This is a genomic window from Nocardioides ferulae (assembly GCF_003660455.1).
Taxonomy (GTDB): Bacteria; Actinomycetota; Actinomycetes; order Propionibacteriales; family Nocardioidaceae; genus Nocardioides; species Nocardioides ferulae.
Map to the genome: position 1 here is coordinate 112525 of NZ_QZVR01000004.1, position 115343 is coordinate 227867.

Below are 115343 nucleotides of genomic sequence, written 5' to 3' on the forward strand. Positions count from 1 at the left end.
GGCACGTCGACCCCGAGCTCGCGGCCGAGGCCATCGCCGCCGGTGACTCGCCGCTGACGCCGCGCGAGGCCGACGTCCTCGAGGCGGCCGGCAGCGGGGCGCCGGTCGGCGAGATCGCCGCCCGGGTGCACCTCTCGCCCGGCACCGTGCGCAACTACCTCTCGAGCGCGACGGCGAAGCTCGGAGCGGCGAACCGGCACGAGGCGGTGTCCACCGCCCGGCGGATGGGCTGGATCTGACCCGTCACCACAGGGCGCCCATCTCGCCGGTGTTGAACGGGGAGTCCTTGCGGGAGAGCAGGTCACGGCGCTCCTCGGCGGAGAGCGCCTCCAGCTGGGCCACGACCGTGGACGGCACCGCCGTGACCTCGGGAGCCTCGGGCAGCGGTACGACCGTGTGCACGACCGTGCGCGGGTCGTCGTAGAGGTGCAGCATCGTGATCGCCTGGTGCCCGTCGACGCCGGAGACCAGCCGGTCCAGCGGCGCCGGATCGGTGGTGTAGCAGCTGGCCGCGGCGACCGAGACCGGCACGCCCGCGAACGTGGCCCACGAGGTGAAGTGGAAGTGCCCGCCGAGGACGCCGCGCACGTCGGTGCCGCGCACCACCTCGGCCAGCTTGTGCTGATCGGCCAGCTCGATCACCTCCGCGGCGCGCAGCATCGGCACCGGGATCGGCGGGTGGTGCAGGGCCAGCAGGGTGCCGGCCGGCGCCGGAGTGGCCAGCACGTCGGACAGCCAAGAGAGCTGGTCGTCGGTCAGGTCACCGTGGTGGTAGCCCGGGACGCTGGTGTCGAGCGCGACGATCCGCAGCCCGGCCACCTCGTGCACGCGGTCCTGCGGTGCTTCCGAGGCCGCCCCGAACAGCTCGCGGGAGTACGCCGACCGCTCGTCGTGGTTGCCCATCGTCCACACGACCCCGGCCCCGAGCTCCGTCGCGACCGGCTCGACGAGCTCGCGCAGCCGGCGGTAGGCCTCCGGCTCGGCCCGGTCGGCGAGATCGCCGGTGAACACCAGCGCCTGTGGGGCGGGGTCGAGCCGACGCAGCCGGGCCAGCGCGAGGAGCAGCCCGGCGTCGGGGTCGACGACGTCGTACTGCCGGGCACCGGCCGCGAGCAGGTGCGGGTCGCTGAGGTGGGCCACGGTGTGGGTGGGGGCGGCGTGCTGGCCCAGCTGCACCAGGGTGGGGCGCGGGTCGGTCATGGCCGGGGCTCCAGCCGGAACACCGGGATCAGCCGGTCGGTGCGCTCCTCGTATTTGGCGTAGTTGGGCCAGGTGCGCAGCATCAGCGCCCACGCCGCCGCTCGGTCGGCGCCCTCGAGCTCGCGCGCGGTGACCCGCGTCCGGCGGCCCCGGGTGTCGACCTCGGCCTCGCCGGCCGCCCTCAGGTTGTGCACCCACAGCGGGGTCCGGGCGTCGCCGAAGTAGGAGCCGGCGATCAGCCAGGCGTCGCCGTCGGGCACGCACAGCAGCGGGGTGCTGCGCGGCAGCCCGCTCTTGCGGCCCACGACGGTCAGCGTCAGGTTGGGCAGGCCGGCGACGTCGAGCACGGTGACCCGGCCGCCGGACACCCGGTGCAGGGCCTTGTCGAGCGCCACCACCTGCGGTAGCAGCTTGGGCATCCAGCCGATCGCGCCGATCCGCACGGCGAGCGGGGTGAGCAGTCCCATGGCCGTGACCGTAGCCCGCGCCCCCGTCTTTCGCCGACCCGTCACTGATTCCCGCCGTTTCGCGGCGTGTCGGGGAACGCGTGACGGGTCGGCGCGGAAGCCTCAGCCTGCAGGCACGATCCGTCCGGCCACCTCGCCCAGCGTGATCCGCCCACCTCCGGTGCCGAGAGCGGAGTAGCGCAGCACCACCTCGTCGCCGTCCTCGAGGAAGGTGCGCTCGCGGCCGCCGGCGACGAACGGCTCGCGGCCACCCCAGCTGAGCTCGAGCAGCGAGCCGCGCTGGTCGCGCTCGGGCCCGGAGATGGTGCCGGAGGCGAACAGGTCGCCGGTGCGCAGCGAGGCGCCGTTGACGGTGAGGTGGGCGAGCAACTGCGCGGGCGACCAGTACATCGTGCGGAACGGCGGCCGGCTCACCACCTCGCCGTCGAGCAGCACCTCGACGTCGATGTCGAGCCCGCGCACCGCACCGGGCCCCAAGTAGGGCAGCGGCTCGGGCTCCTGCGCCGGCAGGTCGCACCACGCCGCCTCCAACGCGGCCATCGGCGTCACCCAGTGAGAGACCGAGGTCGCGAACGACTTGCCGAGGAACGGGCCCAGCGGCTGGTACTCCCAGGCCTGGATGTCGCGCGCGGACCAGTCGTTGAGGCCGACCACCCCGAACACGTGGTCGCCGAACCCCGAGAACGGCACCGGCGTGCCTATCGGGGAGGGCACTCCCACCACGAAGCCCAGCTCGGCCTCGATGTCGAGCCGGCGGCTCGGGCCGAAGGTGGGGGCCACCTCGCCCGGCCCGCGGCGCTGGCCGCTCGGGCGGGTGATCGGGGTGCCCGACGGCACCACCGTGCCGGCCCGCCCGTGGTAGCCCACCGGCAGGTGCCGCCAGTTCGGCAGCAGGGGCTCGCTGTCGGGCCGCAGGATCCGGCCGACGTTGGTGGCGTGGTCGAGCGAGGCGTAGAAGTCGACGTAGTCAGCGACCTCGAATGGCCGATGCAGGGTCGCCTCGTCCAGCGGCACCGCGTGCTCACCCGACGCCGCGAGCTCGCCCGCCTGCTCGCGCGTCTGCCGCCACACCTCCGGGCCGAGGGCCAGGAACGCGTTCAGCGACGGCTCGGCGAACTCCGGACGGCCGGTCGCCGCGTGCAGGTCGACCACCCAGTCACCGGAACCGTCGCCGAACCGGACGCCGATCCGCCGCTCGCCGCCGGCGACCGAGAACACGCCGTACGGCAGGTGGTCCAGGCCGAAGCCGCCGGCTCCGCCCGCGCTCACAGGGCTGCTCCGTTCACTCGCAGCAGCCCCAGCGCACGCAGGTCGGCCAGCGGCTCGTCGACCGAGCAGGACCCGAACGAGGTGAACCAGCGGCGCGCGCCGGCCAGGTCGGCCGCCGCGGCCGCGGCGAGCAGCGCCTCGGCGTCGCGCTGCTCGAGGGTGGCGAGGACCTCGTCACCCCCGGCGCCGTCGAAGGCGAGCCTCGTCGCGACCAGCAGGTTGAGGAAGCCGTGCTGCTCGGCGCCGTCGGCGGCGGTGTGCCGCACCGCGCGGTGCAGGCCAGCGGTGCACTTGAACGGCGTCTCGCGGTCCAGTGCCGCGTCGACCCACGCGGCCAGGGTCGCAGCGGCCGGTGCCTGCTGCGGCTCGACGCCGCCGGTGCGCAGTTTGAGCCGCAGCTCGGCGGCGGCGACCTCGTCGGCGGCGGCCAGCCAGCCCGCCGAGGGTTCCTGCTGCGGAAGCTCGACGAAGACCGGCACGTCGTCGGCGAGCGACCCGTCGGCCCGGGCGGCGTCGACCGCGGCCACCACCCGGCGCGCGTTGCCGGGCAGGTCGTCGAGGTCGCGCAGGGCGATCTCGAGCCCGGCCAGCTCGCGACCGTGGCGAGCACAGTGGGCGGTCGGTCCGGCCAGCTGGCCGGCGCCGCCGGTGACCACGACCGAGAGCGGCATCGCCACGCCCTCGGCGACCGCGAACCGGGGGAGGTCGGTGTCGCGCACGACGAACGAGCGGACCAGCGGGGCGTCCGGGGTGCCGCTGCGATCGGCGTACGCCGCGGCGGCCGTCAGCAGCTCGGCGTCGCCGGGCGGGAAGGTCGCCGCGTCGTCGATCAGTGCGGTCCAGGCGGGCGGGGTCGGTTCCGTCGAGGCTGCCACGCGGCTACTGTAGTCAACCGGATAGCGGACGCACGTGATCGGTGAGCGGACGGAGCCACGATGTACTACCGCCGGGTCGGCGAGGTGCCACGCACCAGGCACACCCAGTTCCGTGACGACGCGGGCCGGCTCCACCACGAGGAACTGATGGGCGAGGAGGGGTTCTCCTCCGACTCCTCGCTGCTATACCACCGGGGCGTGCCATCGGCGATCGTCGCGGCCGAGCCCTGGGAGGTGCCCGACCAGCGCACCACGCCCAATCACCCACTCAAGCCCCGCCACCTGCGGCTGCCGCAGCTCGAGACCGGCGGCGACCCGGTCACCGGCCGGCGCCTGCTGCTGGCCAACACCGACGTGCGCATCTCCTACGTCGCCACCGGCACCGAGCCCTCACCGCTGTTCCGCGACGCCGTCGGCGACGAGTGCGTCTTCGTCGAGTCCGGCTCCGGCGTCGTCGAGACCGTCTTCGGGGTGCTGCCCTACCGCACGGGCGACTACGTCGTCGTCCCGCGGGCGACCACCCACCGGTGGGTGCCGGCCGAACCGAGCCGGCTGTACGCCGTGGAGGCCAGCGGCCACATCGCCCCGCCGCGGCGCTACCTCTCCCGCTACGGGCAGCTGCTCGAGCACGCGCCGTACTGCGAACGCGACCTGCACGGGCCGACCGAGCCGCTGCTCCACGAAGGCGACGACGTCACGGTCCTGGTGCGGCACCGCACCTCGGCCGGCATCGTCGGCACCCGGATGGTGCACGCCACCCATCCTTTCGACGTGGTCGGCTGGGACGGCTGCCTCTACCCCTACACGCTCAACGTCGAGGACTTCATGCCGATCACCGGCAAGGTGCACCAGCCGCCGCCGGTGCACCAGGTCTTCGAGGGGCAGCGGTTCGTGATCTGCAACTTCCTGCCCCGCAAGGTCGACTACCACCCGCTGTCGGTGCCGGTTCCCTACTACCACTCCAACGTCGACAGCGACGAGGTGATGTTCTACGTCGCCGGCGACTACGAGGCCCGCAAGGGCTCCGGCATCGGCGTCGGATCGATCTCGCTGCACCCGGGCGGCTACGCGCACGGCCCCCAGCCGTCCGCGATCGAGGCCTCGCTGGGGGCGGAGGCCTTCGACGAGACCGCGGTCATGGTCGACACCTTCGCCCCGCTCGAGCTGGGCGAGGGCGCGCTCGCCTGTGAGGACCCGGCCTACGCGTGGAGCTGGAGCCGCCAGCCGTGACCGAGGGACGAGGTCACGGCGTCGGCGGCGAAGGTCGAGCGAGCGCACGCCCGAGCGGGCGAGGGCGTGGCCGCGTGTCGAGACCGGGTGGTGGGTGACCGAGGGACGAGGCCGCGATGTCGGCGCCGTCCGGCACGATGCGGCCATGGACGAGCACGCCGAAGGCGAGGCCTTCGAGTTCGAGGCCGAGATCTGGGAGGTCGAGCAGGGCAGCTGGGCGTTCGTGACGCTGCCCGGCGAGGTCGGCGACGACCTCCGGCTGCTCGCCGGACCCCCGCGCGGCTTCGGGTCGATCCGGGTCGAGGTCAGCTGTGGCGCCACCACCTGGCGCACGTCGGTGTTCCCCGACAAGCGGCGCGGCTACCTGCTGCCGATGAAGCGGGCAGTGCGCCGCGCCGAGTCCCTCGAGATCGGAGACCCGGCGCGGCTGCGGCTGCGCGCTCTCGACTGATCGACGACGGCCGATCAGCGGTGGGGGCGGGTCAACCGATCTTCAGCACCCGGGTGCCGCCGGCGAAGCGGTCGTGCCAGGCCTGCCGGTTGACCGGGTCACCGTTGATGCCGACCGCGATCATGATCACCGCGACGAGGCTCGCCACGCCGCTGAGGAACGAGCCGAAGATCGGGATGATGTTGAGCAGGTTGGTCGCCAGCCAGATGTTGCGGCGCACCGCCTGCTCCATGGTCGGGTTGCTGACCCCGTCCGGTCCGACCACCTTGAGCTTGAGCACCTGCTTGCCGATGGTGGCGCCGCGCGAGGACTCCAGGTAGGCGAAGTAGCCGACGTAGACCGCGCTGGAGATCACGGCGGTGAACAGCCAGAACAGGAACAGCTCACCGGTGGAGTGGTAGTAGCCGCGCAGGAACATCGCACCGAACACGGCGTAGAGGATGCCGAAGACGACGCCGAGGATCACCCCGTCGATCAGGCGCGCGACGAACCGGTCGATCAGCTCGCCGGGCCGCGGCGTGCCGGGAGTGGGCGGGGGCGTGAACTGCTGTCCGGGCTGCGGCGGTGCGCCGTACCCGCCGGGCGGCGGCGGCGCGGCGTACCCGCCGGGCGGCGGCGGCGCGGCGTACCCACCGGGCGGCGGCGCGGCGTACCCACCGGGCGGCGGCGGCGCGGCGTACCCGCCAGGGGGTGGAGGGGGAGGAGTGGTGCCCTGCGGTTGGTCCGCGGAGGGCCCGACAGGCGGTTCGTTCGTCGACATGTCAGTTGCCTTCGTGAGGGTGTCAGACGGGCAGGACACGACCCCAGGGAGCCATGGCCCTCTCGGCAACGTAGCGCCGCCGAAGGATGTCTGGACAGCATTTCCCCGCTGGTCCGGCCCAGGAGAAAATTCCACGACCGAGGCCCGTCCGGCCCCGGTGCGCGGGTGTCGCCGGGGCGTCCTGACAGGATGCCGGGCATGGGACCGGTGACCGGCGAGGACGGCGTGGCCCGCTGCCCTTGGGCGGGGGGCCCCGGCACGATGCGCGACTACCACGACTCCGAGTGGGGCAACCGCGTCTCGGGCGAGGCCGCCTACCTGGAACGGCTGACGCTCGAGGCGTTCCAGTCCGGGCTGTCCTGGTCGACGATCCTGCACAAGCGGGAGGCGTTCCGGGAGGTCTTCGCCGGCTTCGACGCCGAGGCGATCGCCGGCTTCGGCGACGCCGACGTCGCCCGGGTGATGGCCGACGCCCGCATCGTGCGCAACCGGCGCAAGGTCGAGGCCGCGATCACCAACGCCCGCGCCGCCATCGGTCTCCGCGACCACGGCGGCCTCGAGGCCCTGGTGCTGGCGCACCGGCCGGCGACGGCTCCGGCGCCGGCGACCACCGAGGAGCTCGGCACCACCTCTCCCGAGTCGGTGGCGCTGTCGAAGGAGCTGAAGCGGCACGGCTTCGCCTTCGTCGGACCCACCACGATGTTCGCCCTGATGGAGGCGGTGGGCGTCTTCGACCCCCACCTGGTCGGCTGCCACCGGCGTGGCGCCGCGGCCGCGCCGTGATCTCCGGGCTGACCTGGCTGCTGGCCTGCCAGCTGGTCGGCGAGGTGCTGGTCAGGCTCACCGACGCCCCCGTCCCGGGCCCGGTGGTCGGCATGGTGCTCCTCTTCGTCCTCCTGCAGGTACGCCGCTCGGGCGACGACGCCACCGTGGTGCGCGCCGCCGACGGACTGCTGCGCCACCTGCAGCTGCTGTTCGTGCCCGCCGGGGTGGGGGTCGTGGTCTACCTCGGGACGCTGCGCGACCAGGCACTGCCGATCGCGGTGGCGCTGCTGCTGTCGTGGCTGGTCGGCCTGGCCGCCGTCGCCGGGGTCACCGTGGCGCTCGAGCGACTCGTGGGGCGTGGCCGGTGACCGAGGCCTGGAGCGAGACCTGGACCTGGCTCACCCACTCGCCGCTGTTCTTCGTGCTGCTGACCCTGGCCGGCTACCGGCTGGGTCGCGAGCTGAACGAGCGCACCGGCGGACACGCCCTGGCCCAGCCGGTTCTGGTGGCGATCGTGGTGGTCGGCGCGGCGATCTCCCTGCTCGACGTCGACTACGACGACTACCGCGCCGGCACCGAGCTGATCGCGTTCTGGCTCGGGCCGGCAACCGTGGCGCTCGCGGTGCCGCTGCACCGGCAGGCCGAGCGGCTGCGCGGGTTCGTCGTGCCGATGCTGGTCGCGGTCACCGTCGGTGCGGTGGTCTCCGTGACGACGGTCGTGCTGCTGGTGCGGGCCCTGGGCGGTGACGAGCTGCTCGCCCGCACCATGGCGTCGAAGGCGACCACCACGCCGGTCTCGATCGCGCTGACCGAGACTCTCGACGGGCTGCCGCCGCTGGCCGCGGTGGTGACGATCCTCGCGGGCATCCTGGGCGCGGTGGCCGGCCCGGCGGCGCTGACCCTGCTGCGGGTGAGCGACCGGAGGGCGCGCGGCCTCGCGCTGGGGGCGGTGTCGCACGGCATCGGCACCTCCCGGGCCCTGGTCGAGGACCCCACCGAAGGTGCGTTCGCCGGCCTCTCGATGGGCCTGACCGCCCTCGCCACCAGCCTCCTGGCGCCGCTGCTGGTGGCCAGCCTGCTCTGACCTCCGCCGAGGTCTGGCTACCGTGACCCCCATGACGTCCCAGCCCGGTCGAGTCCACGCCTTCGCCGACGACGCCCTCGGCGACCTCGACGCGGTCGGACTGGTGGAGGCCCTGCATGCCGGCCGGGTGTCGATCCCCGAGGTGGTCGAGGCCGCGATCGCCCGAGCCGAGCGGGTCGACCCGCAGCTGAACGCGATCGCCTACCGCTGCTTCGACCATGCCCGCGTCGAGGCCCGGGCGCCGCGCGACGGCTACTTCGCCGGGGTGCCCACCTTCTTCAAGGACAACGTCGACGTCGCCGACCTGCCCACCGGGCACGGCGCCGACGCCTTCACGCCACGGCCGGTGCGCGCCACCGGCGACTTCGGGCGCATGTTCCTCGCCACCGGGCTGGTGCCGCTCGGCAAGACCACGCTGTCGGAGTACGGCTTCTCCCCGACCGCCGAGCACCCTCGCCTCGGCGCCGTCCGCTCACCCTGGGACCCGCGACGCACCGCCGGGGCCTCCTCGGCCGGCTCGGCCGCGCTGGTGGCGGCCGGGGCGGTCCCGCTCGCCCACGGCAACGACGGCGGCGGCTCGATCCGCATCCCGGCCGCCGTCAACGGCCTGGTCGGGCTCAAGCCCTCCCGGGAGCGGCTGCCGCTGGACAAGCTCTACCGCCAGATGCCGGTCAAGATCATCGCCGACGGGGTGCTCACCCGGTCGGTGCGTGACACCGCCGCCTTCCTCCGCGAGGCCGAGCGGGTCTACCGCGCCCTGGCGCTGCCGCCGATCGGCGACGTCACCCGTCCCGGCCGCACCCGGCTCCGGATCGCCGTCACCACCCAGGGCTCCCGCCACCACGCCACCCCCGAGGTCGCCGAGCTCACCGCGAAGACCGCCGGCCTCCTCGAGGAGCTCGGGCACCGCGTCGAGCACACCGACCCGCCGCTGCCCTCCTGGTTCGAGCAGGACTTCCTGCTCTACTGGGCGCTGATGGCCATGGTGGTCGTGCGCACCGGACGCCGCGAGCACGGACCCTCGTGGGACCGCACCCGGCTCGACAGCCTCTCCCTGGGCCTGGACCGGCACGCCCGCCGGAACCTGCACCGGGTGCCCGGGGCGATCCGCCGGCTGCGCCGGATCCGCCAGGAGCTGGCGTCGTACTTCGCGGCGTACGACGTGGTGCTGACGCCGACGCTGGCCACCGAGACGCCGCTGGTCGGACACCTCGACCCGGGGCTGGAGTTCGAGGAGCTGATGGAGCGGATCCTCACCTGGGTGGCCTACACGCCGCTGGCCAACGCCACCGGCCAGCCGGCCATCTCCCTGCCGTTGGCCACCACCCGGGCCGGCCTGCCGCAGGGGATGATGTTCACCGCCGACACCGGTCGCGAGGCGACCCTGCTGAAGCTCGCCTACGAGCTCGAGGAGGCGCACCCCTTCGCGCGCATCCAGGACGCCTGATCCGCGAGCTGAGCTGCGTCCGACCCGCGTCTGACCTGGGACGACAACGGTCGCCGGGGAGGGTCGACGGGCGGGCTCGCGGGGTCCGCGCCCCCGATTTCTCTATCGCCGTGGGGGCTGTGTATTCTCTTCGCTCGTTGCCCCTTTAGCTCAGTCGGCAGAGCGTCTCCATGGTAAGGAGAAGGTCTACGGTTCGATTCCGTAAAGGGGCTCGGAGGATCTGGATTGCGTCGGCCACTAGACTGGCCGGCGCAGCCCTGTCCCGGTGGCGGGGTAGCTCAGGTGGTTAGAGCACACGACTCATAATCGTGGTGTCGCGGGTTCGAGTCCCGCTCCCGCTACGTCGAGATCAACCGCAGCAGCAGCAAGTGACCGTCACCGCGGTCCACGCACCACCGCACGACCCACTTCGACGAAGGACTTCCCGTGGCCAGCAAGACCTCTGATGTTCGCCCGAAGATCACGCTCGCCTGCGTGACCTGCAAGGAGCGCAACTACATCACGAAGAAGAACCGCCGCAACGACCCCGACCGCATGGAGCTGAAGAAGTTCTGCCCGCGTTGCCGCACCCACACCGACCACCGCGAGACCCGCTGACCTCTCAGCAGCCTCCCGCGCACCGCGGCCCGTCCGGACCCCCGGACGGGCCGCTGCGCATTTGCCTGCCACTAGGTTTGGTCCCATGCCGATCGACCCCTCGCTCGTGGGCCGCAGCTTCCCGCCGACCCGCCCCTACACCGTCACCGAGGAGCGGCTGCGCGAGTTCGCCGCCGCGACCGGCACGGCCTACGACGGTGGGCCTGCCCCCGCGACGTTCCCGATCGTCGTCGCGTTCGAGGCGATGAACGCCTTCCTCGAGGCCGAACAGGTCGAGCTGTCCCGCATCGTGCACGGCGAGCAGCGGTTCCGCTACCAGCGCCCCATCGAGGCCGGCGACGTGCTCACCGCCACCTTGACCGTCTCCTCGCTGCGCCAGATCGGGGGCAACGACATCCTCGGCACCACCAGCGAGCTCCGCGACGCCGGCGGTGTCCTGGTCTGCGAGACCAGCGCCACGCTCGTGCACCGGGGGGCAGCGTGAGCACGGCCCTGACGACGGGGGCGTCGCTGCCGGCCCGGACCTACGCCGTACGTCGAGCCGACCTGGTCCGCTACGCCGGCGCCAGCGGTGACCTCAACCCGATCCACTGGTCCGAGCGGATCGCCACCGGGGTCGGGCTCCCCGGCGTCATCGCGCACGGCATGTACACGATGGCACTCGCCGCCCGCGCGGTCGCCGAGTGGACCGATGGTGCGGAGGTGGTCGAGCTGGGCTGCAAGTTCACCCAGCCCGTCGTCGTCCCCGACGACGACACCGGCGTCGACGTGGTCGTGGCCGGCACCGTGAAGGACGTCGCCGACGGGTTGGTCACGATCACGCTCGAGGTGACCTGCGCGGGCCGCAAGGTGCTCGGCGCGCCGAAGGCGGTCGTCCGTGCCTGAGCTGTTGAGCGCCCACACCACGCTCCGGCTCGGCGGTGGAGCCCGCCGCTGGGTCGTGGCCGGCACCGAGGCGGAGCTCGTCGCGGCCGTGGCCGAGTGCGACGAGCGCGGCGAGCCCGTGCTCGTGCTCGGCGGAGGGAGCAACCTCGTGGTCGCCGACGAGGGCTTCGACGGCACCGTGGTCGAGGTCGCGGTCCGCGGGCGATCCGCCGACGTCGATGCCGAGGACGACCTGGCCTGCTGCGGGGGAGTGGTGCTCGAGGTCGCCGCCGGGGAGCCGTGGGACGACGTGGTGGCCGCCACCGTCGACGCCGGGTGGGCGGGCCTGGAGGCATTGTCGGGCATCCCCGGCTCCACCGGCGCGACCCCGATCCAGAACGTCGGCGCCTATGGGCAGGAGGTCGCCCAGACGATCGCCCGGGTGCGCACCTGGGACCGCCGGCTCCGCGAGGTGCGCACATTCGCCGCGGCCGACTGCGGCTTCGGCTATCGCACCAGCCGCTTCAAGGCCGACCCCGGCCGGCACGTCGTGCTCGGCGTGACCTTCCAGCTGCGTCAGGGCGACATGTCCGAGCCGGTGCGGTACGCCGAACTGGCGCGGACGCTCGGCGTCGAGCCTGGCCAGCGCGCCCCCCTCGTCGACGTCCGGGCCGCGGTGCTGGGGCTGCGCGCCGGCAAGGGCATGGTGCTCGACGCGGACGACCACGACACCTGGAGCGCGGGCTCGTTCTTCACCAACCCGGTCGTCGACCCCGACGCGGTCCCCGAGGGCGCACCGGCCTGGCCGCAGCCCGACGGCCGGGTCAAGACCAGCGCCGCCTGGCTGATCGAGCACGCCGGCTTCGCCAAGGGTCACGGCACCGAGCGGGTCAGCCTCTCCACCAAGCACACCCTCGCCCTCACCAACCGCGGCACCGGCACCACCGCCGACCTCCTCGCCCTGGCCCGCGAGGTCCGCGACGGAGTCGAGGCCCGCTTCGGCATCCGCCTGGTCAACGAGCCGGTCCTGGTGGGCTGCGATCTCTGACTCGGGTTGGTGTGGCCGCCGCTGCGCCGGGATGTCTCGGAGCTGGTCTGTCTGCGGGGTTGGTGGTGCTTCGCTGACCTGCCGCTCGTGGTTGGCGTTCACCCGGTGACCTGTCGCTCGTGGTGGGTGGGTCCGCCGCTGCCCGGGTCAGCTGCGCCGGAGGGGCCCGCTCGGCCAAACCACCCGCTCCGCTCGTTCCTCACGGAGCGGGGCCAGGCCCATCCACGGCCTCGGGGCCCCTCCGGCTCCGCCGCCCCACCCCGCGCCGGGCTCACCGACCCCGGGAGGAGAGGAGTTTGCGGCTGCGCCGCATGACCCAACCGGCCGTGACCCGCGACGTCAGGCGACCCCGGACCAGCGGAGAACACCCCGCGTCATCAGGTGTCGGGGTTGATCGGGCCGCGACCTCGCCGACCCGTCCGGCATTCCCGGAGGAGCGAAGCGGGGGAGGGAATGGCTGACGGGTCGGGGCACGCCCAGACCACGGTGACGTGCCCACCCACGGTGACCAACAGAGGGTTGGTCTGAAGCCCAGCCACAGGCAGCCGTCAGAGGCCCGCCCCACCCACCAGCCACGGGGCCCTCGACCCAGACGCATGTCACCCGCCCACCTTCCGGTAGGTGGGGCCGGTCCATGACGGCATCGTCCCTGTCGGCCCGGGAGCGCGAGCGACGCAGACCCCCACCCCACCCACCACAGACCCACCCACCACAGACCCACCCACCACAGAACCACCCGACCCCACAGGTCAGGCAGACCACGAAGCCCCGCGCAGCGGACACCCCGCCGCGCAGCGGCAGCCACACCGACCCCGAGCGACCTCAGGCCGGCGGAGCCGCTGCCCAGGTGTCGATGTCGCGGAGGATCTCGGCCTTGGTCGAGTCGGGGGCGCGCGAGCCGCGCACCGACATCCGGGCGAGCTCGGCGAGCTGTGTGTCGGTGAGGTCGTGGGCGGCGCGCATCGTGGCGTACTGCCCGGCCAGGCGCGAGCCGAACAGCAGCGGGTCGTCGGCGCCGAGCGCGACCGTCGCGCCCGCGGCCAGCAGGCTCGGCAGCGGCACCGAGGTCAGGTCGGAGTAGACGCCGAGGGCGACGTTGGAGACAGGGCAGACCTCGAGCACGACACCCTCCCGCACGACCCGCTCGAGGACGCGCGGGTCCTCGCCGGACCGGACGCCGTGGCCGAGTCGGTCGGGGTGCAGCGAGTCGAGGCAGGTCGTGACGTGCTCGGGTCCGCGCAGCTCACCGCCGTGCGGCACCAGCGCCAGGCCGGCCCGCTCGGCGATCCGGAAGGCCGGGCCGAAGTCGGTGGTGGTGCCGCGCCGCTCGTCGTTGGAGAGGCCGAAGCCGACCACGCCGCGGCCGGCGTACTGCGCCGCCAGACGGGCGAGGGTGCGGGCGTCGAGCGGATGCCTGGTGCGGTTGGCGGCGATCACCACCGCCATGCCGAGCCCGGTCAGGCGGCCGGCGTCGGCCACGGCGTCGAGCACCAGGTCGGTGAACGCGGTGATGTTGCCGAACCGGGCGGCGTAGCCGCTGGGGTCGACCTGGATCTCCAGCCAGCGCCCGCCGTCGCGGACGTCGTCCTCCGCGGCCTCGCGGACCAGCCGGCGGACGTCGTCCTCGGTGCGCAGCACCGACCGGGCGACGTCGTAGAGCCGCTGGAAGCGGAACCAGCCCTTCTCGTCCGCCGCCGACAGCTGTGGCGGCCACTCGGAGACCAGCTGGTCGGGCAGCACGATCCCGTCGCGCTCCGCGAGCTCCAACAGCGTCTGGTGACGCATCGAGCCCGTGAAGTGCAGGTGCAGGTGCGCCTTGGGCAGCCGGTGGAGGTCGCGCATCGAGGAGGTCAGCCGAGCAGCTTCTCCGCTGCGGCCAGCCGCACGCACGTCGCGACCGCCTCCATCGCGCCGGTGACCTCGGCCAGCGTCGGGAACGAGGGGGCCAGCCGGATGTTCGTGTCGTCGGGGTCGTTGCGATAGGGGTACGCCGAGCCGGCCGGCGTGAGCGCGACCCCGGCGGCCTTGGCGAGCTCGATCACGCGGGTGGCGGTGCCGGGCAGCACGTCGAGGCTGACGAAGTAGCCGCCGTGCGGCCGGGTCCACTCGGCGATGCCGAGCCCGTCCAGGCGCTCGGCGAGGATCCGCTCGACCTCGGCGAACTTGGGCGCGAGCAGGTCGCGGTGCTTGGCCATGTGGTCGCGCACGCCCTGCGCGCTGCCGAAGAACTCCAGGTGCCGCAGCTGGTTGACCTTGTCGGGGCCGATGGAGCCGAGGCCGAGGTTGTCGTGGAACCACGCGACGGTCTCGCGTGAGCCGCCGACGAAGGCGACGCCGGCCCCGGCGTAGGTGATCTTCGAGGTGGAGGCGAAGACCACGGGCCGGTGCGGGTGCCCGGCCACCGCGGCGAGCGAGACGATGTCGGCGCTCTTGGTCTCCTCCGCCGAGAGGTGGTGCAGGGCGTAGGCGTTGTCCCAGAAGATCTTGAAGTCGGCGGCGGCGGTCGGCATCGACGCTAGCCGCTCGGCGACCTCCTGGGACGTCACCTGGCCCGTGGGGTTCGCATAGGTCGGCACCAGCCACATGCCCTTGACGGTCGGGTCGTCGACGACGAGCGCGGCCACGGCGTCGACGTCGGGGCCGTGCTCGGTCATCGGCACCGGCAGCATCTCGATGCCGAACCACTCCAACAGTGCGAAGTGGCGGTCGTAGCCCGGCGTCGGGCACACGAAGCGGACCTTCTCCTCCCGGCCCCAGGGCCGCTCGGAGTCCACGCCGCCGCGTAGCCAGAGGTAGGTCAGGGTGTCCTTCATCAGTGTGAGGCTGGAGTTGCCCTGCGCCGAGAGCTGGTCGACGTCGAGGCCCAGCAGCTCGGCGAACATCTCGCGCAGGCCGAGGACGCCGGCCAGCCCGCCGTAGTTGCGGGTGTCGACCCCGTCGGACGTGGTGGTCGTCGTCGGCAGCCGCAGCAGCCCGTCGGCGAGGTCCAGTTGCTCGGCCGACGGCTTGCCGCGGGTCAGGTCGAGCTTGAGGCCGGAGGCGACGAGCGCGTCGTACGCCTCCTGCTGCTCGGCACGGAAGGACTCCAGGTCGGCCCGGGACCGACCGGGCAGGGGCTGCGGCTCACTCACCCCGCCATCGTAGGGGCGACCCGGTGCGCGGCCCGGCCTGGTGCTCTCCGGTGGTCAGATGCGACCCTCGGGCGCGGTCGCACCGGGGCGGTTTGGTCGGCCGGGGCCGGATGCGTAGACTCCACGTTTGGTGGTCTCCCACATGCTGAGCCATGCCCTGACTCCCGTGCGATGCGCGAGAGACGAGGTCGGGCTCGGGGAGCCCCGTAGGGCACTAGCTCAACTGGCAGAGCATCGGTCTCCAAAACCGAAGGTTGGGGGTTCAAGTCCCTCGTGCCCTGCAAGGACTGCACGAAGCCAGACGCCGGCGCATCCTGCCGGCGGTGACGACCTGAAGATGACGGGAAGAGGTGACAGGCGATGTCGGAAGGCAGCGCAGTGCGCGGCTCGCGCGACAAGGGCGGGCGCACCAGCATCCCGACGTTCTACCGTCAGGTGGTCGCCGAGCTGCGCAAGGTCGTCTGGCCGACCCGCGACCAGCTCAGCACCTACTTCGTGGTGGTCGTGTTCTTCGTGGTCGTGATGATGGCGATCGTGTCCCTCCTCGACCTGGGCTTCGGAAAGCTCGCCTTCGAGGTCTTCGCCGGCGACGCCAGCTGACCCAGCGGCAGTCCCCGGCCAGCAACCACCCCCAGCAGTGATGGAGCAGCAGGTGTCGCAGCAGCAGGACCCGAACGAGTCGGGCGAGGCCCTCGAGGCCCTCGCCGATGAAGCCGCCGAGGCCCCCGAGGTGTCTCTCGAGGACGAGTACGGCCAGCCGGACGAGGCGCCCGAGGTCGAGGACCAGCCGGCCCTCGACACCGAGGTGACCGACGAGGACTCCGACGCCGCTCTCGGGCTCGACGACACCGCCGCCGACGGCGCGACCAGCTCCGGCCTGAGCGCCGCCGAGGGCGACGAGGGCCCGGACGCCGAGGACGAGGCCGACGAGCCGGCCGACGACGACCCGCTCGAGGCGTTCCGTCGCGAGCTGTGGGCGAAGCCGGGCGACTGGTTCGTGGTGCACACCTACTCGGGCATGGAGAACCGGGTCAAGCAGAACCTCGAGAACCGCATCATCTCCCTCAACATGGAGGACTACATCCACGAGATCGTGGTCCCCACCGAGGAGGTCGCGGAGATCAAGAACGGCCAGCGCAAGATGGTCAAGCGCACCGTCCTTCCCGGCTACGTCCTGGTCCGCATGGACCTCACCGACGAGTCCTGGGCCGCGGTCCGGCACACCCCTTCGGTGACCGGATTCGTCGGGCACAGCCACCAGCCGGTGCCGCTGAGCATGGCCGAGGTCGAGAGCATGCTCGCGCCGGCGGTCGTGGCCCGGGCCGAGGCGGAGGCGGTCGCCGCCGGCACGGCCGCTCCTGCCTCCTCCGGCGGCGCCCCGGCGAAGAAGCCGATCGAGGTCGCCGACTTCTCCGTCTCCGACTCGGTGATGGTCGTCGACGGGCCGTTCGCCACCCTGCACGCGACGATCACCGAGATCAACGCCGAGGCCCAGCGGGTCAAGGCGCTGGTCGAGATCTTCGGCCGCGAGACCCCGGTCGAGCTGAGCTTCTCCCAGATCCAGCGCGTCTGACCCGCGAGCTCGCTCGCGGGGCAGACGCGCTGGGATCGAGCGAGCGCCGCGACGGAGGAGCGAAGTCGCGACGCGCGTGCCGAGATCCACGACATCGCTCGACGGGACGCACCGGCCGAGACGGGCGCTCACCCTCAGGTCCGCCGGACCCCCGGATTTCCCAACACCCCGCAGCAACCCGCACAATAGTGCGGTTGTTCAGCAACTCAGGTGGCAGAGGGCGTTGCCCGCCCTCGTCATGACCACGGAACAGAAAGAGACAGCGAGATGCCTCCCAAGAAGAAGATCGCCGCGCTGGTCAAGGTGCAGCTGCAGGCCGGCGCTGCGACCCCGGCCCCCCCGGTCGGTACCGCCCTCGGTCCGCACGGCGTCAACATCATGGACTTCTGCAAGGCCTACAACGCCCAGACCGAGTCCATGCGCGGCAACGTCGTCCCCGTCGAGATCACCATCTACGAGGACCGTTCGTTCACGTTCGTCACCAAGACCCCGCCGGCCGCCGAGCTGATCAAGAAGGCCGCCGGCGTGGCGAAGGGCTCGGGCGTCCCGCAGCGCGACAAGGTCGGCAAGCTCACCAAGGACCAGATCCGTGAGATCGCCCAGACCAAGCTGCCCGACCTCAACGCCAACGACATCGACGCGGCCATGAAGATCGTCGAGGGCACCGCCCGCTCGATGGGCGTCACGACCGACTGATCGATCGACCACGTCCGCGTGGTCCCGGGGCCGCACGCCCCAGACACCGACCGGCCGGGGAGCCATCCTCTCCGGACCATCCTTCGTGGCAGGGCCGCGCTGGCCCACCGAGACCACACCTGGAAGAAAGAGACCCAGACATGCAGCGCAGCAAGACCTACCGCGCAGCGGCCGAGAGCTTCGACAAGGACGAGCTCTACTCGCCGCTCGCCGCGATCAAGATCGCCAAGACCGCCAGCAAGAAGAAGTTCGACGAGACCCTCGACGTGGTCATGCGCCTGGGCGTCGACCCGCGCAAGGCCGACCAGATGGTCCGCGGCACCGTCAACCTGCCGCACGGCACCGGCAAGACCGCCCGCGTCCTGGTCTTCGCCAACGCCGAGAAGGCCGAGGCCGCCCGTGAGGCTGGTGCCGACGTCGTCGGCGGCGACGAGCTGATCGAGAAGGTGGCCGGCGGCTGGCTCGACTTCGACGCCGTCGTGGCGACGCCCGACATGATGGGCAAGGTCGGCCGCCTCGGTCGCGTGCTCGGCCCGCGCGGCCTGATGCCGAACCCGAAGACCGGCACGGTCACCCCCGACGTGGCCAAGGCCGTGAGCGACATCAAGGGCGGAAAGATCGAGTTCCGCGTCGACCGCCACGCCAACCTGCACTTCATCATCGGCAAGGCCTCGTTCTCCGAGGTCCAGCTCGCGGAGAACTACGCAGCCGCCCTCGAGGAGGTGCTGCGTCTCAAGCCGGCCAGCTCCAAGGGCCGCTACCTGAAGAAGGTCACCTTCTCCACGACCATGGGCCCCGGCATCCAGGTCGACCCCAACCGCGTGCGCAACGTGGCCGAGGAGGAGGAAGGTCAGGCCTGATCGCAGCCGCGTAGCGGATGCGATCATCGGTGGTCGAGCAGCGACCGCGACCGAGCCTGCGAGGTCGGTGCGGAGCGTGTCGAGACCGAACTGGCTTCCGGCTCTCCTGACGCCGACGTACGACGCCCCGGTCCCACGGACCGGGGCGTCGTCGTGCGTGTGCGACTCCGGCGTTCTCCTGCGCTCCCGGCCCGAGTGCGCGAAGGTGAACCGGTGAGCAGGGGTCTCGGGATGCGACGACGGGTGGCCGCCCCAGCGGCGATGGCCGCCATGACGGCCCTGCTCGCCGTGGGCGGGTGTACCGGCGACGAGGCCGATCCGGCTGCGGCGGCGGGCCCGCCGGTCCTGCCGACGTACCGGCCGGTCGACCTGGTGTCCCGGCTGGACGCCGCGATGTCGGAGGCCGGCAGCGTCCGCTACGAGGTCGAGCTGTCCGACGGCCGCACCGCCAGCGGCGAGGCCGACCTGACGGTGGCCACCGGCCGTCGGCTGCGCACCTCGGCCCTGGAGCCGCCGGCGGAGTACGTCGCCACCGGGCGCACCACGTGCGTCAGCCGGTCGGTGGTGACCGCTCTCATCGAGAGCGCGAGCAGGGGGCTGCGGACCCCGGAGTCCGACCTGCCGTGGAACTGCGTGCACGACCGGGGCTCGGTCTACGCCGTGCTGCTGCGCAACGCCCTGCAGATCTACGACCCGGTCGTGGTCGTCTCGGGTCTCGACCCGCTCCAGGAGCTCACGCATGTCGGTGCCGAGGAGGTCGACGGCGTCTGGCTGCAGCACCTGCGCGTCGCGACCTCGTGGCAGCTGGAGTTCCGGCGCGCCGACCTCTGGGTCGACGAGGCCGGGCTGCCGGTGCGGCTGGAGTGGGCACTCGACGACGAGGTGAGCGCCGTCGCCGACTTCGAGGGGTGGGGCGAGCCGGTCGACCTGACCGTGCCGCCGCCGTCGCAGCGCACGGAGCACGAACCGGTGCGGGTGCCGGTGCGCGTCGGCAGCATGCGCCCCTAGGTCGGGTCCCCCGAGTCTCGGCCGGGATTTGGTCTCCACCGCCGACCGCCCGTACAGTTTCGCCTCGAAACCAGAGACCGCCGGTTGTCGCCTCGCATCAGCGTCGCGACCGAAGGTCCCGCGAGAGCGGGCGGCCAGCGCAGGTGAGGAGCACGATCCCAGCGGTGTGAGCCGTGCGGAGTCCACGCCCCGAGCCTGTGCTCGGGGCGTCCGTCATTTCGCGGGGTCGGTGCGGTGGTCTCCCAGTCCGGAAGGAGACCCATGGCGCGGGCAGACAAGCAGGCGGCCGTCGCGGAGATCGTTGAGTCCTTCAACGACGCCGCCGGTGCCGTGCTGACCGAGTACCGCGGTCTCACCGTGAAGCAGCTGCAGGAACTGCGGCGCTCCCTCGGCGAGAACGCCAACTACGCCGTGGTCAAGAACACGCTGGCCAAGATCGCCGCCAACGAGGTGGGCATCGAAGGCTTCGACGACCTGCTCACCGGCCCGACCGCGATCGCCTTCATCAAGGGCGACGTCGTCGAGGCGGCCAAGGGTCTGCGTGACTTTGCCAAGGCGAACCCCACCCTGGTCATCAAGGGTGGCGTCCTGGACGGCAAGCCCCTCGACGCTCGCGAGGTGGCCAAGCTGGCCGACCTCGAGTCGCGCGAGGTGCTCCTGGGCAAGCTGGCGGGCGCGATGCTCGCCTCGCTGAGCCAGGCCGTCTACCTGCTCAACGCCCCCCTCGCCCAGGCCGCCCGGCTCGCCGGTGCGCTCCAGGCGAAGGCCGAGCAGGACCCCTCGATCCTCGCAGGTGGTGCCGGAGCCCCGGCGGCGGAAGCCGCCGACCAGGCCGAGGCCGCCGCCGAGGAGGCCCCGGCCGAGGCTGCCGCCGCGGACGAGGCCCCCGCCGACGAGGCGGCCGCTCCGGCCGCCTCCGACGAGGGCGAAGCCACCGAGGCCTGACCCAGGCCGAGGTTCCACACCACCCTGTTACCCGGCCCGTCCCGACATCCCTCGGCGGGCCACCGAACGGAAGGAAGCGCCATCATGGCGAAGCTCACCACCGACGAGCTGCTCGACGCGTTCAAGGAGATGACCCTCATTGAGCTGAGCGAGTTCGTCAAGCAGTTCGAGGACACCTTCGGCGTCACCGCGGCCGCCCCGGTCGCCGTGGCCGCCGCCCCCGCTGCCGGCGGCGCCGGCGACGGTGGCGACGCCGCTGCCGAGCAGGACGAGTTCGACGTCATCCTCGAGTCGGCCGGCGACAAGAAGATCAACGTCATCAAGGAGGTGCGCGCGCTGACCTCGCTCGGCCTCAAGGAGGCCAAGGAGCTGGTCGAGGCCGCCCCCAAGGCCGTCCTGGAGAAGGTTGCCAAGGACGCCGCGGAGAAGGCCAAGGAGTCCCTCGAGGGCGCCGGCGCCACCGTCACCCTCAAGTGACGTCTGCCTAGCCGCACGCCGGTCGACAGCTGACCGGCACCGCCATCAGGGCGGCCACCCCTCGGGGTGGCCGCCCTGGTCGCATTTGCGCCCCGTCCGGGCACCGGGCTCCGTCGTCGGTGCCGTGACGGCGGCCGGCCCGGTGTTTGGGCCGCTCGGCGGCGGGGTAGGTCCGGGCGGGGAGATCGACGGGGCGTGGACGACCGGTGACGAATCGACGTGATCCGCGTAACCTCGCCGCGGTAACAGCGTTGTTACCGGCGAGTGGGGGAGCGCCGCACGGCGTCGTCAGTGCCGGACGGCGGGACCGCATCGAACGGGGAGAGGGCTACGTCATGGGTGTGGAGATCAGGGTCGAGGACCTCACGAAGTCCTTCGGCAAGCAGCTGATCTGGGGCGACGTGTCCCTGACGATCCCCGCAGGCGAGATCTGCGTGATGCTGGGCCCCTCGGGCACCGGCAAGTCGGTGTTCCTCAAGACGCTGATCGGCCTGATCAAGCCCGACCGTGGCTCGATCATCATCGAGGGCACCGACATCGCCAGCTGCTCCGAGCGTGAGCTCTACGAGATCCGCAAGCTGTTCGGCGTGCTGTTCCAGGACGGCGCCATGTTCGGTTCGATGAACCTCTACGACAACGTCGCCTTCCCGCTGCGCGAGCACACCAAGAAGTCCGAGTCCGAGGTCCGTGACATCGTCATGGAGAAGATGGACCTGGTCGGCCTGGTCGGCGCCGAGGACAAGCTCCCCGGCGAGATCTCCGGCGGCATGCGCAAGCGCGCCGGCCTGGCGCGCGCCCTCGTGCTCGACCCCGAGATCGTGCTCTTCGACGAGCCCGACTCGGGCCTCGACCCGGTGCGCACCTCGTTCCTCAACCAGCTGATCGTCGACCTCAACGCCCAGATCGACGCCACGTTCCTGATCGTCACCCACGACATCAACACCGCCCGCACGGTGCCCGACAACATCGGGCTGCTCTACCACCGGCACCTGGCGATGTTCGGCCCCCGCGAGATGCTGCTCTCCTCCGAGGAGCCCGTGGTGCGCCAGTTCCTCAACGCCCAGCGGGTCGGCCCGATCGGCATGTCGGAGGAGAAGGACGCCGACGAGCTCGAGGCCGAGAAGGGCCAGGAACTGCCGCCGCTGCCCCCGATCCCGATGCAGCTCGAGCCCTCCAACGGCATCCCGCGCCGGAGCCAGCGCGAGCCCGGCGCCTGGTGCCGCGACAACGGCGTCGTGCCGCCTCCTGGTTCGTTCCAGGAGAACATGTCGATGGCCACCGGCGGCTGATCGGTGTCCTCGCTCACCGCAGCCAGGGTCCTCGCCCCGATCGGGACCGCTGGCAAGCTCTTCGCCTTCGCACTCGACGTGCTGCGGGCCCTCTTCCGGCGCCCGTTCCAGCTGCGCGAGTTCCTGCAGCAGGGATGGTTCATCGCCTCGGTCACGATCATCCCGACCGCACTGGTGGCGATCCCCTTCGGCGCGGTCATCGCGCTCCAGGTGGGTGGGCTGATCGCAGAGTTCGGCGCCCAGTCGTTCACCGGCTCGGCCTCGGTGCTGGCCGTGGTGCAGCAGGCGGCACCGATCGGCACCGCCCTGCTCATCGCCGGGGCTGGTGGTTCGGCGATCGCCGCCGACCTGGGCGCCCGCAAGATCCGCGAAGAGCTCGACGCGATGATGGTGCTCGGCATCGACCCGATCCAGCGCCTCGTGGTGCCCAGGGTGCTGGCCTGCATGATGGTCGCGTTCTTCCTCAACGGCATGGTCAGCGTGGTCGGCGTCGCCGGCGGCTACGTGTTCAACGTGGTGCTCCAGGACGGCACCCCCGGTGCCTACCTGGCGAGCTTCACCGCGTTGGCGCAGCTGCCCGACATCTGGATCGGACTGATCAAGGCGTTGGTGTTCGGGGTGATCGCCGCCATCGTCGCCTCCTACAAGGGCATGAACGCCGCCGGCGGTCCCAAGGGCGTCGGTGACGCGGTCAACGAGTCGGTCGTGATCACGTTCATGCTCCTGTTCGTGGTCAACTTCGTCCTCAGCGCGATCTATCTGCAGGTCGTGCCGCCGAAGGGCGGATAGTCACATGGCGAACATGCGCGCCGTCTATCAGCGGCCTCTCAGCTCCCTCGACGTGCTCGGCCAGCAGCTCCGCTTCTACCTGCGGGTGCTGCGCTCGCTGCCCCGCTCGGTGGCCCGCTATCCGCGCGAGATCCTGCGCATCCTGGCCGAGGTCACACTCGGGTCCGGCGCCCTGGCCGTGATCGGCGGCACCGTGGGCGTCATCCTCGGCATGACGTTCTTCACCGGCGCCCAGGTCGGACTCTCCGGCTACGCCGCGCTCGACCAGCTGGGCACCGCGGCGTTCTCCGGCTTCGTCTCGGCCTACTTCAACACCCGCGAGATCGCGCCGCTGGTGGCCGGCATCGCGCTCGCCGCGACGGTCGGCTGCGGCTTCACCGCCCAGCTCGGCGCCATGCGCATCTCCGAGGAGGTCGACGCGCTCGAGGTGATGGCGATCCCCTCGATGCCGTTCCTGGTGGCCACCCGCGTCATCGGCGGCATGATCGCGATCGTCCCGCTGTACGTCGTGGGGCTGCTGTCGTCCTACGTCGCCAGCCGCACCGTGGTCACGCAGTTCTACGGCCAGTCCGCCGGCACCTACGACTACTACTTCAACGCGTTCCTGCCACCGGGCGACGTGCTGTGGTCCTTCGGCAAGGTGCTGGTCTTCGCGGTCGTGGTGATCCTCATCCACTGCTACCACGGCTACAACGCCTCCGGCGGACCCGCGGGCGTCGGGGTCGCGGTCGGCCGGGCGGTGCGCACCAGCATCGTGGCGATCAACGTCATCGACCTGCTGCTGTCGATGGCCATCTGGGGCACGACGACCACAGTGCGGCTGGCGGGGTGAGCCGATGAGCCTGGTCCGCAGTCCCAAGATCCTCGGGGTGGTCTTCCTCGCGCTGGTCGTGCTGGCGGTCTACGCCACCTACGCGACCTTCACGAAGAAGTTCGTCGACTACGACGAGGTGACGCTGGAGACCTCCAACATCGGTCTGCAGCTGCCGATGCGCGCCGACGTGAAGATCCGTGGCGTGATCGTCGGCGAGGTGCTCGACCTCGAGAGCACCGGAGAAGGCGCCGAGATCACCCTCGGGCTGTTCCCCGACAAGCGGGAGATCATCCCGGCCGACGTGACCGGCTCGATCGTGCCCAAGACCCTGTTCGGCGAGAAGTACGTCTCCCTGGTCGTTCCCGACGGCGCCGCCGCGGACCCGATCGCAGAGGGCGACGTCATCGAGCGAACCCAGGTCGCCACCGAGGTCGAGGAGGTGCTCTCCGATCTTTACCCGTTGCTGCGCACGGTGCAGCCGGCCGAGCTGAACATGACGCTGAACGCGATCGCCACGGCGCTGGAGGGCCGCGGCGAGCGGCTGGGCGAGAACCTCGAGACCCTCGACAGCTACCTCAAGCGCTTCAACCCGCTCATCCCGGACCTGGTCGAGGATCTCCAGCTGACCGCCGAGGTCTCCGACGTCTACGCCGAGGTGCTGCCGGAGGTCTCCCAGATCCTGCGTGACTCGATCACGACCTCGGGCACCCTGGAGGACCGCGAGGCCAAGTTGCAGGCGCTGTTCGCCGACGTCACCTCCTTCTCCGGGACCGCCCGCGGGTTCCTGGCCGACAACGGCGACAACATCATCCGGTTCGGCCGGATCAATCAGCTCGCGCTTCGGGTGCTGGCGAAGTACGCTCCGGAGTTCCCGTGCCTGACCCAGGGCCTGGTCAACGCCGGCAAGCTGCAGGCCGAGGCGTTCCGCGGCTCCACCCTGCACATCGTGCTGGAGACGCTGCCGAACCAGCCGCGGGCCTACAACGTGAACGACCAGCCGCGGGTCGGCGAGGACCGCGGCCCGAACTGCCTTCACCTGCCCAACCCGCCGTGGTCCCAGGAGAACCCCCTGCGCCACGTGCCGAACCTCGACGACGGTGTCGACGAGCCCACCGGCAAGGGTGTGATGCGCGCGGCGACCGGCTGGGCCGCCACCGCCGGCATCGGCTCCGGCTACGGCCTGGGCTCCACTCCGGGCGAGTCGGCGCTGCTGAAGTCGCTGCTCGGCCCCGGCCTGGGCACCACCGCCGAGGACGTGCCCGACCTGGGCGTGCTGCTGGTGGGGCCGATGGCGAAGGGTGCGGAGGTGAGTCTGCGATGAAGGTGTTGGACAAGCAGACGGCCGGCGACGCGGTCAAGCTGCTGATCTTCATCCTGGTGACCACGATGGCCACCGCGGTGCTGGTGGTCACGGTCGGCAACCTGAGCTTCGGAGCGAGCCGGGAGTACCACGCCGAGTTCGTCGACGCCACGGGCGTGGTGGAGGGCGACGACGTCCGCATCGCGGGCGTCAAGGTCGGCACGGTCGAGAGCATCGAGGTGGTCGACCGCAACCGGGCCCAGGTCACGTTCACGGTGCAGGAGTCGACCCGCCTGACCGAGGCCACGCACGCCTCGATCCGCTACCGCAACCTGGTCGGCCAGCGCTACGTCTCGCTCTCCCAGGAGGGCACGGCCGGCGGCGAGCTCGACGAGGGCGACACCATCCCGGTCAGCCAGACCTCTCCCGCGCTCGACCTCACGGTGCTGTTCAACGGGTTCAAGCCGCTGTTCCAGGCGCTCTCGCCCGACGACCTCAACAAGCTGTCCTACGAGATCGTCCAGGTCTTCCAGGGCGAGGGCGGCACCCTCGAGGGTCTGCTGGCGCACACCGCGTCCCTGACCAACACCCTCGCCGGTCGCGACGAGCTGATCGGCGACCTGATCGTGAACCTGGACCAGGTGCTCGACCACATCGGGGACCGCGACGACCAGCTCAGCGAGCTGATCGTGAACTTCCGCACCCTCGTGGGCGGGCTCAAGGACGACCGGCAGGCGATCTTGTCCTCGCTCGACCAGATCTCGGAGCTGTCGGTCGAGACCGCCGACCTGGTCTCGGGCATCCGCCCCAAGTTCGCCGAGGACATCAAGCAGCTGCGGCGCTTCGCCGGCAATGTCGACCGCAACAAGGCCGAGCTCGACCGTGCGCTGCAGGTGCTGCCGATCAAGCTGAACAAGATCGGGCGGACCGCCACCTACGGCTCGTGGTTCAACTTCTACCTGTGCAACTTCCAGGGGCGGGTGCGGCTGGCAGAGAACGTGTCGATCCCGGTGAAGTACAACACCGGCTCCGAGAGGTGTGATCTGAGGTGAGCAGGCGGTGAAGCCGTTCCGCGAGCGCAACCCGGTGACCATCGGCGCGATCAGCCTGGTCGTCCTGGCCGCCATGCTCTTCGGCGCCTTCCGGGCCCAGGACCTCCCCCTGATCGGTGGCGGCGAGACCTACTACGCCAGGTTCGCCGAGTCCGGCGGCCTCGAGGCCGGCGACGAGGTCCGGATCGCCGGGGTCCGCGTCGGCGAGGTCGAGTCCGTCCAGCTCGACGGCGACTCGGTGCGGGTCGCCTTCCTGGTCGAGGAGCCCTCCGAGTTCGGCACCGAGACCCGGGCGGCGATCAAGGTGAAGACGCTGATGGGCCAGATGTTCCTGGCGCTGGAGCCGGCCGGCTCCGGCCAACTGGAGGCCGGCGGCGAGATCCCCGCCGAGCGCACCACCTCGCCGTACGACGTGGTGCAGGCGTTCGAGGGTCTCGGCGAGACCTCGGCGCAGATCGACACCGACCAGCTGGCCGACTCGCTCACCACCCTGGCCGACCTGACCCGCAACACCCCCGAGGAGTTCCGCGACGCCCTGCAGGGTGTCTCGGCGCTCTCGGAGACCATCGCCTCTCGCGACGAGGAGATCAACTCGCTCCTGGGCAACCTCAAGCGGGTCTCGTCGGTCCTCGACGAGCGCGACGAGGACCTGGTGGCGCTGATGCGCGACGCCGACGTGCTGTTCGGGGCTCTCGTCCAGCGCCGCGAGGCGGTGCACAACCTGCTGGTGTCGACCCGCTCGCTCTCGCGGGAGCTCACCGGACTGGTGCGCGACAGCCGGGCCGACCTCAAGCCCGCGCTCGAGCACTTCGACAACGTGCTGGCGGTGCTGAACAAGAACGAGGACAACATCGACAACTCGCTGCGGCTGATGGCGCCGTTCTACCGGGTGTTCACCAACACCCTCGGCAGTGGTCCCTGGTTCGACACCTACATCCAGAACCTCCCGCCGGTCCCGAACCTGGCCAACGGGGGTGGCCTCGGATGAGCGACGTGATGGGCGTGCTCAAGCGGGCCCTGCCGCTGCTGGTGGTCGGTGCCCTCGTGGTCGCCGGCGCCCTGACGGTGTTCGGCGGCGACGACCAGAAGACCCTCACCGCGCACTTCCCGCGGGCGATCTCGATCTACGAGGGCAGCGACGTGCGGGTGCTCGGGGTGCCGGTCGGCACCGTCGAGAAGGTCACCCCCTCGGGCACCGACGTCGAGGTCACCGTGCGCTACGACGCCGACGTCTCGATCCCGGCCGACGCTCGCGCGGTGATCGTGGCGCCGTCGATCGTCGGCGACCGCTACGTGCAGCTGACCCCGGCCTACGACGGCGGCGAGGTGCTCGCCGACGGCGCGGTGATCGCGGAGGACGACACGGCCGTGCCGCTGGAGCTGGACCAGATCTACTCCAGCCTCGACGACCTCACGGTCGCGCTCGGCCCGCGCGGCGCCAACTCCGACGGGGCCCTGACCGACCTGCTCGAGACCACCGCCGAGAACTTCGCCGGCGAGGGCGAGCGGTTCCACCAGACCATCGAGGACTTCGGCCAGCTCAGCACGACGCTCGACGACAACAAGGAGGAGCTGTTCGGCTCCCTCGGCGAGCTCCAGAAGTTCGTCTCGACGCTGGCCGAGAACGACCAGACGGTCCGCCGCTTCAACAACTCGCTGGCCGAGGTGTCGACGATGCTCGCCGGAGAGCGCGAGGAGCTCACCGCCTCGCTGCGCAACCTGTCGGTGGCCCTCACCGAGGTCGGCGGGTTCGTCCGCGAGAACCGCGACATCCTGGGCAAGAACATCCGTGGTCTCAAGCGGGTGGCGGCGGTGCTGGTGCGCCAGCGGGCCGCACTGGAGGAGACCTTGAAGACCGCGCCGGTGGCGCTCGGCAACCTGTTCCTGACCTACAACCCCCAGTCGGGCACCCTCGACACCAACGCGAACATCGGCAACATCGTGCACCAGATCCAGTCCGACCCCGGCCTGCTCGTGTGCGCGTTGATCGGCAACGTCGACCCGGGCGGTCAGCTGTGCGACCTCGCCGAGACGATCCTCCCGCGCTCGGCGATCTTCGGCGACGTACGCCGCACCGGCCGCGCCGCGGGCACGGTGCGCGGTGACCGGTTCGACCTGAGCCTCGGCGGACTCGTGGAGGTGGACCGGCCATGATGCGGTTGTCCCGACTGCGAGCCCTGCTCGCCGTGCTGCTCGGCTCGGTCGTGCTCTCGGGCTGCGACTTCGACGTCTACCACCTGCCGCTGCCCGGCGGCACCGACACCGGTGACTCGCCGATCGAGGTGACGGTGCACTTCCGTGACGTGCTCGACCTGGTGCCGCAGTCCTCGGTCAAGATCAACGACGTCAGTGTCGGCAAGGTGACCGAGGTCGAGCTCGACGGCCAGACGGCCGAGGTCACCCTCGAGCTGCACGGCGACACCGAGCTGCCCGCCAACGCGGTCGCCGAGATCCGCCAGACCAGCCTGCTGGGCGAGAAGTTCGTCTCGCTGAGCGCTCCGGAGGAGGGCGCCGAGGAGGCGCCGCTGGCCGACGGCGACGTGATCCCGCTGGAGCGGAGCGGACGCAACCCCGAGGTCGAGGAGGTGCTGGGCGCGCTGAGCCTGGTGCTCAACGGCGGCGGGGTGGCCCAGCTGAAGACCATCGCCAGCGAGCTCAACCTCGCGCTCGAGGGGCGTGAGGACTCCACGCGCTCGGTGCTGCGCCAGGTCGAGTCGCTGATGGGGCAGCTCGACGACAGCCGGGCCGACATCGTGGACGCGATCGACTCGTTGAACGCCCTGGCCCGTCAGGTGCAGCGCGAGCAGCCGACCATCGACGCGGCACTCGACGAGCTGCCCAGCGCGATCGCCTCGCTCGACACCCAACGCGACGACCTGGTCCGGATGCTCGAGGCGCTCAACCGCCTCGGCGACGTCGGCACCCGGGTGGTCCGCGAGTCGAAGGCCGCGACCATCGAGACGTTCCGCCAGCTGCAGCCGGTGCTGACCGAGCTGGCGAACTCCGGCGACGCGTTCGTCAACGCGTTCAACGTGTTCTTGACCTATCCGTTCGTCGACGAGGTGGTCGGCCGCGACCCGCAGGTCGCCCGCAACCTGCACATGGGCGACTACACCAACCTCTCGGTCCAGCTCGACCTGGACTTCTCGCAGCCCGGCGGACCCGAGATCCCGGGCCTGCCCACCGAGGTGTGCATCCCGTTCAGCGAGCTCTCCGACATCACCGACCTGCCGGCGCTCGAGGACCTCTGCAAGGGGGCCCTGTTGAAGGTGACCAACTGCCTCAACGACCTCAAGGACGGCGACCTCGACCTCAAGATCTGTGAGCGCCTGGTCAACGACACCGTCGACGCCGTGGTCGACCTGATCTGCCAGACGCCGCTGGGCGAGCTGCCGATCGGCCTGTGCCCCGGTAGCGGAGGCGGCGGTGGCGGCGGCGGTGGCGGCGGCGGTGGACTGCCGCTGCCGGACCTGCCGATCCTCGGTGACCTCGGCGGTCTGCTGGGCGGCGGCGCCCCGCGGGCACCGTTCGGGGCTCCCCGCGAGGCCGGCGGTCCCGCGGGCGTCCGCGGCCCGACCTACGGCCAGCTGATGGCCGCCTACGACCCAGCGTTGGTCACCCTGCTCGTCCCCGGGATGGTGGTCCGATGATCACGAAGCGCACCAAGGTCCAGCTGATGGTCTTCGCGCTGATCACACTCGTCGGCGTCAGCTTCGTCGGCGCCCGCTACGCGCGCCTGGACCGGTTCTTCTTCGACGACACCTACACGGTGGTGGCGCACTTCTCCGAGTCGGGCGGCATCTTCGCCGGCGCCGGGGTGACCTATCGCGGGGTCGGCATCGGCAGCGTCGACAAGCTGGTGCTCACCGAGGACGGCGTCGACGTGCACCTGTCCATCGACGACGAGTGGGACGAGATCCCCGCCGACAGCCTCGCGCTGGTCGGCAACCGCTCGGCCGTCGGCGAGCAGTACGTCGAGCTCCAGCCGCAGACCGACGAGGGCCCCTTCCTGACCGAGGACGCCGAGATCGGACTCGACGACACCCGAACCCCGCTGCCCACCGAGCAGCTGCTCACCGACATCTCCGAGACGGTCTCGTCGGTCGACCGCGAGGCCCTGCAGACCACGGTCTCCGAGCTGGGCGCCGCGTTCACCGGCACCGGCGAGGACCTCCAGCGGATCATCGACACCGGCAACAGCTTCATCGAGTCCGCCGACGAGAACTTCGAGCTGACCACCGCGCTCATCGAGGACGGCAACACGGTGCTCCGGGGGCAGGCCGACTCCGCCGGCGCGCTGCGCACGTTCGCCCGCGACCTCTCGCTGTTCAGCGGGGCACTGGCCGGCTCCGACCGCGACCTGCGCCGGATCATCGAGAACGGCTCGGCGACGGCCACCCAGCTGCGTACCTTCCTCGAGGAGAACGAGGTCGACCTGGGCCAGCTGATCAACGACCTGGTGACCACCGGCGAGATCCTGGTCACCCACCTCGACGGGGTCGAGCAGGTGCTGGTCACCTACCCCTACGTGGTCGAGGGTGGGTTCACGGTCGTCTCGAAGTCGCCCGACACCGGGCTCTACGACGCCCACTTCGGACTGATCATCACCACCAACACGCCCTGCCACTCCGGCTACCAGAGCACCGACACGCGTCCGCCGCAGCAGCGCGAGGACCTGCCGATGAACGAGGACGCCCGCTGCACCGAGCCGCCCTCGGTGAGCAACGCGCGCGGCGCCCAGAACATCGGGCAGCGGGCAGGGGCCAACTACCGCGCGCCGGTGATCGCGTCCTACGACCCCGAGACCGGGGACGTCTCCTGGGGCGACCGGGTCGACCCCGAGCTCGCCGCCACCGGTAGCGTGGCGCCGCGCACCCTGGGAGAGGAGTCGTGGAAGTGGTTGTTCCTGGAGCCTCTGGCGACCACGGGTTGAGCGCCGCTGAGGACCAGAGGTCGAGCCTGCACACCACCGAGCGATCCACCGACGCGAGCACGGGGACCGGCCAGCGGTCCGGCCGCGGGCGGGTCGGCGTGCTCGTCCTGCTCGTCGTGGTCCTGATGGTCGCGCTCGGAGCCGCCGCCTGGCTGGCCGTCGACGGCGGCGACGAGCCCGACCGGCAGCAGGCCGACCGCGAGGAGGTGATGGACCAGGCCCGGCAGTTCATGCTCCGGGTCAACACCTACGGTCCCGACCTGCTCGCCGAGGACGGCACGATGCCCGACTACCGCGAGCTGGTGCTCGAGGTGATCACCCCCAAGTTCCGGGCCGACTTCGAGGAGAACGTGACCGTCGCCGAGCAGACGGTCTCGCAGGCCGGGCTCGGGCGCACCGCGGAGGTCTACGGCGTGGGGGTCTCCGCGCTCGACGAGGACTCCGCGACCGTGCTGGTCGCCGGTGCGTTCACGAACTCCTACCCGGCCGCCGGCGGATCCGCCGACGAGGGCACCGGTGATGATGCCGGGGACGGCGCGGACGACTCCGACGGCCAGCGCGTGGAGGATCAGCCGGCCCCGTTCCGGGTCGAGGTCCAGCTCGTGCTCACCGGCGGCGAGTGGCTGGTCGACGACTTCTCGCCGGTCACCGGGGAGGAGGAGCAGTGAGCGTGCCGAGCCCTACCTGGTACGACCTGCTCGCGGTCGACGCCGATGCGTCGGAAGACGAGGTCCGGGCCGCCTGGAAGGCCGCGATCGCCGATCTCGATCCCACCGACCGCCGGTTCCGTGTGGTCAACGAGGCGGCGGAGGTGCTCCTCGACCCGGCCCGCCGAGCGGCGTACGACGCCGAGCTGGCCGCCCGGGCCACGCCCGGCGACGACGCGTCCCCCCAGGTCGTCAGCGCGCCGGCCGGGCGGGACGACGTCCGCGGCACGGCGACTGCGAAGGCCGAGCACCCCATCGGCGCCGGGGCGACCAGCGCGCCGGAGGAGAGGCGGGACGGCGCTGTGGGTCGCACCGTCCCGGGGTGGCTGCTGGGCGCGGTCGCGGTGCTCGCGGCCGCGGCGGTGGGGCTCGCCGCCTGGCTCGCGACCGGACGCGCCGAGGACGACCGTGTCGTCGAGGCCACGGAGGCCGCCCGGGCTGCGGCGGTCCCCGCGGCCGAGGCCGTGCTCAGCTACGGCTACGACACCCTCGACGAGGACCAGGCGGCCGCCCAGTCCTACCTCACCGACGACTACCGGGAGAAGTACGACGGGCTGTTCGAGGTGATCCGCCAGAACGCGCCGGGCACCGAGACCACCGTCCGTGCCTCGGTGATCGCCTCAGGCATCGTGCGGTCGGGGGAGGACAGGGTGCAGGTGCTGCTCTTCGTCAACCAGACCCGCACCAACGCCGACACCGAGAAGGGTGGCGAGCCGACCGTCTTCAAGAACTGGGCGACGGTGACGCTCGAGGAGGTCGACGGCGACTGGCTCGTCGACGACATGACCAGCACCCCGGCGGGCGGCTGAGCCGCCTCGCCGGCGACTTCACATCGCCGCCGCTCCGACGCCGGACCTCCGGCCGGCGAGCGCCCGGCGAGCGCGGACGGCCGCGGGAGTGGTCCAAGCCGGCGGGGGTACCGTGTCCCCATCGGCGGCGGGGCTGCTTGACCTGGGCCCCGCGGAGGCTCATGATCTTCCGCAGACCATCGATCTGCGGTGGCCGCGGCGTTGTCCTGCGCCGGTTTCTCGGGTATGGTTGCGCGTTGCGCCTGCCCTCATATGCTCATCCGCCTGTCCGGTGGTGGATCGAGTGGTGGGCGGCGCCATTCCCAGAGCGAACCCGTCGAAGGACACCTCTTGGCCGCGCGCACCAATTCTGGTAACCCCCGCCGCATCTCGTTCAACAAGATCCAGGACCCCATCGAGGTCCCGAAGCTCCTCTCGCTGCAGACCGACAGCTTCGACTGGCTGATCGGCAACGACCGCTGGACCGCCGAGGTCGAGCGCCGCACCGCCGCCGGCGAGGACGTCTCGGCCAAGTCCGGCCTCCAGGAGATCTTCGAGGAGATCTCCCCGATCGAGGACTTCTCCGAGACGATGTCGCTCTCGTTCGAGAACCCGGTCTTCTACGACCCCAAGTACACCGTCGACGAGTGCAAGGAGAAGGACTTCACCTACTCCGCGCCGCTCTACGTCTCGGCCGAGTTCACCAACAACGACACCGGTGAGATCAAGGGCCAGACGGTCTTCATGGGCGACTTCCCGCTCATGACCGACAAGGGCACCTTCATCATCAACGGCACCGAGCGGGTCGTGGTGTCCCAGCTCGTGCGCTCCCCGGGCGTCTACTTCGAGCGCTCCGCGGACAAGACCTCCGACAAGGACATCTACACCGCCAAGCTGATCCCCAGCCGCGGCGCCTGGCTGGAGTTCGAGATCGACAAGCGCGACATGGTCGGGGTCCGCCTCGACCGCAAGCGCAAGCAGAACGTCACGGTGCTGCTCAAGGCCCTCGGCTGGACCAACGAGCAGATCCGCGAGGAGTTCGGCGAGTACGAGTCGATGATGCTGACCCTGGAGAAGGACCACACCCAGGGCCAGGACGACGCGCTGCTCGACATCTACCGCAAGCTGCGCCCGGGCGAACCGCCGACGCGTGAGGCCGCGCAGACGCTGCTGAACAACTACTACTTCAACCCCAAGCGCTACGACCTGGCGAAGGTCGGCCGCTACAAGATCAACAAGAAGCTTGGCCTGGTCGAGGCGTTCGACCAGCAGACGCTGACCATCGACGACGTCGTCGCCGCCATCAAGTACATCGTGGCGCTGCACGACGGCCGCGAGCAGCTCGAGATGCCGCAGGGCACCCTCGACATCGCCGCCGACGACATCGACCACTTCGGCAACCGCCGGATGCGCACGGTGGGCGAGCTGATCCAGAACCAGCTGCGCACCGGCCTGGCCCGCATGGAGCGCGTCGTCCGCGAGCGGATGACCACCCAGGACGTCGAGGCGATCACGCCGCAGTCGCTGATCAACATCCGCCCGGTCGTCGCGGCGCTGAAGGAGTTCTTCGGCACCTCGCAGCTGAGCCAGTTCATGGACCAGACCAACCCGATCGCCGGGCTGACGCACAAGCGCCGCCTCTCCGCGCTCGGCCCCGGTGGTCTCTCCCGCGACCGCGCCGGCATGGAGGTCCGCGACGTCCACCCGTCGCACTACGGCCGGATGTGCCCGATCGAGACGCCCGAAGGCCCCAACATCGGCCTGATCGGGTCGCTGGCCTCCTACGGGCGGATCAACCCGTTCGGCTTCGTCGAGACCCCCTACCGCAAGGTCGAGGGTGGCCGGGTCACCGAGAAGATCGACTTCCTCACCGCCGACGACGAGGACCGCTACGTCATCGCGCAGGCCAACGCCGCGCTCGACGACGACGGGCGCTTCACCGACGAGCGGGTGCTGGTGCGCCAGCGCGACGGTGAGGTCTCCGAGATCCTCGCCGACGAGGTCGACTACATGGACGTCTCGCCGCGCCAGATGGTGTCGGTGGCGACCGCCCTGATCCCGTTCCTCGAGCACGACGACGCCAACCGGGCGCTGATGGGCGCCAACATGCAGCGCCAGGCGGTGCCGCTGATCAAGTCCGACTCGCCGCTGGTCGGCACCGGCATCGAGTACCGCGCCGCGGTCGACGCCGGTGACGTGGTCGTCGCCGACAAGGCCGGCGTGGTCAAGGAGGTGTCCGCCGACGCCATCGACACGATGAACGACGACGGCACCTACTCGACGTACCGGCTCGCGAAGTTCCGCCGCTCCAACCAGGGCACGTGCATCAACCAGCGTCCGCTCGTCAACGAGGGCGACCGGCTCGAGGTCGGCAGCCCGATCGCCGACGGGCCGTGCACCGACGACGCCGAGATGGCGCTGGGCACCAACCTGCTGGTCGCGTTCATGCCGTGGCAGGGCCACAACTACGAGGACGCGATCATCCTCTCCCAGCGGCTGGTGCAGGAGGACGTCCTCACCTCGATCCACATCGAGGAGCACGAGGTCGACGCCCGCGACACCAAGCTGGGCCCCGAGGAGATCACCCGGGACATCCCGAACGTCTCCGAGGAGATGCTGGCCGACCTCGACGAGCGCGGCATCATCCGGATCGGCGCCGAGGTCACCACCGGTGACATCCTCGTCGGCAAGGTCACCCCGAAGGGCGAGACCGAGCTCACGCCCGAGGAGCGGCTGCTGCGCGCGATCTTCGGTGAGAAGGCGCGCGAGGTCCGCGACACGTCGATGAAGGTGCCGCACGGTGAGTCCGGCACGGTCATCGGCGTGCGGGTCTTCGACCGTGAGGACGGCGACGAGCTGCCTCCGGGCGTCAACCAGCTGGTGCGGGTCTACGTTGCGCAGAAGCGCAAGATCTCCGTCGGCGACAAGCTCGCCGGCCGCCACGGCAACAAGGGTGTGATCGCGAAGATCCTGCCGATCGAGGACATGCCGTTCATGGAGGACGGCACCCCGGTCGACGTGGTGCTGAACCCGCTGGGTGTGCCGCGACGGATGAACATCGGCCAGATCCTCGAGCTGCACCTGGGCTGGCTGGCCAAGCAGGGCTGGGACCTCAACCTGTCCGGCGACCCGGACGACGCGGAGTGGAAGCAGCGGCTGATCAAGATCGGCGTCGACACCGCCGCTCCCGACACCAAGGTCGCGACCCCGGTGTTCGACGGCGCGCGCGAGGACGAGATCACCGGGCTGCTCGGGGCGACCATCCCCAACCGCGACGGCGTGCGGATGATCGACGAGACCGGCAAGGCGAACCTGTTCGACGGCCGGTCCGGTGAGCCGTTCCCCGAGCCGATCTCGGTCGGCTACATGTACATCCTCAAGCTGCACCACCTCGTGGACGACAAGATCCACGCGCGCAGCACCGGCCCCTACTCGATGATCACGCAGCAGCCCCTGGGCGGTAAGGCCCAGTTCGGTGGCCAGCGGTTCGGCGAGATGGAGGTCTGGGCGATGGAGGCGTACGGCGCCGCCTACGCCCTGCAGGAGCTGCTCACGATCAAGTCCGACGACGTGCCCGGTCGGGTCAAGGTCTACGAGGCGATCGTGAAGGGCGAGAACATCCCCGACTCCGGCATCCCCGAGTCGTTCAAGGTGCTCGTCAAGGAGATGCAGTCGCTCTGCCTCAACGTGGAGGTCCTGTCCCAGGACGGCACCGCCATCGAGATGCGCGACGCGGAGGAGGACGTCTTCCGCGCCGCCGAGGAGCTCGGCATCGATCTGTCCCGTCGCGAGCCCAGCTCGGTCGAAGAGGTGTGATCGAGGAACGCGCGGAGCGCCTGTTCCTCGGAACGGACGAGTCAGCACGGCGCTCCGCCGTTCCTCGCCCCACCCCCGTACTTCACTTTTCTTAGAACTACCGAAGGGTTGCAGCCAACGTGCTCGACGTGAACTTCTTCGACCAGCTTCGGATCGGCCTGGCCACCGCGGAGGACATCCGCCAGTGGAGCCACGGTGAGGTCAAGAAGCCGGAGACCATCAACTACCGCACGCTCAAGCCCGAGCGTGACGGCCTCTTCTGCGAGAAGATCTTCGGCCCCACCCGGGACTGGGAGTGCTACTGCGGCAAGTACAAGCGCGTGCGCTTCAAGGGCATCATCTGCGAGCGCTGCGGCGTCGAGGTGACCCGCTCCAAGGTGCGCCGTGAGCGGATGGGCCACATCGAGCTCGCCGCCCCGGTCACCCACATCTGGTACTTCAAGGGTGTGCCGAGCCGCCTGGGCTACCTGCTCGACCTGGCGCCGAAGGACCTCGAGAAGGTCATCTACTTCGCGGCCTACATGATCACCGCCGTCGACGAGGACGCCCGCCACCGCGACCTGTCCTCGCTCGAGGGCAAGGTGCAGCTGGAGCGCGAGCGTCTCGAGAAGCGCCGCGACACCTCGATCGAGGACCGCGCCCGCAAGCTCGAGGAGGACCTCGCCGCGCTCGAGGCCGAGGGTGCCAAGGCCGACCAGCGCCGCAAGGTCAAGGACGGCGCCGAGCGGGAGATGAAGCAGCTGCGCGACCGCGCCCAGCGCGAGATCGACCGCCTCGACGAGGTCTGGAACACCTTCAAGTCGCTGAAGGTCCAGGACCTGATGGGCGACGAGATGCTCTACCGCGAGATGAAGACGTGGTTCGGCAAGTACTTCGAGGGCCACATGGGCGCCACGGCGATCCAGAAGCGTCTCGAGAGCTTCGACATCGAGGCCGAGGTCGAGTCGCTGCGCGAGATCATCGCCACCGGCAAGGGCCAGAAGAAGGTCCGCGCCCTCAAGCGGCTCAAGGTCGTCGACGCGTTCCGCAAGACCGGCAACAAGCCCCAGGGCATGGTGCTCGACGCGGTCCCGGTCATCCCGCCGGACCTGCGGCCGATGGTCCAGCTCGACGGTGGCCGGTTCGCCACCTCCGACCTCAACGACCTCTACCGCCGGGTGATCAACCGCAACAACCGGCTCAAGCGGCTGCTCGACCTCGGCGCGCCCGAGATCATCGTCAACAACGAGAAGCGGATGCTCCAGGAGGCCGTCGACTCGCTGTTCGACAACGGCCGCCGCGGCCGTCCGGTGACCGGCCCGGGCAACCGTCCGCTCAAGTCGCTCTCCGACATGCTCAAGGGCAAGCAGGGTCGCTTCCGTCAGAACCTGCTCGGCAAGCGCGTCGACTACTCGGGCCGTTCGGTCATCGTGTCCGGTCCGCAGCTGAAGCTGCACCAGTGCGGTCTGCCCAAGCAGATGGCGCTGGAGCTGTTCAAGCCGTTCGTGATGAAGCGGCTCGTCGACCTCTCCCACGCCCAGAACATCAAGTCCGCCAAGCGGATGGTCGAGCGGGCGCGCCCGGTCGTGTGGGACGTCCTCGAAGAGGTCATCACCGAGCACCCGGTGCTGCTCAACCGGGCACCCACCCTGCACCGTCTCGGCATCCAGGCCTTCGAGCCGCAGCTGATCGAGGGCAAGGCGATCCAGATCCACCCGCTCGTCTGCACGGCGTTCAACGCCGACTTCGACGGCGACCAGATGGCGGTGCACCTGCCGCTGTCGGCCGAGGCCCAGGCCGAGGCGCGGATCCTGATGCTCTCGACCAACAACATCCTCAAGCCGTCCGACGGCCGACCGGTGACCATGCCGACCCAGGACATGATCATCGGCCTGTTCTTCCTCACCGCCGACCGTGACGGTCAGCCCGGGGAGGGCCGGTCGTTCGGCTCGCAGGCGGAGGCGATCATGGCCTTCGACCGCGGCGAGATCTCGATGCAGAGCAAGATCCGCATCCGTCTGGACTCGATCGTCTCGCCGGTCGGCGTGGCGCTGCCCGAGGGCTGGGTCGAGGGACAGCCGGTGACGCTCGAGACCACGCTGGGCCGCACCCTGTTCAACGACACCCTGCCGGCCGACTACCCGTTCGTGAACTACGAAGTGGGCAAGAAGCAGCTCGGGGCGATCGTCAACGACCTCGCCGAGCGCTACACCAAGGTCGAGGTCGCGGCGTCGCTGGACGCGCTCAAGGACACCGGTTTCCACTGGGCGACCCGCTCGGGGGTGACGGTCTCGATCGACGACGTCACCACGCCGCAGAACAAGGCCGGCATCCTGGAGAGCTACGAGGCCCAGGCCGCCAAGGTGCAGAAGCAGTTCGAGCGCGGCCTGGTCACCGACGAGGAGCGCCGCCAGGAGCTCGTCGAGATCTGGACCGAGGCGTCGAAGAAGGTCGGTGACGCGATGGAGGAGGCCTTCGATCGCAGCAACCCGATCTTCATGATGGTCAACTCCGGCGCCTCCGGAAACATGAACCAGATCCGGCAGGTCGGCGCGATGCGTGGTCTGGTGGCGAACCCGCGAGGCGAGATCATCCCGCGTCCGATCAAGGCGAACTTCCGTGAGGGTCTCTCGGTCCTGGAGTACTTCATCTCCACCCACGGTGCCCGCAAGGGTCTCGCCGACACCGCGCTGCGTACCGCCGACTCGGGCTACCTCACCCGGCGCCTGGTCGACGTCTCCCAGGACGTCATCATCCGCGAGGACGACTGCGGCACCGAGCGCGGTCTGCCCAAGCGGATCGGCGAGCGTCGCGAGGACGGCACGGTCGTCAAGCACGAGAACGCCGAGACCGCGGCCTACGCCCGGTCGGCGGCCGTCGAGGTCACCCACCCCGAGACCGGCGAGACGCTGGTCGAGGCGGGCGGCGACCTCGGCGACGTCAAGATCGGCGAGCTCGTCGCGGCCGGCATCGAGGAGGTCAAGGTCCGCTCCGTGCTGACCTGCGACGCCCGCACCGGCACCTGCGCGAAGTGCTACGGCCGTTCGCTGGCCACCGGCAAGCTCGTCGACATCGGCGAGGCGGTCGGCATCATCGCCGCCCAGTCGATCGGTGAGCCCGGCACGCAGCTGACCATGCGTACCTTCCACACCGGTGGTGTGGCCTCCGCGGACGACATCACCCAGGGTCTGCCCCGTGTGGTCGAGCTCTTCGAGGCCCGCTCGCCCAAGGGCCGCACGCCGATCTCCGAGGCGGCCGGCCGGGTCGAGATCGAGGAGACCGACAAGGCCCGCAAGGTCCTGGTCACTCCCGACGACGGCTCCGAGGTGCAGGAGTACCCCGTCTCGAAGCGCTCGCGCCTCAACGTCGAGGACGGCCAGCACATCGAGGTCGGCCACCACCTCACCGCCGGCACCCCCGACCCGCAGGACGTCCTGCGGATCCTCGGTGTCCGCAAGGCACAGGAGCACCTGGTCGACGAGGTCCAGCAGGTCTACCGCAGCCAGGGCGTGTCGATCCACGACAAGCACATCGAGATCATCGTCCGGCAGATGCTGCGCCGGGTCACGGTGATCGAGTCCGGTGACACCAACCTGCTGCCCTCCGACCTCGTGGACCGCGTGATCTTCGAGGAGGAGAACCGCCGCGTGGTCTCCGAGGGCGGCAAGCCGGCCTCGGGTCGACCGGTGCTGATGGGCATCACCAAGGCCTCGCTGGCGACCGAGTCGTGGCTCTCCGCGGCCTCCTTCCAGGAGACCACCCGCGTCCTCACCGACGCGGCGATCCACGGTCGTTCGGACTCGCTGCGCGGTCTGAAGGAGAACGTGATCATCGGAAAGCTGATCCCGGCGGGCACCGGCCTCGAGCGGTACCGCAACATCCGGGTGGAGCCGACCGAGGAGGCCCGCGCCGCGGCGTACTCCGTCACCGGCTACGACTCCTACGACTACGAGTTCGGAAGCACCGGCGGCCAGGCCGTCGCGCTGGACGACTTCGACTTCGGGTCGTACCAGAACTAGCAGTCAGATGACGAAGCCCCCAGCGTCCTCGGCGCTGGGGGCTTCGTCATCTGTTGGGACAGGACGGCGGTGCCGCCGGTCACAGGTCGGCCGGCGCCACCCGGCCGAGCACCGGGTGTGCTCCGAACCAGTCGGTGAACCCACGCTCCAGCGCTCGTGCCCCCTCGATGGAGATGGAGCCGTCAGCGACGGCGGCACGCAGTGCTCGGTCGCCCATCCAGACCTCGGTGAGTGTCCGGACGTCGCAGGTGACCCACAGGTCGACCCGGTGGCCGGGGTCGATCAGGCACAGGTCGATCGGCGGCTCCTCGGACCCGTCGACGACCAGCCAGAAGCGGGAGTGTCCGGCGGGCGCCTCCCGGAAGCGGAACTCCACGACCGTCCGGCTCGGTAGCCCCGAGGGCTGCAGCATGCGGCGGATGTCCCACATCAGCAGAGCCGGGTCCAGCTCGTCGGGGCCGTAGTGACTCCGCGCCCAGCGCTGGCCCCACACCCCCATCGCCTCGATGATCGGGTAGAGCTCCCAACCGGCCGCGGTGAGCGCGTAGGACGATCCTCGCCCCTGCTCGGTGCGCGTGACCACGCCGGCGGCGACGAGCTGGCGCAGTCGCTTCGAGAGCAGCGTAGGCGACATCAGCGGCACCCCTCGCTGGATCTCGCTGAAGTGGCTGCTGCCGCACATGAGCTCGCGCAGGACCAGCGGCGCCCAGCGCTCGCAGAGGATCTCGGCCGTCTTCGCGACCGGGCAGAACTGGCCGTAGCCCGCCATCCGGCGACTGTAGGCCGACCGGCGGCGGACGCACCAGGCCCGGCGCTACAGAACGTGTACTTCCGCGAGGCGAGGCCCCGGCCCACCGTGGGTATAGGTGCCGGCGACCCGGCCGGCGCACGACGAGGGAGCCCCGATGAGCAGTGACGCGAGTGCAGGTCCGGCAGGGAAGGCGGTCGTCTCGCTGGCGACCGGGTTGGAGGACGCCGAGAAGGTGACCGTCGCCCTCCTCGTCGCGGTCGGGGCCGCGGAGAGTGGTCGGCCCACGCTGATGTTCCTCACCAAGGAGGCCGTGCGGCTGGCCGTCGTGGGCGTCGCGGTCGGCACCGCGTGCGAGGGTTGCCCGTCCATCCCCGACCTGATGGGCCGCTACGAGGCCGCGGGCGGCGCCTACCTCGTCTGCCCGGTCTGCGTGAACGCCAAGAGACTCCAGGACCAGCCCCTGATCAACGGCGCGACCCTGGGTGGCACCGTGCCGATGTGGGAGTGGATCGGCGAGGGCGCGACGACATTCAGCTACTGACGGAGCAGGACCGCCCTAGACGGTATGTCGTGACCGGCTCGGCCTGAGGCGGTTGCGGGCCGGGGCCTCACTCACAAGATTCGTGGGTTACCGAGCAGGGGCCGCCTGCTCGGCCTATCCGACATTGTGGGAGGCCCCGGTGTTCACCGAGCGTACGAGCGTCGGGCTCGACGTGCACGCACGATCTGTCGCGGCTGCGGCGATCGATGGCGTCACGGGCGAGCTCGTCCAAGCCAAGCTGACCCCGTCGCACGATCACATCCGGTCGTGGCTGGAGGACCTTCCGGGTCCAGTGGCGGTGGCCTACGAGGCCGGCCCGACCGGGTTCGGCTTGTCCCGGGCACTGGCCGCGGCAGGGATCAGGTGCGAGGTCGTCGCACCGTCGAAGCTGCAGCGGCCCTCGGGTGATCGGGTCAAGACCGATGCCAAGGACGCGGTGCACCTGGCCCGGCTGCTGCGCCTCGACGAGTTCACGACCGTGTCGGTCCCGACCGTGGACCAGGAGAACGCCCGCGACCTGGTTCGCGCTCGCGAGGACGCCCGCGGTGACCTGATGCGGGCCCGGCACCGGTTGTCGAAGCTCCTGCTGCGCCAGGGGATCGTCTACTCCGGCGGTCAGGCCTGGACCACCACCCACGACACCTGGCTACGCCGGCAACGCTTCGAGGCGTCCGCGCTGCGGCTGACCTTCGAGTCCGACTACGAGGCCGTGCTCGCCGTGAAGGCACGCCGCGACCGGCTCGATGAGGCCATCGCAGCCATGGCTGCCGACAGCGAGTTCACCCCGATCGTGCGGCGCCTGTGCTGTCTACGTGGGGTCAGCACCCTGACCGGGTTCGCGTTGGCAGTTGAGGTCGGTGACTGGCACCGGTTCACCGGCAACACCATCGGCTCGTTCATCGGGCTCGTGCCGTCGGAGTACTCCTCCGGAACCAGCAGGGTTCAGGGCTCGATCACCAAGACGGGCAACACTCATCTGCGTCGGCTGCTGGTCGAGGCCGCCTGGCACCACCGGGCCCGCTATGCGCCGGGCAAGACCATGCGGGATCGGTGGGAGCTCGCGACGCCAGCAGCCCGAGTGCGCGGTGACGCTGGCAACCGGCGACTGAACGCCCGCTGGGACGCCTTCCGTGCCCGTCGCAAGCGGCACGTGGTCGCCAACGTCGCGATCGCCCGCGAGTTGGCCGGCTGGTGCTGGTCCCTGGCCGTCCTCGAGGACTGAGAAAGCCCGGCCACCCTGACTGCTTCGTCGGCCAACGTGGTGGAAGCAGCGCGTGGAGTGACCCGCGAAACAGCTATGAGCAGCGCCGAGCGATCAGCGCGACGCTCGACCCTAGACAAGCGGTCCGCTCCTGCCGAACACCCCGTCCTGCGGTAACCAACCCGCGCATATCAGCCTGACCGCGCGTCGCCAACGACACGCTCACCACCGACGACATCGACGAAGCACGAGGCGCCCGTCCCGAGTGCTCGGGACGGGCGCCTCACCCTGCTCTTGACAGGGATCACCTACATATCAGCTGAATGCCACGGATGGCTCCGAACGGCCAGCGACCTGCCGATCAGGTTGTTGCCCCCTGCCCGCGGCACGCACGTCGGGCCGGACGGTCGCCGCCGGCGCGCGCCGTCGGCGTCACCCAGCAGACCAGCAGGAGCTCACATGTCTGTTCGCCGGAGCCGGGCCGCACGAGTGGCGGCCATCTTCGCGGCCGTACTCCTCGGCGGCGCTGCCCTGACCGCGGTGCCCGCGCTCTCGGTGTCCGCGTCCGGTGGCCTCACCCCCGGCGTGGCCCGCATCGACGAGCCCGTCACGACGGTCAAGCGCCTCTCCAACGCCACTGGCGTGCCCGGTCAGACCGTTCTCGTCGTGGGCTCGAACCTGGCGCGCAAGGTCGGGGAGAGCCTGGTCCCCCACCCCGTGAAGTTCGGCACCGCGGACGCCGTCGTCTCGAAGGCGGTCTCCGAGACGGCCCTCGAGGTCACGGTGCCGAACGCGCCGACCGAGGTCGTCGCGGGTGCCACGACGGTGATGGTGACTGTGGGGACGGCGACCAAGGGGCCGAAGTTCTCTTACCTGCTCGACCTCACCGTGACCACGACGGCGACAAACCTGGGCGAGCTCGAGCCGATCAGCGAGACCGGGTTGCCCGGTGCCAGCATCACCGGGACGAACTTCAGCAAGGCCACCAAGGTCAGCGTGGGCGGCAAGAAGGCCAAGACCGAGCTGAAGAGCGCCACCGAACTGACCGTCCACTACCCGGCCGGACTGGTCGGCGCGCAGGACGTCGTGGTCTCGGATGCCCGGCTGGCGAAGTACGTCGGCTACGTCACCTACCTGCCCACCCAGCCGACCATCACCGCTGTCAGCGGTACCGCGGTCGCCGAGCTGCCGACGAAGGTGACGCTGACGGGGACCGACCTGAACCTCGTCACCAGTGTCATGTACGACAACAAGAAGGCAACGTTCACCAAGTCGAAGGACCCGACGTCGCTGACCGTCACCATCCCGGTCGGAGCGCCCGTCGTCGGTGGCGTTCTCACCGTGTCCACCAAGTACGGCGGCACCGCCAGCACCACGCTCGACAGGGTCACCGCCAAGATGCCGGAGGTGAGCGGGGTAGTAGGTGCGGACCCGGCCGGTGGGACCGTCATCGTCTTCGGAAACTACCTGCTCGGCCTGAAGAGCCTGGTGCTGACCGCTGTCGACGGTGGCACGTCCTACCCGGCGAAGTCGCTGAAGGTCGAAGGCCCGGGCAAGGCGACCGCGACGCTGCCGCCCCTGCCGGCCGGCACCTACGACGTGGTCGCCACCACCGTCGCCGCCGACGCCTCCCTGCCGTTCCGGCTCTCCATCGGCCCGGCCTGACCCGCACCGGTGTCGGCCGGATTTCTGAGGCTCGCCTGCCCCTGAGACAATCGAGGGGTGAACGCGCTCCCCGAGTCGACCGACGTGCTCGTCGTGGGCGCCGGGCCGGCGGGCTCGGGCGCGGCGGCCTGGGCCGCGCGGCACGGGCTCGACGTGCTGCTGACCGACCTTGCCGTCTTCCCCCGCGACAAGACCTGCGGCGACGGGCTCACCCCGCGGGCGGTCGGCGAGCTGCAGCGACTCGATCTCGAGGACTGGCTGCGTGCCCACACGGTCAGCAAGGGGCTGCGCGCGCACGGGTTCGGCCAGACTCTTCACCTGCCGTGGACCGCGGGCGGGTCGAGCCTGCCGGACTGGGGCTCCGCGGTCGCCCGCACCGAGCTCGACGACCACCTGCGCACCACCGCGATCAAGGCGGGTGCCCTCGCCGTCGACGGCGTCCGGGCCGTCGACGTGCGGCTCGAGGGCGGGCGGGTCCGGGCGGTGGTGTTCGAGCGCCGCGGTGCGGACGGCCCCGAGCGCCACGAGGTCGCCTGCCGGCGGCTGGTCGTCGCCGACGGGGTGCGCTCCCCGCTGGGCAAGAAGCTGGGTCGCGAGTGGCACCGCGACACCGTCTACGGCGTCGCCGGCCGCTCCTACCTCGCCTCGGAGCGCTCCGACGACCCGTGGATCAGCTCCCACCTCGAGCTGCGCGGCACCGGCGGCGAGGTGCTCTCCGGCTACGGCTGGATCTTCCCGCTCGGCACCGGCGAGGTGAACCTCGGTGTCGGCACGCTGGCGACCGCCAAGCGTCCCGCCGACGTGGCGCTTCGGCCGCTGATGGCCCACTACGCCGAGCAGCGCCGTGAGGAGTTCCGGCTCTCCGGCGAGCTGCGCGCCCCCACCTCGGCGCTGCTCCCGATGGGCGGCGCGGTCTCGAACGTCGCCGGGCCGAACTGGGCGCTGATCGGCGACGCCGCGGCCTGCGTCAACCCGCTCAACGGCGAGGGCATCGACTACGGGCTCGAGACCGGCCGGCTGGTCGCCGAGCTGCTCGCCGAGCAGCCGGGGGAGAGCTTCGACCTTGCCGCGGTCTGGCCCGCGCTGCTGCGCGACCACTACGGCGAGTCGTTCTCGATCGCCCGACGGCTGGCCGGGCTGGTCACGGTCCCGCGGCTGCTGCCCACGCTCGGCCCCGTCGGCATGCGCTCGGACCTGCTGATGACGCTGGCCCTGCGCTGGATGGGCAACCTGGTCACCGACGAGGACCGCGACCGCGCCGCCCGGGTGTGGCGCTGGGCCGGCCGCCGCTCGATCGCCCGCGACGCCCGCCCGCCGTTCTCCTGACCTCGCCTTGCCGGTCAAGCGCCGCCGCGAGTAGGCCGACCCTCCGGAGAGTCGTGCATCACACTCGTGCCTCACTTGACCCCCATCACTGGTCGCCCAGCGGCAGCCGATCAGAGCAGGTCGGCGAGCAGGTTCGCGCCGGGTAGCAGCGAGCGAGCCGATGGTCCCGGGGACCATTCTGATCGGCTGCGGGTGATGAGGTCCAGTGCCTGAAGCTGGTGCGCCAGGTTGCGGAGCTCGTCCTCCACGTCACGGGTGGTGATGGGCTTCCCGTCGCGGCTCCACCCGTGGCCGAGTAGCGGATGCACCTCGGCGGCGATCTGGGCGACCTGAAGCGGGCCGCGGGCCGCGAGCAATGCGACGGCGCGTTCCGCGGTCATGGTGTGGAACGCGCCTTCGTCGAACCAGGATCTGAGGCGACGTACGGTCTCGAGTTCGTCGGCTGCCGCCTTCGTGGGGCGCACGACGCCGTTGGTGAGGCGGACCAGCCGGACGTGCCGCAGCAAGTCGTGCAGGACGGCCAGGGGAAGCAGGTCCCCCTCGATGGAGGCGAGCCGCCCCATCGGATTCCAGCTTGGACGCACTTGCTGAACGGCGCGGACCACCGACCGCGGAAGCCGGCCACCGGGCGTGAGCTTGACCCCGTCGGCGAGCAGGCCGAGCACGAGGCGGACGCTGTCGGGCACAGCGCCGACCGCGTCGCGGACCCTGTGGGCCGTCGCGTGCTGGTCGAACGGTCGCAGCCGATCGCCGACCCAGGTGCGCATCGACTCGCGCTCGGGGTCCCTCGGGTCGGCGAGGGCCTTGAGGAGATCGGCATAGCCGCCGGCGCCGCCGCAGTCCTCCGGCGGGCAGGCCCCTTGGCCGTCGACGCAGCCCGGCTGATCGTCGCCTCGGCCCAGCACCTCGACGTCGTGCCGCCAGTTGTCGCCGAGGTCGTAGGCGTAGACGAAGCGGGCCGGCAGCGTGGACAGGCGTACGCCGCGCTCGTCGACCTCGCGGTCCTCGACCCAGTCCTCGAAGGGCACCGTGTAGACGGCGTCCTCGGTGCGGAACTGGTGGAGGTGGGAGTCGGTCCAGCCGATGGCGACCTGCAGCACCTCGTGGAGCTCGTCGAGGGTGATCGCGGCTGGTACGTCGATGACCCGCTCGACCCGCGGTTCGACCTCCTGCATGGTGACCCGCAGCCTGAGCGTCTTCACAGCGGTCCCCCGGGCGCCCCGCAGCACTTCTTGTACTTGCGACCCGACCCGCACCAGCACGGCTCGTTGCGTCCCGGCGGCCAAGTGACCGTGCGTGCTGGGTCTCGCGCCACGTCGGCTGCGTACTGGGCCCGCAGCTGCGAGGGGTCCGGCTCGTCTGGTGCGCTCTCGGTTACCCAGGGTTTGAACTCAGCCGACCGGACGGGCACCACGGACAGCCTCGGCATGCCGGCCTCGGCGTGGGCCCGCAGCCGACCCTCCATGCGTCGGCAGTAGACGGCGTGGCTGACCGGCTGGCCATCTTCGTCGTGCATGAGCGGGCTGTCGGCGAGGTCGGGCCAGCGCTGCGGCCAGTCGGCGTACTCGTCGGCGGGCAGCCAGGCCAATGCGATCGGGACCATCGGGGCCGGCTCGCCCACGGGCGTGACCTCTCGAGTGAGCCGGGGGCCGGACTGCGCCCAGTGGGCGGGCACTGTCAGGGAAGGAGACGCGGCCTGGAGCTCGTCCGCCTCGCGCCCCAGCTTGGCCAGCGATGCGGCGCGCAAGTCTCGGAGCTGGTCGAAGAGCTGTTCAGGGTCCCCCGAGCCGACCGCGAGCTCGAGTCCGCGAGTCAGCCAATCCAGTGCCAGCTCGTGCTCGCCGACCGCGCCGTACTCCAGGCCGGCGTTGTTGTAGACCCACACGTCGTCGGGGGTGTCTGTTGCGACCGCCTCCCAGATCTCGGCGGCGTCCGAGAGCCGGCCGTGCCGGGTCAGGATCTCTGCGCGGCGGCAGCGAGGATCCGGCTGACTCCTGTATCCCAGCTCCACCAGCAGGTCTGCCTCGCCTAGCGCCTCCTCGACCCGGCCGAGCTGGTCGTAGGCCTCGGCCAGCTCGCTGTGGAGATCGACAACGTCGAGGTAGTCCGCCGCAGCCGGGTCGCCTTCGCAGGTCGCGATGGCGCGTTCCAGGACATTGGCGTACTCCTCTGCCGGGCCACGACTTGCCCTGCGAATCTCTGCGTGGAGTCGATCGAGATCGTCGGTTTGCACCACGTCATCATGTCGCAGCCGAAGCGTCCGCAGCGTTCCAGGGCGGCCCTCGACGGGCCCCGCAGGCGAACGTGTTCAAGCACCTGATACGTCCGGACAGCGCGATAACTCCTCGCGACCCCCCTAACGCCTACGGTGGCATCGACCGCATGGCCGAGCAGGCCGACATCCAGCTGGGTCGGCGGGCGGAGTGATGTCGCGGCGGTCGCGTCGTGCCTGGGTCGCGTCCAGTCACGTACAGGTCTCGAGAACGTGTTAGGTTTTCCCAGAAAACTTAACACGTCGCCGGAAAGCGTTGAAGGAGCTGACATATGACCTGGAGTGCCGCGGTCCCCTTCAACGACCTGCCGCCGCTACCTCCCGAGAGGATCGACCTGGAGCCCAAGGTTGTGCTGAAAGCCACCGTCGAGGCTCGGACTGCGCTCGCGACGCTCGCCCAGGCAGGGCGGTTGCTGCCGAACCCCAACATCCTGATCCATGCCGTCCCGCTGCTGGAGGCGCAGGCGAGCTCCGAAATCGAGAACATCGTGACGACCGCTGACGAGCTGTTCAAGCACGTCGAGTCCGGTGGAGGCGACCAGGCGACCAAGGAGGCGCTCCGCTACAGGAACGCTCTCTTCGCAGGTGTCGATGCGATCAGGAGCAGGCCGATCACTGCGGCAACCGCCGTCCGGGTGTGCTCCGAGCTTCACGGCCGCGAGATGGATGTGCGTGCGGTGCCGGGGACGCGGATCGCCAACCCGACCACCCGCGAGATCGTCTACGCGCCACCGGAGGGCGCAAGCGTGATTCGCGACAAGCTCTCGGCCTGGGAGCGCTTTGTCCACGCAGAGGATGACCTCGACCCGCTGGTTCGGATGGCCGTCGCCCATTATCAGTTCGAGGCGATCCACCCCTTCCACGATGGCAATGGGCGTACTGGCCGCGTTCTCAATATCCTGATGCTCATCGAGGCAGGCCTGCTCGACGAGCCGATCCTGTACCTGTCGCGAGCGATCATCGCCCGGAAGAACGACTACTACCGCCTGCTGCGGGAAGTGACGGCTGAGAAAGCGTGGGTCGACTGGATCCTCTACATGCTCGACGTGGTGCGCGAGTCGGCAACATCGACGACTCGGAAGATCGGCGCAATTCGAAGGTGTCAGGACGACATCGCTGAGCGCGCTCGCGCTGCCACGCCTGGTGGCCGTGACGCACAGTTCCTCGACGTCCTCTTCGAGCAGCCGTACTGCCGGATCAGCACCGTGGCTGAGCGATGCGATGTATCGCGGCAGACCGCCTCGACATGGCTGCACGCATTGGTGGGAGCTGGCCTGCTCAGCGACGTCAAGGTCGGGCGCGAGCTGCTGTTCGTCAATCACGAGTTCCTCGACGTCTTGACGCGGCCCGAGTGAGGGAGGCGAAAGGATGGATCCGTGAGGAAGTCGATCGCGCAGTTCATGTGGGGGTTTCAGCCCCACTTCCGCAACGGCCTGGAGCGTGTCGCGCGTGACGTGTTCGAGCAGATCGGCTTCGGTCTCGGCGCCCGGGCGTTCCTCGTCGGATTCACCGACGACCCTGAGAGACCGTTCCCGGGCGCGAAGCGGGCGTCCGCGCTACAGCGTCGGCCGTCATCGCCAACAGCCGCTCGCCTTCCTTGCGGTGGCCGACCTGGACGAACCGCCAGCGGGCGGCCGCAGGTGGTTCCTCTTGATCGACGGGTTCGGCCTTGCTGGCTCGCCACTCGGCGCGGTGCGTCCGGAGGGCACCCATCGTGGTCGAGTATGCCCGCGTCTTCGTCGTGATGTGGCCGCGGTAGCCGAGAGTGTGCAGCCACCGCGCCATCTCCGACGGACCGGGGGAGTCGGCGAGCGCGAGCACTGTCCAAAGAACCTCGCGGACGTGCGGCCCTACGTCGAGCATAGGCACCGCACGCGGCGAACTGGTGCCATGTGATGGCCACGCTGGTGGAACTCGGTCGCGCGCGGTCTCCTAAGGTCGGGGCATGGCGGACCTCCCGATCGTGCAGCGCGTCGCGGCGTACGCAGTGATCCTGCGCGAGGACAAGATCCTGCTCAGCCGGCTCTCGTCCAGGCTCACCGACGACGAGCTGTGGACGCTGCCGGGAGGAGGACTCGACCACGGCGAGGACCCGCGGGACGCGGTCGTCCGCGAGGTGCACGAGGAGACCGGCCTCGACGTCGAGATCGGTGATACCGCTCGAGTCTTCTCGATGCACGTCCCCGCGGCGTGGCGCGACGGGCGCCGGGTCGACGTGCACGCGCTGCGCATCGTGTACGACGGGTGGGTGCCGGTCGACGCGCCGCCGCCGCGGGTCGTCGAGGTCGACGGCTCGACCGCCGAGGCGGCCTGGCTGCCGGTGGCCGACGTGCTCGACGGCACCGTCTCGGTGGTGAGCCTGGTCAAGGAGGCGCTCGCCGAGCACCGGCCGCACCGGCTGCAGCGGGTCGCCGCCTATGCGCTCGTCACTCGTGCCGGTCGGTCCGGCGAGGAGCTGCTGCTCACCCGGATCTCGGCGCGGGGGCACCACAGCGGCTCCTGGACCCTGCCCGGCGGTGGGGTCGACCACGGCGAGTCGCCGCGCGACGCGCTGGTGCGCGAGGTCCGTGAGGAGACCGGCCTGGACGCCACCGTCGGCGACCTGCTCGAGGTCGACGACGTCGCGTTCGCGGGCACCGCGCCCTCGGGCAGGCACGAGGACTTCCACGCGATCCACCTGATCTTCGCCGCCGCTGTGCCCGCCGGCGCGGATCCTCGGGTGGTCGAGCTCGACGGCACCACCGACGCCGCCGCCTGGGTGCCCCGTGCCGAGGTCGAGGACGGCAGCGTCCCGGTGCTCGCGGTCGTCCGCCGGGCACTGTCGGGCCGCGCGCTCAGCCCTCCGCGCTGAGCCCCGGTTCGTCCGGCGGAGCGGCCGGCACGGGGTCGCCGGCCCAGGCCGTCCACAATCGGGCGTAGCGTCCGGCCGCGGCCACCAGCTCGTCGTGGGTGCCGAGCTCGACCGGTCGCCCGTCCTCCAGCACCAGCACCCGGTCCGCCTCCCGGGCCTGCACCAGGCGGTGCGCGATGGTCACGGTCGTGCGCCCCCGCGCGGCTGCGCGGGCGGCCTGCTCCAGCTGGCGGGCACCGGCCGAGCCGGCCTCCGCGGTCGCCTCGTCGAGCACCACCACCCAGGGGTCGGCGAGCAGCACGCGAGCGAGCGCCAGCTGCTGGGCCTGGGCCGGGGTGAGAGTCAGGGCGCCGGCGCCGACATCCGTGTCCGCGCCCTGTGGGAGGGCGGCCACCCAGCCGGCCGCGCCCACCGCCTCCACGGCGGCCGCCACCTGGTCCGGGTCGGCGTCGGGGCGGGCGAGGAGCAGGTTGTCGCGCACGGTGCCGGCGAAGACGTGCACCTCCTGGCTGACCGCGGAGACCACCGGTCGATCCGGCAGTTGCGCCACCGGCACCGGTACGCCGCCGACGCGCACCTCGCCGGTGCTCGGTCGCAGCAGCCCGGCGACGGCCAGGCCCAGGGTGCTCTTGCCGGCGCCGCTGGCGCCCACGACCGCGATCCGCTCACCCGGGGCGACCTCGAGGTCGACACCGCTCAGGGCGGCCCGGGCGGGGGTGTACTCGTGGCCCAGCCCGGCGAGGCTGAGGCCGCGGTGCGAGGGCGCCTGGCCGGCCGCGTGGCCATCGATCGGGAGCAGCGCGACGCCGGCCAACCGGGTCAGCGAGGCACCGGCCGACTGGGCCTCGTCGAAGAGGAACAGCAGCGCCCCGATCGGGTTGAACAACCGGTGGAAGTACAGGGCGGCCGTGGTCACCGCGCCGACGCTGGCGCTCTCGGCCCGCACCATCGCGAAGCCGGCGCCGAGCACCAGCAACAGGCCGATCGCCTCGGCCCGGTTGGTGCGGGCTCCGAACCGCATCAGGAGGTCGAAGACGTCGAGCGAGAGCGCCGCCGAGCGCCAGGAGGCTCGCTCGATGTGCTCCTGCTGGGCGCCCGCGAGGCCGAAGGCACGCAGGGTGCGGCTGCCGTGGATGCCGGTGAGCAACGCCTCGGCCCGGTCGCCGTTGGCGGCCCGCTCCTGGCGGTAGTACGGGCCGGACCGGGGGAGATACCACCGCAGGGCCGAGGCGTAGGCCGGGGCGGCGGCGAGACCGGCCAGGCCGAGCCGCCAGTCGAGGGCGAGCAGACCGCCGAGGGTGAACCCGATGGTCACGACCGAGCCGACCAGAAGCGGCACCGCCTCGGTGATCGATCCGGCGACGACCCGCACGTCGTCGCTGACCCGGGAGAGCAGGTCCCCCTGACCGGTGGTCTCCAGTTCGTGGGTGTCCAGGTGCAGGGCCCGGTGCAGCACGTCCTCGCGCAGGTCGGCGAGCGCCGGCTCCGCGGTGCGCGCCAGCAGGCCCACCGAGAGTCCGGTGGCGGCGCCGGCGACGAGGGCGGCCAGCCCGATCCAGGCGGCCGCCAGCACCACGTCGTGGGCGGCGCCGTCGGCGCCCACCAGGTCGGCGATGCGGCCCAGCTGCCAGGGGGCGACCAATCCGGCCGCACCGGCGACGGCGAACATCGTCGCGCTGGCCAGCAGGGCGCCGCGGCGACGGGCCAGCAGGGAGCCGGCCAGCCGGGCCGCCTGGCGGGCGTCGGAGACGGGTAGCCGGTTCACCGCAGCACCGCCTCGCGGTAGTCGGCGCTGCTGACGAGGACCGCGTGCCGGCCGGTGGCCACCGCCCTCCCGCCGCGCACGTGGACCACGACGTCCGCGCGGGCCAGTAGCGCGGGGCTGCCGGTGACCACGACGGTCGTGCGCTCGGCCGTCCGCTCGGGCCCGTGCCGAAGCCGCCACAGACCTTCGGCGACCATCGTCTCGGTCACCGCGTCGATCGCGGTCGTCGGGTCGTGCAGCACGAGCAGCGGTGCGTCGGCGGCGAGCGCCCGGGCCAGGCCGAGACGCTGACGCTGTCCACCCGACAGGGTCGTCCCGTCCGCGCCGACGGGCTCGGCCAGGCCGGCACCGGCCGCGCTCACCAGCTGGTCCGCGGCAGAGGCGGTGAGCACACGTCGCAGCCCGTCGTCGCTCAGCTCTCCGCGGGGGTCCAGGTTCGTCAGCAGCGTCCCCTCGAACAGGTCGACGTGGTGGTCGGCGACCAGCAGCATCTCCTGGAGCCGGTCGACCGGCCACGAGGTGAGCACGGCCCCCTCGAGAAGCACCGAGCCGTGGGTGGGCACCGCCTCGGCCCGCAGCAGCGCCATCAGGGCGGCTGCGTCGCTGGGATCCTCCGCCACGACGGCGACCAGGCGGCCCGGCTCGAACACGAGGTCGAGCCCGGCCAGGCTGCCGTGGTGGACGGCCTCCAGGCGCAGGTCCGGGGCGGCCCGCGGCCCGCGGAGGGCCGGATCCGCGGCCGCGCCCGGGTCGGCGTTCTCGGCGGTGACGCCGTCCGGGTCCGGAGCGAGCACGAGAGGGGGCGTTGCGAGGAACGAGACGATGCGAGCGGCCGAGGCGCGTGACTGGGCCACCTGGGTCAGCAGGTAGGTGAGCATCCGCAGTGGCTCCCCCAGGAACTGGCTGATGCCGACGACCGCGACGAACTCCCCGATGCCGAGCCCGCCGTCGAGCGCGCGCAGGCCCGCCACCAGGGCGACCGCGGCCAGGAAGAGCCCACTGAGTCCCGCGGTGAGGCCCTGCACCGCACCCTCCCAGCCGGCGGCGCCGATGCTGGCGTCGGCCGCCTGCCGGCTCTGCCTGCGGTAACGGGCGAGCGCGTGATCCTCGGCGCCGATGCCCTTGAGCGGCCGCAGTCCGCGGACGAAGTCGGCGGCCAGGCCGGTGGCGCCGCCGAGCGCCTCCTGACGCGCCTCGCTGCGCCGGGTGAGCCGGGGTGCTGCTCCCTGGGTGACGGCGAGGACGAGCGGCACCCCCACCAGCACCAGCGCGGCCAGCACCACGTCGATGGCGGCCAGCACGGCCGCGCTGACCAGCAGCCCGACGCCACCGGCGACCGTGAACGTGAGCTGACGCAGCACGGTCGCCACGCTCTCCGCGTCGGCGGTCGCCAGGGCCAGCACGTCGCCGGGCAGGCGGTCGGGGCGTGCTCCGCGGGGGGAGAGCATATGGGCGGAGACCTCGGTGCGGAGGGCATGGGACTCGGCCTGGAGGGCTCGGAAGCCCCAGCGCGCACCGAACCGGTAGCTGTAGCTGAGCACCACGAAGTGGAGCGCGAGCACACCGCCCCACAGCAGCATCTGGTCGACCTCGCCGGTGACCACGCCGCGCTCGATCACCACCCCGATCAGCACCGGCACCATGAGCTCGGCGATCTGCCAGACGGTCACCAGGGCCGCAGAGCCGGCGACCCGCCCGCGTTGGCGCCGGACGGTACGGCGCAGCAGAGCGCCGGACGTGCTCGGCAGCTCGGTGCGCCGAGCGGCGGAGGAGCTGTCGACCGTCACGGCAGGAGTCTGCCGGTCTCGACCCACCGGGCCGAACTCGGGACGGCTCTCAGAGCTCGCCGACCGCGACCTCGCAGAGGTTGCGATGGGGGCCCTTGCGGTTGTTGGTGATGAAGTACGACGAGACGATCAGGTCGCGGCGTACCCCACCGACGGTGTAGCCGAGGGTCATCATGCCGTTGCGTGGCAGCGGCAGTGGCCCCACCTGCCCGGTGGCGGGGTCGTAGCCGAGCCAGGTGCTCTCCACGTGGTCGTCGACGGGCCCCTCCTGGCTGATCCACGAGACGTCGACGGAGGCGTCGGAGGTGGGTGGCGTGAGGGTGATCCACCGGTCGCCGTCGGCGGCGCCGCCACGGTCGGACTCGCAGCGCACCTCGAGGTCGCCGACGCCGGGCACGGTGGTGACCTGCGACTCGTGGCCCGGCGCGTCGTCGTCCCCGTGCCAGTTCACGCCCCGGCTCGCGTCCAGCCGAGTGGTCAGGACCGCGGAGATCTTGCAGAACCGGTCCTTGACCGGATAGGCGAACCGCTCCCACCACCAATTGATCTTGAAGGCCGTGACGGGCGGCGGGTCCGGTCGGGTGCCGCTCCGGTTGCGTCCGGGGCGCTGGCTGATCACGCCGTCGATGTAGCCGGTGGAGAAGTCCTCGATCGGCGTGAACTGGTTGAGGCCCTCGTGTGCCGTCGGACCGGTGCCGCCGCGGCCGTTGTCGTCGGCGTGGTCGTAGGTGTAGATGCGGGCGTTCTTCGTGGCGACGACGTCGACGCCGTTCTTGGTCTCGTACTTCGCCAGCCACATCTGCGTCTCGGCCGTCCGGTCGAACGCGTAGAGCTTGACCATCGTCGCCTTCGGCCGGCAGATCAGGCTGAGGTTGCCGATGCCGGGAACGACCGCCGAGCGCTGGTAGACGCGCTTGCGTTTGTAACCGTGCCACTTGACCCGCACCCGCTGGACCTGGACGTCGCCGGTCCGGGCCCGGACCGTGACGGTCGGTGCCGCGGCGGGTGCGGCAGTGGTGCCGAGCCGCCGCTGGTCGAGCGTGGCGCCATCGTCGCCGGGGGCCCCCGCCGCCGCGAGCGAGGAGGTCAGCAGGACGACGACCGTGGCCGCCGCCGACGCGAGGGCCCGGCGCTTCATCGTGCCGGCACCTCCGTGGGCGCGGTGCTCCCGGGCTGGGCGTCCGGGTCGCTCTCGTCCGGTGCCACCAGGACCGGCGCCTTCTCGCCCCGCAGCCAGGCGAGCTGGGTGCTCACCGACGTGTCGGGCAGCGGCACCAGCCGCGCGTCGAGCGCCTCGTCCTGCGCGTTGCGCAGGTAGTGCTGGAGGAAGTCGACGACCTCGTGGCGCTCCAGCGAGCGCATGGTGCTGGTGAGCAGCAGCTGCCGCGACAGGGGGTACTCGCCGCTGATGATGGTCCGCTGGCTGGGGAAGATGCAGTTCGTCTCGCCCTCGGGCACGGTGACCTCGAAGGGCCGCAGCTGGTCCTCGAACAGCTCGTAGTAGCTGAACCGGAAGTACGCCACCCGGCCGCGCAGCCGCTCGACGATGCGCCGGGCGTCACGGGAGAGCACCCACCGGGCGTGGATCTCCGCGTGCCGGTCCTTCACCCGCTCCAGCGCCACGACGGCCTCGCTGCGCGCCTGGTACGCCGCCTGCACGCGGGCCTCGTCCTTCGCCTGGTCGGCGGGGCTGCGCTGGTCGCGGTAGCCCTTCTCGCGCTCGGCGAGGGCCGCGCGCAGTTCGGCCCGGGCGTCGGCGAGCACCTGACGGGCGGTGACCAGCTCGTTCTTGGCCAGGTCGAGCCGGCGGGCCCGCTCCGGGTAGAATATCGCGAGCCGCTCCTCGCGCGGCGTGCCGACGACGAAGATCCGGGCGCCCTGGTCGTTCTCGAACGCCGCGTAGTCGGACCGCAGGTTGGTCAGCGCCGGCTCGGGAGCGTCGAGGACGGTCCTGCCGAAGAAGCTGAACGCGTTGTTGCTGGGGTCGGGCCCGCCCACGGCCAGCGGGACGTCGTCGAGCCCGACCTGCGCCCAGCTGGTGACCGGCGACCCGGCCCGGAAGATGTCGCGGATCTGCTCGGTGCTCAGGCAGTCGCCACCGACGTCGGTCTCGGACTTGATCGCGACCACGACCGCCTCGGCCGCGACCTGGAACTGCACGACATCGAGCCCGTTGTCGCGGCACAGCTCCCACTCGGCCCGGCTGATCGGGCGGGCGGAGTCGACCACGTCGATCTCGCCGGAGCACAGCCTCTCGAAGGCGCGCTCCTCGCCGTTGCTCGCGACGTTGACGGTGCTGGCGGTTCCGGTGGCGAGGTAGCGCGACCGGGCGCTGGCGGTCAGCGAGCCGCGCGTGGAGCCGTCGACGTCGACCACGCCGGCCGGCCGCGCCGGCAGCGCGGCGTACCGCTTCTCGATCTGCTCCTGCTCGTCGACGCTGGGCCGCCGGTCGGTGGACTGCCGGTCGTCGGTGACGGCTGTGTCCACGCCGTCGTCGGAGCAGGCGCTCAGCAGCAGGCTGGCGGCCAGCACTGCACCGAGCAGCGCCCGGGGCATGGAACGGGGCATCGATAGGCTCGTCGTGCGGGTCGTCGTGCGGGGCAGCATCCTCATGAGGCGGCCCTCTCTCGGTCGTTGAGGCGCCCCTCGACGAGTCCGTCGTCGCCGACCTCCTCGGGCGGGTACTTGTAGCGCTGCCCGAGCGTGATCACCTCGAAGTCGTCGATGTGGAGGCCCTGCAGCTCGTTGCCGCCGAGCATGGGCGCGGTGACGTCGCGCTGGGCGTAGAGCGTGGGCACCCGGGCCCGGTCGACGACGATCGCGCCGTAGGTGCGCAGCGCGGCGACGATCGCGTCCGCGTAGCGCTGCTGCTGCCGGGTGAGCTTGACCGGCTTGCCGGTGATCGGGTCGACGGGCTTGTCGATGACGGCGTCCTGGCGCAGCCGGATCCGCGCCCCCTCGGGCACGGACGCGGTGGCGCCGTTGCCGTCGGTGGACGAGGCGGGCTGCACGAAGTAGTTCTGCGCCGGCCCGGGCAGGCTGATCGCCAGGGCGTGGTTGATCTCGCCGGCCTCGAGCTCCCCGGGCCGGATCAGCCCGGCGAACAGCGGCAGCCCCGAGCCGCGGGCGCCCACCACCTGTGGCGGGCTGTAGCCCGGCCCGTCGAGCTCCCAGCGCCGCATGAAGTGGTAGGAGATGCTGCCGTCGGCCTCGCGACGCGCCCGCCACAGGTCGAAGGCGACGTCCTGGCTGGTGTCGAAGATCGTGAACCAGCCGTCGTAGCGCGGGTCGGGGTCGACGTCGGTGGGCACGTTGAGCACCACGGTGTCGTCGCCGTCGCCGCACTGCAGCTGGCGGCAGACGACCTCGGTGGGCTCGCCGCCCACCACCACGGGCGTGGTCCACCGCTCGGTGTTGATGTAGAGGCCCTCCTCGATGCGCCGTTGCTGGACGACCGGCGCCGACTGGCCGGGCCGCTCCACGATGCCGATGCGCATGGTGGCCAGGTCGATCATCCGGTCCGAGCGCGGGTCGACGCGGGCGCCGTCGATGCGGACGTTCCACGGCGAGTCGTCGCTGAAGAAGCGGCGCTCGGCAACGGGCAGCCCGGACGCGTCGGCGGTCGGGTTCACCGCCACCTCCACGTCGGAGCGTCCGTTGCCTTCCTCCTCGTCGCCCTGCCCGCAGCCGGCGAGCAGGCCGACGGACAGTGCGGCGAGGGCGATCGCGGCGACGCCACGTCGCGGCGTACGGCGCTGGGTGGACCGGGCGCGCCGGCCCGGTGCGGTCGTCAGGGTGGTCGTCATGGCAGCAGAGGGGGGTCGGGAGGCCCCGCGTGCAGCGAGGACTCGAGGGACTCGGCGAAGTCCGCGACGGTGTCGTGGATGGCGGTGAGCTGCTCGGCCTCGTGCTCGAGGCCGTCCTCGCCGGCCCGCTGCCGGGCGGCCGCGATGATCGCGTGCGCCTCACGCCGGGCGTGCAGCCGGATCAGCTCGCCGTCCAGCTCGGCCTGGGCGGTCAGCATCTCGCAGCGGCGGGCCGCCTCGTCCTCGAGCGCGGCGAGCCGCTGCACGGTGGCCTCCTCGAGGATGCGCAGCCGGTCCAGCACCTGGTCGGCCACCTCGGCGATGTGGGCGGCCGGGTTCGGGTCGAGGTGGCTGCTCCTGGCGCGCGTGGGCGCTGCCGGCTGGGTGGCTGCTGGCTGGGTGGCGGCCGGCTGGGAAGGGGCGGGGGAGACCTGAGCCGGCTCCGGCTCCGGGTCTGCGTCGGACTCCGGCTCTGCTTCGACGGCCGAGTCGGGCGAGTCGGGCGGCAGGTCGGTTGCGGGAGTGTGGTCGGCCGGCTCCTCGGGCAGGGCCTGGAGGACCGGTGCGGTCACCGCGTCCGGGGCAGGGTCGGGTGCTGCCGCGGGGACCGGCTCTGGCTCGAGTTCGAGCTCGACCAGCGGGCCGCTCCCCGGACGGGGCCGCGGCGGGGTGGGGCGGGCGGCGAGCGCGGGAACCGCCGACTCCTGCGCCGGAACAGGTTCCGGGGTCGGCTCGGGGGCTGGCGCCGCTACGGCCTCCTCGGCCGGCAGCGGTTCGGGCTCGACCCGGCTCCCGACCTGCTGTTCGGGCTCGGGCACGACCTGCTGTTCGGGCTCGGGCCGGTGATCCGACTCCGGTTCCGGACCGGGGCGGGTGATCGACTCCGGGACGGCCGGCTCGGGGTCGGGCTCGGGCTCCCGCTGCGCGGGCTGGGCTCCGCCCTTGCCCGTCGCGGGGCGGGCGGGGCGCCGGGCCTGTTGCCGAGCCGGTGCCGGAGGCAGCGGCGTCTCCGGCTCCGGCTCGGGGTCGCGGGTGATCAGGGAGCGGAAGTCGATCCGGCCGACCCGATCGTCCTCGGCGCTGAGGATGTCCTCGATCGACGGCGGGGGCGCGATCGGCGAGGGCTTGTGCCCGCTCATGGCGACACCTCCAGGTCGAGGTCGCCGGCCCCGCCGTCGGTGGAGCTCGCGGCGCCGTCGCTGTCCTCGCTGCCGGAGCCGGAGGAGCCCGTGGATCCGGTGGACTCGTCGTCGCCCGGGGCGGTGCCGGTGCTGTCGGTGCCGTCGGGATCGTCTGACCCGATGACCGGCGCGAGCGGCTGGGCGACCGGCTGCTCCTCCTCGGGCTCCTCGCGCACGAAGCCGGGCGGGATGCTCACCAGCACGTAGCGGTCGGTGCGGAAGACGACGCTGAGGCGGGCGGTGGTGCCGGCCGCCACCTCCGGGTAGAGCTGGGAGAGCAGGTCGGCCGAGGTGTCGGTGGAGACCAGCATGTAGTCGACGTACTCCGCGGGGTTGCGGGCCGCGCGCTTCCAGGGGCCGTCGGAGCGGTCCACCCGGTCGTAGAACAGGTCCGGACGTCCGGTGAGCAGCATGACGGCGTACGTCTGGGCGTTGTCGGTCAGGATCGAGCCGCGGCGGGTGACGTTGTTGCGGATGTACTCGGCCATCGCCTGCTCGGAGACGATGCCCACCGTCTCGCCGTCGAGGGTCCGCGCGCCCTCTTGCGACTCACCGGTGGAGACGGCTGCGGCGAACGGTGCCTCGAGGTTCTGGTAGCGGAACGTCTTCATCATGTGGAAGGTCCACGGCGTGCTCGCGAGCAGGGCGACGACCAGCAGCGCGCTCACCAGGGTGCTGCCCGACCCGGCCGAGCGGGCCAGCCAGATGCCGCCGATGGTGGCGATCAGGAGGATCGGCAGCGCGTTGCGCATCAGCATCGGCGAGTCGGTCAGCTCCAGCGCGACGGCCCCGGCCGGGGCCAGCACCGCGGCGAGCAGCAGCACGCCCAGCCACAGCGCGAAGGTGTTGCGTCCGGCGATGCCGGTGAACAGCAGCGCCGGGAGTACGACGATCGCCAGCGGCGCGCCGTAGAGCACCAGCTCACCGGTGATCTGCAGCAGCTCCATCGGGGTGAAGTGCTCGAGCCCGCCGGAGGAGGCCGCGTCGCTGTTCTGGGTGATCCAGCCGAACGGGTCCCGCAGCAGCAGCACGTTGAACGCGGTCCACATCGCGATGGCGTAGACCGTGGGCACGGCGAAGCCGACGGCGGTGCCCTCGACCTCGGTGCCGTCGGCGCCCAGGCGGGTCAGGATGGCGCCCACGGCGATCACCGACAAGACGAAGAACAGCAGGCTGCTGTAGCCGGCGAGGACGGCGATCGAGAACAGCAGCCCGGAGACCATCACGAACTTGACGTCCGCGGTGACGTACCAGGCGAACAGGGCGCCGAGGGCGGCGACGAGGAAGGCCAGCCACACGAACTGCCGGGCGCCCGACGAGGCGTAGAGCAGCACCAGCGGGTTGGTGCCGAGGGCGGCGAGCACGGCGATGCGCAGCGGCGCCACGACCTGCGCCCGGCGCAGCATCGTGTTCATCGCGACCATGACGATCCCGGCGAAGACCGCGGAGGCGAGCGGCACGACCACCAGCGAGCTGGCCAGGGCGGGGAACAGGGTCAGCGGCGAGACCAGCAGGGTGGCCAGCGGTGCGTAGTCGAACCCGAGCGCGGAGAGCTTCGGCGGGTCGTTGTGCCAGATCATCAGCGCGCGGTTGAGCCGGTCGAGGGTCTCGAAGCTCACCACGTGCTGCTCGACGACCAGCCAGTGCCCGAACCACAAGAAGATGCCGGTGCTGACGACGAAGACGGCCAGGCTCTCCCACCAACGACGCTTGATGTCGGGGGGCCGGCGGCCGACCGCCTGGACCACGCCGGCGAGCCGCTCGCGGTTGGAGACGATCACGACCGTGGTCGTGGGCTCGGCCGGCGGCGCCGAGGAGGCCGGGTCGGAGGCCGGCCTGGGGGCGGGAGCGGGGGCGTCGAGGGTGCTCATGACGAGTGCCCCGAATCCAGGCCGTGCTCGGTCTTCTCCCAGTAGAACGGGTTGGTGAAGAGCTGGATGAAGCCCTTCCAGGCCGCCCAGCTCATCAGGCCCCAGTAGAGCGGCGAGAGCAGCGCGGTGCGGGTCAGGCTGAACTCACCGCGCTGCAGGCTGCCGGCCACGTTGAGGTAGACGAACAGGAAGTTGCCGATGAACAGCAGCGCGCTCGCCGCGTAGAACAGCAGGCCCGGGAACAGCGCCTCGATGAACCCCCACTGGGTGAACAGGTAGAGCGTGGTGAGGGTCCAGAAGATCGGGTTCAGCAGCAGCACGAAGGCGCTGCCCATCGTCAGGTTGAAGCTGATGAACCCGCGCAGACCGGTCTGCGAGAGCAGCCGCAGCGGGTGCCGCATGTGCACCAGCCAGGTCTGCAGGTAGCCCTTGTTCCAGCGGCTGCGCTGCCGGATCCAGTTGGGGAGGACCGAGTTGGCCTCCTCCAGCGTGGTCGAGTCGATCATCGCGGTGCGGAAGCCCTCGCGGTGCAGCCGGATGCCGAGGTCGGCGTCCTCGGTGACGTTGAAGGGGTCCCAGCCGCCCAGCTCGCGCAGGGTGGAGGTGAGGAAGTGGTTGGAGGTGCCGCCGAGCGGGATCGGCGCGTCGGCCGCACCCATGGCGGGGAGCACCAGCTCGAAGTGCATCGAGTACTCGTTGGCGAACCACGAGGTCAGCAGGTTCTGGTGCTGGTTGAAGTGGTTCAGCTTCGCCTGCACGCACGCCACGTGGTGGTCGACCCGCTCGAAGGTGATCACGGCCTTCTTCAGCTGGTCGGGGTCGGGACGGTCCTCGGCGTCGTAGATGACGCAGTAGGTGCCGCGCGCCAGCTGCAGCCCGTAGTTGCAGGCCTTCGGCTTGGTCTTGGGCTGGCTGTCGGGGACCACGACCAGGCTGAAGTGGGGCGGCAGGTCGAGCTCGCGGATCTTCGCGACAGTCTCGTCGTCGTCCTCCTCGCACAGGAGCTTCACGTCGAGCCGGGTGCGGGGATAGTCCAGCGCGTTGATGTCGCGCACGAGGCGCGGCACGATGCCGGCCTCCTTGTAGAGCGGGATCAGGATCGTGTAGACGGGCAGGTGACGCTCGTCCAGCGCGGCGATCTCGTCGTCGGTGACCTCGTTCTCGAGGTGGGTGCCCAGCGCCTGGAGCGTCAGCCGGAACTTGTAGATCGTCACCGCGAGGTACAGCGCGCTGCACGAGGTGACCAGGCCGATCAGGGTGCCCATCGGCCACAGCACCAGGCAGATCGTGACCACGGCGAGCAGGAAGATGAAGGTGGCCTTCTGGGCGCCGGAGATGACCACGTGCGCCGACTCGTCGGGACGCAGCTCGAGCAGGCCGGTGGTCGAGACCTCCGCGTAGTGGCTGCTGTGCACCCGCTGGATCAGCTGGTCCAGGTCGGCGCGGTTGGCGAGCAGCTGGCGGAACGGACGCCCCAGCGCCTCCTCGACGTCGGCGGTCGCCTCTTCCGTCAGCGGCCGGGCCACCGCGAGCAGGACCACCTCGTCGTTCTCGGCGACGGGGAGCGCCTGCAGGGTCTGGGCCAGCCGCTCCGGCAGCCGCCGGGCGACCTCGGGCTCGGGCTCGTAGTCGACGAGGCTGACCCGCTGGAGCTGGTACATCTCCGACAGCGCGGCGACCAGGACGTCCTCGGTGATCGCCTCGTTGGCGACCAGGATGTCGCCCAGCGGGTCGCCGGTGCGGGAGTGCTCGAGCATCGCGCGCTGGAGCTGCTCGTCGGTCACCAGCCCGGCGCTGGTGAGCAGCTGGGTCAGCTGCAGGCGCTGGCGGCGGGACTCGGCGGTCTCCATCTCGGTCTCGGCCGGTGGATAGGTCGTGTCGATCGCCGCCACGATCTCGTTGACCGTGTGCTTGACCAGCCGGACCGGCCGGTCGGCGCGCTCGGTGACCACGTGGGCGGTGATGGTGTCGTCGGCGTCCGCGGCGGCGACCAGCAGGTGACCGTCGAACACGGCGTACGGGACGACCCGGAACGTGCGGCAGATGCCCTCCGGCAGCAGCCGGGCGAGGGCGGGGTCGAGGGCCTGGCTGAGCCGGGGGACCTGGTGGGCGCGGGCCAGGGTGGCGGCGCCGGAGCCGGCCAGGGGCGGCCGCGAGTCGGTGGCGGCCGACCCGCCGCGTGGTGGGGCCCCGGACGGGCCGGACGACACGGTGGTCATGCGGCACCCGACCCGAAGTTCTGAGCGGCGGTGCCGGCCGGTGCGGCCGGCCCGGAGGTCGAGGTGCGGCCGGACCGCGGACGCATCACGACGTAGGCCAGGTAGGCCAGCAGCAGGACGGCCAACGGGGCGATGAGGAAGGCGACGAACACCACCACGAACACCACGAGCGACACGAACAGGCCGACCGTCGCTGCGCCCACCGACTTGCCAGCCGGCCGTGACGTGGTCGTCTGAACCGACATCTCGAAACTCCCTGCAGCCCGGTTCCGGATGTTCTCCCGGGGTCGTTTCGAACGTAGTCGCGGGTCACCATCGGCGTGTCCACGATGTGTCAACAACCAGGTAACAGCTCGGATCGGTCCGATCCGGGGCCTCCGGGCGGGTCTGGCGGTGCTGCTGTGACTGGTGTTCTCAGTGGGGCCGAAGGGGTCGATGGGGCGTCAGGCGTCACCCAGCCAGGAGCGGACCAGGGCGCCGTACGCCGTCGGCTCGCCGTCGGGCGTGAGCAGTGACATCGGATCGTGGCCATGGTCGGCCCACACCCAGAACAGCACGCCCACCCCCTGCTCGCCGGCCCAGCGCAGGTAGTCCTCGACGTACCCCTCCAGCGGGTCGGTGGCGCCCAGCTCGCCGGTGAGCAGCGGGACCGCACCGGCCAGGGGCGCCAGCACCTCGTCCCAGCAGGCCCGGTCGCCGCAGTCCTTGAAGTCGTAGCTGTGGAACGAGGCGACCAGTTGGTCGTCGGCCGGAGCGAACTCGCGCCAGTGCGCCAGGTCGTTGGCGTAGTCGAGGCCGGCGAGCAGGACCGGCTGCTCCGCGCCGGCACCGCGGATCGCCGCGACGACCGCGGTCATGCCCTCGGCGCGGTAGGTCACCCGCCCCAGCGTGGCGGTCCGGTCGTCCTCGACCGGCGGATTGCAGCCGCCGTCGCGCCAGCACGACCAGGTCAGGTCGAAGACCTGCTCGCCGGTCGGGCCGTATCGGGAGTAGGGCTCGTTGAACGCGTCGAACATCACCGACGGGTTGTCGGCGAAGGTGCCGGCCAGCGACCGCCAGAACGCCAGCGACTCGGCGTCGGGCATCGCCAGGTTGCCGAACTCCGGCGTCTCGGCACGCTTGCGGCTGTGCAGGTCGAGCACGACGACCGCCCCGGCGTCGTTGAGGGCCCGCACGAAGCGGGTCACCTGCTCGCGGTAGCCCTCGACCGTGCGCTCGTGGTACTCGTCGCTGACCGGGGCGCCCCGGGTGCCCAGCCAGCAGTCCTGGTTCAGCGGGAGCCGGACCGTGTTGACGTTCCAGGCGGCCATCGCCTCGGCCTCGTGGGCGAACGGGTCCGCGGCCGCCACGGTGTCGAGCGCGGAGTAGCCCCACCCCTGGGCGCAGGCGTACTCGAAGCTGCTCCAGTTCACCCCGCGCGGCACGAACCCGCGTCCGCTGCGGGCGTCGACCAGCCGGTTCCCCTCGACGCGGACGTGCGCGGCGCCGGCCGGGGACTCGCCGGCGGCGTCGTCGGGGCCGAGCGTCACGAACCCGACGGCCGCGCCGGCGCAGAGCACCAACCCCCCGGCGAGCAGCCAGTGCCAGGCGCGATGCCGCCGCTGCGCTGCGGGGGCGCGGTCGGCGGGCGGGCGGCTCGCGTCGTCCGCTGTGCCCTCTCGGCCGGCCGTGGCCCGCCCGAGCCGATCCCGACCCCTCAGCCGCATCTTCGTCCCGCGCTCCCTCGCTCTGCGTCGATGCTAGGCCGCTCCCGACCGCTCTCGGCACCCCTGCCGGGGCCCTGTGGACGAGTCGTAGCCGAACGGTGGCCGAACCGTGGACGATCCGGACGCATGACCGGAGCCGGCGCGGTGCACGGACCGCGTCGGGCGCGCCGCACAGCAACCGGTGAGGCCCGCGCGCGGGCCTCGTTGCCGCCCGGCTGCGCCGGTACGGTGGCCCGATGACCGAGGCTCCCTCCGCTGCATCCCCTGCCGCTCCCCCTGGCGGCCTGCACCCCGCACCGCAGACGCCCGAGACCGTCTTCACCTACGCCGCCCCGGCGTTGAAGTTCGGCCGCGGTGCCTCCGGCGAGATCGGCCACGACCTGCTCGGGCTGGGGGCGCGCCGGGTGCTGCTGGTCACCGATCCCGGCGTGGCCGCCACCGGGCACCCCCAGCGGATCGCCGAGCAGTGCGCCGGCCACGGCGTCACCGTCACGACGTACGACGCCGTGCACGTCGAGCCCACCGACGCCTCGCTGCTGCACGCGATCGAGTTCGCGCGCGAGCACGGCCCCTTCGAGGCGGTGCTGGCCGTGGGCGGCGGCTCGGCGATCGACACCGCCAAGGCGGTCAACCTGCTCACCACCAACCCCGGCGAGCTGATGGACTACATCAACGCGCCGGTCGGCAAGGCCCTGGCGCCCAGCCGGCCGCTGCTGCCGCTGGTGGCGGTGCCGACCACCACCGGCACCGGCAGCGAGAGCACCACGATCTGCGTGCTCGACGTGCTGTCGCTGCACGTCAAGACCGGGATCAGCCACCCGGCGCTGCGGCCCCGGCTCGCGGTCGTCGACCCCGACCTGACCATGAGCCAGCCGGCGATGGTCACCGCGGCCGCCGGCATGGACATCCTCTGCCACGCGCTCGAGAGCTACACCGCCCGCTGGTTCGCCGACTTCGACGCCAAGCAGCCCGAGCAGCGGGTGCCCTACTGCGGCGCGAACCCGATCGCGGACCTGTGGTCGGAGCGGGCGCTGTCGCTGCTGGCCGGCGCGTTCCGCGGCGCGGTGCGCGACGGCGGCGACGCGGCGGCCCGCGAGCAGATGGCGCTGGCCGCGACGTTCGCCGGGCTCGGCTTCGGCAACGCGGGGGTGCACATCCCGCACGCCAACGCCTATCCGATTGCCGGCCGGGTGCGGGACTTCCGGCCGGCCGGCTATCCGCAGGACGAGCCGATCGTGCCGCACGGGATGGCGGTCTCGCTCACCGCACCCGAGGCGTTCCGGTTCACCTTCGAGGCCGCGCCCGAGCGCCACCTCCGCGCGGCACGGCTGCTCGACCCCGACGCCCGCGGGGACGGTCCGGACCTGCTGCCTGCCGTGCTGACCGCGCTGATGCGCGACATCGGGATCCCGGGCGGGCTCGCCGCGGTCGGCTACGAGGAGGGCGACGTCGACGCGCTCGTCGACGGCGCGCTCAAGCAGCAGCGGCTGCTCGCCACCGCCCCGCGCCCGGTCGAGGCCGACGACCTCGCCGCGATCATCCGCGCCTCGATGCACCACCGGTAGATCGCCGACCCGTCACAGATTCCCGCGTTCTCGCGGCGTGTCGGGGAACGTTCGACGGGTCGATGGCGATGGTGACCGAGAGACCGAGGGGGTTCCGGGTCCTTCGACGTCTCATCCCGCTCTGCCTGGGCGCGGTCGCCGGCACGGGCGATGGGAGACTGGCCGGGTGCAGCGCGCCTTCCTCCTGACCTGTGCGGCGTACGCCGGGCTGGTCGCCGCATCGGCCTGGTGGCTGCCGGCCAGGGTGCCGCTGCACTTCGGCGGGTCGGGTGAGCCGGACCGGTGGGGCAGCCGCACCGAGGCGTTGTGGACCTTCGGTCTCGTGGGGGCCGGCGTGGCCGTGCTGCTGGGCGGCCTGGCCGCGCTGACCGCTCGGCTGCCGCTGCGCTCGAGCCTGGTCAACATTCCGCACAAGGACTGGTGGACCGCCACCGAGGAGCGCGAGGCCGAGGCCCGGAGACGGCTCCGGAACGACCTCTACGGCTTCGGCGCCGCCACGATGCTGTTCCTCGGCACGATGGTGGTGAACACCGGGATCGCGGCTCGCAGCGACGAGCCGTCGCTGGGCTGGTCGTTCGCCCTCGCCACCGGCCTCTTCGTCGTCGGCGTCTTGGCCTGGGCGGGCTGGACGACCTTCGCCCGCTACCGCCCCGAGGAGGCCCGATGACCGAGCTGCTGGACGCCGCCGAGCAGGGCGGCGCCGCCGTGCCCACCCCCGAACTGCTGGCCGAGCTGCGCCGGCGCGGCGTCGCCGACGTCGACGACTCGACCCTGGCGCGGGCGCTCTACTCCTCCGACGCCTCGCTCTATCGCGTGGTGCCCCAGGTCGTGGCCCGGCCCCGGCACCGCGACGAGCTGCTCGCCGTCCTCGACGTCGCGCGCAGCACCGGCGTACCCCTCACCATGCGCGGCGCCGGCACCTCGATCGCCGGCAACGCGGTCGGCCGCGGCATCGTCGTCGACACGGTGCGGCACCTCAACCGGGTGCTCTCGATCGACGCCGAGGCCCGCACCGCGGTGGTGCAGCCGGGCGTGGTGCACGCCGACCTGCAGCGCGCCGCCGCGCCGCACGGGCTGCGCTACGGCCCCGACCCGTCGACCCACACCCGCTGCACGATCGGCGGGATGATCGGCAACAACGCCTGCGGGTCGCGGGCGCTCGGCTACGGCCGCACCGCCGACACCGTGCAGGGCCTCGACGTCGCGTTCGGCACCGGCGAGGTGGTCTCGGCAGGCTCGGCCACGGGGGGCGGCTCGACCGGTGGCGCCGCGGCCCTGCTCGACCTGGTCGGCGCCCACCTCGAGCACGTGCGCACCGGCTTCGGCCGGTTCACCCGGCAGGTCAGCGGCTACTCACTCGAGCACCTGCTTCCCGAGAACGGCCGCCGTGTCGACCGGTTCCTCGTCGGCTCCGAGGGCACCCTCGGCCTGGTGCTCGAGGCCACCGTCGACCTGGTCGAGGAGGCCGACCGACTGCTGGTCGTGCTCGGCTACCCCTCGATGGCCGAGGCCGCCGACGCCGTGCCCGCGCTGCTGGCCGCGGTGCCGCAGGACATGGCCGCCTGCGAGGGCCTCGACGCCCGGATCGTCGACCTGGTGCGGGCCCGCGGCGGTGCCGTGCCCGAGCTGCCGCGCGGTGCCGGCTGGCTGTTCGTCGAGGTGACCGGCCCGGAGCGCGACGCCCTCGCCCGGCGCGCGGTCGACGCCGGCGGTGCGCTGGCCCACCGGCTGGTGCCCGACCTGGCCGAGCAGGCCGCCCTGTGGCGGATCCGCGAGGACGGCGCCGGCCTGGCCGCCAAGAGCCTGCCGAGCATGGCCTACTCCGGCTGGGAGGACGCCGCGGTCCCGCCCGAGCACCTCGGCGCCTGGCTGCGCGACTTCGACGAGCTGCTGACCGGCCACGGCCTGCACGGCGTGCCCTACGGCCACTTCGGCGACGGCTGCGTGCACGTGCGCATCGACTTCCCGTTCACCGCCGGTGATCCCGCCAGCAGCCGGGTGTTCCGAGACTTCCTCGTCGCCTCGGCCACCAAGCTCGCCGGCTACGGCGGGTCGCTCTCCGGCGAGCACGGCGACGGTCGGGCCCGCTCGGAGCTGCTGCCGCTGATGTACGACGCCGAGTCGCTGCGGCTCTTCGCCGCGGCCAAGGCGGTCTGCGACCCCGACGGCGTGCTCAACCCCGGCGTGCTGGTCGACCCCGAGCCGCTCGACGCCTCGCTGCGTCCGGTGCGCGCGCGGCAGCGGGTGGTGCCCGGTCTGCGGTTCCTCCACGACGACGGGTCGGTGGGCAACGCCGTGCACCGCTGCACCGGCGTCGGCAAGTGCGTGTCGCCGAAGACCAACGGCGTCATGTGCCCCTCCTACCTGGCCACCCGCGAGGAGAAGGACTCCACCCGCGGCCGGTCCCGGGTGCTGCAGGAGGCCCTCGACGGAGCGCTGGTCGACGGACTCGCCGACCCGGCCGTGCACGAGGCGCTCGACCTCTGCCTGGCCTGCAAGGGCTGCGCGTCGGACTGCCCCACCGGCGTCGACATGGCGACGTACAAGTCCGAGGCCCTGCACCAGACCTACTCGGGGCGCCGCCGGCCCCGCGGTCACTACCTGTTGGGACGGCTGCCGCGCTGGGCGGCGCGGGTGGCGCCGGTGGCGCCGCTGGCGAACCGGATGATGCGGCTCAAGCCGGTGGCGACGCTGGCCCGGGCGACCGCCGGCATCGACCAGCGCCGCTCGATCCCGACGTTCGCGACCACCACGCTGCGCAAGAGCGCCGTGACCGGCCGGCTGGGCGACGGCGACACGCCCGATGTGTGGGTGTGGGCCGACTCGTTCACCGACCACTTCCTGCCGGGCAGCGGCCACGCTGCGATCGCGGTGCTCGAGGCGGCCGGGCTGCGGGTGCGGGTGATCGAGGAGCCGGCCTGCTGCGCGCTGACCTGGATCACCACCGGGCAGCTCGACCAAGCGCGCCGCATCGTCGCCCGCAGCGTCGCCACGCTCGCGCCGTACGTCGCCTCGGGAGTGCCGGTGGTCGGGCTGGAGCCGTCCTGCCTGGCCACGTTGCGCAGCGACGCGGTCGAGCTCAGCGACGACCCGCGGGCCGCCGAGGTGGCCGGGGGAGTGCTCACGTTCGCCGAGCTGCTGACCCGGCTCGACTGGACCCCGCCCGACCTCACAGGGGTCGAGGTGGTGGCCCAGCCGCACTGCCACCACGCCAGCATCCTCGGCTGGGGCCCCGACGAGGCGCTGCTGAAGAAGGCGGGCGCGAGCGTCACCCGGGTGGCCGGCTGTTGCGGCCTGGCCGGCAACTTCGGCATGGAGCAGGGCCACTACGAGGTATCCGTCGCGGTGGCCGAGACCCACCTGCTGCCGGCGGTGCGCTCGCACCCCGACGCCGTGGTGCTGGCCGACGGCATGTCGTGCCGGGTGCAGCTCGACGACCTCGCGGGCGTCCCCACCATGCACCTCGCCGAGCTGTTCGCCTCGCGGCTCGTAGGATCGGCCGGGTGAACCCCCGACACCGACGCATGGTCATCCCGGCGCTGCTGGGGGTGCTCTTCGTGATCGTCGTGGTCGCCGCGGTGGTCGGGCGGTGAGCGCCGAGCCACTGCTCCGCGCGCTAGCCCGGATGCGGTCCTACGTGCTCGACCCCGACGTGCTGGTGCGTGCGGTCGCCTCCGGCCGGCAGAAGGGTGAGCAGCCCCGGTGGCGCCGCGTCGAGCTGCGCTACGTCGACCTGAAGGCCGGCCGCCACCTGCAGGTCACGGCGTACGACGCCACCCAGGCGCACACCTCCAACCACGCCGTCGGCGAGGCGGCGCGCGAGGCCGTCGACGCGCTGCTCGACGAGCCGTTCGCCAACTGGCACGTCGACACCACCACCGAGAGCCACCAGCTGCGGGTCACCAAGAAGCTCGAGGCGATCGTGCACAGCTCCGCACGCGAGGCCGCCGTCGAGGTCGACCGCGGCCACGACCGTGGCAAGGAGCGGCTGCTGCCCGAGGACGACCCGGTCTTCCGGGCGCTCGGCCTGGCCGACGAGCAGGGCCGGATGAAGCCGAGCCGGCAGGCGAAGTACCGCCAGGTCGAGGAGTTCCTGCGGCTGCTCGACAGCGCGCTGGGCGAGGCGATCGAGAAGGGCCACGTGCGCCGCCCGACCCCCGAGGAGCCGCTGCGCATCGTCGACCTCGGCTGCGGCAACGCCTATCTCACCTTCGCCGCCCACCGCTTCCTCACCGCCGTGCGGGGGCTGCCGGTGCACCTGGTCGGGGTCGACGTGAAGGAGCAGTCGCGCGAGCACAACAGCCGGGTCGCCGCCGACCTCGGCGTGGCCGACGGTCTCGAGTTCGTCGTGGGGTCGATCACCGGCGTCGAGCTCGACCCCGCGCCCGAGGTGGTGCTCGCCCTCCACGCCTGCGACACCGCCACCGACGAGGCGCTGGCCCGGGCCGTGGAGTGGGAGGCGCAGCTGGTGCTCGCCGCACCCTGCTGCCACCACGACGTCGCCGCCCAACTGCGCCGCGCCCCCACCCCTGGCCCCTACGCGATGCTCACCCGCCACGGCATCCTGCGCGAGCGGCTCGCCGACACGCTCACCGACGCGCTGCGGGCCTCGCTGATGCGCATCGAGGGCTACCGCGTCGACGTCACCCAGTTCGTCGAGAGCCAGCACACCCCCCGCAACACCCTGCTGCGGGCGGTGCGCACCGGCAAGGTGGTCAAGGGCGGCGGCGTCCGCAAGGAGTACGACGACCTGGTCACCGAGTGGCGGATCCGGCCGCGGCTCGGCGAGCTGCTCGGGGTCGGGGCCGCGACCGGCGGGCCGGTGGACGAGCCCGGCGAGGGCTGAGCGTGCGCGGCCGCGCCCTCGACCGGGTCCTCGGCTGGGCCGCCGTTGCGCCACTGCTGCTCGGCGCCGCGGCCGCGCCTGCCGCCGGTGACGGTGAGGTGGTGTTCCGGCTGCAGGACCCCGCGATCGTCGAGGCCAGCGGGCTGGCCGTGGTCGACGGGCTCTTCGTCACCCACAACGACTCCGGTGACGGCGGGCGCCTGTTCACCGTCGACCCCGCCACCGGCGAGACGGTGGGGGTGACCAGCTGGGCCGACGAGCCCGACGACCTGGAGGCGATCGCGCCCGCCGGCGACGGCCACGTGTGGGCCGGCGACATCGGCGACAACCTGGCGGGCCGCGACTCGATCAGCGTGCTGCGGGTGCCGGTCGGGCGAGGCGACCGCGCGCCGGACCCCACGGCGTACCAGCTCACCTATCCCGACGGCGCGCGCGACGCCGAGACGCTGCTCGCCCACCCGGTGACCGGCCGGCTGCTCGTGGTGTCGAAGGTGATCTTCGGTGGCGTCCTGTACGCCGCGCCCCGCCGCCTCGACGCGGCGGCACCGAACCCGATGCGTGCGGTCGGGCGGGTGGTCGGGTTCGCCACCGACGGGGCGTTCTTCCCCGACGGCCGCCATCTGGTGCTGCGCGACTACGGCTCGGCGACCGTCTACTCCTGGCCCGACCTCGAGGAGGTCGGCTCGTTCGCGCTGCCCGACCAGCAGCAGGGGGAGGGGATCGCCGTCGACGACGCCGGCCGGGTCTTCGCCGGCACCGAGGGGCTGCACGCGCCGGTGCACCGGGTGCGGCTGCCGCGGGGGGTGGCCGAGGCGGTCGCGCCGGTCGACACCGCCACCGGTGAGGAGGACACCGCGACGCCGTCGGACCCTGCTACCGCACCGGACGCGGCGTCCGACCGTCCGACACCGGTGTGGGCCTGGGCGGTCGCCGGTGGGTTGGGCGGGATCGCGGTGATCGCCGGCGCGGCGATGGCCGTGCGGCGGCGGCGCTGAGCGGCGTCGGCCCTCCGGGACGACGTCATACGACCAGGTCGCTGCGGCGACCGCAACGTATGACCTCCCCGGGGCGGGCATGGCGGGACCGGCCACGGGAAACCTCAAGGCATGCCCCGACTCCGCCGCACCTCACCCGACCAGCCGGGCTGGACCCGGCGGCGGGCCGGGCGCGGCTTCGTCTACCTCGACCAGCAGGGGCAGCGGCTGGGTGACGACGACGTGCAGCGGATCCGCGACCTGGTGATCCCGCCGGCATGGACCGACGTGTGGATCACGCCCTACGAGAACGGTCACCTCCAGGCCGTCGGCACCGACGACGCCGGGCGGCGGCAGTACCTCTACCACCCGCACTGGCGGGCCAAGCGGGACGCCGAGAAGTTCGACCGGATGCTCGAGTTCGGGCAGGCGCTGGCCACCGCCCGCGAGCTGGTCGTCACCGACCTGGGCCGCGAGGGGATGCCGATGGAGCGTGCCTGCGCGGCCGCGGTGCGGCTGCTCGACCTCGGCTACTTCCGCATCGGCAACGACGTCTACGCCGACACCAACGGCTCGTTCGGGCTGACCACACTCGAGCGGCGCCACGTGCGACGCCAGCAGGACCGGCTGGTGTTCACGTTCACCGGCAAGTCCGGAGTCGACCACCGCATCGAGATCGATGACGCCTCGGTCGTCGAGGCGATCGAGATCATGCGCCGTCGACGCAGCCGCGACGACAATCGGTTGCTGTCCTATCAGGAGTCGCGCTCCTGGCGCTCCCTGCTGCCGGCGCTGGTCAACGACTACGTGCGCAGCAGCACCGGGATCGAGGCGACCGCGAAGGACTTCCGCACCTGGCACGCCACCGTGCTGGCCGCGGCGGCGCTCGCCGAGACCTCCGAGCCGGGGCACAGCGCGGCGTCCCGGCGGCGCGCGATCTCGGGAGCGATGAAGGAGGTCGCGTCGTTCCTGGGCAACACCCCGACGCTGGCGCGCTCCTCCTACGTCGACCCGCGGGTGGTCGAGGCCTACGAGCAGGGCCGCACCATCGCCGACGCGACCGGACGCACCCACGACACCCCCGACGAGCGGCAGGCGGCGTTGGAGCGCGCTACGTTGCAGCTGCTCCAGCAGTGACCGGCAGCGACCAGCATCGAGCAGGGGAGGCGAGGGGCGTGCGGATCCGGGTCGTCGAGGGCGACATCACCCAGCAGCGGGTGGACGCCGTGGTGAACGCGGCGAACCGCGCCCTGCGCGGGGGTGGCGGGGTGGACGGCGCGATCCACGCGGCCGGCGGACCGGCCGTGCTCGACGACTGCGTGCGCCGGTTCCCGCGGGGGCTCGACACCGGAGATGCCGGCTGGACCACCGCCGGCGACCTGCCGGCCCGCTGGGTGATCCACGTCGTCGGTCCCAACCATCGCGCGGGTGAGCGCGACCGGGCGCTGCTCACCTCCTGCTACCGCCGTGCGCTGGAGGTCGCCGACGAGCTCGGCGCGCGGACCGTCGCCTTCCCGCTGATCAGCGCCGGCATCTACGGCTGGCCTCGCGACGACGCGGTCGCCGCCGCCCTCGAGACGCTCGCCGCGACCCCGACGGCGGTCGAGGAGGCGCGCATGGTGGCGTTCGGGAGGGCGGCGTACGACGAACTCGCGGGCGCGCTGGAGCGGCTCGGCGGGTAGCCGGCCGGGTGGGTGCTGCCTGCGGCTTCCCCTAGGGATGCAGCCGAACCCTCACTTCCCCAGGCGAACACGGCTAGGGAAGCGCAGGTTCATCACGGGATGCAGACAAAGGGACGCTGCAGGTTCGTCTGCATACCGTGGTGAAACGACAAGCGGTCGATCAGCCGCTCTGCTCGACCACCCAGCCGATGCAGGCGCAGAGCGCCTCGACGTCGGCGGGGTCGACGGCGGGGTACATCGCGACGCGCAGCTGGTTGCGGCCGAGCTTGCGGTAGGGCTCGGTGTCGACGATGCCGTTCGCGCGCAGCGTCGCCGCGACCGCGGCGGCGTCGACGGACTCATCGAAGTCGATGGTGCCCACGACCAGCGAGCGGTGCGCCGGGTCGGCGACGTACGGCGTGGTGTAGGCGGTGCGCTCGGCCCAGCCGTAGAGCAGGTCGGAGGAGGTGGTGGTGCGCTCGACCATGCCCTTGAGGCCGCCGTGGGCGTGCATCCAGTCCAGCTGCTCGGCCATCAGGAAGAGGGTGGCGACCGCCGGGGTGTTGTAGGTCTGGTTCTTCGCGGAGTTGTCGATCGCGGTCGGCAGGTCGAAGAACGCCGGGATGTGCCGGCCGGAGGCGGCGATCTCGGCGGCGCGATCGAGCGCGGCCGGCGACATCAGGGCCAGCCACAGGCCACCGTCGGAGGCGAACGACTTCTGCGGAGCGAAGTAGTAGACGTCGGCCTCGGCAGCGTCGAGCGGCAGCCCACCGGCGCCGGACGTGGCGTCGATGACCACGAGCGCCTCGTCGGCGGAGGTGCCGACCGGCCGGACGACCGGCGCCATCACCGCGGTCGAGGTCTCGTTGTGGGCCCAGGCGTAGACGTCGACGCCGGCCTCGGCGACCGGGTCGGGGCGGGAGCCGGGGTCGGCGGCACGGATCGACGGCGCGGCCAGCCAGGGGGCGTCGGCGGCGGCCTTGGCGAACTTCGAGGAGAACTCGCCGAACGTGAGGTGCTGGCTCCTCTCCCGGATCAGGCCGTAGGTGGCGATGTCCCAGAACGCGGTGGCGCCGCCGTTGCCGAGCACGACCTGGTAGCCCTCGGGCAGCGAGAACAGGTCGGCGAGGCCCTCGCGCACCCGGCCCACCAGGTTGCGCACCGGCGCCTGCCGGTGCGAGGTGCCCATCAGCGAGGCGCCGGTGGCGGCCAGTGCTTCGAGGTGGCTCGGCCAGATCTTCGAGGGGCCGGAGCCGAACCGCCCGTCGGCGGGCAGCAGGTCGGCGGGGATCTGCGGGGTGTCGGCCATGGACAACCTTCCGGGGTGCGTCGTGGTGGTTCCTGACGACGCTGTCAGCAGGCCTATTCTGGCACCCGCCCACTACCGACTTTCTCGAGGAGTCCTCCGATGACCCACGCCCCCGGATTCGCCCGTCAGGGCCAGTACCGGACCGCGCTCCGCGTCGGCGGCGCGGTGCTGCTGCTGGCGGGCATCCTCACCTTCGTCTGGGGCGTCGCGGGGGTGTTCGGCGCCGAGTTCGAGCCGGAGGGGCGCCGGATCGTGGCGTTCATCGGGGGCCTGCCCATCATCGGGTTCGGCGCGATGCTGCTGCAGTGGGGGTTCCTGGGGGCCGGCGCCCGCTACGCGGCAGGCGAGACGATGCCGGTCGTGAAGGACTCCGCGGCCTACCTGACCGACGGGCAGGGCCTGGCCGGCATCGGCCGTACCGCGGACGACCTGTCGGCCGACGTCGCCGCCACCGGGCCGTTCTGCCGCCAGTGCGGGGTCCGCAACGACGCCGACGCGCGGTTCTGCGACTCGTGCGGGAGCTCGCTTGGCTGACACCTGCGCCGCGCCGCAGCTGAGCGCCGGCGACCCGGACGGGCTGCGGATCGCCCGCGTCCCGATCACCCACGACGACGCGCAGCGGCTGATCGAGGAGGTGCAGGCCGAGTACGTCGTGCGCTACGGCGGGCGCGACGAGAGTCCTATCGACCCGGCCCACTTCGAGCCGCCGGCCGGCAGCTTCTTCGTCGGCTACGACGCCGACGCGGTGGCCGTCGCCACCGGAGCCTGGCGCCGCTCGGGCGTGGCCGCGCTCGGCACCGACGCGACCGCCGAGATCAAGCGCATGTACGTCGTGCCCGCGGCGCGCGGGCGGGGTCACGCCCGCCGGATGCTCGCCCACCTCGAGCAGAGCGCCCGGGAGGCGGGGTTCGCTGCCCTGGTGCTCGAGACCGGGCTGCGGCAGCCGGAGGCGATCGCGCTCTACGAGTCGTCGGGCTACCAGCCGGTGCCCGGCTTCGGCCACTACAAGGACTCCCCGATCTCGCGGTGCTTCGGCAAGCGGCTATGACCCCTAACGCTGGTCCACGGGCGGACCGCGCCGCATAATCGGCGGGTGGCACGCCTGGCCCTGTCGGTGCTCGGTGACCTGCAGGCCCGCGTGGGGGACCGGCCGGTCGAGCTCGGCGCGGTCAAGCAGCGGGCCGTCCTGGGCATGCTGCTGGTCGCCTCGCCCGCCTTGGTCACCGTCGAGGAGCTGACCGACGAGCTGTGGGGCTCGGCCCCGCCGTCGGACCCGCGACGCAACCTCCAGGTCTACGTCTCGGCGCTGCGCAAGGCGCTGGGAGCAGGTGGCGTCCGCATCGAGGGCGACCGGGACGGCTACCGGCTGCTGCCCGAGGACGCCGTGGTCGACGCCGACGGGTTCGCCGAGGCCGTCGGGGCGGCTCGGCAGCGCCTCGAGCAGGGCGACCCCGAGGCCGCGGCCGAGGCTGCGGCCGGTGCCCTCGCCCGGTGGCGCGGGCCGGCCTGGCAGGGGCTGCTCGGCTTCCGGGCTCTCGCGGCCGACGCCGTCCGGTTGGAGGAGCTGCGGCGCCAGGCCCGAGTGGTGCTGGCCCGCGCCCGGCTGGAGCTCGGCCAGCCGCACGAGGCACTGGCCGAGCTGGAGCCGCTGCTCGCGGACGAACCCGACGACGAGGCCCTGCACGCCGACCTGATGCTCGCGCTGCACCGGGCCGGCCGCCGCGACGACGCCCTCGCGCACTACCGCGAGCGACGCCGACGGCTCGTGGCCGAGACCGGACTGGAGCCGGGACGGCGGCTCCAGGACCTTCACCAGGCGATGCTCCGCGACGACCCCGCCCTGGTCGTCGAGGATCCCCGCCTGCGGGCCCGCCGGCACCTGCCGACGCCACTGACCAGCCTGGTCGGACGGCAGCCGGACGTCGAGGACCTGCTCGGCCGGCTGCGGACCGGCTCCGGCCGTCTGGTCACGGTCACCGGTGCGGGCGGCATCGGCAAGACCCGGGTCGCCCTGGCCGCGGCCCATCTGGCGGCCGCCGACCATCCCGACGGCGTCTGGTTCGTCGACCTCGGCGGGCTGGAGGACCCGCGGCTGGTGCCGGAGGCGGTCGCTCACACCCTCGACGTCGAGGTGGGTCCTGACGGCGCCATGCCTGCGCTGCGCACCCACCTGGGCGCCCGCAGGCTGCTGCTGGTGCTCGACAACCTCGAGCAGGTGCTCGACGCCGCCCCGGCCGTGGCCGACCTGCTGGCCGCCTGCCCGGACCTGCGGGTGCTCGCCACCAGCCGGGTGCCGTTGCGGGTGTACGGCGAGCAGGTGCGGTCGCTGGAGCCGCTGCCGGCCGAGCACGCGGTGCCGCTGTTCGTCGAGCGGGCGCGCGCCGTCGACCACCGGTTCGACCCCGGACCCGGCGACGAGGTGGCGGCCGTCTGCGCGGCGCTGGACCACCTCCCGCTCGCGCTCGAGCTGGTGGCGGCCCGCGTCGACACGGTCCCGCTGTCCCGGCTGCGCGCGACGCTCGCCGAGACCGCCGGGCGGCTCGACCTGGCCAGCGAGGGCCCGCGGGACCGCAGCCCCCGTCAGCAGACGCTGCGCAACGCGATCGCCTGGAGCGTCCGGCTGCTCGAGCCGGGCGTCGCGGCGGCGTACCACCGGCTCGCGGTCTTCCGGGGCGGCTTTGACGCCGAGGCCGCCACCGCGGTGGCCGGCGTCGGCGCGGACCGGTTGGAGGCACTGGTCTCGGCCAGCCTGCTGCAGCGTGACGCCGCGGGCCGCTTCGCGATGTTCCAGGCGGTGCGCGAGCACGCCGAGGAGGACGCCGACCCCGCCGACCTTGCGGCGACCCGCGCGGCGCACGCTGCGTGGTACCGGCGGCTCGCGGCGAGCTCGACCGGAGGCATGCGCGGGGCTGCGATGGCCACCTGGGTCGAACGTCTGCGCAGCGATGGCCCCGACCTGCGGGCGGCGATGACCTGGTGGGCCGAGACCGCCGAGGCCGACTCCGGAGCGGAGTCGGCGGAGGGGCTGCTCGACATGGTGGCCGCCCTCGGGCTGTTCTGGTATCGCACCAGTCCCGCCTCGGCCGACGTCGAGTGGCTGCCCCGGGCGCTGCGCCTCGGCGCCGGCTGCGACCCGGCCCTGCGTGCCCGGGCGTGGTACGCGCTGGCGATCTGTCGAGCCGAGCAGGGCCGCACCGAGGAGGCGCTGGCCCACAGCCGGGAGTGCCGGGCGCTGCTGCCGGCCGACGACCTGACCTGGCGGGCGCGCGTGCTCAACACCCTCGGCGGGATCGCCCGCGACCTGGGCCGGCCCGAAGAGGCGGCACCGATGATGGAGGAGAGCATCGCGCTGCGTCGCCGGCTGCAGGAGCCGACGCTGTCGCTGCCGATCGCGCTGGCGAACCGGGCGATGGTCGCCCGTGACCTCGGTGACCTGGACCGGGCCGAGGCATGTCTCGAGGAGTGCCTGCGGATCGCCCGGCGCGAGGACGACCGGCTGGACCAGGCGGTGGCCGAGGCCGGCCTGGCCGACGTGGCCGTCGACCGGGGTCAGGTGCAGCTCGCCCGCGACCTGCTCGCCCGCAGCGTGCCCGTGCTGCGCGAGCTCGGCCAGGAGTTCCGGCTGACCGAGTGCCTCGAGACGCTCGCCGCGCTCGCCGTGCGCGAGGATCGCGCCGAGACGGCCGCTGCGTTGCTCGCCGCCGCCGACCGTGCCCTCGCCGAGGAGGGCGCGACGCTGGTTCCCGCGGACCGTGCGATGCGGGAGCGCAGGGTGGCGCCGGCCGTCGCCGGGCTCGACGCACCGGCGGCCGCCGAGGCGGCACGGCGGGGTGCCGCCCTCGACCTGCCCGCCGCGATCGAGCTCGGCCTGACCGGGGTGTCCGGGGGCGGCTGAGGGTCGCTTGAGGGTTGGTTGAGCGCTCCGCCCCACGATCGGTCGCACGGCCCCGATCCAGGCGAGGAGACCCCGATGACCACCCACCCCAGCCCAGCTATCAGCCCATCCATCAGCCCATCCATCAGCCCGGCCCGCCGGCGACCACCGGCACCCAGGCCGGGTCGGCGCCGTCGGGCGGCTCTCGCCCTGGCCGCCGCCGGCACCCTGGTCGCCGGCACCGGCGGCACGGCGTACGCCGCTCCGACCCGGCACGAGGGCGACCTGCGGGTCGCCATGGGCTACTGGTGCGACCTCGGCTACCAGGCGGCGACCGTCGGGTCGGTCGCCGGCCTGCTCTACGACGACGCCGCCAAGCCGAAGGTCGGCGAGGTGTTCTACGCCTACGTCGAGGTCGCGGCCACCGCCGAGCCGTGCATCGAGCAGCAGATGGTGCCCGACATCGACCTGCCCCCGAACCTGGAGCTGGCGGTGTCGCCGGCCCACCCGATCCGGTGCGTGCGATGGGACTACCGCGACAGTCCCGTCAGCGAGCACGCGGAGACCGCGCTGTGCCCGACCTCGGCCTCGCCGGGCGTCAGCGGCGGCGACTGGAGCTTCCCGCCGCGCAGCCAGGAGCTGTGGCGGCTGCCTTACCAGACCGGATGGGAGGTGCAGGTCCCGGTGAAGGCGACGGCGCCGGGGCCCCTGGCCGTGCGGTTCCACGCCCAGGTGATCGACGGGGTGACCGACCCCGTGCTGAGCCCGTTGTCGCCCTCGGTCGACGTCGGTGGCGGTGCTCCGGCCTCGGTGACGACCGACGTCGCCGAGGTGGTCCGGCTGGGCCGCACCGGTGGCGCCGTCCCCACGACGCTGCGCGCCGAGCCCGCCGGAGCAACGGTCAAGGTGGTGCTCCGTGCCCAGCGGGACGGCCGCTGGGCGACCGTCGCCAGTCGTGCCGCTTCGGCCACCGGGTCGTCCCAGACGGTCCGGGTGCCGGTGCCCCGGGCGTGGCGCGACCGGCTCCCGACCAGGGGGCTGCGGGCCAAGGTGGTGGTGAGGGTGCGGACGGACTCGGGGACGGGTCAGCGCGCCGCCGACGGTTTCACGCTGAGGAAGTGACGAGATGGCGACCACCTCCACCCCCACGACGGCCGAGCGGCCCGGCCGGCTCGGATCTCGGACCCGCGCAGCGGCCGCACTGTTGACCGCCGGCGTCACGGTGGTGGCGACGGCCCTGGCCGCCGTCGTCGTCCTGGCCTCCTCGGCCTCGGCGGCGCCCACCCGGCACGAAGGCGATCCGCGCTACCTGTTCGGGGAGTGGTGCAGCACGCAGCTGCCGGCGGTCACCGTGGGCGGTGTGGCGGGGCTCGTCTACGACGACGCCGCTCCGCCGGCCGCCGGCGACGTTGTCTACGCCTATGTCGAGGTGGCCACGCTGGCCGAGGACTGCTCGATGCCGATCGTGCTGCCGGAGGTGCGGCTCGGGCCGGGGGAGGAGCTGGCCGTCTCGGCTGCCCACCCGATCCGCTGCGTGCGGTGGGACTACACCTCCGGCAGCGCTGTCGAGCAGCCGTTCACCCAGGGGTGCCCCACCAGCGCCTCGCCGCCTGTGAGCGGCGGTACCGCCAGCTTCCCGGACGCCTCCGGCAACCCGTGGGGGGTGCCGTATCGGCACGGCATCGAGATCCAGGTGCCGGTGCGGATGACCACCGCCGGCCGGCACGCCCCGGTCTTCCCGTCCCTGGTCATCGTGGGTGGAAAGCGGCAGCTCCTCGAACCCTCCACGCCGTCGTTGCAGGTGCAGGAGGGCGGCGGCCCGCCGACCAGTGACCCGTCGAGCCCGCCGACCAGTGACCCGTCGAGCCCGCCGACCAGCGACCCGACGAGTCCGCCGACCAGTGACCCGACGAGTCCGCCGACCAGTGACCCGTCGAGCCCGCCGACCAGCGACCCGACGAGCCCGCCGACCAGCCAGCCGCCGGTGCCGGGCGCGGTGAACGGCCCGATCGTGTTCCAGAGCTCGCGGAGCGGCAACCCGCACCTGTTCCTGGTCGAGCCCGACGGCAGCGGCCTGCGACAGCTCACCACGACCGGCGGCAACCTGAGCCCGGCCGTCTCACCGGACGGCACCCGGATCGCGTGGGTCCGTGACGGCGACCTGTGGACCATGGATGCCGATGGCTCCGATGCCCGGCGCGTCACCTCGACCGCCGCAGCCGAGGCCTCGCCGACGTGGTCGCCCGACGGCACCCGGATCGCCTACACCTCCAACGCCGCGCCCGACGGCGGCAGCGACCTCGAGGTCCTGGTGGTGCGTGCCGACGGGACCGGCGGGGTTCGGCAGGTCACCGCCAACACCGTCACCGACCAGCAGCCCGACTGGTCCCCGGCCTCGTCCGACGCGCCCGACGGGCTGATCGCCCTCAGCCGGCGCAGCGCCCAGGGTGGCATCGTGGTCGTCGACCCGGCGACGTCCGTCGAGCGCAACCTCACCCGCGGTCAGGTGGTCGGCGGGGATGCCTTCGCCGGCCACGACGACCACCCGGACTGGCACCCGTCCGGCACCGCGCTCGCCTTCACCCACCCCTTCGAGGCGGACGGCGGCGGGCTGCCCGCGATCTGGTCGATCGCGCTCGACGGCTCCGGGCTCCAGCGGCTCTCGCGCTCCCCGAGCGTCAGCGACAGCGACCCGGCGTGGTCGCCGGACGGCACCCGGGTCGCCTACGTGCGCGCCGACGGCACCGACCGTGACGTGGCGGCGATGGCGGCGGACGGGAGCGGGGTGGTCGAGGTCGCCCCGTCGGCCGCCCACGACATCGCCCCCGCCTGGCTGCCCGCCACGCCCACCGACCCGCCGACCGGTGAGCCCAGCCCGACCGGTGAGCCCAGCCCGACCGGCGAGCCCAGCCCGACCGGCGAGCCCAGCCCGACCGGCGAGCCCAGCCCGACCGGCGGGCCCGGCGAGCCCCCGGCCGCGGACCCGGCCTCGGTGGCGGTGACGGTGCCCGGCACCGTCCGCCTGGCCGCCACCGGTGGCCGGGTCCCGGTCCGGGCCCAGGCCGGGCCCACGGGTGCGTCGCTGAGCCTGATCCTCCAGGTGCGGCGGTCCGGTGCGTGGCAGCCGGTGAGCCGCCTGACCGTGCCGGTCGCGGAGCCCGGTAGCGCGCTGCACCGCCTCTCGGTCCCGCGGCGGGTGCGCCGCCAGCTCGGGACGGCCCCCGCCACCGCCCGGGTGACCGCGATCCTGCTCGCGCCGGACGACGGGCAGGACCGCGACCGCGAGCGCTTCCGGCTGCGCCGCTGAGGGCACCGACCCGCATTCCCGCGGCGCGTCGAGGGACGATCGATCCCCTCGGCGCGCCGCGGTGAGCCGAGGCACGACCCGCCTCCCCTAGGGTGCGGCGCATGGGATGGTTCAGCGACCGCGGCGACGATCAGCCCGACCCGAGCCGCATCGCGCAGCTCGAGGAGCGGGTACGCCGCCTCGAGGTGACCGTCGCGCTGCTGGCTCAGGAGCGAGGTTCGTTGCCGGACGTCGACGGCGCTGCGGCCGCCGGCGACCCGTGGGCCGACGTCCGCGACCTGGTGGCGCGCGGCAAGAAGATCCAGGCGATCAAGGTGGTCCGCGAGCGGACCGGGATGGGCCTCAAGGAGGCCAAGGAGCTCGTCGAGTCCTGGTGAGCCCGCTCAGCCCGCCGACACCACGGCGTACCGCTCGTCGCGGATCGGCCCGCCCCACAGCGCGGGGTCCTCGAGCGGCCTCAGCTCGGCCTCGCGGCCGGTCGAGGCCACCAGCGCCGTGGTCTGGGCCGCGGTGAGGCCGGCCCCGGTCCACCAGGATCCTTCGATCAGCACCAGCCGGCCGCCCGGAGCGAGCAGCGCCACCCACCGGGCAAGGACGTCGGCCGGATCGGGCAGCGCCCACAGCACATGGCGCGACAGCACCACGTCGTAGGTCCCGGGGCTCAGCGGCGGGCGCGCCGCGTCGGCGCAGGTCACGCTGACGTCGGGCAGCGCTGCGGTCTTCTCGCGTGCCAGGCGCACCATCTCGCCGGAGAGGTCGAGCCCGTCGACGACGTACCCGTCGCCGGCCAAGAGGGCCGCCAGCGTGCCCGTGCCGCAGCCGAGATCGGCGACGCGCGCCGGGGCCGCCGGCAGCAGGTCGGCCAGCAGCGCCCGCCAGGCACGGCGTACCAGGGGGTCGCGAAGACCGTGGTCGGGAGCCTCGTCGAACGTTGGGGCCTGCGCGTCCCACGCAGCGGCCTGGTCGCGGGTGCTCAACCGTTCGCTGCTGTTGCCGATCGAGGAGTTGTCCACCTCATGGACCCTAGGGGAGGCCTCGCCTTCGAGCGGGTGCGGCCGTGAGGATCCGTCTCGGGGGGATCGACACAGGAGGAAGCAGCGTGCCGACAGAGAGTTCAGCGACCGTGGCCCGGTCCAAGGGGCGTCGGGCGCCGGCCCTGGTGGCCGTCGTCGTCCTGCTGGGGGCGCTGCTGACCGCGGCCCCGGCCTCGGCGGAGATCGAGGACTACCCGTCGTGGCAGCCCGCCACGAAGTGCCAGCCGAAGCCCAAGCCGGGCACCGCCTTCCTCGGCCGGTGGCTGGTCCGCAACCACGGCGGCTCGTTCGGCAGCATCTCGCGCTCGTGCACGAAGAAGAACGTGAGCTCCGAGCACCACGAGGGCCGGGCCTTCGACTGGAGCCTGGACGCGGCGAAGAAGGCCGACCGGCGCCGCGCCCGCGCGTTCCTCGCCCAGGTGCGCGCCACCGATGCCCGCGGCAACACCGACGCCGTCGGGCGCCGGATGGGGCTGATGTATGTCATCTGGAACGACGAGATCTACTCGGCGTGGAACGGCTACGCGCCCGAGCCCTACCTGAGCTCCTCGTGCAAGACGCGGAAGAAGTGCTCCAAGACGCTGCGTCACCGCGACCACGTGCACGTCTCGCTCACCCGGGCGGGCGGCCGGGGCAAGACCAGCTGGTTCGAGCGGCGGATGGGCTGAGCCGCAGCCCACGGCCGCCGTCGGTCAGGAGGCGGCCCGGCGGGCCTGCAACCGCCGCTGCTTGGCCACGAACCGCACCGACGCCCGCTGGGTGAACCCGGGTGCCCACCGACCGACCCGCCAGATCACCCGGGCGGTGCGCGGCGTGACCAGCATCGCCCGGTCGCTGCGTACCGCCTCGAGCACCTGCGCGGCGAGCACGTCGGGGTCGAGCGGACGGCGTACCCCCTGACCCTTGAGGTAGTAGTCGCGCCCGTGGAAGCGCCCGAGGTGGCCCTTCTCCAGGATCGGGGTCTCGACCGCCGAGGGACACACGACCGTGACGCCGACGCCCTTCGCGGCGGCCTCGGAGCGCAGCGCGAGCGACAGCCCGACCACCGCGTGCTTGGTCGCGACGTAGCTGGTGATCAGCCCGGCGGCCATCAGCCCGCCCATCGAGGCGGTGTTGACGATCTGACCGCCCCAGCCGTCGCTGCCGTCGGTGCTGTCGGCCGGGGTGGTGCGGGCCTGGCGGAGCATGAGCGGGTACGCCGCGGCGACGCCGTGCACCACGCCGCGCACGTTGACGTCGATGATCGCGTCCCACTGCGCGAGGGTGAGGTCCTCGGTCTCGCCGCCGAAGGTGATGCCGGCGTTGTTGAACAGCAGGTCGAGCCGGCCGCTGCGGGCGGCGGTCTCGTCGACGAGCGCCTGCACCGCGGCGCCGTCGGTGACGTCGAGGCGCGCGGCGCGGGCGGTGCCGGGGCCGGGGGCGGCCGCGGCGACCCGGGCCGCGGCCACCTCATCGAGGTCGGCGGCGACCACGTCGGCGCCGGCGGCGGTCAGGGCGCGGACCAGCGCGGCACCGATGCCGGAGCCGGCCCCGGTCACCAGGGCGGTGCGGCCCCGGATGCGGTCGGGTGCGGTCGGGTCGGCCTGGAGTCGCGGCGTCGGCATGCCCCGGAGTGTGGCAGGCACCGACCGGTCACGTCACGGGGTCTATGAGAATCTCTCGGTGACTTCCCACGCGTTGTTGTCGCTTCCCACGCGCAGCAACGCGTGGGAAGCGACAGGATCGCCGGATATCCGGCGATTCAGCCGGCCCAGCCGTCGCGCCAGCCGGAGACGCTGTCGGCCGGGCGCGGCGCCGGGCCGGCGTACTTCGCCGACGGCCGGACCAGGCGGCCGGTGCGCTTCTGCTCCAGGATGTGCGCCGACCAGCCGCCGGTGCGGGCGCAGGTGAACATCGAGGTGAACATCGGGGCGGGCACCTCGGCGAAGTCGAGCACGATCGCCGCCCAGAACTCCACGTTCGTCTCCAGCACCCGGTCGGGACGCCGCTCGCGCAGCTCGGCGAGCGCGGCCTGCTCGAGCGCCTCGGCCACCTCGTAGCGCGGCGCGTCCAGCTCGCGAGCGGTGCGTCGCAGCACCCGCGCGCGGGGGTCCTCGGCGCGGTAGACCCGGTGGCCGAAGCCCATCAGCCGCTCGCCGTCGTCGAGCAGCTGCTTGACGTAGCCGCGGGCGTCCCCGTCGCGCTGCTCGACCTCCTCGATCATGTGCAGCACCCGCGACGGCGCGCCGCCGTGCAGCGGCCCGCTCATCGCGCCGATCGCACCCGACAGCGCGGCGGCGACGTCGGCGCCGGTCGAGGTGATCACCCGGGCGGTGAACGTGGAGGCGTTCATGCCGTGCTCGGCCGCCGAGGACCAGTAGGCGTCGATCGCCTTCACGTGACGCGGGTCGGCCTCGCCCTTCCAGCGGATCAGGAACTTCTCGGCCAGCGTGCTGCCCTCGTCGATGACCTTCTGCGGCACCAGCGGCCGGTCCAGCCCGCGCGCGGACTGCGCGGCGTACGACAGCACCATCACCGCGACCCGGCCGAGCTCCTCGCGGGCCTCCTCGTCGCTGATGTCGTAGGTCGGGCGGAACCCGAACGCCGGCGCCAGCATCGCGATCGCCGCCTGCACGTCGACGCGCACGTCGCCGGTGCGGACCGGGATGTTGTGCGCCTCGGCCGGCGCCAGGCCGGGGTCGTAGGCGCCGTCGATCAGCAGCCCCCACACGTTCTCGAACGGCACCCGGCCGACCAGGTCCTCGATGTCGACCCCGCGATAGCGCAGGGCGGAGCCCTCCTTGTCGGGCTCGGCGATCTCGGTCTCGAAGGCGACGACACCTTCCAGTCCGTGCTGGACCTCGGTCATGGCGACTCCTTTGTCGGTGCGGCCCCGCGCAGGGGCCCGAGTGGGGCGAGGGGCGCTGCGGACGGCGTGGCGGAGCAGGCGACGGCTCCGGTCCGCGGACCCCGCGGCATTGTGCACTGTCGGTGCCTGAACGCGTGCGGGCGGTCTGCACGGTTTGCCGCTCGGTTGCTGCATGGCTGGGCGGCGGGTGGGGGCCGGGTGGGAGAGTGGGGCCCATGGACGACGCACTGCCGGACGCTTCCGGGACCAGGCTCCCCGACCTCGCCGCGCTGCGCGAGGAGTACGCCGCGGGGGGCCTGGTCGAGGCCGACCTGGCCGCCGACCCGATCGCGATGTTCCGCCGCTGGCTGACCGAGGCCCTCGCGGCCGGGGTGCACGAGCCGAACGCGATGGTGGTCTCGACGGTCTCGCCCGACGGCTGGCCCTCGTCGCGGCTGATCCTGCTCAAGGGCGTGGAGGAGCGCGGGTTCGTCTTCTTCACCAACACCGCCTCCCGCAAGGGCGCCGACCTCGCGGCCAACCCCCGCTGCGCGCTGCTGTTCCCGTGGCACGCGCTGGAGCGGCAGGTCCGGGTCGACGGCCTCGCCGAGCCGCTTCCGGCCGCCGACGTCGCGGCCTACTTCGCCGTGCGCCCGCGAGGCTCCCAGCTGGGGGCCTGGGCCTCCCACCAGTCGCGGCCGGTGGCCGGGCGCGAGGAGCTCGCGGCGGCGTACGCCGAGGTGTCGGCGCGGTTCGACGGCGTCGACGTGCCGGTGCCGGAGGAGTGGGGCGGCTACCTGGTGCGCCCCGAGGTGGTCGAGTTCTGGCAGGGCCGGCCCGGGCGGATGCACGACCGGCTGGTCTACCGCCGAGCGGGCGACGGCTGGACCACCGGCCGGCTGGCCCCCTGACCGCCGGTCTCGCCGACCGCAGCGGTCGGCCCGCACCATGTAACGCGGTGTCCAGGCAACTGGTGCGGTGGCCGGACACCGCGGAAGTCGCCCGGACACCGCGTTACAGCCGGCGCGGCGGCGTGAACCGGCGCGACCTGTCCCGATCCGACCCACCCCCAGGAGGCCCGAGGTGCTGCTCCGCCTGTTCCGCGAGAACCTGGTGCGGCCTTATCGTCGACCCCTGGCCGCGGTGGTCGTGCTCCAGTTCGTCTCGACGGTGGCGATGCTCTATCTGCCCAGCCTCAACGCCGACATCATCGACGAGGGGGTGGCCAAGGGCGACACCGGCTACATCGTGCGCACCGGCGCGGTGATGCTCACCGTGTCGCTCGTCCAGATCGCCTGCTCGATCACCGCGGTCTGGTTCTCCTCGCGCAGCGCGATGGGGTTCGGCCGCGACCTGCGCGCCGCCGTCTTCCACCGGGTCGGCTCGTTCTCCGCGCGCGAGGTGGCCCAGTTCGGCGCCCCCTCGCTGATCACCCGCACCACCAACGACGTCCAGCAGCTGCAGATGCTGGCGCTGATGACCTGCACGATGGCGGTCAGCGTCCCGATCATGATGGTCGGCGGGGTGCTGATGGCGATGCGGGAGGACCTCGGCCTCTCCTGGCTGCTGGCGGTCGTGGTGCCCGCACTGTTCCTCGCCGTCGGGCTCGTCGTCTCCCAGATGGTGCCGAGCTTCCGGCTGGTCCAGGAGCGCCTCGACGAGGTGAACCGGGTGCTGCGCGAGCAGCTCGCCGGCATCCGTGTGGTGCGCGCGTTCGTGCGCGAGCCGCAGGAGACCGCCCGGTTCGCCCGCGCCAACGACGGACTGACCGAGGTGTCCGTGCGCGCCGGCCGCTGGATGGCCACGATGTTCCCGCTGGTGATGCTGGTCGTGAACGTCTCCAGCGTCGCGGTGATCTGGTTCGGCGGCCACCGGGTCGACGACGGCAGCATGGAGGTCGGGGCCCTGACCGCGTTCCTGGCCTACCTGATGCAGATCCTGATGTCGGTGATGATGGGCACGTTCATGCTGATGATGGTGCCCCGCTCCGCGGTGTGCGCCGACCGGGTCGCCGAGGTGCTCGACACCCGCTCCACCGTGGTGCCGCCCGCCGACCCGGTGCGCGACGTCGACCTGCACGGGCACCTCGAGCTCGACGCGGTCGGCTTCACCTATCCGGGGGCCGAGCACCCCGTGCTCGACGGGGTCAGCCTCAGTGCCGGGCCCGGCCAGACCGTCGCGGTCATCGGCTCGACCGGCGCCGGCAAGACCACGCTGTTGAACCTCGTGCCGCGGCTCTTCGACGCGACCTCCGGAGCGGTCCTGGTCGACGGCGTCGACGTGCGCCGGCTCGACCCCGAGCTGCTGTGGGCGCGGATCGGTCTCGTGCCCCAGCGCGCGTTCCTGTTCACCGGCACCGTCGCCGAGAACCTGCGCCACGGCCGCCGTGACGCGACCGACGAGGAGCTCTGGCACGCCCTCGAGGTCGCCCAGGCGCGCGACTTCGTCGAGCGGATGCCCGGCGGCCTCGACGCGCCGATCACCCAGGGCGGCACCAACGTCTCCGGTGGCCAGCGGCAACGGCTCGCGATCGCCCGGGCGCTGGTACGCCGCCCCGAGATCTACCTGTTCGACGACGCGTTCTCGGCGCTCGACCTCGCCACCGACGCCCGGCTCCGCGCGGCACTGCGCCCCGAGACCAGGCAGTCGACGGTGCTGATCGTGGCGCAGCGGGTCTCGACCATCCGCGACGCCGACCTGATCCTCGTGCTCGAGGGCGGCGTGGTCGTGGGACGCGGCACGCACGCCGAGCTGCTCGCCGACAACCCGACGTACCAGGAGATCGTCGCCTCGCAGCTGAGCGCGGAGGAGGCGGCATGAGTCACCCCCCGCGCGACCGCTCGCTGCGCGCCCGCCTCCGGCGCGAGCCGGCAGCAGGCGAGACCGCGCCCGCCGACCCGCCGGTCCCCGTGCCGCCCACCCCCGGGGCGGCGCCCGACGCGCCGGCCGGGCCGCCGACCGGTGCGGCGCCCGCGGCCCCGGGTGCCCCCGGCACCTTGAAGGAGACCGAGCGGATCCAGGCCGGTCCCGGCCCGGGCCACGGCCCGATGGGCAGCCGGATGGTCGGCCAGAAGGCGATGACCTTCGGCCCCTCGGCCCGCCGCCTGGTGCGCCGGCTGGCGCCCGAGCGGGGCAAGGCGATCGCGGTGGTGCTGCTCGCGATCGTCAGCGTCACCCTCACCGCCTACGGCCCGCGGCTGCTCGGGCACGCGACCGACCTGGTGTTCGAGGGGCTGTTCGGCCGCCAGCTCGGCGAGCAGCTGCCGGCGGGCACCACCAAGGAGCAGGCGGTCGCGGGGCTCGAGTCGCGCGGCGAGGAGCGGCTCGCCGACATGCTCCGCGGCATGGACGTGGTGCCCGGCGTGGGCGTCGACTTCGACGCGGTCGGACGGGTGCTGCTGCTGGTGCTGGGGGTGTACGCCGCCGCGGCGCTGCTGGCCTGGCTGCAGGGCTACCTGCTCAACGACGTCGTCCAGAGCGCCGTGCGCCGGATGCGCTCCGACGTCGAGGAGAAGGTGCACCGGATGCCGCTGCCCTACTTCGACCGCCAGCCCCGCGGCGAGCTGCTCAGCCGGGTCACCAACGACATCGACAACGTCGCGCAGACGCTCCAGCAGACGATGAGCCAGCTGCTCACCTCGCTGCTGACCGTGGTCGCGGTGATCTCGATGATGTTCTGGATCTCGCCGCTGCTGGCGCTGATCGCGTTGGTCTCGGTGCCGGTCTCGATGGTGCTGACCGCGTTGGTGATGCGCCGCTCGCAGGGCCAGTTCATCGCCCAGTGGCGGCGCACCGGCGCGCTGAACGGCCACATCGAGGAGACCTTCTCCGGCCACGCGCTGGTCACGGTGTTCGGCCGCCGTCAGGAGGTGGAGCGGGCCTTCGCCGAGCAGAACGACGAGCTGTACGAGGCGTCGTACCGCGCCCAGTTCGTCAGCGGGCTGATCATGCCGCTGATGATGTTCGTCGGGAACCTCAACTACGTGGTGATCGCGGTGGTCGGCGGCCTGCGGGTGGCGCACGGCTCGCTGAGCCTCGGCGAGGTGCAGGCGTTCATCCAGTACACCCGCCAGTTCACCCAGCCGCTGACCGCGGTCGCGTCGATGATGAACCTGCTGCAGTCGGGGGTGGCGTCGGCCGAGCGGGTCTTCGAGCTGCTCGACGCCGAGGAGGAGGCGCCCGACCCGGCCCCGGCCGCGGCGCCGCCGTCGCGGCGCGGCGAGGTCCGGCTCGAGCACGTGTCGTTCCGGTACGCCGCCGACGAGCCGCTGATCGAGGACCTCTCGCTGGTCGCCCGGCCGGGCCACACGGTCGCGATCGTCGGGCCGACGGGGGCGGGCAAGACCACGCTGGTGAACCTGGTGATGCGCTTCTACGAGCTCGACGCCGGACGGATCACCCTCGACGGTGTCGACGTGACCGCCGTGCCGCGCGCGGAGCTGCGCTCGCAGATCGGCATGGTGCTGCAGGACACCTGGCTGTTCGAGGGGTCGATCCGCGAGAACATCGCCTACGGCCGGCCGGAGGCGACCGAGGAGGAGGTGCTCGCCGCGGCGCGCGCCACGTTCGTCGACCGGTTCGTGCACGCGCTGCCCGACGGCTACGACACGGTGGTCGACGAGGAGGGCGGCAACCTGAGCGCGGGGGAGCGGCAGCTGATCACGATCGCCCGCGCGTTCCTCGCCGACCCGGCGCTGCTGATCCTCGACGAGGCCACCAGCTCGGTCGACACCCGCACCGAGCTGCTGCTCCAGCACGCGATGGCCGCACTGCGTACCGACCGCACCTCGTTCGTGATCGCGCACCGGCTCAGCACGATCCGCGACGCCGACCTGATCCTGGTGATGGAGTCGGGCCGCATCGTCGAGCAGGGCAGCCACGACGAGCTGCTGGCCGCCGACGGTGCCTACGCCCGGCTCTACCGCTCGCAGTTCGAGGCCGCCGTCGCCTGACGGCCCCAGGGCCGGCCCGGGCGGGCGGTCGGGCGGGCACGGTCGGGCCATGGTGCGGTGGCGTTGGCCTCTGGTTGCGTGGCAACCCGGCGGGTGCAGGTGTGGGGACGTCGAGTCGGCGCTTGTGCAGGCATGGGGACGCCCAGCCGGCGTGGGTGCAGATCTGCGGTAGCGCCGGGTCGGCGGGGTCGGGTCGCCACTGGCGTCGCGTCCGCGCGCCCGCCCGGCTCACCCGGCATGCTGGGGTCCGGCGTGCGGTGCCGGTGACATCGCACTGCGCGGCGATGCGGAGAGGGGAGTCGATGGGCGGCGGAGACAGGGCGGACCGGGGGTGAGCGCGCTCTCGGGCGGGGTCCCCTGGCAGTCGGTCGCGCGCCTGGTCGAGCGGGTCGTCGACGACGAGCATCTGGTCGAGTCGCTGGTGGCGGGGGTGCGCACCGCGGTCCGCGACATCACCCCGCTCGCGCCCGCGGACGTGGCGGGCCACACCCGGGCGCTGCTGATCGCCGCCGCGCGGGCGGTCGCGGAACGGCGCGCCCCCACCGAGGCCGAGCTGGCGTTCGTCGAGGAGCTGGCCGTCACCCGAGCCGGCCAGGGAGTGCCTGTGGAGGCGGTGCTGTCGGCGGTGCACCTGGCGTCTCGCTCGATCTGGAGCCGGGCCCGCGAGCTCGCCCCGCTGGAGGAGGTCACCGCGGTCCAGCTCCTCGAGGCGCGTGAGCTGTACGACGACTGGGCCGAGGTGGTGCGCACGCGCCTGGTCGGCGCCCATCGCCGGGCCACCGCGGAGCAGGCACCGCGCCGAGGCGACCGAGACGTGGCGCTGCTGCGGCGGCTCCTGGCCGGGGGCACGGCCGCCGCCCTGGCGGCGGTCGAGGCCGGTCACCGGGAGACCACGCCGCTGCTGGTGGCGGTGGCCCGGCCCGGTGACGCGGCGACCGTGGCGGCGTTCGAGGCGGCCGTGCGCGGACGCGGCGTACTCCTGGGACGCGTGGACGCGCTGCTGGTGGCGGTCGCCGCGAGGCTCCCCGCGGCGTCGCGCTCGACCGCCGTGCGGATCGGTCTCGCCGGTCCGGCCGAGCCGGAGGAGCTGCACGTGCTGCGCGACCAGGCGGTGGCCGCGCTCGGAGCGGTCGAGATCGCCCGCAGGGAGGGTTGCCACCACGTGTCGGACCTGCCGACCCTCGCCGCGCTCGGTCGCAACGGCGACCTCGGGCTGGTCCTGGCCGCCCGCCACCATGGGTCCCGGACGGAGCTGGCGGGCAGTGTGGACGAGGTCGCGCGCACGGTGCGGGCGTGGGTGGAGCACGACCGCGACGTGCGCGCCGTCGCGCGCGAGCTGTTCGTGCACCCGAACACCGTCCGCAACCGGGTGCAACGGTTCGCCGACGTCACCGGCGTCGATCCGTGGAGCTGCTTCGGCGCGGTCGACGCCTGGTGGCTGTGCCACAGCTGGCTGACCGAGCCCTGAGCTGCCCTTGAGCGGCCCTCGAGCCGAACCTGGCCCGCTGCGCGGGCGATCAGCCGGCCGGCTCCTGGTGCATCTGCTTGAACGACTTCAGCGCGGGGGCCCACAGGTGGGCGACCGGGTCGACCTCCACCTGGACGACGGCGGCCCGACCGCAGTCGCGGGCCCGCTCGAGGGCGCCGCGCAGCTGGGTCGCGTCGGTGACCCGCTCCCCGTGGGCGCCGAGCCCCTCGCCCACGAGGTCGTAGCGGCACGGGGAGAAGTCGCTGAACACGACCCGGTCGGCGGGCAGGTTGGACCCGGTCAGCACCTTGCGGGCCACGGTCGCGACCGGGTGCGCCGCGATCTGCTGGCTCATCTTGACCATGCCCCACTGGCCGTCGACCAGCACCACGAAGACGATCGGCAGCCCGAGCCGCACGGCGGTCTCGACCTCGCCGGGGTGCATCCCGAAGGCTCCGTCGCCGATCAGCACGCACACCGGCCGCCCGGTGCCGATGGCGGCGCCGAGCGACTGGCCCATGCCGGCTCCGAGCATGCCGAACTTGAAGGTCGACAGCAGGGAGCGCGGCATGGTCGCGGTGTGGAAGAAGTTCGACCAGACCACGGTGTTGCCGCCGTCGAAGACCCAGACGGTGTCTCGCGGCATCACCTGCTGCGCGGTGCTCGGCACCAGCGCCGGCGGGACGTGGCGGCTCGGCCGGGTCAGCGCCTTGTCGAGCCGGACCCGCTCCTTGCGCCAGGCGGACCGCCAGCTCTTCAGTCGGGCGGTACGCCGCGCCAGCGCCGGCACCCCGCGCCGCTCCACGGCGTCGGCCAGCTCGCGCAGCCCCGCGCGGGCGTCGGCGAGCAGGGCGAGCGTCAGCGGCTTGTTGACGCCCAGGTGGTCGTCGTCGACGTCGATCTGGATGGTCTGCTGCCGGTGCGGGGGTGCCCAGTTCGGGGCCTTGCCCCACCAGTCGGTCTCGCCCAGCCGGCTGCCGACGACCAGGACGACGTCGGCCGCGTTGCGGACCTCGTCGTTGAGGTCGAGCGCGGTCATCGGGATCGCCTCGAGCCGTTGCTCGGGCAGTGCGCCGCGCGCGGCCCAGCTGGTGGTGACCGGGGCGCCGAGCAGGGCCGCGAGGCGGGCGAGCTCGTCCTCGGCGCCGGCGTGCAACACCCCGGAGCCGACGTGGATCAGTGGCTGCTCGGCCGCCACCAGCAGTTGCGCGGCCCGGTCGACGAGCCCCGCGTCCGGCGCCACCGGCGTGGTCCGGCGGTAGGAGGCCGGCGCTCGGACTGCGTCGGGGCCCAGGCCGGTGGCCTGGTTGACCAGGTTCTCGGGGACGTCGAGGTGCACGACGCCGGGTCGGCCGGTGAAGCAGGCCCGCAGCGCCCGGCGCAGCAGCTCGGGCAGCCGGTCCGCGCTCGGCACCCGTCCCGACCAGCGGGTCATCGGAGCGGTGACGGCGGTCTGGTCGAAGCTCTGGTAGGCGCCGCCGCGGTCCGGGTGGGTGATCCCGAGGCGCCGGCAGCTGGTGATGAGCAGCACCCGGTTGCCCTCACCCTGCTCGACGGCCACACCGGGCAGCACGTTGGCGACGCCGGGTCCGTTGGAGGCGATGCAGACGCCGAGCCGGCCGGTCAGTCGCGCGTAGGCGCCGGCCATGTGGGCCGCGGAGCTCTCGTGGCGGGGCGAGTGCAGGGTGATCCCCTCGCCGGCGAGCGCCCGGTAGAGCCCGAAGTAGGTGCCGTCGATGATGCCGAAGACGTCCGTGACGCCTTCGGCGGCCAGCGCCTTCGCGATCAGCTGCCCGCCGGTGAGGTTCGCGCCCATCTCGACTCCTTGTGGTAGAGCCCAGACGCTAGCGAGAGATGCGGGTGCGACCTCTGTGCGGCAGCCCTCGATGCGCGGCTGAACTGTGCTGAGGCACAACTGCGACGCCTACGCCCTCTTTGGCGACCCGGCGCCGGCAGCAGCGCCGACTGAGCGGCGTACGACCTGCACGAGCGCCGGGTCGGCGGGGGAACGTCAGGTGAGGGCGGGGGTGGGGGCGGTGATGACGGCCTCGGACTGGATGCGGGCGGCGCCGCCGAGCTCCTGGTAGGACATCACCGCCAGGCGCGGGACGGTGGGGCCGACCAGCCGGCGTACCGCTGCCCGCACCTGCGGCGCGCAGACCAGCACCGGGCGCAGGTTGCGGTTCTCCATCTCGGTGGCCTGCTGCAGCAGCTCGGTGATCATCGCGCCGCCGGTGTCGGGGTCGATGGCGATCATCGGGCCGTGGTCGCCGGCCCGCATGGTCTCGAGCAGCCGCTGCTCGAGCTGCGGGTCGAAGGTCATCACGTGCAGCGTGCCGTCGACCAGGTACGGCGCGGCGATGGCCGGGCCGAGCGCGGTGCGGGCCGCCTCGACGAGCGCGTCGGGCTCCTTGGTGCGCGGCGCCTTCAGCGAGAGGGCCTCGAAGATCCGCACCAGGTCGCGGATCGCGACCCCCTCGTCGAGCAGTGCCTGCAGCACCAGCTGCACCTCGCCCAGGCTGAGCTGGGCCGGGGTGAGCTCCTCGACGACCACCGGGTTCGTGCGCTTGACCACCTCGGTGAGCATCCGCACGTCCTCGCGGCCGAGCAGCCGGGCGGCGTGCTGGGTGACCACCTCGGCGAGGTGGGTGGTCAGCACCGAGGCCCGGTCGACGACGGTCGCGCCGCTGAGCTCGGCCTGGCTGCGCATCTCGCTGGGGATCCACTTCGCCTCGAGGCCGAAGACCGGCTCGCGGGTGGCGGTGCCGGGCAGCGAGCCCAGGAAGTCGCCGATCGCCAGCACGGTGCCGGGGGGCGCCTCGCCGCGGGCGACCTCGATGCCGAACAGCGTGATCGCATAGGTCTGGGAGGGCAGGTCGATGTTGTCGCGGGTGCGCACCGGCGGGATGACGATGCCCAGGTCGCCCGCGATCTTGCGGCGCAGCGCCTTGACCCGGTCGAGCAGGTCGCCGCCCGCGCTGGAGTCGACCAGGTCGATCAGGTCGGCCGCCAGCTCGAGGCCGAGGGGGTTGACCTGCACCTCGGCGGCCAGCTGCTCGGGGGTATCGGTGGGCGCGGCGGCGAGCGCGCGGTCGACGCGGTCCTGCTCCTCGATCGCGTCGGCCGCGTCGTCGCGGACCCGGGAGGAGGCGATCAGGAGCAGCCCGCCGGCGGCGATGAACGGCAGCTTGGGGAGGCCGGGGATCAGGCACAGGAACAGGGCGGCGCCGCCGGCGATCCGCATGGGGAGGCGCTGGCTGGTGAGCTGGCGGACGATGTCGCTGCCCATGTCGTCGTTGCCGGTGGAGCGGGTGACGACCAGGCCGGTGGCCACCGAGAGCAGCAGGGCCGGGATCTGGGAGACCAGGCCGTCGCCGACCGAGAGCAGGCTGTAGGTCTGCACGGCCTCGCCCATCGGCATCCCCATCTGGGCGACGCCGATGGCGAACCCGCCGAGCAGGTTGACCAGCGTGATGATGACGCCGGCGATCGCGTCGCCCTTGACGAACTTCGAGGCGCCGTCCATCGCGCCGTAGAAGTCGGCCTCGGCGTGCACCTCGCTGCGGCGCCGGCGGGCCTCCTCCTCGTCGATCAGCCCGGAGTTGAGGTCGGCGTCGATCGCCATCTGCTTGCCGGGCATCGCGTCGAGGGTGAACCGGGCGCCGACCTCGGCGACCCGGCCGGCACCGTTGGTGATGACCACGAACTGGATGATCAGCAGGATCGTGAACACGATCAGCCCGACGACCAGCGAGCCGCCGACCACGAAGGTGCCGAAGGTCTCCACGACCTTGCCGGCGTAGCCGTCGAGCAGCACCAGACGGGTGGTGCTGACGTTGAGCGCCAGCCGGAACAGGGTCATCACCAGGATCACCGCGGGGAACGCGGCGAAGTCGAGCGGCCGGTGGATGAACATCGCGGTCAGCAGGATCAGCAGCGCGCCGGTGATGTTGACCGTGATCAGCAGGTCGAGGAACGCCGGGGGCAGCGGCACGACCAGCATCACGACGATGCCGACGATGCCGATCGGCACCGCGAGCTGGGTCATTCGCTTCAGCGGCGAAGCGGTGGAGCTGGGCATAGCGGGGGGCATGGAGGCCTTCCGGGTGTGCGGGGCCGCTGACGCGGTCCCTCCTCGATGCCGTCCATGGCACGTGCGACGCCGTCCTGGTGCCGACCGCTGTCCCTATCGGCCGGCGGTGGCGGAGGCTGAGGGTTTCGGCCGGCGCCGACCTGCGGGCAGCACCTCCGGCAGCGCCTCGGTCTTGCGCGGGGTGCGGTGCTCGCCGCCGTGCGAGCCCAGCTTGCGCCGGCCGATGACGAAGGCCAGCACCGTGGCGACCGCGGCGTACAGCTCGGCGGGGATCTCCTGCCCGACCCGGGTGGAGGTGTAGAGCGCGCGGGCGAGCGGCACGTCGCGCACGAGCGGCACCCGGGCCTCGGTGGCGGCCTCGCGGATGCGCAGCGCGATCGCGCCGGCGCCGCGGGCGACCACCCGGGGAGCGCCGCGCTCGGGCTCGTAGACCAGGGCGATCGCCACGTGGGTGGGGTTGACCAGCACCACGTCGGCGGTGGCGACGTCGGCGATCATCCGGTTGCGGGAGGCCGCGAGCTGGCGTGAGCGGATCGCACCCTTCAGCAGCGGGTCGCCCTCGCTCTGCTTGTGCTCGCGCTTGACCTCGTCCTTGGTCATCCGGGTCTGCTTGCCGACCTTGCGGCGCTGGAACGCATAGTCGGCCAGGCCCATCACCACCCCGGCGATGCCCGCGTTGCGCAGCAGCCGGAGGACGTCGTCGGTGACGGCGCCCAGGACGGTGTCCATCGGCACCAGGCCGCCGAGCAGCGGCATCAGGCCCTTGACCGCGAGGAAGCCCATCCACGCCACCACCGACACCTTCAGCAGCATCTTGGCGCCCTCCCACATCGCCTGCAGCCCGAAGATCCGCTTGGCGCCCTTGATCGGGTCCAGCTTGGCGAGCTTGGGCTTCAGCGACTTGGTGGCCAGGTAGAAGCCGCCCTGGGAGAGAGCGCCGGCGACGCCGAGCAGCATCACGCCGAGGCCGAGCAGGACCAGTGTCCACAGCACGTGCATCAGCCCCTCGCCCAGCAGCTCCAGGGCGACCGGGACGGTCGGGTTCTGCACGGAGCTGAGCGTGCGGGCCATCAGCGTGCGCTGGGCGTCCAGCTCGTGGCTGGCCAGGGTCGGCAGGGCGAGTGCGAAGAGCAGCATCGCCGACCAGGAGCCGATCTCCTGGGTGCGCGGGACCTGCCCCTCCTTGCGGTTCTCCTTGCGCTTCTTCGGAGTGGGTTTCTCTGTCTTCTCCTCGCTCACGCCCTCACCCCCGATCCGGGCTGGCTCGTGACGGGGTGGTTCGTGACGGGGTGGCTCGTGATGGGGGTCGTGGTGCTCATCCGGCACCCACCAGGGCGGCCATCGCCTCGTTGGCCAGCTCGGCGAGCCGCTCCACCGCTCCCGGGAGCACCGGGAAGGAGAGGCCGAGCAGCAGCAGGGTGAGGCCGATCTTGACCGGGAACATCACCGTGATCGCGTTCAGCTGCGGGGCGACCTTGGTCAGCAGCGCGAGCGCGAGGTCGGCGACGAAGAGCACCGCGATCATCGGGAGGGCGATCTGCACCGCGGTGGTGAAGAAGAGCCCGAACGCGGTGATCAGGATGTCGGAGGCGCCGGCGAACTCCGGCGAGGTGCCCAGCGGCAGGAAGTGGAAGGTGCGCAGCAGCCCGCCGATGACGAGCAGGTGTGCGCCGCTGACGAACAGCAGGGTGGTGGCCAGCAGCTGGTGGAACTTGCCGAAGATGCTGTTCTGGCTCATCGACAGCGGGTCGAAGGCCTGGGCGAGCGCGAACCCGCCGAACAGGTCGATCAGGCTGCCCGCCACCGCCACCGCCGAGAACATCAGGTAGGTCACGAAGCCCAGCAGCAGGCCCACCAGCACCTGGGTGCCGGCGTTGAGCAGCAGTGCCCCGGTGCCGGTGGGGATGCTGTCGCCGGACGGCACCACGGCGAACGCGAGACCGAGCGCCAGCACCACCTTGGCCATCGTCGGCACCGTGCGGCCGGTGAACGGCGGCACCACCAGCAGCCACGACACGATGCGCAGCGAGGCCAGCAGGTAGGCGAGCAGCGGCTCGCCGGCGACGGTGAGGGTCATGGCAGTGTGTGGGGGAGCGCCCGGCTCAGTTGAGCATCGAGGGCAGCGAGTCGAACAGGTCGTGGGTGAAGGCGACCAGCGTGTGCAGCATCCAGTTGCCGCTGATCAGCAGGGCGACGCCCACGCCGACCAGCTTCGGCACGAACGCCAGCGTGAACTCCTGGATCTGGGTCATCGACTGGAACAGCGAGATCGTGAACCCGATCACCAGCGAGGTGAGCAGGATCGGCGCGGAGAGCTTCAGCGCCACCACCATGGTGCGCATCGCGAGCTCGATGACGACGGTGTCGGTCATGTCGGCCTCCCCGGTTATCCGTAGCTCGAGACGAGCGCGGTGATGATGAGGGCCCAGCCGTCGACCAGCACGAACAGCAGCAGCTTGAACGGCAGCGACACCATGACCGGCGGCATCATCATCATGCCCAGCGCCATCAGCGCGCCGGCCACGACGATGTCGATGACCAGGAACGGGATGAAGATGATGAAGCCGATGATGAAGGCCTGCTTCAGCTCGCTGAGCACGAACGCGGGCACCAGCGTCGACATGGCGACGTCGGCCTTGTCCTCGGGCAGGTCGCGGTCGGCGACGTTGGTGAGCAGTCGCAGCTCGTCGTCGCCGGTCTGCTCGAGCATGAAGTCGCGCAGCGGCTCGACGCCGCGGTCGTAGGCCTGGGACGCCGACACCTTGCCGTCCATGTAGGGCTGCACTCCGGCGTCGTTGATGTCGGAGAGCACCGGGCCCATGATGAACAGGCTCAGGAACAGCGCCAGGCCGGTCAGCACCTGGGTCGGGGGCGTCTGGTTGAGACCGAGCGCGTTGCGGGTCAGGCCCAGCACGACCAGGATCTTGGTGAAGCTGGTGCAGGTCAGCAGGATCGCCGGCAGCAGCGAGATCAGGGTCAGCCCGATCAGCGCGACCACCGAGTTGCTGGGGTTCTCGGTCAGGCCGTCGAGGTCGACGGTCACCCCGGTGCCGCCACTGGGACCGTTCGGTCCGCGCGGCCCGGTCGGGTCGGCGTACGCCGGGGCGAAGCCGCCGACGCCGAGGAACATCGCGGCGGTCACGAGCGCCAGCAGCCCGACCCGCCGCAGCCGGGTGCGGGCGGTCGACGGCTCGTGGGCGCTCACGAGGCGCGCCGGGTGGCGGCGGCGAAGGCCTGCCGCCAGGTCTGGACGCTGAGCACGGAGCCGGCGAGCGCTCCCTGGGCGGGGGCGGCGGTAACGCGCTCGACGGAGGGCGCGACGGCCTCGTCGGCGGCGAGCGCCTCGACCGCGCGGACCGGCCGCGCCTCGGGCTGGGGTTCGGCAGCGGCGGCGCGGGCGGCGATCAGGTCGGCGACGACGTCGCCGGTGGACACCGGCTCGGTGAGGGCCTTCGGCTCCGGCACCAGGTGCGGCCGGATCGGGGCACTGAGCTCGGGTGCGGCCTCCGCCTCGATGACCAGCTCGTCCGCGGTGCCGTCGGCCAGGCCGGGCAGGGTCTCGGGCAGCTCCAGCGGGTCGACCTCGGTGAGCAGCGAGACCTGGTGCTCGGTCACGCCGAGCAGCAGCACCCGCTCACCGACCGTGACCAGCGACACCGACGAGGAGCGGGTGAGCGACTGGCGGTGCAGGATGGTGACCGCGGCGCCCTGGGCGCCCCGGAACCGGCGGCTGGTGAACTTGGCGATCAGCAGCATCAGGCCGACGACGGCGGCGAGCGAGAAGACCAGCCGCAGGGTGAGCTCGAGCACCTCAGCTCCCGGAGGTGTCGGTGACGATCTCGGTGACCCGCAGGCCGAAGTCCTCGTCGACGACGACGACCTCGCCGCGGGCGATCAGCCGGCCGTTGACGAGCAGGTCGGCGGGGCTGCCGGCGGCCCGGTCGAGCTCGAGCACCGCGCCGGGGGAGAGCGCGAGCAGGTCGCGGACCGTCATCCGGGTGCGGCCCAGCTCGACGGTGACCTCCATGTCGACCCCGTGCAGCAGCTCGATGCCGCGCTCGGCGGGGAGCGAGGGGGCGGTGTCGCCGCTGCGGCCGGGGAACGAGTCGGCGGGGCCGGAGAGGTCCTCGCCGAGCACGGCGTCGGGGATCAGCAGCAGCGCGGCGGGCTGGGAGGCGACCAGCGGGACGACCGTGAACGGGCCGCCGAGGTCGGCCACGACCAGCGACAGCTCCACCTCGCGGCCGGCGCCGCAGCGCCCGCCGAGGGCGGCGGCGATCGCGTCCATGGTGGGCTGCACGGCCGAGGCGAGGTCGAGCCCGCCCAGCGGGCTGCCGGCCAGCGCACCGACCAGCTCGGGACCGACCAGCAGCGCGACCCGCGCCCGGCCCGAGGTGGCGAGCCCGTCGACGTCGGCGACGACCGCGCCGGCGAACCCGGCGACGCTGTCCGCGTCGCCCGGGACGGGCTCGGCGGGCAGGACCGGCTCGGCGGCCGGGAGGATCGCGGCCGCGGCGGTGGCGGCCGCGGTGGCGAGTCCGGTGCCGTGCTCGGTGAGGTGCAGCGTGGTCATGCCTTCTCCTTCGGTGTGCCCACGATCAGGGCAGCGAGTCGGGGGCCCCGGGCGCCGGGGGTCGCGTGGGCGAACGTGGTGTCGTCGACGGCCACCTCGAGGGGGGCCGCGGAGGGGTGCTCGAGCCGGAGCACGTCCCCGGTGCGCAGCCCGGCGAGGGTGGCGGGGGAGACCTTGGTGGGCCGCAGTCGCACGGCGACGTCGACCGGCACCGCGTGGAACTGGCGGTGCAGCTCGTCCGCGGCGCGCTCGCGCTGGAGCCGCTCGTGGTCGGAGACCGGCGCGGGGGCGGCGGCCTTGACCAGGTGCGGCAGCAGGGAGGGGAACGGCAGGCACAGCGTCATCCGGTGCGCGGTGGCGCCGATCTTGAGGTCGAAGGTGGCCACGACCATCACGTCGGAGGCGGCCGCCACCTGGGCGAACTGCGGGCTGTACTCCACCCCGCGCACCTTCGCGTCGAGGCGGAGGATGCCGCCCATCGAGTAGCCGAGGTCGGCGAGCAGCCGCTCGATCAGGCCGGTGACCACGCTCGACTCGATCTCGGTCAGCGAGCGGATCGGCTGGACGGGGCCGCCGTGTCCGCCGAGCATGTGGTCGACGACCGTCATCGTGGCCTGCATCGGCAGGTTCACGATGCCGGGGGCGTGCAGCTCCTCGGAGGTGACGATCGTCATGTACGTCGGGGCGTCGAGCGAGTCGACGTACTCGGCGTAGGTCTGCTGGTCGATCGTCAGCAGCGACACCGAGCAGACGCTGCGCAGCGAGGACGTGAAGGCGGTGGTCGCCTGCTTGGCGAAGCCGTCCAGGGCCAGCTGCAGCATCCGCGAGTGCTCGCGGGAGAGCTGGATGGGACGCCGGAAGTCGTAGGCGGCGATCTCGCCGCGGGGACGCCGTCGGGCCCGTCCGGACGCGGACGAGCGGGACGAGGTGGCGGGAGCCGTCGAGCTGGGCACGACCGGGTGATCGGCCGCGCGGATCGGCACCTGAGCCGAAACATGGGGTTCCGGCCGCGACGGGTCGCGGCGGGCCTCCCGGGAGGGTCCCGGGAGTCAGAGGAGCAGGGTGGCGGGTGCTGGCGATCCGTCGCCGGCAGGGTCCCGCCGCTCTTTCACTGGGTCACGAACTCGGTGTAGTACACCTCCATCACGTCACCGTGGTAGGCCTCCTCGAGGTGGCTGCCGAGCTCGTCCTTGAGCTCGGCTCGTTGCTTGGGCAGGCTGACCTCGTCGAGCGGCAGTCCGCTGAACAGGGCGATGGTCGCGTCGAGCGCCTTGCTGCCGTCGAGCTCGTCGGCGTCGGCGGTGAGCTGCAGCGCGATCCCGACCTTGAGGTAGTGACCCTCGGCCAGGTTGATCTGGATCGGCTCCAGCGTGATCACCTCGCCCGGCACCGGCTCGGCCTCCGCAGGCGCCGGCCGCAGGAAGAACCAGTAGCCCGCGGCCGCCACCACGAGGACGCCGACGAGCACCAGCACCAGCTTCTTGCGCTTCGACTTCGGCTCGGCATCGTCTGTGCCCTTCTTGTCGGCGTCCGGCGCGGTCTTCGTGCTCATGACCCGGTCCTCCTCTCGTCGTCGCTGTCCAGGGGCGCACCAGCGGTGGCGCCGCTGTCGCGGTCGGTGCTCTTGTCGGTGCCGCTCTTGCCACGGTCACCGCGGGTGTCGTCGGTGAGCCGGTCCGCGACGTCGCCGCCCCGGACCACCTCGTCCATCAGGGCTCGGCTGCCCGCGGACAGGCCGGAGACGACGATGATGTCCACCCGCTTGTTGATCTCCTGCGACCCCGGCAGGTCCGGGTCGACGAGCGGCTGCTCGCGGCCGAACGCCGAGGCCGACATCCGCTCCTGCGGAACCCCGCCCAGCTCGTGGAGCCGGCGCAGCACCGTGATCGCCCGGGCCGCGGAGAGGTCCCAGTCGGTGTCGTAGTACTTCGGCTTCACCGCCACCTGGTTGGTGTGACCGTCGATGCGCAACTCTTCCGAGAGCCGGCGCAGGTGCGGGGCCAGGGTGTCGACGACGCGGGCGCCGCGGGGGCTGAGCGTGGCCAGGTTCGCCTGGAACACCACCTGGTGGGAGACCAGGCTCAGCACCAGGCCGCGGTCGTCGATGGAGCTGCGCACGTCGGAGCCGAGCCCTGCCTTGCGCAGGGTCTCGCGCAGGGCTGCCTCGATCTCCTGCAGCCGGTTGACCTCGGCGCTGGCCTCGGCCCACATCCGTTCCAGCTTCTGCTGGGCGCTCTCCGCGACGGCCTGGTCGACCGCGCTCTTCACGGCCAGCTTCTGCTGGGGGGAGAGCGCGGCGAGCTCGGCGCTGTTGAGCGCGCTCTCGTCGAGCTGGCTGCCACCGTGGTCGAGGAGCGCAGAGGTGCCGCTGAGCAGCGACGTGGTCTGGCCGAACCCTTCGGCGAGGCCGCTGCGCAGGGCGGTGTACTTCTTCTGGTCCACCGAGCTCATCGCGAACATGACGATGAACAGCACCATCAGCAGCGTCACCATGTCGGCGTAGGTGACCATCCACCGCTCGTGGTTGTCGTGCTCCTCCGGCGGCAGCGCGCGCTTGCGGCGGGCCTTGGGCGGGGTCTTCTTCTTGGCGGCGGCCATCAGGCGGCCTCCTGCTGTCTCTCCTCGGACGGCAGCAGTGCAGTCAGCTTCTGGGCGATGATCCGCGGGTTGGATCCCGCCTGGAGGGCCGCGATCCCTTCGATGGCCAGCTCCATGCGGGCGATGTCGACCTCGCTGAGCCGCTTGAGCCGGCTCGCGATCGGCAACCACATCAGGTTCGCGCTGGCGACACCCCACAGCGTGGCGAGGAACGCCGCCGCGATCAGGTGGCCGAGCTTCTCGGGTTCGGCGAGATTCTCCAGCACATGGACTAGGCCCATGACCGTGCCGATGATGCCGATCGTGGGTGCGTACGCGCCGGCGTCGGCGTAGAACTTGGCGGCGCGCTTGTCGTCGAGCCGCTTGGCGTGCACCTCGGCCTCGAGCAGGTCGCGCACGTCCTCGGGGTCGGTGCCGTCGATGGCCAGGATCACCCCGCGCACCAGGAACGGGTCGTCGATCTTGTCCAGCTCGTCCTCGAGGGCGAGCAGGCCCTCGCGGCGGGCCTTGTCGGCCAGCGAGACGATCGACGGGACCAGGTCGGCAGCGCTGGCAGCCTTGGCCGTGAACGCCCGCTTGAGCGCCTTCATCGAGGCCTTCAGGTCGGCGATCGTGCCGCCGGCCATGCTGACCATGAAGGTGACGCCGAAGACCAGCAGCATCGGCGGGAACAGCAGCATGCTGGACGGCGTGCCGCCCTCGAGGATGTTGGCGACGATGACGATGACGAAGGCCAGCAGGACCCCGATCAGGGTTGCCGGGTCCATCAGTGGCTCCGGTCGGAGTCGGTCTTCCGCTTCGCCGTCGGGTGGGCGGTGACCGTCCCGAGATGAGGCCGTTCTCGCTGGTGGCGCTCGGCGGCGAGGTTGCCGGCCTCGAGCGCGGTGCTGATCGCGATGATCTCGCCGCGGTGCTGACGCACTGCTGAGATCACCTCTTCGAGGCTCTCGACGACGACGTACTTCGTGCCGTCCACCAGGGTCACGACGGTGTCCGGGGTCGCATCGACGCGCTCGATCAGGTCGGAGTTCAACGCGAACACCGAACCGGAGAGTCGGGTCAGGGAGATCATGGGGCGCACCGTCCTTGTGCTGGGAGCGAGCCGCCGTCCATGGCAGCTCACGGATCAATTCGGCCGCCGGCCGGCGGACCTGAGCGGTTGGGGGCGATCGGGCGGCGCCACGGTGGGCCGCCAAACCTTGGGTGGCCGGGCGGACGGCGGTCCGCGCGCTGCCCGGTGAGGGGCGGCGCGCGGACCGTGGGTCCGACCGTGGCCAGGTTGCGTGCGGCTGCTAGCGCTTGATGTTGACGAGCTCTTCGAGGACCTGGTCGGAGGTGGTGATCACCCGCGAGCTGGCCTGGAAGCCGCGCTGGGCAAGGATCAGGTTGGTGAACTCGGCGGCGAGGTCGACGTTCGACATCTCGACCGCGCCGGAGAGCACGGTGCCGTTGCCCTCGCCGCGGGCCACGCCGAGCTCCACGTCACCGGAGTTGACCGTGCCGCGGTAGCTGGTGTCGCCGATCTTCTCCAGGCCGGCCGGGTTGACGAAGTTCGCGATCGCGAGCGTGGCGATCGGCGTGTTCTCGCCCTCGGGGGTGACGCCGCTGAGCACGCCGTCGGGGCCGATGCTGTAGGAGACGAACTCGTCCGTGTTGAGCTGGATGTCCTCCAGCGTGCCGCCACCGTCCGTCGCCGCGCCTTCGTAACCCTGCACCCGGTTGCCGGTCGGCGTGACCAGGAAGCCGTTGGCGTCGAAGCTGAACGCACCGGCGCGGGTGTAGACGTCCTCCTCACCGTCGCGGACCACGAAGAACCCGTCGCCCTGGATCATCAGGTCGGTCGGCCGCCCGGTGGTCTGCGCGGCGCCCTGGCCGAAGTTGGTGGTGACCGCGGCGAGCTGCACGCCGAGGCCGACCTGGATCGGGTTGGTGCCGCCCTGGCCCTCCGCGTCACCGGCGGCCGAGGCCGAGGTGAGCATCTGGCTGAGCGTGTCCGAGAAGACCGTCGAGCTGGACTTGAAGCCCACCGTGTTGGCGTTGGCGATGTTGTTGCCGGTGACGTCGAGCATCGACTGGTTGGTGCGCAGGCCGCTGATGCCGGCGAAGAGTGAGCGGAGCATGGTGGTGCCTTCCTGGGGTTCTGGCCTGGAGCCGGGAGTCTGGGTGGGTGGTGCCGGGTGTCAGAAGCGGGCGGTCGCGGTGGTGCCGTCGCCCGGGGCGGTGCCGTCGTCCGGCGTCGTGCCGTCGCCCGGGGCGGTGCCGTCGCCCGGCGGGGCCACGGTGGACGGGGAGGCGGCAGCCTCGCCGCCGACCACGGTGACGACCTGGCCGAGGCTGATCGTGGTGCCGCCGACGTCGAGGCTGGGGCCCTCAGCGCCGAACGACACGCTGCTGACCAGCCCGCTCTGCTCCGCGCCGTCGGCGTCGACGTAGCTGATCTGCTTGCCGACGAGGCCGCTGGCCCCGAAGGCGAGCTGGGCGGAGACCATCGCCGCGGTCTGGTCGGCTACGGCCTGCATCTTCTCCAGCGCGGTGAACTGGGCCGACTGGGCGAGGAACTCACCGGAGTCGGTGGGGTTCAGCGGGTCCTGGTAGCGCAGCTGGGCGACCATGAGCTCGAGGAACATCTGCTTGTCCTCGGCCGCTGACTGGGTCGGGACGGCTGCCCCGAGCCCGGCGGGGACCGTCGAAGTGACGGCCTCGGTGGGAGTGACGGACACCGGGTCTCCTCACACCGTCACGTCGACGGCCGCGCTGCGGCCACCGGTGACGGGTCGGTTGGTGGGTTCGGTCGGGTCACCGGGTCGGGTGACCCGGGTCGGCTCGCCGTCCGTGGCGGTGTCGGCAGCGCTCGTCCGTGAGCCCTGCTCCTGACCCGGTCCGCCGTCGCCGGCGGCCGGGGAGAACTGGTCGGCCTGCTCCTGCTGGCCCTGCTGGCCGGAGTGACCGGGTTGGCCGGCCTGACCCGGCTGGCGCTCGGCGCCGGACCAGTTCGGTCCGGCCGAGCTCGACGAGCCGGCCTCGCGGATCACGACCCGGGCGTCGCCCGCGCCGACGCTCTCGAGCAGGCGGCGCAGCTCGGGGGAGCCGTCGAGCAGGGCGCGTCGCGCCTCCGGTCCGGCGACCAGGTCGACCTGGAGCGACTGGCCGGGCCGGGCGATGAGCACGACACGGACCTCGCCGAGCTGCTGCGGCTGGAGCTGCAGGGTGATCCGCTGGGTGCCGCCCGCGGTGCTGGTCGCGGCGAGCCGGGTCACCTCGGGGAAGACCTGGCCGGTGACCCGGGCGGGGCCGGGCGTGGTCTCGGCGGGTGCCGACACGGCGGCCACGGGGGCCGCCTGACCGGTCTGGCCTGCCGGAGCTGCCTGGCCGGCCTGAGTGGTCGGGGACGTCGAGCCGGCCGGGGCTGCGGGATCGGTGGCGCGGGCGGGGGTGGCCTCGGTGGCGCCGGTGGTGATCCGGCTGGGGGCGGCCGGGTCGGCGGCGGCCTGCGCCGGCGCGCTCTGGGACTGCTGCTGAGCGGACTGCTGGCCGGAGTTGGCGCCGCCGCCCGTGCCGCTGGCCGTGCCGGCCCCGGTCTGCGGGGTGCTGCCGGAGGTGGGGGAGGTCGCGGGCTCGGCCGGCTCGCCGGCCTTCGCGGTGGGCTCGGGGGACGTGGCGTTCGCGGCGGTCGGATCGGCGCCGGTCGGGGTGGCCGGGCTCGCCTGGCCGGTCTGGGCGGCTTCGGTGACGGCTGTCGTGGTGACGTCGGGGGCGGCAGTGCCGGCCGGGGCGCCCACCGCGCCGGTGCCGGCCGGGGTCGCGGTGCCGGCCGGGGGCTGGGCGGCGGTCTGGGCGTCGCCCGGCTGCGTCGTGACCGGAGCCGCGATCGCGGTGCCGTCCGCGGGGGTTGCGGAGGCGACCGCGACCGGGGTGCCAGTCGACTGCGCGGGCAGGGCGGTCTCGGGCTCGCCGGTGCCGGCTGCCATGCCGGTCCAGGTCGTCAGCACCGGAGTCACGATCGTCAGCACCGCAGCGGCGGTCGCGCCCGTCTCACTGACGTCGCCGTCCGGCACGATGTCGGCGTCGGTCTCCGTGTTGCCGTCCACCGTGCCCTCGGGCTGACCCGTGGTCGGCTGCTGGTCGGCCGCCGCCTGGTCGAGCAGGCTCGCGACGAGGGCACCGAACGCGGCACCCGCCTCGGCGTCGCCCTGCTGGCCGGCCACGGGCGCCGTACCGGCGGGGGCGGGCACTGCCGTCGGCAGTGCGATCGGGGTGCTCATGCGGCCTCCAACATCGCCATGATCGAGCGGACGTAGTTCTGGGTCTCCGGGTAGGGCGGGATGCCGTCGTAGCGGAGCACCGCACCGGGGCCGGCGTTGTAGGCCGCGAGCGCCAGGGGGGTGGAGTCGAAGCGGTCGAGCAGCCCGCGCATCAGGCGCGCGGCGCCGTCGACGGCCTGGCTCGGGTCGAACGAGTTGGCCACGCCCAGCCCGTCGGCGGTGGCCGGCATCAGCTGCATCAGGCCCTGGGCGCCGGCGGGGCTCACCGCCCGCGGGTCGTAGCCGGACTCCTGCTTGGCGATCGCGGCCAGCAGCTCGGGCGAGACGCCGTACTTGGCGCCGGCGGTCTCGAACAGCTGCGAGAACGGGGTGCCGGCCGGGACGGCGTCGCCGCTGACGCCGCCGGCGGCCGGCGCGGTGCCGGTGGAGTCGGTGGTCGAGCGCAGCGCGTCGGCGAAGCTGGTCGCCGAGGTCGCCGTGGTCGAGGATGTGGTGCGCGGGGCGAGCAGGGCGAGCTGGGCCTGGATCTGGCCGATCCGCGCGGTGACGTCGGTGACGCTCATGAGCCGCTCTCCTGGTTGCGGCGCCACACGTTGGTGCCGGTCTCGTCCTGTGCCTTGTCCTCGGCGCGACGCTGCTCGTGGACGCGCTCCTGGGCGCGGCGGTCGAGGAGGGTCTCGACGGCGGACAGCCGCTGTTGGTCGGCGAGCCACCGCTCCCGGGCGCTCATCGCGACCAGGCGGGCCGACTCGAGGTCGCTGCGGGCGGCGGAGACCGCCGCGGCGCGGGCGGCCCGGTCGGCCGCGGCCAGCAGGAACTCGGTCCGTTCGCCGCTGGGGGTCGGCGGGGTGCTGGCCAGGCGCTCCTGGAGGTCCTGCACGCGCTCGACGCCCTGCCGCTCCTCGGAGAGGGCCTGGGTGAGTCCGAGCCTGCTGTCACGCTCGCGCACCGCGCGCACCCGGGCCACGGCGTGCAGCCCGGGGTCGGGGCGGCGGCTCATCGGTTCACCAGCTCGTGCAGGCGCCGGCGGGTCTCCGCGGCGGGGGTGGTCTCGTCCATGCCCTGGCGCAGGAACGCGTTGATCGCGGGCAGCAGCGCCAGTGCGTCGTCGGCATCGGGGTCGGTGCCGGAGACGTAGGCGCCGATCTCGACCAGCTCGCGCACCGAGCGGTGGGCGGCCAACAGCCGGCGGAGCCGGACCGCGTCGGCCTTCTGCTCGGGCTCGGTCACCGCGTTCGCCACCCGCGAGATCGACTCGAGCACGTCGATGCTCGGGAAGTGGCCGGCGGTGGCCAGGCTGCGGGAGAGCACGACGTGGCCGTCGAGGATCGACCGGGCGGCGTCGCCGACCGGGTCCTGCAGGTCGTCACCCTCGACGAGCACGGTGTAGAGGCCGGTGACGCTGCCGCCGGGTGCGGTGCCGGCGCGCTCGAGCAGTCGCGGCAGCAGCGTGAAGACGCTCGGCGGGTAGCCGCGGGTGGCCGGTGGCTCGCCGGCCGAGAGGCCGATCTCGCGCTGGGCCATCGCGACCCGGGTCAGGCTGTCCATCATCAGCACCACGTGGTTGCCCTCGTCCCGGAACCACTCCGCGATCCGGGTGGCCACCAGCGCGGCGCGCAGCCGCACGACCGGAGGCTCGTCGGAGGTGGCGACGATGACGACCGAGCGGGCCAGCCCCTCGGGGCCGAGGTCGTCCTCGAGGAACTCGCGCACCTCGCGGCCGCGCTCGCCCACCAGGGCGATCACCGACACCTCGGCCTCGGTGCCACGAGCGACCATCGACAGCAGGCTCGACTTGCCGACACCCGAGCCGGCCATGATGCCGAGGCGCTGGCCGCGGCCGACCGCGGTGAGCGAGTCCAGGGCCCGCACGCCCAGGCCCAACTGGGTGTCGATGCGGGGACGCTGCATCGCCGACGGCGGGGAGTGGGTGACCGACACGCTCGGCAGGTGGTCGAGCCGGGCACCATCGTCCATCGGGCGGCCGAGACCGTCCAGGACCCGGCCGCGCAGGCTGTCGCCCACCCGGATCCGCAGCGGGCCACCCGTGGTCTCGACGGGTTCACCGACCCGCAGGCCGGTGGTCTCGCCGAGCGGCAGGCAGACCAGGCCGGCCGGGCCGCTGGCCACGACCTCCAGCGGCACCTGGCCGGGGCCCTGCACCACGAGCAGGTCGCCGACGGCCGCGGAGAGCCCGGTGACGCGCACCGAGAGGCCGAGCAGCTCGGCGACCCGGCCCAGGGCGTGCGGGCGGACCGCGGCGACCGCGCGGTCGATGAACCCGCGGTCCAAGAGCGTGGTGGGGGTCATGACAGCGCCTCCCGGAGGCGGTCGAGCGCCGTGTCCAGGCGCAGGTCGACGATGGACTGGTCGGTCTCGACGACCGCGTCGGCCGGACCGAACGAGGGGTCGGGGACGACGCGGACGCCGGCGGCGGTGAGGCCGGCCAAGGCCGGGTCTCCCACCAGGTCGGCGGGCAGCCGCACGGTGACGGCTCCGTCGGAGGGCAGCACCGACAGCACCCGGCGTACCAGGTCGGTGCCGGGGTCGGTGGTGAGCACGAGCTCGCGGCCCAGCAGTTCGCGGGTGACCGCGAACGCCAGGTCGCACGCCTGCGCCGCGACCTGCTCGCTGATCTCGGCGGCGGCCCGGTGCAGGGAGTCGGCGGCGGCGGCGAGCGCGGCCAGCGCCGCCTGGTGCTCGGTCGCGCGCCGGTGGTCCTCGGCCTGCCGGCGGACGGCGGTGTCGGCGGCGAGTGCCTCGGCCTCCTCGGCGGCCTTGGTGCGGGCCGCGCGCAGGCCCTCGGCCCAGCCGGTGGCGAAGCCCTGGGCCTGCGCCGCGGTGCGGGTCTGGCCGGCGAGCCCCTCGAGGAAGGTCTCGGTGGCTGCGTCACCGCGCACGGCGGCGGGGCCGCGACGGGTCCAGGTGCCCGAGGAGAGCTCGGGGTGGTGGATCTCGCGCACCCGGCCGGGGTCGGTGCCGCGCGGCACCAGCGCCTCAGACGACGAGCTCATCGTCGCTCCCGCGGCGGATGATGATCTGGCCCTGCTCCTCGAGCTGGCGGATCACCCGGATGACGGTCTGCTGGGCCTCCTCGACCTGGGTCAGCCGGACGGCACCGAGCAGCTCGACCTCCTCGAGCAGCGTCTCCGCGGCCCGCGAGGACAGGTTGGCGGTGATCTTCGCGCGGACGGCGTCGCTGACGCCCTTGAGCGCGAGGGCCAGGGCACCGGAGTCGACCTGGCGGAGCACCTGCTGCACCGACTTGTCGTCGAGCATGGTGATGTCCTCGAACATGAACATCCGGCTGCGGACCTGGTCGGCCAGCTCGGCGTCGAGCGCCTCCAGGCCCTCGACGATCTGGCGCTCGGTGGCGCGGTCGGAGCGGTTGATGATGTTGACCAGCGGGTCGACGCCGCCCACGCGGGACAGCTCGGCCGGCTGCAGCACCGACGACAGCTTGCGCTCGAGCACCGCCTCGACCGCGCGGATGATCTCGGGCGAGGTGCGGTCCATGACCGCGATCCGGTGCGCCACCTCGGCCTGCTGCTCAGGCGGCAGGCCCGAGAGCACCAGCGACGCCTTGTCGGGGGTCATGTGGGCCAGCACCAGCGCGATCACCTGCGGGTGCTCGCCGAGGATGAACGAGCGCAGCTGGGCCGGGTCGGCGCGACGCAGGAACTGGAAGGGCGTCTGCACCGCGGCGGCCTGCAGCCGGTCGATGATCTCGGCCGCCCGCTCCTCGCCGAGCGACTGCTCGAGCAGCCCGCGAGCGAAGTTGAGGCCGCCCTGGGCGATGTTGGCGTGGGCGACGGCCATCTGCTGGAACTCGCCCAGCGCCTGGCCGATCTCCTCGGCGCCGATGGCGTCGAGCCGGGCGATCTCGGCGCTGATCGCCTCGACCTCGGTCTCCGACATGTGCTGCAGCACCGTCGAGGCGTGCTCGCGGCCGAGCTGGATCAGCACGATCGCGGCCTTGCGCAGCCCCATCTGGGCCACCATCGTCTGGCCGCTCATCGCTGCTCCACCAGCCATCCGCGCAGCAGCGAGGCCACCTCTTCAGGCTGCTTCTCGACCAGCCCGACCAGCTCCTCGCGGATCCGGCGCTCCTCGGAGTTCTCGGCCTCCTCGAGTGCGGCGAGCGCGGGGTTGATCTCGAGCTCGTCGGGCTGCGGCCGCTCGGCCGACTCCGCCCGCAACTGCTCCACGACATAGGTGGTGGCCTGCTTGCGGGCCTTGAGCTTGCGCCGGCGGGCCAGCCAGAAGATCAGCAGCCCGAGCAGCACCAGGCCGGCGATCGCGGCGTTGCGGATCAGCTCCATCTGCGCCCGCTTGGCGGCGGCCGCCTCGGCCGCCTCCAGCGCGGCCTGGGACGCCTCGTCGGTGCTGCGGTCGAAGGGCAGCGAGGTGACCTCGATGCTGTCGCCGCGTCGCGGCTGGATGCCGACGGCGGCGGTGATCAGGTCCTCGATCTGGGCCGGGTCGATGGCCGCGGTGGTGTTGGCGTCGAGCACGACGCCGACGTTGAGCGAGTTGACCGAGCCCGGCGCGTTCTCGCGACGCTCGACGACCGAGCCGACGGCGGCGTCCTCGGTGACCTGGCGCTTGCGGTACTCCGACTGGCCCTCGCCGCCAGCGGCACCGAAGTTGTCCATCTGCCCGTCGGCACCGACCACGCCGCCCACGGCGCCGGCCCCTCCGCCGGGACCGTTGTAGGTCTCGCTGCTGACCGAGGAGGACAGCGGCGGGGTCTCGGGGTCGGCCTCGTAGCGGGTGGTCTCGGAGACGGCCTTGTCGAAGTCGAGGTCGGCGGTCACCTGGACGGTGGAGTTGCCGGGGCCGACGACGCGGTCGAGCACGGCCTGGATGTCGTCGCCGACCTGGTTCTGGAACTGGGCGACCTGCTGCTGGCGAGTGCTGGCGGCCAGCGCGGAGTCGTCGCTGGAGGAGAGCACCTGGCCCTCGGAGTTGGCGACGGTGACCTTCTCGGGGTCGAGACCGTCGATGCTGGAGGCGACCAGGTGGACGACGGCCTGGACCTGCGCGGAGCCGAAGCCGGAGCCGGGCACGGAGTCGATGAGCACCGAGGCGGTCGTGGGCTCCTGGGAGTCGGCGAAGACCTCCTTCTCGGGGATCGCCAGGTGCACGACCGCGGTCTCGACGCCGTCGATGGCCTCGATGGTGCGGGCGAGCTCACCCTCCATCGCGCGCTTGAAGTCGGTCTGCTCCTGGAACTCCGAGGTGGAGAGGTCCTGGTTGTCCAGCAGCGCGTAGCCGCCGTCGTCGCCGCCGGGCAGGCCCTCGCCGCTGAGCGCGATCCGGGTGTCGTAGAGCATGTCGCGCGGCACCATGACGGTGGCGCCGCCGTTGCTGAGCTCGTACTGGACTCCCTGAGCCTCCAGCTCGTTGACGACCGCGGAGGCGTCCTTGGAGGAGAGGTTGGAGAACAGCGGCGCGTAGGACGGCGCCGTCGCCCAGCGCAGCACCAGGAAGCCGGTGACCAGCAGCGCGGCGGCGCCGACGACGAAGGTGACCTTCTGGCCTGCGGCGAGCGCGCCGAAGCGCTGCTGCCAGCGCTTGAGGAGGCCGGTGACTGTCTGGACCATCGGGCTCAGACCTGCATCCGCATGATCTCGTTGAACGACTCGAGCGCCTTGTTGCGCACGGCGGTCGTCAACTGGGTGGTCACCGAGGCCTCGGTGGCGGCCAGGGTGTAGTCGTGGATCGAGTCGAGGTCACCGGTGGCAGCCTGCACCGCGAGCCGGTCGGCGCTGCGCTGCACGCCGTCGAGCCGGTCGAGGGAGTCGGTGATGAACTCGCCGAAGTCGACGCCCGAGGAGGACTCGACGCTGGGCACCGAGGAGCCGAGCCGCGCGGCGCCGACGCTGTCGGGGCCGGCGACCTGGGGCAGCTGCATGGGGGTGAAGCCGATGGCCTCGATCCCGTTGATGCTCATCAGGAGCGTCCGATCTGCAGGGCCGTGGAGTAGCCGTCCTGGGCGCTCTGGGCGACCTTGGCCGCGGCCTGGTAGCCGCGCTGGGCCATCACGAGCTCGGTCATCTGGGTGGTCATGTCGACGCCGGGCATCCGGACGTAGCCCTGCTCGTCGGCGAGCGGGTGGTCCGGGCTGTGCACCAGCTTGCCGTCGGGGTCGGTGTTGACGATGCCGGCCACGTCGACACCGCCACCGGGGCGGGCGGTCGCGACCACCATCTGGCCCTGGAAGGCCTCCTGGTCGGGGGAGACCGCGGTGTTGATGTTCGCGATGTTGTTGGCGAGCGCGTCGAGCCAGGTCTGGTGCATGCCCAGGCTGGAGGAGGCGATGCCGAGGGTGTCGAAGGCGCCCATCACATACCACCTGCCACGGTCTTCAGCAGCGCAGCGCGGTCGGAGACCGCCCGGGCGATGACCTTGTACTGGGCTGAGTTCTGGATGGCGGCCATCGTCTCCTTGCGCAGGTCGACGTTGTTGCCGTTGGGGCCGACCGGGGTGTCGGTCGGGGTGAGGACGGGCGCCACCTCGGCGGAGAGGTCACCGCCGCTGATCGCGGCCTTCAGCGCGGACTCGAAGTCGACGCTGGTGGCCCGGAAGTCGGGGGTGTCGACGTTCGCGATGTTGTTCGCGATGGTCTTCGACCGGGTCGACAGGCCGTCGAGGGCGCTCGTGAGCACCGACCCCACAGGGTCGGACAGGACGGATAGCACGGAAGAGTCCTCCGGGGCGAAGGGCGGTGCCGGTCCATCGGCGAAGGGGGCGAGCGATCCGTGCTCGCCCCTTCCTTCGGCTCAGTGGCCGGGGCACCTGAGACTTTTCCGGACGTCTTTC

General features: G+C 72.3%; 105 protein-coding genes, 3 tRNA genes and 1 pseudogene (1 of these 109 running past the window's edge). 59 read left to right on the top strand and 50 right to left on the bottom strand.

Annotation, left to right across the window (positions count from 1 at the left end):
• Positions 1–239: the 3' end of a response regulator transcription factor gene (locus D6B71_RS06820; RefSeq protein WP_121253351.1), read on the top strand. It extends 367 nt beyond the left edge of the window; 239 of the gene's 606 nt are visible here — the last part of the coding sequence; its start codon lies off the left edge, out of view; its stop codon occupies positions 237–239.
• 4 nt (positions 240–243) lie between these two features.
• Here the strand turns inward: D6B71_RS06820 and D6B71_RS06825 are convergent, their stop codons facing one another.
• From D6B71_RS06825 to D6B71_RS06840, 4 genes are all read right to left on the bottom strand, one after another.
• Positions 244–1200, bottom strand: a complete 957-nt coding sequence (locus D6B71_RS06825) for a metallophosphoesterase (protein WP_121253353.1) — start codon at positions 1198–1200, stop codon at positions 244–246.
• Positions 1197–1667 (bottom strand): nitroreductase family deazaflavin-dependent oxidoreductase, encoded by a 471-nt coding sequence (locus D6B71_RS06830; RefSeq protein WP_121253355.1) that lies wholly within the window; start codon positions 1665–1667, stop codon positions 1197–1199. Before D6B71_RS06830 ends, D6B71_RS06825 begins: the two co-directional genes overlap by 4 nt.
• Positions 1668–1769: 102 nt before the next feature.
• Entirely contained in the window at positions 1770–2936 is a 1167-nt protein-coding gene (gene fahA / locus D6B71_RS06835; protein WP_121253357.1) for a fumarylacetoacetase, read from the bottom strand.
• A complete protein-coding gene (locus tag D6B71_RS06840) occupies positions 2933–3811 on the bottom strand; it encodes a hypothetical protein (protein ID WP_240641189.1) in 879 nt (292 codons plus the stop codon). Before D6B71_RS06840 ends, fahA begins: the two co-directional genes overlap by 4 nt.
• 60 nt (positions 3812–3871) lie before the next feature.
• Between D6B71_RS06840 and D6B71_RS06845 the strand changes: the two genes are divergently transcribed.
• A complete protein-coding gene (locus D6B71_RS06845) occupies positions 3872–5041 on the top strand; it encodes a homogentisate 1,2-dioxygenase (protein ID WP_121253359.1) in 1170 nt (389 codons plus the stop codon).
• A gap of 145 nt (positions 5042–5186) precedes the next feature.
• Positions 5187–5492: a DUF1905 domain-containing protein gene (locus tag D6B71_RS06850; protein WP_121253361.1), complete on the top strand. Its 306-nt coding sequence runs from the start codon at positions 5187–5189 to the stop codon at positions 5490–5492.
• Positions 5493–5523: 31 nt separating this feature from the next.
• Here the strand turns inward: D6B71_RS06850 and D6B71_RS06855 are convergent, their stop codons facing one another.
• Positions 5524–6252, bottom strand: coding sequence for an RDD family protein (locus tag D6B71_RS06855; protein WP_121253363.1), 729 nt, complete (start codon positions 6250–6252; stop codon positions 5524–5526).
• 198 nt (positions 6253–6450) lie between these two features.
• Between D6B71_RS06855 and D6B71_RS06860 the strand changes: the two genes are divergently transcribed.
• From D6B71_RS06860 to D6B71_RS06905, 10 genes are all read left to right on the top strand, one after another.
• Entirely contained in the window at positions 6451–7035 is a 585-nt protein-coding gene (locus tag D6B71_RS06860) for a DNA-3-methyladenine glycosylase I (protein WP_121253365.1), read from the top strand.
• The gene (locus tag D6B71_RS06865) at positions 7032–7385 is read left to right on the top strand and encodes a CidA/LrgA family protein (protein WP_121253367.1); all 354 of its coding nucleotides are present in this window, start codon (positions 7032–7034) and stop codon (positions 7383–7385) included. Before D6B71_RS06860 ends, D6B71_RS06865 begins: the two co-directional genes overlap by 4 nt.
• Complete coding sequence (locus D6B71_RS06870; RefSeq protein WP_121253369.1) at positions 7382–8101, top strand: LrgB family protein; 720 nt, start codon at positions 7382–7384, stop codon at positions 8099–8101. The genes D6B71_RS06865 and D6B71_RS06870 overlap by 4 nt, the downstream gene beginning before the upstream one ends.
• Positions 8102–8132: 31 nt before the next feature.
• On the top strand, positions 8133–9548 hold the full coding sequence (locus D6B71_RS06875; protein ID WP_121253371.1) for an amidase: 1416 nt from the start codon (positions 8133–8135) through the stop codon (positions 9546–9548).
• 139 nt (positions 9549–9687) lie between these two features.
• Positions 9688–9760: transfer RNA gene (locus D6B71_RS06880), tRNA-Thr, on the top strand.
• Between the two features lie 55 nt (positions 9761–9815).
• Positions 9816–9889, top strand: a tRNA-Met gene (locus tag D6B71_RS06885).
• Positions 9890–9974: 85 nt separating this feature from the next.
• Positions 9975–10145, top strand: a complete 171-nt coding sequence (rpmG, locus tag D6B71_RS06890) for a 50S ribosomal protein L33 (protein WP_121253373.1) — start codon at positions 9975–9977, stop codon at positions 10143–10145.
• An 85-nt stretch (positions 10146–10230) separates the two neighbouring features.
• Entirely contained in the window at positions 10231–10629 is a 399-nt protein-coding gene (locus D6B71_RS06895; protein ID WP_121253375.1) for an FAS1-like dehydratase domain-containing protein, read from the top strand.
• A complete protein-coding gene (locus D6B71_RS06900) occupies positions 10626–11030 on the top strand; it encodes a MaoC/PaaZ C-terminal domain-containing protein (protein WP_206051605.1) in 405 nt (134 codons plus the stop codon). The genes D6B71_RS06895 and D6B71_RS06900 overlap by 4 nt, the downstream gene beginning before the upstream one ends.
• On the top strand, positions 11023–12057 hold the full coding sequence (locus tag D6B71_RS06905; RefSeq protein ID WP_121253377.1) for a UDP-N-acetylmuramate dehydrogenase: 1035 nt from the start codon (positions 11023–11025) through the stop codon (positions 12055–12057). Before D6B71_RS06900 ends, D6B71_RS06905 begins: the two co-directional genes overlap by 8 nt.
• A gap of 822 nt (positions 12058–12879) precedes the next feature.
• Here D6B71_RS06905 and D6B71_RS06910 read toward each other — a convergent pair.
• A complete protein-coding gene (locus tag D6B71_RS06910; RefSeq protein WP_121253379.1) occupies positions 12880–13899 on the bottom strand; it encodes an adenosine deaminase in 1020 nt (339 codons plus the stop codon).
• Between the two features lie 8 nt (positions 13900–13907).
• Positions 13908–15188, bottom strand: coding sequence for an aspartate aminotransferase type Ic (locus D6B71_RS06915; protein ID WP_121253381.1), 1281 nt, complete (start codon positions 15186–15188; stop codon positions 13908–13910).
• Between the two features lie 208 nt (positions 15189–15396).
• Here D6B71_RS06915 and D6B71_RS06920 point away from each other — a divergent pair.
• The 21 genes from D6B71_RS06920 to D6B71_RS07020 all read left to right on the top strand — a co-directional run bounded on the left by D6B71_RS06920 (position 15397) and on the right by D6B71_RS07020 (position 40233).
• Positions 15397–15469: transfer RNA gene (locus D6B71_RS06920), tRNA-Trp, on the top strand.
• Between the two features lie 79 nt (positions 15470–15548).
• Positions 15549–15788: a preprotein translocase subunit SecE gene (secE, locus tag D6B71_RS06925; protein WP_121253383.1), complete on the top strand. Its 240-nt coding sequence runs from the start codon at positions 15549–15551 to the stop codon at positions 15786–15788.
• A gap of 40 nt (positions 15789–15828) precedes the next feature.
• Complete coding sequence (gene nusG, locus D6B71_RS06930) at positions 15829–16761, top strand: transcription termination/antitermination protein NusG (RefSeq protein ID WP_164519565.1); 933 nt, start codon at positions 15829–15831, stop codon at positions 16759–16761.
• Between the two features lie 267 nt (positions 16762–17028).
• Positions 17029–17457 (top strand): 50S ribosomal protein L11, encoded by a 429-nt coding sequence (gene rplK, locus D6B71_RS06935; protein WP_121253385.1) that lies wholly within the window; start codon positions 17029–17031, stop codon positions 17455–17457.
• Positions 17458–17597: 140 nt separating this feature from the next.
• The gene (gene rplA / locus D6B71_RS06940) at positions 17598–18317 is read left to right on the top strand and encodes a 50S ribosomal protein L1 (RefSeq protein WP_121253387.1); all 720 of its coding nucleotides are present in this window, start codon (positions 17598–17600) and stop codon (positions 18315–18317) included.
• 213 nt (positions 18318–18530) lie between these two features.
• Complete coding sequence (locus tag D6B71_RS06945; RefSeq protein ID WP_126688198.1) at positions 18531–19325, top strand: hypothetical protein; 795 nt, start codon at positions 18531–18533, stop codon at positions 19323–19325.
• 261 nt (positions 19326–19586) lie between these two features.
• Entirely contained in the window at positions 19587–20270 is a 684-nt protein-coding gene (rplJ, locus tag D6B71_RS06950; protein ID WP_121253391.1) for a 50S ribosomal protein L10, read from the top strand.
• 84 nt (positions 20271–20354) lie between these two features.
• Positions 20355–20747: a 50S ribosomal protein L7/L12 gene (gene rplL / locus D6B71_RS06955; protein ID WP_121253393.1), complete on the top strand. Its 393-nt coding sequence runs from the start codon at positions 20355–20357 to the stop codon at positions 20745–20747.
• 335 nt (positions 20748–21082) lie between these two features.
• Positions 21083–22036, top strand: coding sequence for an ABC transporter ATP-binding protein (locus D6B71_RS06960; protein ID WP_121253395.1), 954 nt, complete (start codon positions 21083–21085; stop codon positions 22034–22036).
• A 3-nt stretch (positions 22037–22039) separates the two neighbouring features.
• Positions 22040–22825, top strand: a complete 786-nt coding sequence (locus tag D6B71_RS06965; protein WP_121253397.1) for an MlaE family ABC transporter permease — start codon at positions 22040–22042, stop codon at positions 22823–22825.
• Between the two features lie 4 nt (positions 22826–22829).
• Entirely contained in the window at positions 22830–23657 is an 828-nt protein-coding gene (locus tag D6B71_RS06970; protein WP_121253399.1) for an MlaE family ABC transporter permease, read from the top strand.
• 4 nt (positions 23658–23661) lie between these two features.
• Complete coding sequence (locus D6B71_RS06975) at positions 23662–24960, top strand: MCE family protein (RefSeq protein WP_121253401.1); 1299 nt, start codon at positions 23662–23664, stop codon at positions 24958–24960.
• Complete coding sequence (locus tag D6B71_RS06980; protein ID WP_121253403.1) at positions 24957–25991, top strand: MCE family protein; 1035 nt, start codon at positions 24957–24959, stop codon at positions 25989–25991. The genes D6B71_RS06975 and D6B71_RS06980 overlap by 4 nt, the downstream gene beginning before the upstream one ends.
• A gap of 7 nt (positions 25992–25998) precedes the next feature.
• Positions 25999–26979, top strand: coding sequence for an MCE family protein (locus D6B71_RS06985; protein ID WP_121253405.1), 981 nt, complete (start codon positions 25999–26001; stop codon positions 26977–26979).
• On the top strand, positions 26976–28145 hold the full coding sequence (locus D6B71_RS06990) for an MCE family protein (RefSeq protein WP_164519566.1): 1170 nt from the start codon (positions 26976–26978) through the stop codon (positions 28143–28145). Before D6B71_RS06985 ends, D6B71_RS06990 begins: the two co-directional genes overlap by 4 nt.
• Positions 28142–29641, top strand: coding sequence for an MCE family protein (locus tag D6B71_RS06995; RefSeq protein WP_121253407.1), 1500 nt, complete (start codon positions 28142–28144; stop codon positions 29639–29641). The genes D6B71_RS06990 and D6B71_RS06995 overlap by 4 nt, the downstream gene beginning before the upstream one ends.
• Positions 29638–30924 carry an MCE family protein gene (locus D6B71_RS07000; protein WP_121253408.1) on the top strand — a complete coding sequence of 429 codons (1287 nt, stop codon included), beginning with the start codon at positions 29638–29640 and terminating at the stop codon, positions 30922–30924. The genes D6B71_RS06995 and D6B71_RS07000 overlap by 4 nt, the downstream gene beginning before the upstream one ends.
• A gap of 98 nt (positions 30925–31022) precedes the next feature.
• On the top strand, positions 31023–31592 hold the full coding sequence (locus tag D6B71_RS07005) for a hypothetical protein (protein WP_126688199.1): 570 nt from the start codon (positions 31023–31025) through the stop codon (positions 31590–31592).
• A 2-nt stretch (positions 31593–31594) separates the two neighbouring features.
• Positions 31595–32440, top strand: coding sequence for a J domain-containing protein (locus D6B71_RS07010; protein WP_164519567.1), 846 nt, complete (start codon positions 31595–31597; stop codon positions 32438–32440).
• Between the two features lie 330 nt (positions 32441–32770).
• Complete coding sequence (gene rpoB, locus D6B71_RS07015; RefSeq protein WP_121253414.1) at positions 32771–36235, top strand: DNA-directed RNA polymerase subunit beta; 3465 nt, start codon at positions 32771–32773, stop codon at positions 36233–36235.
• A gap of 119 nt (positions 36236–36354) precedes the next feature.
• Positions 36355–40233, top strand: coding sequence for a DNA-directed RNA polymerase subunit beta' (locus D6B71_RS07020; protein WP_121253416.1), 3879 nt, complete (start codon positions 36355–36357; stop codon positions 40231–40233).
• 79 nt (positions 40234–40312) lie between these two features.
• Here the strand turns inward: D6B71_RS07020 and D6B71_RS07025 are convergent, their stop codons facing one another.
• Positions 40313–41002, bottom strand: coding sequence for a winged helix-turn-helix transcriptional regulator (locus D6B71_RS07025; RefSeq protein ID WP_121253418.1), 690 nt, complete (start codon positions 41000–41002; stop codon positions 40313–40315).
• Between the two features lie 136 nt (positions 41003–41138).
• Between D6B71_RS07025 and D6B71_RS07030 the strand changes: the two genes are divergently transcribed.
• The 4 genes from D6B71_RS07030 (at position 41139) to D6B71_RS07045 (ending at position 45717) form a co-directional block, all read left to right on the top strand.
• Positions 41139–41525, top strand: coding sequence for a DsrE family protein (locus D6B71_RS07030; RefSeq protein ID WP_121253420.1), 387 nt, complete (start codon positions 41139–41141; stop codon positions 41523–41525).
• Between the two features lie 139 nt (positions 41526–41664).
• Positions 41665–42747 carry an IS110 family RNA-guided transposase gene (locus D6B71_RS07035; RefSeq protein ID WP_121253422.1) on the top strand — a complete coding sequence of 361 codons (1083 nt, stop codon included), beginning with the start codon at positions 41665–41667 and terminating at the stop codon, positions 42745–42747.
• A gap of 438 nt (positions 42748–43185) precedes the next feature.
• Complete coding sequence (locus D6B71_RS07040) at positions 43186–44391, top strand: IPT/TIG domain-containing protein (RefSeq protein ID WP_121253424.1); 1206 nt, start codon at positions 43186–43188, stop codon at positions 44389–44391.
• A 57-nt stretch (positions 44392–44448) separates the two neighbouring features.
• Entirely contained in the window at positions 44449–45717 is a 1269-nt protein-coding gene (locus D6B71_RS07045) for a geranylgeranyl reductase family protein (RefSeq protein ID WP_121253426.1), read from the top strand.
• 110 nt (positions 45718–45827) lie between these two features.
• Here the strand turns inward: D6B71_RS07045 and D6B71_RS07050 are convergent, their stop codons facing one another.
• Complete coding sequence (locus D6B71_RS07050; RefSeq protein ID WP_121253893.1) at positions 45828–46919, bottom strand: plasmid pRiA4b ORF-3 family protein; 1092 nt, start codon at positions 46917–46919, stop codon at positions 45828–45830.
• Complete coding sequence (locus D6B71_RS23080; RefSeq protein WP_206051606.1) at positions 46916–47950, bottom strand: SEC-C metal-binding domain-containing protein; 1035 nt, start codon at positions 47948–47950, stop codon at positions 46916–46918. Before D6B71_RS23080 ends, D6B71_RS07050 begins: the two co-directional genes overlap by 4 nt.
• Before the next feature lie 311 nt (positions 47951–48261).
• On the opposite strand from D6B71_RS23080, the gene D6B71_RS07060 reads away from it, so the two are divergent.
• Together D6B71_RS07060 and D6B71_RS23905 are read left to right on the top strand one after the other, a co-directional pair.
• Complete coding sequence (locus D6B71_RS07060) at positions 48262–49344, top strand: Fic family protein (protein ID WP_121253428.1); 1083 nt, start codon at positions 48262–48264, stop codon at positions 49342–49344.
• 45 nt (positions 49345–49389) lie between these two features.
• Positions 49390–49500, top strand: a pseudogene (locus tag D6B71_RS23905) (hypothetical protein); the annotation flags it as partial.
• On the opposite strand, the gene D6B71_RS23910 reads toward D6B71_RS23905, so the two are convergent.
• A complete protein-coding gene (locus D6B71_RS23910) occupies positions 49496–49858 on the bottom strand; it encodes a replication initiator (protein ID WP_420846306.1) in 363 nt (120 codons plus the stop codon). The pseudogene D6B71_RS23905 and the gene D6B71_RS23910 overlap by 5 nt on opposite strands.
• Positions 49859–49934: 76 nt before the next feature.
• Between D6B71_RS23910 and D6B71_RS07070 the strand changes: the two genes are divergently transcribed.
• Entirely contained in the window at positions 49935–50840 is a 906-nt protein-coding gene (locus D6B71_RS07070; RefSeq protein ID WP_121253432.1) for an NUDIX domain-containing protein, read from the top strand.
• Here the strand turns inward: D6B71_RS07070 and D6B71_RS07075 are convergent.
• The 10 genes from D6B71_RS07075 to D6B71_RS07120 all read right to left on the bottom strand — a co-directional run bounded on the left by D6B71_RS07075 (position 50824) and on the right by D6B71_RS07120 (position 65175).
• The gene (locus D6B71_RS07075; RefSeq protein WP_121253434.1) at positions 50824–52605 is read right to left on the bottom strand and encodes an ABC transporter ATP-binding protein; all 1782 of its coding nucleotides are present in this window, start codon (positions 52603–52605) and stop codon (positions 50824–50826) included. The two genes, D6B71_RS07070 and D6B71_RS07075, sit on opposite strands and share 17 nt — an antisense overlap.
• On the bottom strand, positions 52602–54392 hold the full coding sequence (locus D6B71_RS07080) for an ABC transporter transmembrane domain-containing protein (protein WP_121253436.1): 1791 nt from the start codon (positions 54390–54392) through the stop codon (positions 52602–52604). The genes D6B71_RS07075 and D6B71_RS07080 overlap by 4 nt, the downstream gene beginning before the upstream one ends.
• Positions 54393–54441: 49 nt before the next feature.
• Positions 54442–55530 carry a hypothetical protein gene (locus D6B71_RS07085; RefSeq protein ID WP_121253438.1) on the bottom strand — a complete coding sequence of 363 codons (1089 nt, stop codon included), beginning with the start codon at positions 55528–55530 and terminating at the stop codon, positions 54442–54444.
• Positions 55527–56960 (bottom strand): substrate-binding domain-containing protein, encoded by a 1434-nt coding sequence (locus D6B71_RS07090; protein ID WP_164519568.1) that lies wholly within the window; start codon positions 56958–56960, stop codon positions 55527–55529. The genes D6B71_RS07085 and D6B71_RS07090 overlap by 4 nt, the downstream gene beginning before the upstream one ends.
• 41 nt (positions 56961–57001) lie before the next feature.
• A complete protein-coding gene (locus D6B71_RS07095) occupies positions 57002–58198 on the bottom strand; it encodes a hypothetical protein (protein ID WP_121253442.1) in 1197 nt (398 codons plus the stop codon).
• Positions 58195–59337 (bottom strand): hypothetical protein, encoded by a 1143-nt coding sequence (locus tag D6B71_RS07100; RefSeq protein WP_121253444.1) that lies wholly within the window; start codon positions 59335–59337, stop codon positions 58195–58197. Before D6B71_RS07100 ends, D6B71_RS07095 begins: the two co-directional genes overlap by 4 nt.
• Positions 59334–61250, bottom strand: coding sequence for a hypothetical protein (locus D6B71_RS07105; RefSeq protein WP_121253446.1), 1917 nt, complete (start codon positions 61248–61250; stop codon positions 59334–59336). The genes D6B71_RS07100 and D6B71_RS07105 overlap by 4 nt, the downstream gene beginning before the upstream one ends.
• A complete protein-coding gene (locus tag D6B71_RS07110; protein WP_121253448.1) occupies positions 61247–63469 on the bottom strand; it encodes a glycosyltransferase in 2223 nt (740 codons plus the stop codon). Before D6B71_RS07110 ends, D6B71_RS07105 begins: the two co-directional genes overlap by 4 nt.
• A complete protein-coding gene (locus D6B71_RS07115) occupies positions 63466–63714 on the bottom strand; it encodes a hypothetical protein (protein WP_121253450.1) in 249 nt (82 codons plus the stop codon). Before D6B71_RS07115 ends, D6B71_RS07110 begins: the two co-directional genes overlap by 4 nt.
• Positions 63715–63912: 198 nt before the next feature.
• Complete coding sequence (locus tag D6B71_RS07120) at positions 63913–65175, bottom strand: glycoside hydrolase family 5 protein (protein WP_121253452.1); 1263 nt, start codon at positions 65173–65175, stop codon at positions 63913–63915.
• Positions 65176–65411: 236 nt separating this feature from the next.
• Between D6B71_RS07120 and D6B71_RS07125 the strand changes: the two genes are divergently transcribed.
• From D6B71_RS07125 to D6B71_RS07155, 7 genes are all read left to right on the top strand, one after another.
• Positions 65412–66740 carry a hydroxyacid-oxoacid transhydrogenase gene (locus D6B71_RS07125; RefSeq protein ID WP_121253453.1) on the top strand — a complete coding sequence of 443 codons (1329 nt, stop codon included), beginning with the start codon at positions 65412–65414 and terminating at the stop codon, positions 66738–66740.
• 166 nt (positions 66741–66906) lie between these two features.
• Positions 66907–67407, top strand: a complete 501-nt coding sequence (locus D6B71_RS07130) for a DUF1648 domain-containing protein (protein WP_164519569.1) — start codon at positions 66907–66909, stop codon at positions 67405–67407.
• Complete coding sequence (locus D6B71_RS07135) at positions 67404–70247, top strand: FAD-binding and (Fe-S)-binding domain-containing protein (protein ID WP_121253458.1); 2844 nt, start codon at positions 67404–67406, stop codon at positions 70245–70247. The genes D6B71_RS07130 and D6B71_RS07135 overlap by 4 nt, the downstream gene beginning before the upstream one ends.
• An 82-nt stretch (positions 70248–70329) precedes the next feature.
• A complete protein-coding gene (locus tag D6B71_RS07140; RefSeq protein WP_338036784.1) occupies positions 70330–71586 on the top strand; it encodes a class I SAM-dependent methyltransferase in 1257 nt (418 codons plus the stop codon).
• 2 nt (positions 71587–71588) lie between these two features.
• A complete protein-coding gene (locus D6B71_RS07145) occupies positions 71589–72581 on the top strand; it encodes a WD40 repeat domain-containing protein (RefSeq protein WP_121253462.1) in 993 nt (330 codons plus the stop codon).
• 111 nt (positions 72582–72692) lie between these two features.
• Positions 72693–73697 carry a DNA topoisomerase IB gene (locus tag D6B71_RS07150; protein ID WP_121253464.1) on the top strand — a complete coding sequence of 335 codons (1005 nt, stop codon included), beginning with the start codon at positions 72693–72695 and terminating at the stop codon, positions 73695–73697.
• A gap of 38 nt (positions 73698–73735) precedes the next feature.
• Positions 73736–74242, top strand: coding sequence for an O-acetyl-ADP-ribose deacetylase (locus D6B71_RS07155; protein ID WP_121253466.1), 507 nt, complete (start codon positions 73736–73738; stop codon positions 74240–74242).
• A gap of 160 nt (positions 74243–74402) precedes the next feature.
• Here D6B71_RS07155 and serC read toward each other — a convergent pair whose 3' ends face one another.
• Complete coding sequence (gene serC / locus D6B71_RS07160) at positions 74403–75530, bottom strand: phosphoserine transaminase (RefSeq protein WP_121253468.1); 1128 nt, start codon at positions 75528–75530, stop codon at positions 74403–74405.
• 99 nt (positions 75531–75629) lie between these two features.
• Here serC and D6B71_RS07165 point away from each other — a divergent pair, with 99 nt between their 5' ends.
• The 6 genes from D6B71_RS07165 to D6B71_RS23985 all read left to right on the top strand — a co-directional run bounded on the left by D6B71_RS07165 (position 75630) and on the right by D6B71_RS23985 (position 83088).
• The gene (locus D6B71_RS07165) at positions 75630–76064 is read left to right on the top strand and encodes a zinc ribbon domain-containing protein (RefSeq protein ID WP_121253470.1); all 435 of its coding nucleotides are present in this window, start codon (positions 75630–75632) and stop codon (positions 76062–76064) included.
• A complete protein-coding gene (locus tag D6B71_RS07170) occupies positions 76057–76578 on the top strand; it encodes a GNAT family N-acetyltransferase (protein ID WP_240641191.1) in 522 nt (173 codons plus the stop codon). Before D6B71_RS07165 ends, D6B71_RS07170 begins: the two co-directional genes overlap by 8 nt.
• Positions 76579–76623: 45 nt before the next feature.
• Positions 76624–79425, top strand: coding sequence for an AfsR/SARP family transcriptional regulator (locus D6B71_RS07175; protein WP_121253472.1), 2802 nt, complete (start codon positions 76624–76626; stop codon positions 79423–79425).
• Between the two features lie 75 nt (positions 79426–79500).
• Positions 79501–80526 (top strand): hypothetical protein, encoded by a 1026-nt coding sequence (locus tag D6B71_RS07180; protein ID WP_121253474.1) that lies wholly within the window; start codon positions 79501–79503, stop codon positions 80524–80526.
• A gap of 4 nt (positions 80527–80530) precedes the next feature.
• Complete coding sequence (locus D6B71_RS07185) at positions 80531–82711, top strand: TolB family protein (protein ID WP_121253476.1); 2181 nt, start codon at positions 80531–80533, stop codon at positions 82709–82711.
• 101 nt (positions 82712–82812) lie between these two features.
• Positions 82813–83088: a ribosomal protein L7/L12 gene (locus tag D6B71_RS23985; protein ID WP_121253478.1), complete on the top strand. Its 276-nt coding sequence runs from the start codon at positions 82813–82815 to the stop codon at positions 83086–83088.
• 6 nt (positions 83089–83094) lie between these two features.
• On the opposite strand, the gene D6B71_RS07195 is transcribed toward D6B71_RS23985, so the two are convergent.
• Entirely contained in the window at positions 83095–83724 is a 630-nt protein-coding gene (locus D6B71_RS07195; RefSeq protein WP_240641192.1) for a class I SAM-dependent methyltransferase, read from the bottom strand.
• 86 nt (positions 83725–83810) lie between these two features.
• On the opposite strand from D6B71_RS07195, the gene D6B71_RS07200 reads away from it, so the two are divergent.
• Positions 83811–84413, top strand: coding sequence for a VldE C-terminal domain-containing protein (locus D6B71_RS07200; RefSeq protein WP_126688200.1), 603 nt, complete (start codon positions 83811–83813; stop codon positions 84411–84413).
• 24 nt (positions 84414–84437) lie between these two features.
• Here D6B71_RS07200 and D6B71_RS07205 read toward each other — a convergent pair whose 3' ends face one another.
• Both D6B71_RS07205 and D6B71_RS07210 read right to left on the bottom strand, forming a co-directional pair.
• Complete coding sequence (locus D6B71_RS07205) at positions 84438–85349, bottom strand: SDR family NAD(P)-dependent oxidoreductase (RefSeq protein ID WP_121253482.1); 912 nt, start codon at positions 85347–85349, stop codon at positions 84438–84440.
• 137 nt (positions 85350–85486) lie between these two features.
• Complete coding sequence (locus D6B71_RS07210; protein ID WP_121253484.1) at positions 85487–86593, bottom strand: citrate synthase 2; 1107 nt, start codon at positions 86591–86593, stop codon at positions 85487–85489.
• 215 nt (positions 86594–86808) lie between these two features.
• On the opposite strand from D6B71_RS07210, the gene pdxH reads away from it, so the two are divergent.
• The 4 genes from pdxH to D6B71_RS07230 all read left to right on the top strand — a co-directional run bounded on the left by pdxH (position 86809) and on the right by D6B71_RS07230 (position 92992).
• The gene (gene pdxH, locus D6B71_RS07215; RefSeq protein ID WP_121253486.1) at positions 86809–87483 is read left to right on the top strand and encodes a pyridoxamine 5'-phosphate oxidase; all 675 of its coding nucleotides are present in this window, start codon (positions 86809–86811) and stop codon (positions 87481–87483) included.
• A 172-nt stretch (positions 87484–87655) separates the two neighbouring features.
• A complete protein-coding gene (locus tag D6B71_RS07220) occupies positions 87656–89392 on the top strand; it encodes an ABC transporter ATP-binding protein (protein WP_121253488.1) in 1737 nt (578 codons plus the stop codon).
• Positions 89389–91524, top strand: coding sequence for an ABC transporter ATP-binding protein (locus tag D6B71_RS07225; protein ID WP_121253490.1), 2136 nt, complete (start codon positions 89389–89391; stop codon positions 91522–91524). The genes D6B71_RS07220 and D6B71_RS07225 overlap by 4 nt, the downstream gene beginning before the upstream one ends.
• A gap of 331 nt (positions 91525–91855) precedes the next feature.
• The gene (locus D6B71_RS07230) at positions 91856–92992 is read left to right on the top strand and encodes an RsbRD N-terminal domain-containing protein (RefSeq protein ID WP_121253492.1); all 1137 of its coding nucleotides are present in this window, start codon (positions 91856–91858) and stop codon (positions 92990–92992) included.
• 49 nt (positions 92993–93041) lie between these two features.
• Here D6B71_RS07230 and D6B71_RS07235 read toward each other — a convergent pair whose 3' ends face one another.
• The 25 genes from D6B71_RS07235 to D6B71_RS07355 form a co-directional block, all read right to left on the bottom strand.
• The gene (locus D6B71_RS07235; RefSeq protein ID WP_121253494.1) at positions 93042–94808 is read right to left on the bottom strand and encodes a thiamine pyrophosphate-binding protein; all 1767 of its coding nucleotides are present in this window, start codon (positions 94806–94808) and stop codon (positions 93042–93044) included.
• Positions 94809–95003: 195 nt separating this feature from the next.
• Positions 95004–97040, bottom strand: coding sequence for a flagellar biosynthesis protein FlhA (flhA, locus tag D6B71_RS07240; protein WP_240641193.1), 2037 nt, complete (start codon positions 97038–97040; stop codon positions 95004–95006).
• A 138-nt stretch (positions 97041–97178) separates the two neighbouring features.
• Positions 97179–98324: an EscU/YscU/HrcU family type III secretion system export apparatus switch protein gene (locus D6B71_RS07245; protein WP_121253498.1), complete on the bottom strand. Its 1146-nt coding sequence runs from the start codon at positions 98322–98324 to the stop codon at positions 97179–97181.
• A gap of 76 nt (positions 98325–98400) precedes the next feature.
• Positions 98401–99162, bottom strand: coding sequence for a flagellar biosynthetic protein FliR (locus D6B71_RS07250; RefSeq protein WP_121253500.1), 762 nt, complete (start codon positions 99160–99162; stop codon positions 98401–98403).
• A 25-nt stretch (positions 99163–99187) separates the two neighbouring features.
• Positions 99188–99457: a flagellar biosynthesis protein FliQ gene (fliQ, locus tag D6B71_RS07255; protein WP_121253502.1), complete on the bottom strand. Its 270-nt coding sequence runs from the start codon at positions 99455–99457 to the stop codon at positions 99188–99190.
• 14 nt (positions 99458–99471) lie between these two features.
• Positions 99472–100290 (bottom strand): flagellar type III secretion system pore protein FliP, encoded by an 819-nt coding sequence (gene fliP, locus D6B71_RS07260; protein WP_240641194.1) that lies wholly within the window; start codon positions 100288–100290, stop codon positions 99472–99474.
• On the bottom strand, positions 100287–100895 hold the full coding sequence (locus D6B71_RS07265) for a FliO/MopB family protein (RefSeq protein ID WP_121253504.1): 609 nt from the start codon (positions 100893–100895) through the stop codon (positions 100287–100289). The genes fliP and D6B71_RS07265 overlap by 4 nt, the downstream gene beginning before the upstream one ends.
• A 1-nt stretch (position 100896) precedes the next feature.
• Positions 100897–101658, bottom strand: coding sequence for a flagellar motor switch protein FliN (gene fliN, locus D6B71_RS07270; protein ID WP_121253506.1), 762 nt, complete (start codon positions 101656–101658; stop codon positions 100897–100899).
• Entirely contained in the window at positions 101655–102611 is a 957-nt protein-coding gene (locus D6B71_RS07275) for a flagellar motor switch protein FliM (RefSeq protein WP_240641195.1), read from the bottom strand. Before D6B71_RS07275 ends, fliN begins: the two co-directional genes overlap by 4 nt.
• 155 nt (positions 102612–102766) lie before the next feature.
• The gene (locus tag D6B71_RS07280) at positions 102767–103210 is read right to left on the bottom strand and encodes a flagellar basal body-associated FliL family protein (RefSeq protein ID WP_121253508.1); all 444 of its coding nucleotides are present in this window, start codon (positions 103208–103210) and stop codon (positions 102767–102769) included.
• Positions 103207–104256 carry an OmpA/MotB family protein gene (locus D6B71_RS07285; protein WP_121253510.1) on the bottom strand — a complete coding sequence of 350 codons (1050 nt, stop codon included), beginning with the start codon at positions 104254–104256 and terminating at the stop codon, positions 103207–103209. The genes D6B71_RS07280 and D6B71_RS07285 overlap by 4 nt, the downstream gene beginning before the upstream one ends.
• The gene (locus D6B71_RS07290; protein WP_121253512.1) at positions 104256–105023 is read right to left on the bottom strand and encodes a flagellar motor protein; all 768 of its coding nucleotides are present in this window, start codon (positions 105021–105023) and stop codon (positions 104256–104258) included. The genes D6B71_RS07285 and D6B71_RS07290 overlap by 1 nt, the downstream gene beginning before the upstream one ends.
• The gene (locus D6B71_RS07295) at positions 105023–105328 is read right to left on the bottom strand and encodes a flagellar FlbD family protein (protein WP_121253514.1); all 306 of its coding nucleotides are present in this window, start codon (positions 105326–105328) and stop codon (positions 105023–105025) included. Before D6B71_RS07295 ends, D6B71_RS07290 begins: the two co-directional genes overlap by 1 nt.
• A gap of 220 nt (positions 105329–105548) precedes the next feature.
• Positions 105549–106376 carry a flagellar hook-basal body complex protein gene (locus D6B71_RS07300; RefSeq protein WP_121253516.1) on the bottom strand — a complete coding sequence of 276 codons (828 nt, stop codon included), beginning with the start codon at positions 106374–106376 and terminating at the stop codon, positions 105549–105551.
• Positions 106377–106436: 60 nt separating this feature from the next.
• Positions 106437–106976: a flagellar hook capping FlgD N-terminal domain-containing protein gene (locus tag D6B71_RS07305; protein WP_121253518.1), complete on the bottom strand. Its 540-nt coding sequence runs from the start codon at positions 106974–106976 to the stop codon at positions 106437–106439.
• 9 nt (positions 106977–106985) lie between these two features.
• Positions 106986–108518, bottom strand: coding sequence for a flagellar hook-length control protein FliK (locus D6B71_RS23750; RefSeq protein ID WP_121253520.1), 1533 nt, complete (start codon positions 108516–108518; stop codon positions 106986–106988).
• Positions 108515–109081: a lytic transglycosylase domain-containing protein gene (locus D6B71_RS07315; protein ID WP_121253522.1), complete on the bottom strand. Its 567-nt coding sequence runs from the start codon at positions 109079–109081 to the stop codon at positions 108515–108517. The genes D6B71_RS23750 and D6B71_RS07315 overlap by 4 nt, the downstream gene beginning before the upstream one ends.
• Complete coding sequence (locus D6B71_RS07320) at positions 109078–109518, bottom strand: flagellar FliJ family protein (protein WP_121253524.1); 441 nt, start codon at positions 109516–109518, stop codon at positions 109078–109080. The genes D6B71_RS07315 and D6B71_RS07320 overlap by 4 nt, the downstream gene beginning before the upstream one ends.
• Positions 109515–110828, bottom strand: a complete 1314-nt coding sequence (locus D6B71_RS07325; protein ID WP_121253526.1) for a FliI/YscN family ATPase — start codon at positions 110826–110828, stop codon at positions 109515–109517. Before D6B71_RS07325 ends, D6B71_RS07320 begins: the two co-directional genes overlap by 4 nt.
• Positions 110825–111532: a FliH/SctL family protein gene (locus D6B71_RS07330; protein WP_121253528.1), complete on the bottom strand. Its 708-nt coding sequence runs from the start codon at positions 111530–111532 to the stop codon at positions 110825–110827. The genes D6B71_RS07325 and D6B71_RS07330 overlap by 4 nt, the downstream gene beginning before the upstream one ends.
• On the bottom strand, positions 111516–112535 hold the full coding sequence (gene fliG / locus D6B71_RS07335; RefSeq protein ID WP_121253530.1) for a flagellar motor switch protein FliG: 1020 nt from the start codon (positions 112533–112535) through the stop codon (positions 111516–111518). Before fliG ends, D6B71_RS07330 begins: the two co-directional genes overlap by 17 nt.
• Positions 112532–114124: a flagellar basal-body MS-ring/collar protein FliF gene (fliF, locus tag D6B71_RS07340; RefSeq protein ID WP_121253532.1), complete on the bottom strand. Its 1593-nt coding sequence runs from the start codon at positions 114122–114124 to the stop codon at positions 112532–112534. The genes fliG and fliF overlap by 4 nt, the downstream gene beginning before the upstream one ends.
• 5 nt (positions 114125–114129) lie before the next feature.
• On the bottom strand, positions 114130–114474 hold the full coding sequence (gene fliE / locus D6B71_RS07345) for a flagellar hook-basal body complex protein FliE (protein ID WP_121253534.1): 345 nt from the start codon (positions 114472–114474) through the stop codon (positions 114130–114132).
• A complete protein-coding gene (locus D6B71_RS07350) occupies positions 114474–114866 on the bottom strand; it encodes a flagellar basal body rod protein FlgC (RefSeq protein WP_121253536.1) in 393 nt (130 codons plus the stop codon). Before D6B71_RS07350 ends, fliE begins: the two co-directional genes overlap by 1 nt.
• Positions 114866–115222, bottom strand: a complete 357-nt coding sequence (locus tag D6B71_RS07355; protein ID WP_121253538.1) for a flagellar basal body rod protein FlgB — start codon at positions 115220–115222, stop codon at positions 114866–114868. Before D6B71_RS07355 ends, D6B71_RS07350 begins: the two co-directional genes overlap by 1 nt.
• Positions 115223–115343: the final 121 nt, after the last annotated feature.

Coding starts and splice junctions, on each gene's coding strand:
- D6B71_RS06960 (WP_121253395.1), top strand. CDS start 21,083: ATGGGTGTGGAGATCAGGGTCGAGGACCTCACGAAGTCCTTCGGCAAG.
- D6B71_RS23750 (WP_121253520.1), bottom strand. CDS start 108,518: ATGAGCACCCCGATCGCACTGCCGACGGCAGTGCCCGCCCCCGCCGGT.
- D6B71_RS07025 (WP_121253418.1), bottom strand. CDS start 41,002: ATGGCGGGCTACGGCCAGTTCTGCCCGGTCGCGAAGACGGCCGAGATC.
- rplL (WP_121253393.1), top strand. CDS start 20,355: ATGGCGAAGCTCACCACCGACGAGCTGCTCGACGCGTTCAAGGAGATG.
- D6B71_RS07125 (WP_121253453.1), top strand. CDS start 65,412: ATGACCGAGGCTCCCTCCGCTGCATCCCCTGCCGCTCCCCCTGGCGGC.
- D6B71_RS07210 (WP_121253484.1), bottom strand. CDS start 86,593: ATGACCGAGGTCCAGCACGGACTGGAAGGTGTCGTCGCCTTCGAGACC.
- D6B71_RS07225 (WP_121253490.1), top strand. CDS start 89,389: ATGAGTCACCCCCCGCGCGACCGCTCGCTGCGCGCCCGCCTCCGGCGC.
- fliG (WP_121253530.1), bottom strand. CDS start 112,535: ATGAGCGGCCAGACGATGGTGGCCCAGATGGGGCTGCGCAAGGCCGCG.
- fliN (WP_121253506.1), bottom strand. CDS start 101,658: ATGACCACGCTGCACCTCACCGAGCACGGCACCGGACTCGCCACCGCG.
- D6B71_RS07040 (WP_121253424.1), top strand. CDS start 43,186: ATGTCTGTTCGCCGGAGCCGGGCCGCACGAGTGGCGGCCATCTTCGCG.
- D6B71_RS07180 (WP_121253474.1), top strand. CDS start 79,501: ATGACCACCCACCCCAGCCCAGCTATCAGCCCATCCATCAGCCCATCC.
- D6B71_RS07060 (WP_121253428.1), top strand. CDS start 48,262: ATGACCTGGAGTGCCGCGGTCCCCTTCAACGACCTGCCGCCGCTACCT.
- D6B71_RS07235 (WP_121253494.1), bottom strand. CDS start 94,808: ATGGGCGCGAACCTCACCGGCGGGCAGCTGATCGCGAAGGCGCTGGCC.
- D6B71_RS07095 (WP_121253442.1), bottom strand. CDS start 58,198: ATGACGACCACCCTGACGACCGCACCGGGCCGGCGCGCCCGGTCCACC.
- D6B71_RS07165 (WP_121253470.1), top strand. CDS start 75,630: ATGACCCACGCCCCCGGATTCGCCCGTCAGGGCCAGTACCGGACCGCG.
- D6B71_RS07185 (WP_121253476.1), top strand. CDS start 80,531: ATGGCGACCACCTCCACCCCCACGACGGCCGAGCGGCCCGGCCGGCTC.
- D6B71_RS07105 (WP_121253446.1), bottom strand. CDS start 61,250: ATGAGCACCCTCGACGCCCCCGCTCCCGCCCCCAGGCCGGCCTCCGAC.
- secE (WP_121253383.1), top strand. CDS start 15,549: ATGTCGGAAGGCAGCGCAGTGCGCGGCTCGCGCGACAAGGGCGGGCGC.
- D6B71_RS06980 (WP_121253403.1), top strand. CDS start 24,957: ATGAAGGTGTTGGACAAGCAGACGGCCGGCGACGCGGTCAAGCTGCTG.
- D6B71_RS06860 (WP_121253365.1), top strand. CDS start 6,451: ATGGGACCGGTGACCGGCGAGGACGGCGTGGCCCGCTGCCCTTGGGCG.
- D6B71_RS06855 (WP_121253363.1), bottom strand. CDS start 6,252: ATGTCGACGAACGAACCGCCTGTCGGGCCCTCCGCGGACCAACCGCAG.
- D6B71_RS07030 (WP_121253420.1), top strand. CDS start 41,139: ATGAGCAGTGACGCGAGTGCAGGTCCGGCAGGGAAGGCGGTCGTCTCG.
- D6B71_RS07325 (WP_121253526.1), bottom strand. CDS start 110,828: ATGACCCCCACCACGCTCTTGGACCGCGGGTTCATCGACCGCGCGGTC.
- D6B71_RS06875 (WP_121253371.1), top strand. CDS start 8,133: ATGACGTCCCAGCCCGGTCGAGTCCACGCCTTCGCCGACGACGCCCTC.
- D6B71_RS06845 (WP_121253359.1), top strand. CDS start 3,872: ATGTACTACCGCCGGGTCGGCGAGGTGCCACGCACCAGGCACACCCAG.
- D6B71_RS07280 (WP_121253508.1), bottom strand. CDS start 103,210: ATGAGCACGAAGACCGCGCCGGACGCCGACAAGAAGGGCACAGACGAT.
- D6B71_RS07100 (WP_121253444.1), bottom strand. CDS start 59,337: ATGAGCGGGCACAAGCCCTCGCCGATCGCGCCCCCGCCGTCGATCGAG.
- rplJ (WP_121253391.1), top strand. CDS start 19,587: ATGGCGCGGGCAGACAAGCAGGCGGCCGTCGCGGAGATCGTTGAGTCC.
- rplK (WP_121253385.1), top strand. CDS start 17,029: ATGCCTCCCAAGAAGAAGATCGCCGCGCTGGTCAAGGTGCAGCTGCAG.
- D6B71_RS06850 (WP_121253361.1), top strand. CDS start 5,187: ATGGACGAGCACGCCGAAGGCGAGGCCTTCGAGTTCGAGGCCGAGATC.
- D6B71_RS07120 (WP_121253452.1), bottom strand. CDS start 65,175: ATGCGGCTGAGGGGTCGGGATCGGCTCGGGCGGGCCACGGCCGGCCGA.
- D6B71_RS07330 (WP_121253528.1), bottom strand. CDS start 111,532: ATGAGCTCGTCGTCTGAGGCGCTGGTGCCGCGCGGCACCGACCCCGGC.
- D6B71_RS06830 (WP_121253355.1), bottom strand. CDS start 1,667: ATGGGACTGCTCACCCCGCTCGCCGTGCGGATCGGCGCGATCGGCTGG.
- fliF (WP_121253532.1), bottom strand. CDS start 114,124: ATGGTCCAGACAGTCACCGGCCTCCTCAAGCGCTGGCAGCAGCGCTTC.
- D6B71_RS07300 (WP_121253516.1), bottom strand. CDS start 106,376: ATGCTCCGCTCACTCTTCGCCGGCATCAGCGGCCTGCGCACCAACCAG.
- D6B71_RS23985 (WP_121253478.1), top strand. CDS start 82,813: ATGGGATGGTTCAGCGACCGCGGCGACGATCAGCCCGACCCGAGCCGC.
- D6B71_RS07000 (WP_121253408.1), top strand. CDS start 29,638: ATGATCACGAAGCGCACCAAGGTCCAGCTGATGGTCTTCGCGCTGATC.
- D6B71_RS07315 (WP_121253522.1), bottom strand. CDS start 109,081: ATGAGCGTCACCGACGTCACCGCGCGGATCGGCCAGATCCAGGCCCAG.
- D6B71_RS06970 (WP_121253399.1), top strand. CDS start 22,830: ATGGCGAACATGCGCGCCGTCTATCAGCGGCCTCTCAGCTCCCTCGAC.
- flhA (WP_240641193.1), bottom strand. CDS start 97,040: ATGACCCAGCTCGCGGTGCCGATCGGCATCGTCGGCATCGTCGTGATG.
- D6B71_RS07070 (WP_121253432.1), top strand. CDS start 49,935: ATGGCGGACCTCCCGATCGTGCAGCGCGTCGCGGCGTACGCAGTGATC.
- D6B71_RS06995 (WP_121253407.1), top strand. CDS start 28,142: ATGATGCGGTTGTCCCGACTGCGAGCCCTGCTCGCCGTGCTGCTCGGC.
- D6B71_RS07085 (WP_121253438.1), bottom strand. CDS start 55,530: ATGAAGCGCCGGGCCCTCGCGTCGGCGGCGGCCACGGTCGTCGTCCTG.
- serC (WP_121253468.1), bottom strand. CDS start 75,530: ATGGCCGACACCCCGCAGATCCCCGCCGACCTGCTGCCCGCCGACGGG.
- fliE (WP_121253534.1), bottom strand. CDS start 114,474: ATGAGCATCAACGGGATCGAGGCCATCGGCTTCACCCCCATGCAGCTG.
- D6B71_RS07290 (WP_121253512.1), bottom strand. CDS start 105,023: ATGGACCCGGCAACCCTGATCGGGGTCCTGCTGGCCTTCGTCATCGTC.
- D6B71_RS07115 (WP_121253450.1), bottom strand. CDS start 63,714: ATGTCGGTTCAGACGACCACGTCACGGCCGGCTGGCAAGTCGGTGGGC.
- D6B71_RS07350 (WP_121253536.1), bottom strand. CDS start 114,866: ATGGGCGCCTTCGACACCCTCGGCATCGCCTCCTCCAGCCTGGGCATG.
- D6B71_RS06910 (WP_121253379.1), bottom strand. CDS start 13,899: ATGCGCGACCTCCACCGGCTGCCCAAGGCGCACCTGCACCTGCACTTC.
- D6B71_RS07320 (WP_121253524.1), bottom strand. CDS start 109,518: ATGAGCCGCCGCCCCGACCCCGGGCTGCACGCCGTGGCCCGGGTGCGC.
- D6B71_RS06825 (WP_121253353.1), bottom strand. CDS start 1,200: ATGACCGACCCGCGCCCCACCCTGGTGCAGCTGGGCCAGCACGCCGCC.
- D6B71_RS07205 (WP_121253482.1), bottom strand. CDS start 85,349: ATGCCGACGCCGCGACTCCAGGCCGACCCGACCGCACCCGACCGCATC.
- D6B71_RS06895 (WP_121253375.1), top strand. CDS start 10,231: ATGCCGATCGACCCCTCGCTCGTGGGCCGCAGCTTCCCGCCGACCCGC.
- fliQ (WP_121253502.1), bottom strand. CDS start 99,457: ATGACCGACACCGTCGTCATCGAGCTCGCGATGCGCACCATGGTGGTG.
- D6B71_RS07285 (WP_121253510.1), bottom strand. CDS start 104,256: ATGGCCGCCGCCAAGAAGAAGACCCCGCCCAAGGCCCGCCGCAAGCGC.
- D6B71_RS07090 (WP_164519568.1), bottom strand. CDS start 56,960: ATGCCCCGTTCCATGCCCCGGGCGCTGCTCGGTGCAGTGCTGGCCGCC.
- D6B71_RS07295 (WP_121253514.1), bottom strand. CDS start 105,328: ATGATCTCCCTGACCCGACTCTCCGGTTCGGTGTTCGCGTTGAACTCC.
- D6B71_RS06975 (WP_121253401.1), top strand. CDS start 23,662: ATGAGCCTGGTCCGCAGTCCCAAGATCCTCGGGGTGGTCTTCCTCGCG.
- D6B71_RS07250 (WP_121253500.1), bottom strand. CDS start 99,162: ATGACCCTCACCGTCGCCGGCGAGCCGCTGCTCGCCTACCTGCTGGCC.
- D6B71_RS07110 (WP_121253448.1), bottom strand. CDS start 63,469: ATGACCACCGTGTCGTCCGGCCCGTCCGGGGCCCCACCACGCGGCGGG.
- rplA (WP_121253387.1), top strand. CDS start 17,598: ATGCAGCGCAGCAAGACCTACCGCGCAGCGGCCGAGAGCTTCGACAAG.
- D6B71_RS07150 (WP_121253464.1), top strand. CDS start 72,693: ATGCCCCGACTCCGCCGCACCTCACCCGACCAGCCGGGCTGGACCCGG.
- D6B71_RS07135 (WP_121253458.1), top strand. CDS start 67,404: ATGACCGAGCTGCTGGACGCCGCCGAGCAGGGCGGCGCCGCCGTGCCC.
- nusG (WP_164519565.1), top strand. CDS start 15,829: ATGGAGCAGCAGGTGTCGCAGCAGCAGGACCCGAACGAGTCGGGCGAG.
- D6B71_RS06990 (WP_164519566.1), top strand. CDS start 26,976: ATGAGCGACGTGATGGGCGTGCTCAAGCGGGCCCTGCCGCTGCTGGTG.
- pdxH (WP_121253486.1), top strand. CDS start 86,809: ATGGACGACGCACTGCCGGACGCTTCCGGGACCAGGCTCCCCGACCTC.